This is a genomic window from Betaproteobacteria bacterium (assembly GCA_016713305.1).
In the GTDB taxonomy this organism is placed as follows: Bacteria; Pseudomonadota; Gammaproteobacteria; order Burkholderiales.
The window spans coordinates 685,637-800,979 of sequence record JADJPK010000004.1 but is presented as its reverse complement, the minus strand read 5'-3'; the positions used below and the strand labels follow the sequence as shown (position 1 = coordinate 800,979).

Annotated in this window: 84 protein-coding genes, 1 other RNA gene, 16 pseudogenes and 1 riboswitch (2 of these 102 running past the window's edge); of the genes and pseudogenes, 43 read left to right on the top strand and 58 right to left on the bottom strand. The window is 65.2% G+C overall.

What is annotated here, in order from left to right; all coding sequences use genetic code 11:
- The 11 genes and pseudogenes from IPK20_04435 to IPK20_04385 all read left to right on the top strand — a co-directional run.
- Window positions 1-595, top strand: the 3' portion of a protein-coding gene (locus IPK20_04435; GenBank protein MBK8016025.1) for a phosphoglycerate kinase. Its footprint begins 593 nt before the window's first position; only the last 595 of its 1,188 coding nucleotides appear in the window; the start codon falls outside the window, past its left edge; the stop codon is at window positions 593-595.
- Window positions 596-604: 9 nt separating this feature from the next.
- Window positions 605-2,038, top strand: a complete 1,434-nt coding sequence (gene pyk, locus IPK20_04430) for a pyruvate kinase (GenBank protein MBK8016024.1) — start codon at window positions 605-607, stop codon at window positions 2,036-2,038.
- A gap of 47 nt (window positions 2,039-2,085) precedes the next feature.
- Window positions 2,086-2,558, top strand: a pseudogene (purE, locus tag IPK20_04425) (5-(carboxyamino)imidazole ribonucleotide mutase).
- Window positions 2,555-3,703: a 5-(carboxyamino)imidazole ribonucleotide synthase gene (locus IPK20_04420; protein MBK8016023.1), complete on the top strand. Its 1,149-nt coding sequence runs from the start codon at window positions 2,555-2,557 to the stop codon at window positions 3,701-3,703. The pseudogene purE and the gene IPK20_04420 overlap by 4 nt, the downstream one beginning before the upstream one ends.
- Before the next feature lie 45 nt (window positions 3,704-3,748).
- Window positions 3,749-4,636 carry a phosphoribosylaminoimidazolesuccinocarboxamide synthase gene (locus tag IPK20_04415; protein MBK8016022.1) on the top strand — a complete coding sequence of 296 codons (888 nt, stop codon included), beginning with the start codon at window positions 3,749-3,751 and terminating at the stop codon, window positions 4,634-4,636.
- Window positions 4,633-5,604, top strand: coding sequence for a threonylcarbamoyl-AMP synthase (locus IPK20_04410; GenBank protein MBK8016021.1), 972 nt, complete (start codon window positions 4,633-4,635; stop codon window positions 5,602-5,604). The genes IPK20_04415 and IPK20_04410 overlap by 4 nt, the downstream gene beginning before the upstream one ends.
- A 52-nt stretch (window positions 5,605-5,656) precedes the next feature.
- Entirely contained in the window at window positions 5,657-6,589 is a 933-nt protein-coding gene (locus IPK20_04405; GenBank protein MBK8016020.1) for a sodium-dependent bicarbonate transport family permease, read from the top strand.
- Between the two features lie 14 nt (window positions 6,590-6,603).
- Complete coding sequence (locus IPK20_04400) at window positions 6,604-6,906, top strand: transcriptional regulator (GenBank protein MBK8016019.1); 303 nt, start codon at window positions 6,604-6,606, stop codon at window positions 6,904-6,906.
- A 6-nt stretch (window positions 6,907-6,912) separates the two neighbouring features.
- Window positions 6,913-7,116 carry a hypothetical protein gene (locus tag IPK20_04395; protein ID MBK8016018.1) on the top strand — a complete coding sequence of 68 codons (204 nt, stop codon included), beginning with the start codon at window positions 6,913-6,915 and terminating at the stop codon, window positions 7,114-7,116.
- On the top strand, window positions 7,113-7,481 hold the full coding sequence (locus tag IPK20_04390; protein MBK8016017.1) for a Rieske 2Fe-2S domain-containing protein: 369 nt from the start codon (window positions 7,113-7,115) through the stop codon (window positions 7,479-7,481). The genes IPK20_04395 and IPK20_04390 overlap by 4 nt, the downstream gene beginning before the upstream one ends.
- Window positions 7,482-7,606: 125 nt before the next feature.
- Window positions 7,607-8,878: a D-amino acid dehydrogenase gene (locus IPK20_04385; GenBank protein ID MBK8016016.1), complete on the top strand. Its 1,272-nt coding sequence runs from the start codon at window positions 7,607-7,609 to the stop codon at window positions 8,876-8,878.
- A 104-nt stretch (window positions 8,879-8,982) separates the two neighbouring features.
- Here the strand turns inward: IPK20_04385 and IPK20_04380 are convergent, their stop codons facing one another.
- Together IPK20_04380 and IPK20_04375 are read right to left on the bottom strand one after the other, a co-directional pair.
- Window positions 8,983-9,786: a sulfite exporter TauE/SafE family protein gene (locus IPK20_04380; GenBank protein MBK8016015.1), complete on the bottom strand. Its 804-nt coding sequence runs from the start codon at window positions 9,784-9,786 to the stop codon at window positions 8,983-8,985.
- Window positions 9,786-10,241, bottom strand: a complete 456-nt coding sequence (locus IPK20_04375) for an EVE domain-containing protein (protein ID MBK8016014.1) — start codon at window positions 10,239-10,241, stop codon at window positions 9,786-9,788. The genes IPK20_04380 and IPK20_04375 overlap by 1 nt, the downstream gene beginning before the upstream one ends.
- Window positions 10,242-10,455: 214 nt before the next feature.
- Here IPK20_04375 and IPK20_04370 point away from each other — a divergent pair, with 214 nt between their 5' ends.
- Together IPK20_04370 and IPK20_04365 are read left to right on the top strand one after the other, a co-directional pair.
- Window positions 10,456-11,568, top strand: coding sequence for an S-(hydroxymethyl)glutathione dehydrogenase/class III alcohol dehydrogenase (locus IPK20_04370; GenBank protein ID MBK8016013.1), 1,113 nt, complete (start codon window positions 10,456-10,458; stop codon window positions 11,566-11,568).
- Between the two features lie 308 nt (window positions 11,569-11,876).
- Window positions 11,877-12,722, top strand: a complete 846-nt coding sequence (locus tag IPK20_04365) for a sugar phosphate isomerase/epimerase (protein ID MBK8016012.1) — start codon at window positions 11,877-11,879, stop codon at window positions 12,720-12,722.
- Window positions 12,723-12,947: 225 nt separating this feature from the next.
- Here IPK20_04365 and IPK20_04360 read toward each other — a convergent pair whose 3' ends face one another.
- The 4 genes from IPK20_04360 to IPK20_04345 form a co-directional block, all read right to left on the bottom strand.
- Entirely contained in the window at window positions 12,948-13,787 is an 840-nt protein-coding gene (locus tag IPK20_04360; protein ID MBK8016011.1) for a quinoprotein dehydrogenase-associated SoxYZ-like carrier, read from the bottom strand.
- A 354-nt stretch (window positions 13,788-14,141) separates the two neighbouring features.
- A non-coding RNA gene (ssrS, locus tag IPK20_04355) (6S RNA) lies at window positions 14,142-14,320 on the bottom strand.
- Between the two features lie 36 nt (window positions 14,321-14,356).
- Window positions 14,357-14,632: a cell division protein ZapA gene (locus IPK20_04350; GenBank protein ID MBK8016010.1), complete on the bottom strand. Its 276-nt coding sequence runs from the start codon at window positions 14,630-14,632 to the stop codon at window positions 14,357-14,359.
- A 48-nt stretch (window positions 14,633-14,680) separates the two neighbouring features.
- Window positions 14,681-14,881, bottom strand: coding sequence for a hypothetical protein (locus tag IPK20_04345; GenBank protein MBK8016009.1), 201 nt, complete (start codon window positions 14,879-14,881; stop codon window positions 14,681-14,683).
- A 149-nt stretch (window positions 14,882-15,030) separates the two neighbouring features.
- Window positions 15,031-15,288, top strand: a riboswitch (cobalamin riboswitch).
- Between the two features lie 84 nt (window positions 15,289-15,372).
- On the opposite strand from IPK20_04345, the gene IPK20_04340 reads away from it, so the two are divergent.
- From IPK20_04340 to IPK20_04330, 3 genes are all read left to right on the top strand, one after another.
- Window positions 15,373-17,343, top strand: a complete 1,971-nt coding sequence (locus IPK20_04340; GenBank protein ID MBK8016008.1) for a TonB-dependent receptor — start codon at window positions 15,373-15,375, stop codon at window positions 17,341-17,343.
- Between the two features lie 61 nt (window positions 17,344-17,404).
- Window positions 17,405-19,237, top strand: a complete 1,833-nt coding sequence (msbA, locus tag IPK20_04335; protein MBK8016007.1) for a lipid A export permease/ATP-binding protein MsbA — start codon at window positions 17,405-17,407, stop codon at window positions 19,235-19,237.
- 120 nt (window positions 19,238-19,357) lie between these two features.
- Window positions 19,358-20,695, top strand: a complete 1,338-nt coding sequence (locus IPK20_04330) for a Gfo/Idh/MocA family oxidoreductase (protein ID MBK8016006.1) — start codon at window positions 19,358-19,360, stop codon at window positions 20,693-20,695.
- Between the two features lie 13 nt (window positions 20,696-20,708).
- Here the strand turns inward: IPK20_04330 and IPK20_04325 are convergent, their stop codons facing one another.
- A complete protein-coding gene (locus IPK20_04325) occupies window positions 20,709-25,289 on the bottom strand; it encodes an AAA family ATPase (protein ID MBK8016005.1) in 4,581 nt (1,526 codons plus the stop codon).
- 458 nt (window positions 25,290-25,747) lie between these two features.
- Here IPK20_04325 and IPK20_04320 point away from each other — a divergent pair, with 458 nt between their 5' ends.
- The 8 genes and pseudogenes from IPK20_04320 to rng all read left to right on the top strand — a co-directional run bounded on the left by IPK20_04320 (window position 25,748) and on the right by rng (window position 34,214).
- The gene (locus IPK20_04320; protein ID MBK8016004.1) at window positions 25,748-26,335 is read left to right on the top strand and encodes a peroxidase-related enzyme; all 588 of its coding nucleotides are present in this window, start codon (window positions 25,748-25,750) and stop codon (window positions 26,333-26,335) included.
- Between the two features lie 147 nt (window positions 26,336-26,482).
- A pseudogene (gene aceE / locus IPK20_04315) lies at window positions 26,483-29,139 on the top strand (pyruvate dehydrogenase (acetyl-transferring), homodimeric type).
- 38 nt (window positions 29,140-29,177) lie between these two features.
- Window positions 29,178-30,500: pseudogene (aceF, locus tag IPK20_04310) on the top strand (dihydrolipoyllysine-residue acetyltransferase).
- A 31-nt stretch (window positions 30,501-30,531) separates the two neighbouring features.
- Entirely contained in the window at window positions 30,532-31,200 is a 669-nt protein-coding gene (gene nadD, locus IPK20_04305; protein ID MBK8016003.1) for a nicotinate-nucleotide adenylyltransferase, read from the top strand.
- Window positions 31,190-31,597 (top strand): ribosome silencing factor, encoded by a 408-nt coding sequence (gene rsfS, locus IPK20_04300; protein ID MBK8016002.1) that lies wholly within the window; start codon window positions 31,190-31,192, stop codon window positions 31,595-31,597. The genes nadD and rsfS overlap by 11 nt, the downstream gene beginning before the upstream one ends.
- Before the next feature lie 26 nt (window positions 31,598-31,623).
- Window positions 31,624-32,103, top strand: coding sequence for a 23S rRNA (pseudouridine(1915)-N(3))-methyltransferase RlmH (gene rlmH / locus IPK20_04295; protein ID MBK8016001.1), 480 nt, complete (start codon window positions 31,624-31,626; stop codon window positions 32,101-32,103).
- A gap of 42 nt (window positions 32,104-32,145) precedes the next feature.
- A complete protein-coding gene (maf, locus tag IPK20_04290) occupies window positions 32,146-32,766 on the top strand; it encodes a septum formation inhibitor Maf (protein MBK8016000.1) in 621 nt (206 codons plus the stop codon).
- Window positions 32,763-34,214 carry a ribonuclease G gene (gene rng / locus IPK20_04285; protein MBK8015999.1) on the top strand — a complete coding sequence of 484 codons (1,452 nt, stop codon included), beginning with the start codon at window positions 32,763-32,765 and terminating at the stop codon, window positions 34,212-34,214. Before maf ends, rng begins: the two co-directional genes overlap by 4 nt.
- A gap of 19 nt (window positions 34,215-34,233) precedes the next feature.
- Here rng and IPK20_04280 read toward each other — a convergent pair whose 3' ends face one another.
- The 7 genes from IPK20_04280 to IPK20_04250 all read right to left on the bottom strand — a co-directional run bounded on the left by IPK20_04280 (window position 34,234) and on the right by IPK20_04250 (window position 39,579).
- Window positions 34,234-34,440 (bottom strand): cysteine-rich CWC family protein, encoded by a 207-nt coding sequence (locus IPK20_04280; protein ID MBK8015998.1) that lies wholly within the window; start codon window positions 34,438-34,440, stop codon window positions 34,234-34,236.
- Between the two features lie 10 nt (window positions 34,441-34,450).
- Complete coding sequence (locus IPK20_04275; GenBank protein MBK8015997.1) at window positions 34,451-36,409, bottom strand: dynamin family protein; 1,959 nt, start codon at window positions 36,407-36,409, stop codon at window positions 34,451-34,453.
- Window positions 36,406-36,711, bottom strand: coding sequence for a DUF167 domain-containing protein (locus IPK20_04270; GenBank protein MBK8015996.1), 306 nt, complete (start codon window positions 36,709-36,711; stop codon window positions 36,406-36,408). Before IPK20_04270 ends, IPK20_04275 begins: the two co-directional genes overlap by 4 nt.
- Window positions 36,712-36,737: 26 nt before the next feature.
- Window positions 36,738-37,316, bottom strand: coding sequence for a YggT family protein (locus tag IPK20_04265; GenBank protein MBK8015995.1), 579 nt, complete (start codon window positions 37,314-37,316; stop codon window positions 36,738-36,740).
- Window positions 37,317-37,319: 3 nt separating this feature from the next.
- Window positions 37,320-38,150: a pyrroline-5-carboxylate reductase gene (locus tag IPK20_04260; protein ID MBK8015994.1), complete on the bottom strand. Its 831-nt coding sequence runs from the start codon at window positions 38,148-38,150 to the stop codon at window positions 37,320-37,322.
- A gap of 83 nt (window positions 38,151-38,233) precedes the next feature.
- Entirely contained in the window at window positions 38,234-38,755 is a 522-nt protein-coding gene (locus IPK20_04255; GenBank protein ID MBK8015993.1) for an SRPBCC family protein, read from the bottom strand.
- A 104-nt stretch (window positions 38,756-38,859) separates the two neighbouring features.
- On the bottom strand, window positions 38,860-39,579 hold the full coding sequence (locus IPK20_04250; GenBank protein MBK8015992.1) for a YggS family pyridoxal phosphate-dependent enzyme: 720 nt from the start codon (window positions 39,577-39,579) through the stop codon (window positions 38,860-38,862).
- A gap of 79 nt (window positions 39,580-39,658) precedes the next feature.
- Between IPK20_04250 and IPK20_04245 the strand changes: the two are divergent.
- Together IPK20_04245 and IPK20_04240 are read left to right on the top strand one after the other, a co-directional pair.
- Window positions 39,659-40,704 (top strand): annotated as a pseudogene (locus IPK20_04245) (type IV pilus twitching motility protein PilT).
- 67 nt (window positions 40,705-40,771) lie between these two features.
- Window positions 40,772-41,908: a PilT/PilU family type 4a pilus ATPase gene (locus IPK20_04240; protein ID MBK8015991.1), complete on the top strand. Its 1,137-nt coding sequence runs from the start codon at window positions 40,772-40,774 to the stop codon at window positions 41,906-41,908.
- 163 nt (window positions 41,909-42,071) lie between these two features.
- On the opposite strand, the gene IPK20_04235 is transcribed toward IPK20_04240, so the two are convergent.
- The 7 genes from IPK20_04235 to IPK20_04205 form a co-directional block, all read right to left on the bottom strand.
- The gene (locus IPK20_04235; protein ID MBK8015990.1) at window positions 42,072-43,304 is read right to left on the bottom strand and encodes a class I SAM-dependent RNA methyltransferase; all 1,233 of its coding nucleotides are present in this window, start codon (window positions 43,302-43,304) and stop codon (window positions 42,072-42,074) included.
- Window positions 43,305-43,385: 81 nt separating this feature from the next.
- Window positions 43,386-45,026, bottom strand: coding sequence for a methyl-accepting chemotaxis protein (locus IPK20_04230; protein ID MBK8015989.1), 1,641 nt, complete (start codon window positions 45,024-45,026; stop codon window positions 43,386-43,388).
- A gap of 97 nt (window positions 45,027-45,123) precedes the next feature.
- Entirely contained in the window at window positions 45,124-45,573 is a 450-nt protein-coding gene (locus tag IPK20_04225) for an HIRAN domain-containing protein (protein ID MBK8015988.1), read from the bottom strand.
- 106 nt (window positions 45,574-45,679) lie between these two features.
- Window positions 45,680-46,090: a CopD family protein gene (locus IPK20_04220; protein MBK8015987.1), complete on the bottom strand. Its 411-nt coding sequence runs from the start codon at window positions 46,088-46,090 to the stop codon at window positions 45,680-45,682.
- A gap of 37 nt (window positions 46,091-46,127) precedes the next feature.
- On the bottom strand, window positions 46,128-46,742 hold the full coding sequence (locus IPK20_04215; GenBank protein ID MBK8015986.1) for an alpha/beta hydrolase: 615 nt from the start codon (window positions 46,740-46,742) through the stop codon (window positions 46,128-46,130).
- Window positions 46,742-47,053, bottom strand: coding sequence for a (2Fe-2S) ferredoxin domain-containing protein (locus IPK20_04210; protein ID MBK8015985.1), 312 nt, complete (start codon window positions 47,051-47,053; stop codon window positions 46,742-46,744). The genes IPK20_04215 and IPK20_04210 overlap by 1 nt, the downstream gene beginning before the upstream one ends.
- 84 nt (window positions 47,054-47,137) lie before the next feature.
- The gene (locus IPK20_04205; protein MBK8015984.1) at window positions 47,138-48,208 is read right to left on the bottom strand and encodes a VanZ family protein; all 1,071 of its coding nucleotides are present in this window, start codon (window positions 48,206-48,208) and stop codon (window positions 47,138-47,140) included.
- 59 nt (window positions 48,209-48,267) lie between these two features.
- Here IPK20_04205 and IPK20_04200 point away from each other — a divergent pair, with 59 nt between their 5' ends.
- Complete coding sequence (locus IPK20_04200; GenBank protein MBK8015983.1) at window positions 48,268-49,224, top strand: acetyltransferase; 957 nt, start codon at window positions 48,268-48,270, stop codon at window positions 49,222-49,224.
- Between the two features lie 59 nt (window positions 49,225-49,283).
- On the opposite strand, the pseudogene IPK20_04195 reads toward IPK20_04200, so the two are convergent.
- From IPK20_04195 to IPK20_04170, 6 genes and pseudogenes are all read right to left on the bottom strand, one after another.
- Window positions 49,284-50,356 (bottom strand): annotated as a pseudogene (locus tag IPK20_04195) (spermidine/putrescine ABC transporter substrate-binding protein).
- A 43-nt stretch (window positions 50,357-50,399) separates the two neighbouring features.
- Window positions 50,400-51,173 (bottom strand): ABC transporter permease, encoded by a 774-nt coding sequence (locus tag IPK20_04190; GenBank protein ID MBK8015982.1) that lies wholly within the window; start codon window positions 51,171-51,173, stop codon window positions 50,400-50,402.
- A gap of 1 nt (window position 51,174) precedes the next feature.
- On the bottom strand, window positions 51,175-52,056 hold the full coding sequence (locus tag IPK20_04185) for an ABC transporter permease (GenBank protein MBK8015981.1): 882 nt from the start codon (window positions 52,054-52,056) through the stop codon (window positions 51,175-51,177).
- Between the two features lie 60 nt (window positions 52,057-52,116).
- A pseudogene (locus IPK20_04180) lies at window positions 52,117-53,206 on the bottom strand (ABC transporter ATP-binding protein).
- 149 nt (window positions 53,207-53,355) lie between these two features.
- Window positions 53,356-54,813: an efflux transporter outer membrane subunit gene (locus tag IPK20_04175; GenBank protein ID MBK8015980.1), complete on the bottom strand. Its 1,458-nt coding sequence runs from the start codon at window positions 54,811-54,813 to the stop codon at window positions 53,356-53,358.
- A complete protein-coding gene (locus IPK20_04170; protein ID MBK8015979.1) occupies window positions 54,810-56,054 on the bottom strand; it encodes an efflux RND transporter periplasmic adaptor subunit in 1,245 nt (414 codons plus the stop codon). The genes IPK20_04175 and IPK20_04170 overlap by 4 nt, the downstream gene beginning before the upstream one ends.
- Before the next feature lie 136 nt (window positions 56,055-56,190).
- Here IPK20_04170 and IPK20_04165 point away from each other — a divergent pair, with 136 nt between their 5' ends.
- Window positions 56,191-59,352, top strand: coding sequence for an efflux RND transporter permease subunit (locus tag IPK20_04165; protein MBK8015978.1), 3,162 nt, complete (start codon window positions 56,191-56,193; stop codon window positions 59,350-59,352).
- Between the two features lie 45 nt (window positions 59,353-59,397).
- Here the strand turns inward: IPK20_04165 and IPK20_04160 are convergent, their stop codons facing one another.
- The 5 genes and pseudogenes from IPK20_04160 to IPK20_04140 all read right to left on the bottom strand — a co-directional run bounded on the left by IPK20_04160 (window position 59,398) and on the right by IPK20_04140 (window position 64,457).
- The gene (locus tag IPK20_04160) at window positions 59,398-60,903 is read right to left on the bottom strand and encodes a hypothetical protein (GenBank protein MBK8015977.1); all 1,506 of its coding nucleotides are present in this window, start codon (window positions 60,901-60,903) and stop codon (window positions 59,398-59,400) included.
- 237 nt (window positions 60,904-61,140) lie between these two features.
- Window positions 61,141-62,662: pseudogene (gene ubiB / locus IPK20_04155) on the bottom strand (ubiquinone biosynthesis regulatory protein kinase UbiB).
- Between the two features lie 35 nt (window positions 62,663-62,697).
- Window positions 62,698-63,267, bottom strand: a complete 570-nt coding sequence (locus tag IPK20_04150; protein ID MBK8015976.1) for a hypothetical protein — start codon at window positions 63,265-63,267, stop codon at window positions 62,698-62,700.
- Between the two features lie 19 nt (window positions 63,268-63,286).
- Entirely contained in the window at window positions 63,287-64,018 is a 732-nt protein-coding gene (gene ubiE, locus IPK20_04145; GenBank protein ID MBK8015975.1) for a bifunctional demethylmenaquinone methyltransferase/2-methoxy-6-polyprenyl-1,4-benzoquinol methylase UbiE, read from the bottom strand.
- Window positions 64,011-64,457 carry a DUF971 domain-containing protein gene (locus IPK20_04140; GenBank protein MBK8015974.1) on the bottom strand — a complete coding sequence of 149 codons (447 nt, stop codon included), beginning with the start codon at window positions 64,455-64,457 and terminating at the stop codon, window positions 64,011-64,013. The genes ubiE and IPK20_04140 overlap by 8 nt, the downstream gene beginning before the upstream one ends.
- A 128-nt stretch (window positions 64,458-64,585) precedes the next feature.
- Here IPK20_04140 and IPK20_04135 point away from each other — a divergent pair, with 128 nt between their 5' ends.
- The 5 genes from IPK20_04135 (at window position 64,586) to IPK20_04115 (ending at window position 70,152) form a co-directional block, all read left to right on the top strand.
- Entirely contained in the window at window positions 64,586-65,761 is a 1,176-nt protein-coding gene (locus IPK20_04135; protein MBK8015973.1) for a ChaN family lipoprotein, read from the top strand.
- A complete protein-coding gene (locus IPK20_04130) occupies window positions 65,761-67,788 on the top strand; it encodes a M1 family peptidase (protein ID MBK8015972.1) in 2,028 nt (675 codons plus the stop codon). The genes IPK20_04135 and IPK20_04130 overlap by 1 nt, the downstream gene beginning before the upstream one ends.
- 67 nt (window positions 67,789-67,855) lie before the next feature.
- Entirely contained in the window at window positions 67,856-68,545 is a 690-nt protein-coding gene (gene phoB / locus IPK20_04125) for a phosphate regulon transcriptional regulator PhoB (protein MBK8015971.1), read from the top strand.
- Between the two features lie 268 nt (window positions 68,546-68,813).
- The gene (locus IPK20_04120; protein MBK8015970.1) at window positions 68,814-69,884 is read left to right on the top strand and encodes a DUF3329 domain-containing protein; all 1,071 of its coding nucleotides are present in this window, start codon (window positions 68,814-68,816) and stop codon (window positions 69,882-69,884) included.
- On the top strand, window positions 69,850-70,152 hold the full coding sequence (locus tag IPK20_04115; GenBank protein MBK8015969.1) for a hypothetical protein: 303 nt from the start codon (window positions 69,850-69,852) through the stop codon (window positions 70,150-70,152). The genes IPK20_04120 and IPK20_04115 overlap by 35 nt, the downstream gene beginning before the upstream one ends.
- A gap of 20 nt (window positions 70,153-70,172) precedes the next feature.
- On the opposite strand, the gene IPK20_04110 is transcribed toward IPK20_04115, so the two are convergent.
- The 4 genes and pseudogenes from IPK20_04110 to IPK20_04095 form a co-directional block, all read right to left on the bottom strand.
- Window positions 70,173-70,994 (bottom strand): class I SAM-dependent methyltransferase, encoded by an 822-nt coding sequence (locus IPK20_04110; GenBank protein ID MBK8015968.1) that lies wholly within the window; start codon window positions 70,992-70,994, stop codon window positions 70,173-70,175.
- A 99-nt stretch (window positions 70,995-71,093) separates the two neighbouring features.
- Window positions 71,094-71,519 (bottom strand): HIT family protein, encoded by a 426-nt coding sequence (locus IPK20_04105; protein MBK8015967.1) that lies wholly within the window; start codon window positions 71,517-71,519, stop codon window positions 71,094-71,096.
- A pseudogene (locus IPK20_04100) lies at window positions 71,516-75,358 on the bottom strand (FAD/FMN-binding oxidoreductase). The gene IPK20_04105 and the pseudogene IPK20_04100 overlap by 4 nt, the downstream one beginning before the upstream one ends.
- A gap of 207 nt (window positions 75,359-75,565) precedes the next feature.
- Entirely contained in the window at window positions 75,566-76,264 is a 699-nt protein-coding gene (locus tag IPK20_04095) for a DUF4197 domain-containing protein (GenBank protein ID MBK8015966.1), read from the bottom strand.
- A 265-nt stretch (window positions 76,265-76,529) separates the two neighbouring features.
- Between IPK20_04095 and IPK20_04090 the strand changes: the two genes are divergently transcribed.
- Complete coding sequence (locus IPK20_04090; protein MBK8015965.1) at window positions 76,530-77,507, top strand: LysR family transcriptional regulator; 978 nt, start codon at window positions 76,530-76,532, stop codon at window positions 77,505-77,507.
- Here the strand turns inward: IPK20_04090 and IPK20_04085 are convergent.
- Window positions 77,483-77,836, bottom strand: coding sequence for a hypothetical protein (locus tag IPK20_04085; GenBank protein ID MBK8015964.1), 354 nt, complete (start codon window positions 77,834-77,836; stop codon window positions 77,483-77,485). The genes IPK20_04090 and IPK20_04085 overlap by 25 nt on opposite strands.
- Before the next feature lie 215 nt (window positions 77,837-78,051).
- On the opposite strand from IPK20_04085, the gene uvrD reads away from it, so the two are divergent.
- Window positions 78,052-80,253 carry a DNA helicase II gene (gene uvrD, locus IPK20_04080; protein ID MBK8015963.1) on the top strand — a complete coding sequence of 734 codons (2,202 nt, stop codon included), beginning with the start codon at window positions 78,052-78,054 and terminating at the stop codon, window positions 80,251-80,253.
- Window positions 80,254-80,302: 49 nt separating this feature from the next.
- On the opposite strand, the gene IPK20_04075 is transcribed toward uvrD, so the two are convergent.
- The 3 genes from IPK20_04075 to IPK20_04065 form a co-directional block, all read right to left on the bottom strand.
- The gene (locus IPK20_04075) at window positions 80,303-81,082 is read right to left on the bottom strand and encodes a hypothetical protein (protein ID MBK8015962.1); all 780 of its coding nucleotides are present in this window, start codon (window positions 81,080-81,082) and stop codon (window positions 80,303-80,305) included.
- A gap of 4 nt (window positions 81,083-81,086) precedes the next feature.
- Window positions 81,087-82,043: a homoserine kinase gene (locus IPK20_04070; GenBank protein ID MBK8015961.1), complete on the bottom strand. Its 957-nt coding sequence runs from the start codon at window positions 82,041-82,043 to the stop codon at window positions 81,087-81,089.
- Between the two features lie 156 nt (window positions 82,044-82,199).
- Complete coding sequence (locus tag IPK20_04065) at window positions 82,200-82,928, bottom strand: TIGR00730 family Rossman fold protein (GenBank protein ID MBK8015960.1); 729 nt, start codon at window positions 82,926-82,928, stop codon at window positions 82,200-82,202.
- 226 nt (window positions 82,929-83,154) lie between these two features.
- Between IPK20_04065 and polA the strand changes: the two are divergent.
- Together polA and IPK20_04055 are read left to right on the top strand one after the other, a co-directional pair.
- A pseudogene (gene polA / locus IPK20_04060) lies at window positions 83,155-85,862 on the top strand (DNA polymerase I).
- Between the two features lie 333 nt (window positions 85,863-86,195).
- On the top strand, window positions 86,196-86,441 hold the full coding sequence (locus IPK20_04055; GenBank protein MBK8015959.1) for a DUF465 domain-containing protein: 246 nt from the start codon (window positions 86,196-86,198) through the stop codon (window positions 86,439-86,441).
- A 162-nt stretch (window positions 86,442-86,603) separates the two neighbouring features.
- Here the strand turns inward: IPK20_04055 and IPK20_04050 are convergent, their stop codons facing one another.
- Complete coding sequence (locus IPK20_04050) at window positions 86,604-87,056, bottom strand: DUF3617 family protein (GenBank protein MBK8015958.1); 453 nt, start codon at window positions 87,054-87,056, stop codon at window positions 86,604-86,606.
- A gap of 215 nt (window positions 87,057-87,271) precedes the next feature.
- On the opposite strand from IPK20_04050, the pseudogene IPK20_04045 reads away from it, so the two are divergent.
- The 3 genes and pseudogenes from IPK20_04045 (at window position 87,272) to IPK20_04035 (ending at window position 93,755) form a co-directional block, all read left to right on the top strand.
- Window positions 87,272-88,105 (top strand): annotated as a pseudogene (locus IPK20_04045) (CHASE domain-containing protein).
- Window positions 88,106-88,669: 564 nt separating this feature from the next.
- Window positions 88,670-89,053 (top strand): annotated as a pseudogene (locus tag IPK20_04040) (PAS domain-containing protein).
- A complete protein-coding gene (locus IPK20_04035; GenBank protein MBK8015957.1) occupies window positions 89,052-93,755 on the top strand; it encodes a PAS domain-containing protein in 4,704 nt (1,567 codons plus the stop codon). Before IPK20_04040 ends, IPK20_04035 begins: the two are co-directional and overlap by 2 nt.
- Here IPK20_04035 and IPK20_04030 read toward each other — a convergent pair.
- The 12 genes and pseudogenes from IPK20_04030 to IPK20_03975 form a co-directional block, all read right to left on the bottom strand.
- A complete protein-coding gene (locus IPK20_04030) occupies window positions 93,713-94,021 on the bottom strand; it encodes an antibiotic biosynthesis monooxygenase (GenBank protein MBK8015956.1) in 309 nt (102 codons plus the stop codon). The genes IPK20_04035 and IPK20_04030 overlap by 43 nt on opposite strands.
- 145 nt (window positions 94,022-94,166) lie before the next feature.
- Window positions 94,167-94,745, bottom strand: a complete 579-nt coding sequence (locus IPK20_04025) for an Hpt domain-containing protein (GenBank protein ID MBK8015955.1) — start codon at window positions 94,743-94,745, stop codon at window positions 94,167-94,169.
- A 348-nt stretch (window positions 94,746-95,093) separates the two neighbouring features.
- Window positions 95,094-95,537 (bottom strand): annotated as a pseudogene (locus tag IPK20_04020) (hybrid sensor histidine kinase/response regulator).
- A 39-nt stretch (window positions 95,538-95,576) separates the two neighbouring features.
- A pseudogene (locus IPK20_04015) lies at window positions 95,577-95,933 on the bottom strand (hybrid sensor histidine kinase/response regulator).
- Between the two features lie 143 nt (window positions 95,934-96,076).
- Entirely contained in the window at window positions 96,077-98,431 is a 2,355-nt protein-coding gene (locus IPK20_04010; GenBank protein ID MBK8015954.1) for a PAS domain S-box protein, read from the bottom strand.
- A gap of 228 nt (window positions 98,432-98,659) precedes the next feature.
- Window positions 98,660-99,807: pseudogene (locus IPK20_04005) on the bottom strand (AMP-binding protein).
- Window positions 99,808-99,930: 123 nt separating this feature from the next.
- Window positions 99,931-100,725 carry an ABC transporter ATP-binding protein gene (locus tag IPK20_04000; GenBank protein MBK8015953.1) on the bottom strand — a complete coding sequence of 265 codons (795 nt, stop codon included), beginning with the start codon at window positions 100,723-100,725 and terminating at the stop codon, window positions 99,931-99,933.
- An 89-nt stretch (window positions 100,726-100,814) separates the two neighbouring features.
- A complete protein-coding gene (locus IPK20_03995) occupies window positions 100,815-102,143 on the bottom strand; it encodes an ABC transporter substrate-binding protein (protein MBK8015952.1) in 1,329 nt (442 codons plus the stop codon).
- Between the two features lie 129 nt (window positions 102,144-102,272).
- The gene (locus IPK20_03990; protein ID MBK8015951.1) at window positions 102,273-103,349 is read right to left on the bottom strand and encodes a branched-chain amino acid ABC transporter permease; all 1,077 of its coding nucleotides are present in this window, start codon (window positions 103,347-103,349) and stop codon (window positions 102,273-102,275) included.
- Window positions 103,350-103,522: 173 nt separating this feature from the next.
- Window positions 103,523-104,419 (bottom strand): branched-chain amino acid ABC transporter permease, encoded by an 897-nt coding sequence (locus tag IPK20_03985; GenBank protein MBK8015950.1) that lies wholly within the window; start codon window positions 104,417-104,419, stop codon window positions 103,523-103,525.
- A gap of 142 nt (window positions 104,420-104,561) precedes the next feature.
- Window positions 104,562-105,362, bottom strand: a complete 801-nt coding sequence (locus IPK20_03980) for an ABC transporter ATP-binding protein (GenBank protein MBK8015949.1) — start codon at window positions 105,360-105,362, stop codon at window positions 104,562-104,564.
- Window positions 105,362-107,344: an AMP-binding protein gene (locus IPK20_03975; protein ID MBK8015948.1), complete on the bottom strand. Its 1,983-nt coding sequence runs from the start codon at window positions 107,342-107,344 to the stop codon at window positions 105,362-105,364. The genes IPK20_03980 and IPK20_03975 overlap by 1 nt, the downstream gene beginning before the upstream one ends.
- 123 nt (window positions 107,345-107,467) lie before the next feature.
- On the opposite strand from IPK20_03975, the pseudogene IPK20_03970 reads away from it, so the two are divergent.
- From IPK20_03970 to IPK20_03960, 3 genes and pseudogenes are all read left to right on the top strand, one after another.
- A pseudogene (locus tag IPK20_03970) lies at window positions 107,468-108,143 on the top strand (Crp/Fnr family transcriptional regulator).
- Between the two features lie 4 nt (window positions 108,144-108,147).
- Window positions 108,148-109,116, top strand: a complete 969-nt coding sequence (locus IPK20_03965; GenBank protein MBK8015947.1) for an alpha/beta fold hydrolase — start codon at window positions 108,148-108,150, stop codon at window positions 109,114-109,116.
- A 344-nt stretch (window positions 109,117-109,460) separates the two neighbouring features.
- On the top strand, window positions 109,461-109,700 hold the full coding sequence (locus IPK20_03960; protein MBK8015946.1) for a hypothetical protein: 240 nt from the start codon (window positions 109,461-109,463) through the stop codon (window positions 109,698-109,700).
- A 48-nt stretch (window positions 109,701-109,748) separates the two neighbouring features.
- Here the strand turns inward: IPK20_03960 and IPK20_03955 are convergent, their stop codons facing one another.
- From IPK20_03955 to IPK20_03935, 5 genes and pseudogenes are all read right to left on the bottom strand, one after another.
- Window positions 109,749-110,930: an efflux RND transporter periplasmic adaptor subunit gene (locus IPK20_03955; GenBank protein MBK8015945.1), complete on the bottom strand. Its 1,182-nt coding sequence runs from the start codon at window positions 110,928-110,930 to the stop codon at window positions 109,749-109,751.
- A gap of 5 nt (window positions 110,931-110,935) precedes the next feature.
- On the bottom strand, window positions 110,936-111,229 hold the full coding sequence (locus IPK20_03950) for an efflux RND transporter permease subunit (protein MBK8015944.1): 294 nt from the start codon (window positions 111,227-111,229) through the stop codon (window positions 110,936-110,938).
- 18 nt (window positions 111,230-111,247) lie between these two features.
- Entirely contained in the window at window positions 111,248-114,196 is a 2,949-nt protein-coding gene (locus IPK20_03945) for an efflux RND transporter permease subunit (protein ID MBK8015943.1), read from the bottom strand.
- A 227-nt stretch (window positions 114,197-114,423) separates the two neighbouring features.
- Complete coding sequence (locus IPK20_03940; protein MBK8015942.1) at window positions 114,424-114,732, bottom strand: hypothetical protein; 309 nt, start codon at window positions 114,730-114,732, stop codon at window positions 114,424-114,426.
- Window positions 114,733-114,874: 142 nt separating this feature from the next.
- Window positions 114,875-115,343 (bottom strand): annotated as a pseudogene (locus tag IPK20_03935) (alpha/beta hydrolase) (it continues 403 nt past the right edge of the window).

The window sequence follows — 115,343 nt, the reverse complement described above, 5'->3', positions numbered from 1 at the left end:
CACCAAGCTCACCATTCTTTCCGCGCTGGCGGAGAAGGTCGATCAGCTCATCGTGGGCGGCGGCATCGCCAATACGTTCATCGCGGCGGCAGGCCTGCCGATCGGCAAGTCGCTGGTGGAGAGGGAACTGATGGACGAGGCGGCCAGGATCATGGCGGCTGCGAGAAGTCGCGGTGCCACGGTCCCGATCCCGGTGGATGTCGTTGTCGCGACGGAGTTCTCTCCGACGGCGAGTGCGACGGTCAAGGATGTCGAGGATGTGGGCGAGAATGAGATGATCCTGGACATCGGACCTCGCTCGGCGGCAGCCCTGGTGGATATGCTCGGCAAGGCCGGTACGATCGTCTGGAACGGCCCTGTGGGTGTCTTCGAGTTCGATCAGTTCGGCAGAGGCACCGAATCCCTGGCCAGGGCGATTGCGCAGTCCGGGGCGTTCACATTGGCCGGTGGCGGCGATACGATTGCCGCGATCGCCAAGTACGGCATCACCGACAAGCTGTCCTACATCTCGACGGCAGGCGGCGCGTTCCTCGAATTCCTCGAGGGCAAGAAGCTGCCGGCCATCGAAATCCTGGAGACCCGCTCGGGCGGGTAAGACAATCCCATGCAGCGTTCCACGAAGATAGTCGCCACGCTCGGCCCGGCCAGTTCCGAACCGGAGGTGCTGAAGCGGCTCCTCGCTGCGGGTGTCGATGTGGTCCGCATGAACTTTTCGCATGGGACGGCGGCCGACCATCTCGCACGGGCCGAAGCGGTACGCGCCGCTTCGCGCGAATTGGGCCTCACGGTCGGCATCATGTGCGACCTGCAGGGTCCCAAGATTCGCGTGGGCAAGTTCGAAGCGGGCCGGGTCACCCTCGAGAACGGCGCGAGATTCGTTCTCGATGCGGAGTGCGCTGTGGGAAATTCGGAACGCGTGGGCCTGGACTACAAGGAGTTGCCCGGCGACGTCAAGCCCAACGATGTCCTGCTGCTCGACGACGGGCGGATCGTATTGGAAGTCGTGGAGGTGTCGGGGCCGGAGATCGTGACGCGCGTTCGCCACGGCGGAGAACTGTCCAACAACAAAGGGATCAACCGGCAAGGCGGCGGGCTCACCGCCCCTTCCCTCACCGCAAAGGACATGGAGGATATCCGCACGGCTGCCGCCATGAAAGCCGACTTCATGGCAGTCTCCTTTCCGAAGAGCGGCGCGGACATGTACATGGCCCGCGAGCTGATGCGGGCGGCGGGTGGCAAGGCACTGTTGATCGCCAAGATCGAACGGGCGGAAGCGATCAAGGCGCTCGACGACATCATGGACGCCTCGGATGCCATCATGGTCGCGCGTGGCGACCTTGCAGTCGAAGTCGGGGATGCCGCAGTGCCCGCTCTGCAGAAGAAGATGATTCGTCTCGCGCGCGAGAAGAACAAGCTCACGATCACGGCCACCCAGATGATGGAATCGATGATCGCGAGCCCTGTCCCCACGCGCGCCGAAGTGTCCGACGTGGCGAACGCGGTGCTCGATGGGACCGATGCCGTGATGCTCTCGGCGGAGACGGCCAGCGGAAGGTATCCGGTACAGACGGTCGAAGCCATGGCCCGTGTCTGCCTCGAAGCGGAAAAGTCCGCCGAACTGGAGCTCGATCGCGAGTTCCTGAACCGGGTGTTCACCCGGGTGGATCAGTCGATCGCGATGGGGGCGTTGTTCACGGCATTCCATCTCAAGGTGAAATGCATCGCCTCCCTCACGCAGTCGGGCTCCACGGCCTTGTGGATTTCACGCCTCAATTCGGGGGTGCCGATCTATGCGCTTACCCCGGAGATCAACACGCGCTACCGGCTCTCCCTTTTCCGCGATGTCTATCCGCTGATGATCGAGAATTTCACCAACGATCGAGACGTGCTGTTGCGCGAGGCGGAGGACGCCCTGAAGGCGCATGGAGCCGTGCAGGACGGCGATCTCATTGTCCTCACCATCGGCGAGCCCATCGGCAAGTCCGGCGGAACCAACACACTCAAGATCGTGCGGGTCGGCGAGCACCGTTCCGCCTGAAGTCGAGGTCGCAGCACATGTCAAATGCACCGTTGGTGGGGATCGTCATGGGGTCGCAAAGCGATTGGGAGACGATGCGCCACGCTGCCGCGATGCTCGAGCAGCTTGGCGTCGCTCACGAAGCGAAGGTCGTTTCCGCGCACCGCACGCCGGATGTCATGTTCCGCTACGCGGAAGACGCCGCCGGCCGTGGTCTGAAGTGCATCATCGCCGGTGCCGGAGGGGCAGCCCATCTGCCGGGGATGCTCGCAGCGAAGACGCGGATTCCCGTCCTCGGAGTTCCGGTCCAGAGCCGGGCCTCCAGGGGCTCGATTCGTTGCTGTCCATCGTGCAGATGCCCAAGGGCATACCGGTGGCGACCTTCGCGATCGGCGAAGCTGGGGTTGCCAATGCAGCCCTTTTCGCTGTTGCGATGTTGGCAATCGCCGATGGCGGCCTTGCGACCCGCCTGGATGCTTTCCGCCGGCAACAGACGGAGGCGGTAATGAATCATCAGCTTCCTCCCCTGAGTGGCACATGACGCCCATCGCGCCAGGAGCCTGGCTGGGACTGTTGGGAGGTGGACAGCTCGGTCGGATGTTCGCCATGGCGGCACAGAGCATGGGCTATCGCGTGGTCGTCGTGGATCCGGGCGCGGAGGGTCCCGCGGCCTCCGTCGCGGACGAACACATTCGGGCGGATTACCTCGACGCGGCCGCTCTGGGGGAGCTGGCGAGAAGGTGCGCAGCGGTCACCACGGAATTCGAGAATGTGCCGGCGGACGCGCTGCGACGCCTCGCGGATCACTGCGTGGTCAGTCCGGGGCACACCGGTGTCGCCGTGGCGCAGGACCGAATTCGAGAAAAGCGCTTCCTGGAGCAGGCGGGTCTGCGGACCGCGCCCTACGTGGTGATCGAATCGGAAGAGCAAGCGTGCACCGCGGATGCCTCCTTGTTTCCGGGCATCTTGAAAAGTGCACGGCTCGGCTACGACGGCAAAGGACAGGTGAGTGTGCTGCGCCTAGACGAGTTGCGGGCGGCTTTCCGCGCTCTCGGCTCGGCGCCCTGCGTGCTGGAACGGCGGCTCGACCTGAAGCTCGAGGTTTCCGTGGTCGTGGCGAGGGGGTTCGATGGCAGGGTCGTGTCGTTCCCCGTGGCAGAGAACCGGCACGCGTCCGGAATTCTCGACGTGAGCATCGTTCCTGCGCGTATCGCTCCTGCACTTGCGGATCGCGCCCGTGCACAGGCATTGCGAGTCGCGGAAACGCTCGACTATCACGGTGTGCTGTGCGTGGAGTTCTTCGTCGCGAAGGAAGGCGATCTGATCGCGAACGAGATCGCCCCTCGACCGCACAACAGCGGGCATTACACCATCGACGGCTGCTTCAGCTCCCAGTTCGAACAGCAGACAAGGGTCATGTGCCGCCAACCGCTGGGCGACAGCGGAATTCACTGTCCATCTGTGATGATCAATCTGCTGGGAGATCTCTGGGCTGCGGGCGAACCTGATTGGGGGCTCGTGCTCCGGCACCCGAAGGCGAAGCTTCATCTGTACGGAAAGCGGGATGCGCGCCCCGGCCGCAAGATGGGACACTTCACCGTGCTTGCACCGACAGTGGATCAGGCCCTGGCCGAAGCGCTCGACATCAAGTCCTCCCTCGTGACCGCTGCGCGCCGAGCCGCCTGATCCGCGTTCCGGCATCCCTACATCATCGCGCTTCACCGTCCTGCCATGACCGCAACCAAGCCTGTACTCGAGACCCGGCTCCGTTCGCTGCGATTCCTCCATCGCGGCAAGGTGAGGGATATCTACGAGATCGATGCCGACCGCCTGTTGATCATCCAGACCGACCGGTTGTCCGCATTCGACGTGATCCTGCCCACGCCCATTCCCGGAAAGGGCCGCGTTCTGACCGCCATGTCGAACTTCTGGTTCGCCCGTCTCGCGCACGTGATTCCGAATCATCTGCTGCCCGACGATCCTCTTGCTTTCGTGGCGGCGGACGAACGCGACGACGTGGCCGAACGCTCCTTCGTGGTGCGCCGGCTGGCACCGCTGCCCATCGAGGCCATCGTACGCGGTTACGTGGCAGGCTCCGGCTGGAAGGACTATCAACGGACTGGCCAGATATGCGGAATCGCGCTGCCGCCGGGCCTGCGGGAAGCGCAGCAACTACCCGAACCCATTTTCACGCCGTCCACAAAGGCGCCCAAGGGTTCGCACGACGAGAACATCGATTTCGCGCAGGCCCGGACCCTGCTCGGTCCGGAACGGGCCACGGCCGTTCGCGATGCCGCCATCCGGCTTTACCGCGAGGCGGCCGAGTATGCGGGCACACGCGGGATCATCATTGCCGATACCAAGTTCGAGTTCGGCACCGACGCCACGGGCCTCCTGTACTTGATCGACGAGGCGCTGACTCCGGATTCGTCGCGCTTCTGGCCTCGCGCACAGTACCGGGTCGGCATCAGCCCGCCATCGTTCGACAAGCAGTTCGTGCGTGACTGGCTGGAGGCGCAGCACTGGAACAAGCAGCCGCCGGCGCCTTCCCTCCCCGCGGAGGTGCAGGCCCGCACGGCCGAGAAGTACGAGGAAGCCCTCCGGTTGCTCACCGCTTGAACGGCGACGAGGCATCCGAGGAAGCCATCCTCCGCGCGGCCGACTTGCTTGCGCACGGCGGCCTGGTGGCGTTTCCCACCGAAACCGTCTACGGCCTCGGAGCCGATGCGTCGAACGAAGCTGCTGTCCGGCGGATATTCCTCGCCAAGGGCCGTCCGGCGGACCACCCTGTCATCGTTCATGTGGCGGGCAGCGCCCAGCTCGCGTCTTGGGTCCGCCATGTCCCCGAGCCCGCCCGCAGGCTTGCAGAAGCCTTCTGGCCCGGCCCGCTCACGATGGTGCTCGAACGTGCCGAGCACGTCCTGGACATCATCACGGGAGGACAGAACACGGTAGGCATCCGGGTTCCCTCACATCCGGTTGCGCAGAAGATGCTGAGGGCGTTCGGCGGCGGCGTGGCCGGACCTTCAGCCAACCGTTTCGGCCACGTTTCACCGACTACTGCGGCTCACGTGAGGGCGGAGTTCGGCGACTCGCTGGACATGATCCTCGAAGGGGGACAGAGCGAAGTCGGCATCGAATCGACGATCGTGGACCTGTCACGGGGCCATCCCTTCCTCCTCAGGCCGGGCATCATCTCCGTGGAGCAGTTGGAGGCGGTCCTGGGCGAAACGGTTCGCAGGCCGGACGCCCACTCGCCGCGGGCCTCCGGCACGCTTGCGTCGCACTATGCGCCCACGACTCCTACCCGCCTCGTCGCTCCGGATGCCCTCGAAAGAACTCTGGCCATCGCCGGCGTCCGCGTGGGTGTGCTCGCGCGGCGTCCTCGAGGCGCGAACCTTTCCGCGGCTGTGTGGGTCGAAGCGCCCGATGACGCCGGCCGTTACGCGCATGAGCTCTATGCCGATCTGCGATATCTCGACACTTCCCGCTGCGATCTCATACTTGTCGAACAGGTTCCCGATTCCCGCGAATGGGATGCCATCCGGGATCGGATCGGCAGAGCCGCTTCCCCCGAAAGGAACTGATACCAACGCAGGTGCGAAAGCCTTCCGGCGGTATTGCGCGGTGCGATAGCGAATGGATCCCGTCGTTCTCTTCTTCCTGCTGGGACTCGTCGCCCGCCTGTTGCGCTCAGACCTCCGATTGCCGGAGGCGATGTACGAAGGGCTTTCCATCTATCTCCTGCTCGCCATCGGCCTGAAGGGCGGCGTCGAGCTGGCGAAACACCCGCTGTTGCCCCTGCTTCCGCAGCTTGGCGGCGCCGTCCTCCTCGGAATCGTCCTGCCGTTGCTCGCGTATCCGGTGCTCAGGCGCATCGGCAGTTTCGCCAAGCCCGACGCGGCTTCCATCGCCGCCCACTATGGCTCCGTCAGCATGGTGACGTTTGCCGTCGCGACCGCCTATCTGCTCGAGCGCAATATCACCCACGAGCAATACATGCCGCTCTTCGTCGTCTTCATGGAAGTGCCCGGCATCGTCGTGGGAATACTGCTCGCCCGCATGGGCAGCGGGAGGACCATTCAATGGCCTACCCTGGCGCACGAAGTGTTTCTCGGGCGCAGTGTCGTGCTGTTGGCGGGCGGCCTGATCATCGGCTGGTTCGCGGGACCCGACGCACTGCAACCGCAGAGCCGCCTGTTCTTCGATCTCTTCAAGGCCGTCCTGGGCCTTTTCATGCTCGAGATGGGTCTCGTTGCCGCGAGCCGGATACAGGATCTTCGACGCACCGGTGCGTTCCTCGTGCTATTCGGGACCCTCGTGCCCTGCCTCTTTGCCGTGCTGGGGATTCTCGTCGCGCGTGTCGTCGACTTGTCCCCCGGAGGGGCGATGCTTCTTGGCACGCTAGCCGCTAGTGCCTCGTACATTGCAGCGCCGGCCGCCATGCGCATCGCGGTTCCCGAAGCGAATCCGTCGTACTCCCTGGCGGCTTCGCTGGGCGTGACGTTTCCCTTCAACGTCGTGGTCGGCATTCCCCTGTATCACCGCTTCGCCGAGGCCCTTTTCGGGTGACGATCCGCCCCCATATGCAGATGCATCCACGCAAGCTCATCGTGATCATCACCGAGTCGCCGCTCGAATCCATGCTGGTGAAGGACGTGACGGCCCTGGGAGCACACGGGTACACGATTTGCGACGTGCGTGGTGGTGGCCGGCACGGTGTTCGCGAAGGTGCATGGGAGGCCGATCGAAACATCCGGATGGAAGTCATCTGCGATGAGCCGACGGCCGATGCGATCGCCGAACATGTCCGGCTGAAATACGCCCTCAATTTCGCCACAACGGTGTTCGTGGCGGACATCGGGGTGCTAAGACCGGAAAAGTTTTGAGGTGGTATGAGCACGTATTCCTCACTGTCTTCCTGGCAGGAACAACTCCGTTTCGAGTATCCGGGCGTCAACTTCCAGGCGACGGACCATCCCGAAGGTGTCAATGCCGTCTGTGAAGGTGTCCTGGTGGGACGTTTCTTCGCCGAACGGCAGCCGCCTTACGGCATCCTGTACTCGCAGGCACGCAACTGCGGCGGCAAGCCCTGGTGAATCCGGGGTGGCGGGATCACCCCGCCGCCCCTCGCCGCGGTACCGCGCTTTGCGCCTTCGGCGATCTCGTCGATGGCGAGGGACGCGAGTTCACCTTCGGTGCGCCGGACCTGCCGTTGCGAATCGTCGTGGTGCGTAGGGGCGATCGCGCGTGGGCGTACGTGAATTGCTGTCCTCACAATTACGTGCCGCTCAATGACCAACCCGACCGTTTCGTGACGTTCGACCACGAATGGCTGATCTGCTCGATTCACGGGGCAATCTTCAGGTACGAGGATGGGTACTGCGAGGACGGCCCGTGCCGCGGCCGGTCCCTGGAGGCAGTGGATCTGTACAACGACGGCGGGCAGCTCAGCATCGGCTGACAAGCGCACGGTCCCGGCGCCGCCTCCGGGCCGGACGACATCAGGATTTTCGAGCTGAGCTGGCTCTGCTCCGTATCCGGTGCAGTACGATCGAGCCCGTCTCGAAGAGCGCTTACCCCCTCCCTATGCACGTGATGATTCTCGGCAGCGGCCTGCTCGGGACTGCCACCGCCTGGTTCCTGTCCGACTCCGGGCACGAAGTCACGGTCGTGGACCGGCAGCCAGGCTCCGGCCTCGAGACCAGTTTCGCGAACGGCGGCCAGATCTCGGTCAGTCATGCCGAACCCTGGGCCAATCCGCATGCGCCCGCGCAGTTGCTGAAATGGCTGGGAAAGGAAGATGCCCCTCTGCTCTTCCGCTGGCGGCTCGACCCGGCCCTCTGGGGATGGGGTCTGAGATTCCTGGGCGAATGCAGGCCATCGAGGACACGCGACAACATCGCCCAGCTCGTCAATCTGGGGGTCTACAGTCGTGCGACCCTGCAAACGCTGCGGCGCGAGCTCGGTCTGGAGTACGACCAGCTCGAATGTGGAATCCTTCACTTCTTCACCCGGGACGACAGCCTCGCCGCCGGAATCGATGCGGCGGCGGCCATGCGGGAATACGGGTGCGACAGCCAGCCGGTCAGTGCGGCACGATGCCTCGAGATCGAGCCGGCCCTTCGTCATTCCACCATTGCGATTGTGGGGGGCACCTACACGCCATCGGACGAGTCCGGAAACGCCTACCGGTTCACGTCAGCCCTTGCCGAACATTGCCGGCTGCGCGGCGTGAGGTTTCTGTACGAGACGCACATCGACCGAATCGTTGTCGAGGGAGAGAAGCTGAGCGGCGTTCAGGTGCGCGATGCCGCCGGCGCTTCCCGGGTGGAGCGGGCTGACGCCTACGTCATGGCGTGTGGCAGCTACAGTCCCCTCTTGCTGAAACCGGCGGGTGTTTCCATTCCTGTCTATCCTGCCAAGGGCTATTCCATCACGGTGCCCGTCTTGCCGGACGGCGAGGCGCCCCGCGTCAGCCTGACGGATGACGAAGAAAAACTCGTCTTCTCGCGGTTGGGACCGGAATTGCGGGTCGCCGGGACAGCCGAGTTCAATGGTTACAACGTCGAGATCAATCAGGCGCGCTGCGAAGCGATCGTCCGGCGTGTGGCGGCGCTGTTCCCCGCGGCGGGCGACTACGGGGGTGCGCGCTACTGGACCGGACTGCGGCCGGCGACCCCTGGCAACGTTCCCCTGATCGGCCGCACCCGATATCCGAACCTCTATCTCAACACGGGCCACGGCACACTGGGATGGACACACTCGTGCGGTTCGGGACGTGCATTGGCCGACATCATCGGGGGCAGGAGGCCGGAGGTCGATTTCCGCTTCCTGGGCATCGATCGGCCCGCTCCCTGATTGCCTCCCGGGCACGTCCGATCGTCGATCAGATCATCGCCGACCCGCGGTGGGTGCCTGCCTCGCAAGTCTGCTGGCGCCTGCAGTGACCACATGCCGAGCCGTCACATGAGCGACAGAGTCATCTTGACGGCCATGATCGACAGAATCACCGCAAACACCTTCTTGAGTCGCGACACCGGAATCGTGTGAGCAACACGTGCCCCGAGCGGCACGGTGACGAACGTGCCCACGACGATCCCGATGACCGCCGGCAGGTAAAGATATCCCACCGACAATGCCGGCAGGTGATCCTTGTTCCAGCCTCCCACCAGAAAACCGATCGTGCCGGAAATCGCGATGGGCAATCCGAACGCCGCGGAGGTGGCCACGCACTGCCGCATCGGCACATTGCACATGCTCATCAGCGGGACAGCCAGGAATCCTCCTCCCGCTCCCACCAGAGCGGACGCAATGCCCACTGCCGCTGCTGCCACCTGCATGCCCAGCGTGCCCGGTAGCTGCCGGTTGGGCTTGGGCTTCAGGTCCAGCATCATGTTGACCGCGGAATACACGACAAACGCAGTGAACAGCACGGCGAGCGCTTTCGACCGCAAGGCTTCGGCGAGAGCGCTGCCCGCCAGAGTTCCGAGGACCAGACCCGCCGCCGAACGCTTGACGATGTCCCAGCGGACGGCACCGTGGCGATGATGGGACTGCATGCTCTTCAGTGAGGTGAAGATGATCGTGGCGAGCGAGGATCCCAGCGCGAGATGCATCACCCGTTCGGCGGGGAACCCCTGCGCATTGAACGCGAACACCATCAGGCTCACCAGGATCATCCCGCCGCCGATGCCCAGCAACCCGGCGAAGAACCCGGCGAACAATCCCATCAGTGGGTAGATCGCCCACCACACGGAGATGTCGATCACAGGATGGACTCGATGAAGGACCACTCGTCAGGAGTGACCGGTGTGATGGACAGCCGATTGCCCCGTTGCAGGAGGCGCATCTCGGCCAGTTCCGGATATCCCCGCAACTCCTGCAGACCGACAAGACGGGTCTTGCGCACGAGCTGGACGTCCACGTTCAGCCACCGCGGGGCTTCACGAGTCGACTTCGCGTCGAAGTACTTGCTGCGGGGGTCGAACTGGGTTTCGTCGGGATAGGCGGAACGGGCCACTCGGGCGATGCCCGCGACGCCCGGTTCCTCGCAGCTGGAATGGTAGAAGAGCACCGGGTCACCCACTTTCATCTCGTCGCGCATGAAATTGCGCGCCTGGTAGTTGCGCACCCCGAACCAGGGAACGGTCTTCTTTGGCATCCTGGCGACGTCGTCGACGCTGACCTCGGATGGCTCGGATTTCATCAGCCAATGACCCATGTACCTTGCGGCTCCAGGAATTGCAGAATCAGACTGAAAGATACAGGGTCGAGGCGTGGTCGTGTGCGGTGAAGCGCGGGGAACTCCTTCTGTGACGTCACGCGCCTGGGGCAACACCGCAGCTGCCGCCTTCACAATCCCGGCCCTGCCCTTCGACACACACCACGAAAAAGTCGGATGATGCGGGCGTAGCCAAACCACCGGGAGAGAGCCCATGCAAGTCCGCGCAGCCGTCGCCCATCGGGCCGGAGCCCCCCTGTCAATCGAAACAGTCTCGCTCGCCGGTCCGCGCGCCGGTGAGGTACTCGTGGAAATAAAGGCCACCGGCATCTGCCACACCGACGAGTACACGCTGTCCGGCGCCGACCCCGAAGGCCTGTTCCCGGCAATCCTCGGGCACGAGGGCGCTGGTGTCGTGGTCGACGTGGGGCCGGATGTGACGAGCCTGCGCAAGGGCGACCACGTCATTCCCCTTTATGTGCCCGAATGCCGGGAGTGCGAATACTGCGTCTCCCACAAGACCAATCTGTGTCAGGCCATCCGCGTGACCCAGGGCCAGGGGCTGATGCCCGACGGGACCAGCCGCTTCTCCCTCGACGGCAAGCCGCTGTTCCACTACATGGGGACGTCCACCTTCGCCAACTACACGGTGGTCCCCGAAATCGCTCTCGCGAAGATTCGCGAGGACGCACCGTTCGACAAGGTCTGCTACATCGGCTGCGGCGTGACGACCGGCATAGGCGCCGTCATCAACACCGCCAAGGTCGAGCCCGGCGCGAACGTGGTCGTGTTCGGTCTGGGTGGCATCGGCCTCAACGTGGTTCAGGGCGCCCGGCTTGCGGGGGCGAACATGATCATCGGCGTGGATCTCAACCCGGGACGCCGGCCACTGGCCGAGAAGTTCGGCATGACTCACTTCGTCAATCCAAAGGACATGGCGGAAAACGAACTGGTCCCGCACCTCGTGAATCTGGCGAAGGGCGGCGCCGACTACAGCTTCGAGTGCATCGGCAACGTGAAGGTGATGCGGCAGGCGCTGGAGTGCTGCCACAAGGGATGGGGCGTGTCGGTGATCATCGGCGTGGCACCGGCGGGCGCGGAGATCGCGACGCGCCCCTTCCAGCTCGTGACCGGGAGGGTCTGGAAGGGCACCGCGTTCGGCGGCGCGCGGGGACGCACCGACGTGCCCAGGATCGTCGACTGGTACATGGACGGCAAGATCGACATCGACAGCCTCATCACCCACGTACTGCCCTTCGAGGAGATCAACAAGGGCTTCGACCTCATGCATGCAGGCGAGTCGATCCGCAGCGTGGTCGTGTACTGATGATGGCGCAGGGCGCCTGCTCGGGACATCGCTGTTTCGGCGTCGCCCAGGACGTGTACGCCCACGCGTCGACGAAGAATCAGCCTCAGCGCCGTCTCGCCTTGTTCGTGCTGCCGCAGGCACCGGCAAGGCCTGCGCCGGCGCCGGGCATTGCCGGATGCACGGTCATGTCACGAGGTCCGGGCCGCATCCGGGTGCACCGTTGCGATGGGCCGGCTTGCCGGGTGCGATTGCCATGGCTTCCTCATCGCCGCCGTTTTGGAGACGGCCTGTGCCGCTCCACGGCGGGCCGGAGATGAGGTAACGCCATGCAGAAACTGCTCGTGTATCAGTCGCTCTGGGCCATGGAGCGGCGGCGGCCCGACGGACATGAGTGGTCGCTCGATCGCAAGCTCGAGATGATCCGCGACGCAGGCTTCGATGGTTGCGGGGTGCGGTTCATCGACTACGCGTTCGCCAAGGAGGTCACGTCCTTCCTGCGGGCACACGACATGACCTGGCAGGCGCAGTGCTATCCGAAGACGGTGGACGATCTCAAGCCTGTACTGGAATACGTGGGCGAGCTGGGTGCGGACCACGTCAACCTGCAGCCCGACGTGCGCCCTCACTCCGTGGAGGAGTGCATTCCTTACCTGGAGGGTTGGCGACGCCTCGCGTTCGATGCGCACATCCCCGTGCACATCGAGACGCACCGGGACCGGATGACCACCGATCTTTTCTTCACACTGCGGCTGCTCGACTGTTTTCCCGACCTGCGCCTCACGGGAGACATCTCGCACTACCTCGTGGGCCGGGAGTTCTGGTACCCCGTCTCCGACGAGAACCATGCGCTCATGCACCGGATCCTCGACAACTGCTGGGGCTTTCACGGACGCGTGGCGAGCCGCGAACAGATACAGGTGCAGATCAGTTTTCCGACCATGCAGCACTGGGTCGAACTGTTCATGCAATGGTGGGAGTACGGTATCCGCAGCTGGCGCCGGCGCGCTCCGCCCGACGCCACGCTCACCTTCCTGTGCGAACTGGGACCCAAGGAGTACGCCATCACCGGCGCTGACGGTTACGAGATGTCGGATCGATGGGAGGAAGCGCAGATGCTGGAGGACATGATCCGGAAGCTCTGGGACAAGATCGAAGCGGAGGGACGGGTCTGAACGGGGGTGGAGCGATGTGGCGAATCCACGCGCAGCGACCCTCGATTCCCACGCCGCCTTGCTCGCGCGCGCCGGCGGACGTTGGCGGAAAAGTTGCCGGACGATCCGGTCCTGCGCTCCAGCAAGTGACTTGGCGATGGACCACACCCAGGTACTTGGGGCGCGCGAGCTACCGCATACTTGGCGGAGCGCCGCCGCCCACCTGCGCCGCTGCGAGGATATCCTCTACTTTTCCCCCTCTCCCGCCACCGGAACGCTGCTCTCGAACTTCAGTTCGCTGGAATCCACGACTTGTGCACTGAGGGTGCCCCTGCCGTCCGGAAGGAAGGTGAAGCGAAAGGCGGGGTTCTGGCTGATGGAGAAGTCCACGTCCGCCGACATCACCAACCTGTCCCGCCACATGACGCGCACGGTGCGCACGAAGCGCGGGGTTTCGATCAGGCGCGAGGACTGGTCGATGGCCAGGCCTGAGGTGTTCGGATGGCGGATGAGAAGCGTGACCGGGTTGGGAATGTCGGACCGCACGGTGTCGGGCAGTTGCCAGCGCATGCGGCCAAGCCCCGCTTCGTCTGCAGCGCTTCTGCTGCCGGGGGCGGAGCAGCCACCAGCGGCTTCGATGAACTTTGTGGTCATGCTGAGCGAGCCGTCGGCGTACTCGGCCACTACCCGCACGGGGCTGTTGGTCTCGACGCGGACCCGGGTCTCGATCTCGACACTGCCCGCGGCTTCGCCGAACTCGAAGATGGCGGCTACGGGAGAAGGATTGCGCTCGATGACGAGATAGAGCTTGCGGGGCGGTACCGTCTCCGGGCGCGGGCGTGTGAGGATGGAGACGGGAACGACTGCCGCGTCTTCCGCGCGGGCGGGCAGCGAGAGGACAATCTCGGGGCCGGCGGCGGCGATGGGGCGGGTGCCGAAGAGGCTCGACTGCAGCATCGGCCAGATCTCCACCGTGTCGTCGGCCGCGGCGGGACCGCCGAGGAGCAGACACGCGATCGCGACGATCAGAGTGTGGTGCATGTGCGGAACGATACCGCATCGCAGCGCCGCGGCCCAGGATGTCACGGCGACCTCGTCCGGCAGCATTGGCGAAGGAAGGTGATGCGGCGCCTGTGATCTCGCTCCGCTGTCCGATCCACCTGACGGTGGAACGACGGGCCACGGCAGCCCGGCGAAGACATACCAGGCCGCGCGAACGGGCCGCAACAGTCGGGGGCGACGCATCCCTTGGCGATATGGTAGCGGGCGCAGGGGCGGGCAGCCCCCTTCGGATCTTCTCCCATGTGCCGGCGATGCCGACAGCACTGGCGGGGATGAGACCGGCCAGTGCCGAGAAGACAGTGACGAGAACGCAAAGGAGGCTGGTCCTGCACGAAAAGAAACAGAGGCGACGCTCGCGCATCGCCTCTGTCGTTTGGGGTGCCCCCCGCAAATGCCGTCAGGCCGGGCATCTTGAACCTGGGGTCCAAGAGTGGTCGCGTTCCGAGCGCCGAAGGTACATCCGCATGGGACGCGCACAAAAGCGCTGCTTGGGTCCGCAACCGGGTGAGTGACATTGGTTCAGAGAATTAACGACCTGTCGAACACCACAGGGAGCGAAGACTGTGTCTTGCACTCCTGTTATCGGCCGCGAATCAGAACAATTTATCCTGATTCGACATCGCCGCATCGATAGACGCCTGCATGCCGACGATTCTACGCTTCAAGTCTCCGAGGTCAACGCCGCCGGATACCTGCGTCTTGAGCAGCTCATGGGTGATATTGAGTGCCGCCATGACGGCGATACGCTCGGAGCCCGCCACCTTTCCGGAGTCACGGATTTCGCACATCTTCCGATCGAGGTACTCCACCGCGCGCAGCAGATCGGGGCGCTCCTCTTCCGTGCATGAGACCTTGAACTCGCGGCCCATGATGCTGACGTCGAACGCTTTCGCTTCGTTGCCCAAGGAAGACTCCGGTCAGGTTTCGGAATCGGGGATCCGCGCAAGCAGACCCTCCAGACGCGCACGAGCAGACGAGACCCTGTCCCGCAACTGCTGGTTCTCTCCCTGCATGGACGCGACCAGCTGACGCAGTTCGGAGTTCTCGGCGCGTAACCCGTCCGCGAGTCTGATCAGCGTCTTGATCCGTTCGTCCAAGGCTGTGAGTTCGGCTTCCATGAACTCACTATACTGAAAAAAAACGATTCGGGTCAACGGCTAACGCCGTGTTCTGAACGCAGAGCATCAGCTCATGACGCAGTCATTGCGGTGAAGGCCGGAAGCCGTCAACGTGCTGCCCCACTGGGCGGACCTCAGGACTCGTTGCTAGAATCACGGCTCGTTCGGGTGCCCGGTGCTGCTGTCAGCAGCTCGGGTCAAACGGGAATCAGGTGAGCGACTGCCGTCGCGATGCCTGTGCTGCCCCCGCAACGGTAAGCGAGTTCAGTCGTGCCAAGACGCCACTGCTCCATGCATCTCCGGCTCACGCCGGCAGAAACAGGGGTGGGAAGGCGGTGCGCTGATCCACGGAGCACCATCCGTGGAACTCGTGAGCCCGGATACCGGCCCGGACGGCCGTTGCTCGACCGCCAGGTGTCGCCCGGCGCGCCTTGGCAGGTCGGCATTCCTCACTCACATGCACGCGGTGGGCGTGCTCTGCGAGAAGACAAGTGCACCGCATCACCTTTGCCAGCCTGGCGCTGGTCCCGGCGCTTTCCGCGCTGCCCTGCGCGGAATCCGCCGGGGCCGATCTTCTCTCTCACCTTTCCGTTCCCACGGTCGTCGTCACCGGTGCCCGCTTTCAGCAGTCCCCCGCGGATCATCCCGTCGGTGTGCAGGTTCTGACCGCGGACGATATCTCGAGATCGGGCGCGACCACGATCCCCGAAGTCCTCTCCAAGCAGGCTGGCATCGTCGTCCGGGACAATGCCGGCAGTCCGAACAGGCAGATCGACCTGCGTGGCTTCGGCATGTTCGCCGATCAGAACACGCTGATCCTGGTGAACGGCCAGCGCATTTCCGAGAACGAACAGACACCCGCCAACCTCGCCTCCCTGTCGCTGGCGGACGTCGAGCGCATCGAAATACTCCGCGGAAGCGGTGCGGTGCTCTACGGCAGCGGTGCCACCGGAGGCACGATCAACGTCATCACCCGAAGCCCCGCGGCGGGAGATCGTGCGGGACGGCTCGTTGCGACCGCTGGGAGCTACGGCACGTGGGGCATGGGTGCAAGAGGATCGGTTGGATCGGATCGGCTCGCCGCGGCGGTCAGCGTGAACCACCTGGCTTCCGACAACTATCGCCGCAACAACGACGTGAGGGAGCAGAACGCACAGGCCGAACTGCGCTGGTTCACGGATCGCGGTTCGCTCTCTCTGGCCGTTTCGCATAGCCAGGAGGATCTGCGGCTTCCGTCGTCTCGGTCCGCGGCCCAGCTCGTCTCCGATCGCAGGGGCACTTCGACTCCGGATGATTCCGCCAGCCTCGACGCGACCCGCGTCGTGCTGGGGGGAACGCAACAATACGAGTGGGGATCCTTCGCGGCGGATTTCATGCACCGCGATCGCAGCAGCCAGAGCTTCCAGTTCGGAGGCTTCAACACCATCGACAGCAAGGTCCTCGGCCTTTCGCCACGGGTGCGCATTCCATTCGGCATCGGTTCAGTGCAACACACCCTGATCGCCGGCATCGACTGGGAATCCTGGGATTTCGACAACCGCATCACCAGCTTTTCGTACACCGGCACAGGCAAGCAGGACAACGCTGCGGTGTACTTCCAAGACACGATTGTCATCGCGCCGGACACGACGGTGAGTCTGGGTGCGAGACAGCAGCGCGCGCGCAGCGAGATCCGGGAGTCCGGTGCGATATCGACGCGGAACCGGAACATCCGCGCCTCCGAACTGGCGCTTCGTCAGGCAATTGGGGAAGCCGGATCCATCTACGCCAAGATCGGTCGCAGCTTCCGGATCGCGAACGTGGACGATGTCCGATGCTTCTGTGCCGGTCCCGCGAACTTTCTGGAGCCCCAGACGTCGAGCGATCGCGAGGTCGGTCTGGACGGCAGCCGCCCCGATTCCCGCTGGCGAGTGGCCTACTTCGTTTCCAAGCTTCAGAACGAGATCCTGTTCGACCCGGTGGGGTTTCGCAACGTGAATCTTCCCCCCACGCAGCGTTCCGGTCTCGAACTGGATGGTTCGGTGACCCTGGCCGGGAAGTGGACCGCGGGTGCGAACTACGCCTGGACACGCGCCCGTTTTCGTGACGGCACGTTCTCCGGGGCCACGGTAGGGGGGAACGAGATTCCCCTGGTTCCGAAGCACAAGGCGACCCTGTCCCTCGGCTACCAGGCAACGGAAGCGATGGTACTTTCCGCGACGGCAACCTATGTGGGAACGCAGCGTTTCGACAACGACCAGACGAACTCCTTCAATGCGAAGATGCCCGCCTATACGGTCGTCGATTTCACCGTTGCACATGAGTCCGGTCCCTGGCGACTGCGCGGAGTGTTGCTGAATGCCCTGGGCGCCGACTACTTTTCCTATGGCGTGGCGGGGGGCTCGCCGGGCGTCTACAACGCCTATCCCGCGGCCGGGCGCGCGGTGCTCGTGAACTTGGATTACCACTTCGACGGTCGCTGAACGAAGCGCGGGCGCGCGAGGCGGCGCCGGTCCGCCACGCGTTTTCTGCTATCTTCCCGGCATGTCTACTCCGACGAGCGCGCAGCTTTATCTGCGACTTCTGCGCTACGTCCGTCCCTACTGGCGCATCTTCGCCGCATCGGTTCTCGGCACCATCGTGGCGGCCGTGACCGAGCCGGCCTTGCCGGCTCTGATGAAGCCGTTGCTGGATGGAACCTTCGTGGAGAAGGATCCATGGTTGATGCAATGGATGCCGGTCGCGCTCGTGGCGCTATTCCTGATACGGGGTGTCGCCAACTTCATCGAAAGTTACTGTTCGAACTGGGTTGCCACGAGGGTGGTTCTGGACCTGCGGGAAGCCATGTTCCGCAAGTTCATGGTGCTCCCGGTCGATTTCTACGACGAGCAGGTGAGCGGCAACCTCGTCTCCAAGGTCACCTTCGACGTGACGCAGGTCACGTCCGCTGCCACTTCCGCCGTCACCGTATCCCTCAAGGACAGCATCACCATCGCCGGTCTGCTGGGGTGGCTTTTCTACCTCAACTGGAAGCTCACGCTCATCACCCTGGTGACCGTGCCCGGCATCACGCTGATCGTTCGTCTCTTCAGCCGCCGTCTTCGCCGCGTGGGCCGCGAAGTGCAGCAGGCCATGGGCGATACCACGCAGGTCCTCCAGGAAGGGATCGACTGTCAGAAGGTCGTGAAGATATTCGGCGGAGCCTCCTACGAGACCCGCCGGTTCCACGACAGCGCCAACCGGGTCCGCCGGTTCAGCATGAAGTACGCGGCGGCGGCGGCCGCCAACACCTCCATCGTGCAACTCATCGCTGCCATCGCTCTCGCCGTCATCATCACCATCGTCGCAAGACAGTCGGCGGCAAACGAGACGACCGTCGGCGGATTCGTGTCGTTCATCACGGCGATGCTCATGCTCCTGCAGCCCCTCAAGCGGCTGACGGGCGTGAACGAGCAGTTGCAGAAGGGCCTCGCCGCTGCGGAGAGCATCTTCGGTCTGCTCGATCGGAATCCGGAACCGGATTCCGGCACGTTGGGGATGCCGCGCGCGCGCGGCGATCTCGTCTTCGAGAACGTCACGATGCAGTATGCGCGTGCCGAACGGCCCGCACTTCGAGACATCTCGTTGTTCATTCGCGCAGGTGAGACGATCGCGCTCGTGGGACCTTCGGGAGGAGGTAAGACGACGCTGGCCAATCTCGTTCCGCGGTTCTATCAGCCCACCTCCGGCCGTATTCTTCTGGATGGACTTGACCTCCGCGACATCTCTCTCGAAAGCCTGAGGTCGAACATCGCGCTCGTGTCGCAGGAAGTCGCGCTGTTCAACGACACGATTGCCGCCAACATCGCCTACGGCGCCCGTGCAGGGGCGACCCAGTCCGAAGTGATCGCGGCCGCCGAAGCCGCGAACGCCATGGGCTTCATCCGCGACATGCCGCAGGGGCTCGCCACCATCGTGGGAGAAAACGGTGTCCGGCTGTCCGGCGGCCAGCGCCAGCGCCTCGCCATTGCCCGCACGCTGCTCAAGAACGCGCCGATCCTCATTCTTGACGAAGCCACGTCCGCGCTGGATTCCGAATCCGAAAGGCAGGTCCAGGCTGCGCTGGACCGACTGATGGAAGGACGGACCACGCTGGTGATCGCGCATCGGTTATCCACCATCGAGAACGCCGACCGGATCATCGTACTCGACGAAGGGCGCATCGCGGAGATCGGATCTCACGGTGAGCTGATGCGGCAGGATGGCATCTATGCCCGGCTGCATCGCATCCAGTTCGCCCGCACCGAATCACCCCGCGGCGAGATTTCCGGGGAGCGGACGCCGCCGGCGCCCGATGCGGAATCCGAAGTGATTCCGGCGCCTCCCGCGAACTTCTGACTGCCGCGATCCGGGAGCCGTGCGGTACGGAGTCCGCCTGCACGCTGTTGAACGTCGAGAGATCGCCACGTGCGGCATGCCATGGCACATTGAAACTCACCCAGGGAGACGAATCGAACCATGAATCTTCACGCCAAACTCCTCGAGAGGCAGGCCGGCGGCTCGCCGCTTCGCATCGGCCTGATCGGCGCCGGGAAGTTCGGTGCAATGTATCTCGCCCAGGTGCCGAAGACGCCAGGCGTTCACCTCGCATGCATCGCGGACCTTCATCCCGCAGGCGCCCGCGCGAATCTCGAGCGTGTCGGATGGCAGGCCGGTCGCGCCGAGGCCGTCTCGATCGACGCCGCGCTGGCCAGCGGACTCACGCACGTGACCGACGACTGGACGTCGCTGGTCCGGCACCCCGCCATCGACATCGTCGTGGAAGCCACGGGCAATCCCATGGCCGCGGTCGACCACGCGCTCGAGGCGTTCCGCCACGGGAAGCACGTCGTGATGGTGACCGTTGAGGCAGACGCCTTCTGCGGGCCGCTGCTCGCCCGGCGGGCCCGCGAAGCGGGCGTGGTGTACAGCCTCGCCTACGGCGATCAGCCGGCACTCATCTGCGATCTCGTGGATTGGGCGCGGGCGGCCGGTTTCAACGTGATCTCGGCCGGTCGCGGCCACAAGTGGCTGCCACATTTCGCGCAATCCACGCCCGAGACGGTGTGGGGGCACTACGGGCTGACGCCGGAACAGGCCAGGATCGGCGGACTCAACCCGAAGATGTTCAATTCCTTCCTCGACGGATCCAAGCCTGCGATCGAAAGCACGGCGGTATGCAACGCAACGGGGCTGACGCCGGCTCCCTGGGGTCTCGCCTATCCGCCGGCCAGCGTCGACGACATTCCGAAGGTCATCCGGCCGCGCGAGGAAGGCGGCGTGCTGCATCACCGAGGGCAGGTCGAAGTGGTGTCCTCGCTGGAAAAGGACGGCACACCCATTCCCTACGACATCCGATTCGGCGTCTGGGTCGTATTCGAGGGCGACACGGAGTACATCCGGCGGTGCTTCGCGGAGTACGGAGTGCGGACCGATCCGTCAGGACGCTATGCCTGTCTGTACAAGCGGTGGCACCTCATCGGTCTCGAGGTCGGAATATCGGTCGCTTCCGTGGGTGTCCGCAAGGAAGCCACCGGATGCCCCACCGGCTTCAGGGCGGACGTCGTGGCCAGCGCAAAACGTGCGCTCGCGCCCGGGGAGATCTTGGACGGAGAGGGCGGCTACACCGTCGTGGGGCGCCTCATGCCGGCGGAAGAGTCTCTGCGGATCGGTGGTCTGCCGCTGGGACTGGCGCACGGGTGGAAGGTCGTACGTCCGGTCGCGGCCGGGGAGCCTCTCCGTTGGGCCGACATTGCCGTCGACGAATCCAACGCCGCCGTGCGGGTGCGGCGGGAAATGGAATCGCTGTTCCGCTGAACGGCATCGCAACTCATGGGGTCCGGAGCGCCCGGGCCGGATCGCTCCGGCCCGCTCCCGCCGCGGCAGCGGCCGGACGATGCGGGCCTTCCGGCGACGACACGCGCAACACCCGGTGTTCGGTGAGGGAGAACCGCTCGGGCTCGCCTCCTCGCAGCGGCCGGATCCCTCGGGACGCGAGCACCGCTTCGAGTTCCGCGAGGACCGCATCCCGCTCCAGCACGAAACGGGTCGCGAAGCAGCGCCAGAAGTTCCAGCCGGTACGCTCCAGCACCCGCTGACGTCGGACATCGTCGAGCCAGTACGCAGCGCCGACGTGCCGGTCCCCATCACACTCGATGGCGATGCGGTTGTCGCCCGTGCCTTCCACCACCAGATCGATGGTCCAGGCGCCTACCTGTACGCGTGGCGTGACGCGATAACCTCTGGCAACCAGCCAGTCGAAGAGTGCCCGCTCGAGCATCGATTCGCAGCGTTCCCGTGCCGGGACCTCCAGCGACGGCCCCGCGGCGAACGGTTGCCGGAAATGAGCGATGAGACCGAGACGCAGACGGTCGGAGTCGGGAAGGTGCTCGGGTTTGACCGAGCGCACCAGGACCATCCGCTCGCGCGCCCTGGACGCCGCGACGTTGAATCGCTGGGCGAACGTATCGCGGGCAAGCGGCCCGCCGAGGTCGTTGGGCGCCACCACCATGGAAAGGAACACGATGTCGCGTTCCCTTCCCTGGAGCGCTTTTGCATCGCCGCACACCAATGCGTGTTCCTGCAGCACGGCAGGCCCCAGTCGGTCCGCAGCGAGTTCCCAGATCCGGACCGCCTGTTCCTCTCCCAGCAGCGAAACCACTCCGATCGACCGGCCGCGTGTACGCGAGTCGGCAGCGATGCGCCCGATCTCCGACACGATGAACTCGATCTCGGCTGCATTGAGGTCGCCTGTCCGGCTCGCACCTTCGATCAGGACATCCACCAGGGGCGGATCGAGGCGCCGTGACCGGACCGGCAGCCTCAGCGGACGCAGTTCGTCCCCGTAGAACTCGCGCTTGGAAAACTCGATGATCGGCGCGATGCAGCGGAAGTGTTCCTTGAGCATGACGCCATTGGCGGCGAAGGCCACGCGCGCGAGGTCGTAGATCGATCTTTCCGGCGACATCTGAGAACGATAGAGAGGGACCTGATTCGCGAGATGCCGCTGCATCATCGCCCGGATGCGGTCCTCGTCCAGCCCCACGGGGTCGGGGGAGACCTGCTTGTCGTCGCCCACCACGAGGAACTTCGCGCCTCGCAGGAGTGCGGGGAGCGCAGAGAGATCCGATTGCGAGGCCTCGTCGATCACCACGAGGTCGAACGCGCCGAACTGCGAGGGCAGCGATTCAGAAATGCGGTGATGCGGCATGATCCAGCAAGGTACTGCGGCGTTGGCGGCCGCCGCCGCGTCCCGCGCATCCTGCCGGTAGCGGGCTGCGCGCTTACCGGTCCCCTTGCCCAGCCTTTGAACGGCGCTGAGATAGGCCTGCAACGCCGCGCGCACGCCAGGCGTGGCTTGCTCGGTCAGTCTGAGCCAGGAGCGCCGCACGACCAGTTCCCGATAGGCACGGGTCAGATCGTGCTCGATCTCCGTGCGCTGAGCCGACAGTTCCAGCACGCGCGGTCCTGCCGACACGGCGCGCAGCTGGGTCGCCAGACGGCGTATGCGCCAGGTATCCCGCCAGTTGTCCGGTACGAGACTCTCACGCGGAAGATCCGACGGCTGTCGGAGCAGCGCCGCAAGCTTTGCCGCGCCCGAATCCTCGATGGCGGCGGTAACGCTGGCGATCCGGGCGAATTCGTCCGCCAGTCCATGCAGACGCTTGAACTCCGAGCAAAGGACGAACCACCGTTCGACCAGCGCGTTGTCCGCGATCTCCGGATTGCCCAGCTCCTCGCCGGTGAAGCGCCGCAGATCCTCGAACACCCCCGCTGCCCCGGAACCGGTGACCTCGCGCAGCCGGCTTCGCACCTCCCACACGTCCGCGAGTTGCTGTGCGTTGAGGTAATGATCGATGGCCCGCTCCAGTCCCCGGATGGCCGCGGGTTCCTCCCGCAGCCGGCGCACGAGGCTCCAGCCGGGAAAGAGCTTCTGCGCCTGATCGGCAAGCTGCTGCTCGGCCTCCCGCAGGGAACGAAGTTTCCTGGCCGAGGAAAGAATATGCCCCGCCTCGGTGATGCCGGGCATCGCATCCTGCGAAACGGCAGGCAACGCCAGGACCGCTGCGATCGCGTTCCATTTTGCGCAGAGCGGCCGCCATCGCACACGCAGGGCCAGCGCATGCGAAACGTGCATCCAGTCGTCCGCATTGACCGGAAGATGATCGTCGATGGTCAGGGCGGCCAGCCTGTGGCGGGCTTCGGGACGGAAGAGCGTGGCGAGGCCAAATGCACGGCGGCCGTTGGCAAGATTCCGGACGGCCTGGGCGAGATCGCTGTCGAACTCCGCACCGGGCGGCAGCGACACCGGGCGGGCAACGATCGCTGCGTGCGTGCGCCCGATGTCGTCCAGATCTCCGGCGATGGATTCCAGCGCCTGGACGGCCTCCGGCACCTCCACGATCTTCGCTGCGTGGGCCGCCATCCACGGAGCATCGGCATCCGCCAGTTCGCTGCGCAGGGTGCGCACGCGCTCCGTGAGCGCCGCTGCCTGGACGAGGGTCGCGTGGGTGTCGGCGTCCGTGACGGCGAGGATGGGCGTGTCGGAGGTGCGGCCGTCCGCTGAAAGCTGCGCGAGACGCACCAGCCGGCGGTGGGCATCGAGCAGCGCCTCCACGGGCGGAAGCGTGTCCGGAGCCGGTATCGGTACGACGGTGTGGACGAGGTCGGCGCCCAGCGCTGCACGAGCCCGGAACAACTGTCCGAGGTCTGCTTCGTCGAACCGGGGCGAGAAGCGCTCGTCCGTCCCGAGCGAGTCAGGCAGCCAGGACGAATCGCTGTCCCGAGCCGCAACGAGTGACGCGGCATCGAGCGGATCGATGGATTCGCCATCGAGCATCACCGGCGCAAGCTGCCGCTGTGCGACGCTGGCCATCTCGCCATCGATTTGCACGAGGCGCGCCTGGAGCGCATCGATGTTTTCCTGCAGTCTCTCGATCGCGGATCCTTCGGCCGAGGGGTCCAGCCGCTGCACTTCGGCTGCGATCGTCTGGATGGCATTCTCGAGAGCGTGCAGGCCGCCCTGATCACCCGCGAGCAGAGCGAGCGCCAGAGGCTGGATCTCCTCCGGCAGCTTCTCCCGCAGCACCGCAAGGGCGGGTTCCTTCATCGACGTCACCAGGACCCTGCGGCCATTCGAGAGCCAATGGCACAGGATATTGGCGATGGTGTGTGTCTTTCCCGTGCCGGGCGGCCCTTGAACGATCACGCCGTCCCGCGATTCGAGGAGCTGGACGACCCGCATCTGTTCCTCGTTGAAGGGCAGCGGAAAGTACAGGTCGCGCGCGGGAGCATCGGCGCTGCGTGCTGCCTGATTGCTGATGCCGCGGTAGATCGGCAGATCCGCAGCCGGAACCTCGGCCGCAGGATCGCTGACGAGAGCTGCGACGGCCGGAGGCAGTATCGCGTCCGCATCGGCGGTTCGCAGGACCGCGGCGAATCGTTCGAGGTCCTGAACCAGCGGGGTCACGGTCCGTGGGCGGGCGAACAGGATCCAGCCGGCGCGAACTTCCGGCAGCAGTCCGCCACATGCTTCCTGGGCGATGCGCAGGGCGCCCGCGTAGCTGGGAGGATCGAACGGGGAGAACGGCTCTTCAGCGGTCGCGAAGAACTCCGCCGCCAGACGTTCGGCCTTCGCGGCGAGCGTCCGGTCCAGCCCGCGGACGCCCTCGAGTTCGAGGCGGGGATACGCCGACCGCGGGCGGATGTGGGCCGCACCCGTCTGCGGCTCGAGCGCGAGGTCGACGGCATGCACGATGAGCGGCCGCAGATCGGCCTTCTCGTCACCGCCCGGGGGTATCAGTCCCACGCCCCACAGGAGTTCCAGTTGTCCGTCGGAACCCGGGCCGGTGAGTTCCTGGTGCAATGAGATGAACTGCATGTAGACGCGCGAACGCCGGCGACGGGCCTGTTCCGCCTCGGCCCAGGGCTGCCACTGCGAGCGAAGGTATGCGGCAAGCTGCCTTTCCACTTCGGCGCGATGCTCGTAGCTTTCCAGAGGCACGATGGCATCCCGTTCCACCGTGGGCGCGGGCAATGCGCCCCCTTCGGACTCGCCGGACCGGGCGTCACGGTGCGTCCCCGCCGCGATCAGCGAATCGCCTCGCACGGACACGGCCAGCGTGGGGGTTGCCAGCATCGCGTCGCCGATCTCCAGCCAGGGCCATAGCCAGGGGCTCTCGGCTTTCGGAGGCAACTGAGGATTGGCGGGCCGTCCCACCGAAAGCCACACGGGTTCGTCGGAGTCGGCTCCCTGGACAGCGACACGCACGCCATCCGCCGCGCCGGCCTGATGGTCGAACATGCGGAACCGGTTCTGGTTCGAGGCGCCGGCGCTGCCCGACGCACGCTGCACGGCGGTCTGCTGGACGTACTCGATCAGCTCGAGCAGGCGTGCGATCTGGATGCTCACGACATCTAGGGAAGATCTGATCAATATGTATGCGTATCGCGCGGCAGCCGGAAACGGACCGGGGGAAGGCAGACGGCCAGGACAGGAACGGACTTTCCGTCGAGCTGACCCATGCCGCCAGCGCTCCTTTTCCGGTGCCAACCGCAGGGAAGGTGACCGGTCGCGGGCTCGCTCTGTCGGCCGGAGCCTCGTGCGCGACAGAACACGGCCCTTGCCTCCGGGAAGGTGTCGGGATCGAAAGCCGCCCCACGACACCGATGCTGCCATGTTACCGAAAAGCCCCTCCCTCGGACATGTCCTCCGGGGGCATCCGACGATAGGCTCAGGAGTCGGACGCCGGCTCGCCGCCCTGACGGAAATGCGTGGAAGGTGTCGACGCAGCGGGACGTACCGATCCGCGCGGCCGGGCTTCCGGTGATAATGTGCGCCCTCCTGCCCGTCCTCGTACCACTCCGAACATGACCCCCCCGCCCATCAGTCAGTACCCCGTGCCCGAGTTGTCCGATCTGCCCGAGGATGTCCGCGAGACCATGCTCAAGGTGCAGGAGAAGGCCGGCTTCATTCCCAACGTGTTTCTCACTCTGGCGCACCGCCCTGACGAGTTCCGCGCGTTCTTCGCCTACCACGCCGCGCTCATGCTCAAGGAGTCGGCACTGACCAAGGCGGAGCGCGAGATGATCGTCGTCGCCACCAGCGGCGTGAACCGCTGCATGTACTGCGTGGTCGCGCACGGGGCCATCCTGCGGATCTACGCCAGGAATCCGCGTATTGCAGACCAGCTCGCCACCGACTACCGCAAAGCCGAGATCACGCCGCGGCAGCTCGCCATGCTGGATTTCGCCGTGAAGCTCGCCAGGACTCCCGAAGCCCTGACGCAGGCCGATCACGAAAGCCTCAAGTCCCACGGGTTCTCGGACGAAGACATCTGGGACATTGGCGGGATCACCGCGTTCTTCGCCCTGTCCAATCGGATGGCGCACCTTACCGGGATGCGGCCGAACGAGGAGTTCTATCTGATGGGCCGCGTACCGCCTGCCAAGAAGTGACCGTGGGCGCACGCGTCGAGCTCGCCGGGGTGTTCCCGCGAGCGGTGCCCGAATGCGTCCAGCGAATATAATGACGGCCGATTGACGCGAGCGGTCACGAGCCGGTGTGCGGCACCTTCCCCACCAGTCCCAACAGGATATCGATCCATGGCAGCGTTGCCCGACTACGATCCTCAAGAAACCGATGAATGGCTCGAAGCGCTCGACAGCGTTCTGCGCAACGAGGGCGTGGACAGGGCGCACTATCTGCTCGAACGCCTGATCGAGAAGGCTCGCCGTTCGGGGGCCTACCTTCCCTACAGCGCCAACACCGCCTACATCAACACGATTCCGCCGGGCAAGGAGGAACGCTCGCCCGGCGATCACGAGATCGAGCACAGGATCCGTTCCTACGTCAGGTGGAATGCCGCGGCGATGGTGCTGCGGGCCAACCAGGACACCAACGTGGGCGGCCACATCGCGAGCTTCGCCTCCGCGGCCACGCTCTACGACGTCGGCTACAACCACTTCTGGCACGCGCCGTCGGACACGCATGGTGGTGACCTGGTCTTCGTGCAGGGCCACTCGGCGCCCGGGGTCTACGCCCGCGCCTTCATGCTCGGACGTCTCAAGGAGTCCCAGCTGGAGAATTACCGCCAGGAGGTGAACGGCGAGGGGCTCTCCTCCTATCCGCATCCCTGGCTCATGCCCGACTTCTGGCAATTTCCCACGGTGTCCATGGGGCTCGGACCGATCATGGCCATCTATCAGGCCCGGTTCATGAAGTACCTCCAGGATCGCGGAATCGCGCAGACCGAAGGCAGGAAGGTCTGGTGTTTCCTGGGGGACGGCGAGTGCGACGAGCCGGAATCCATGGGAGCAATCGGTGTAGCGGCGCGCGAGCGCCTGGACAATCTGGTCTTCGTCGTGAACTGCAACCTGCAGCGCCTGGACGGTCCGGTACGCGGCAACGGCAAGATCATCCAGGAACTGGAAGCCGATTTCCGCGGCGCCGGATGGAACGTGATCAAGGTGATCTGGGGTTCCTACTGGGACCCGCTCATCGCGCGGGACACCAAGAGCCTGCTGCTGAAGCGCATGGAGGAGTGCGTCGACGGCGAATACCAGACGTTCAAGTCCAAGGATGGGGCCTACGTCCGCAAGCACTTCTTCGGCAAGTATCCGGAACTGCTGGAAATGGTGTCCAACATGACGGACGACGACATCTGGCGGTTGAACCGGGGCGGGCATGATCCGCACAAGATCTACGCCGCCTACGCGGCCGCGGTGAAGCATGCCGGCAGCCCACCGTGATCCTCGCCAAGACGATCAAGGGATACGGCATGGGCGAGGCCGGCGAGGCGCAGAACATCACCCATCAGCAGAAGAAGATGGGTACCACGTCTCTCAAGGCGTTCCGCGACCGCTTCGAGTTGTCGATCGACGATGACAAGCTCGAGAAGATCCCCTTCCTTACCTTCCCGGAAGGCTCGCCCGAGCTCGAGTACATGCGCAAGCGGCGCGAGGACCTGGGCGGGTACCTCCCCACGCGCCGCACGAAGGGCGATCCGCTCGAGGTGCCGCCCCTGTCGGCCTTCGAGTCTCTGCTGAAGAGCTCGGAGGACCGGGAGATCTCCACCACCATGGCGTTCGTGCGTATCCTCGCCACGCTGGTGCGGGACAAGAACATCGGCAAACGCGTCGTCCCCATCGTGCCGGACGAATCCCGCACGTTCGGCATGGAAGGCATGTTCCGGCAACTCGGTATCTGGTCTTCGCTCGGGCAGCTCTACACGCCTCAGGATGCCGACCAGCTGATGTTCTACAAGGAAGACAAGCACGGGCAGATCCTGCAGGAAGGCATCAACGAAGCCGGCGCCATGTCTTCGTGGATCGCGGCGGCGACGTCGTATTCCACACATGGCGTGCAGATGATTCCGTTCTTCATCTACTACTCCATGTTCGGGTTCCAGCGTGTGGGCGATCTTGCCTGGGCCGCAGGGGATCAGCGGGCGCGCGGCTTCCTGCTGGGAGGCACCGCCGGACGAACGACCCTGAACGGGGAAGGCCTGCAGCACGAAGACGGCCACAGCCACCTGATTTCGTCGACCATTCCCAACTGCGTGTCGTACGACCCGACCTTCGGATACGAGGTCGCGGTGATCGTTCAGGACGGCCTGCGCCGGATGTGTCAGGAGCAGGAGGACGTCTTCTACTACATCACCGTGATGAACGAGAACTACACCCACCCGGCGATGCCGGCCGGGGCCGAGGCCGGCATTCTCAAGGGGATGTACCTGCTTTCTGCCGCGGAGGGTGGCAAGAAAATGCCGCGTGTCCAGCTTCTGGGCAGCGGCACGATCCTGCGAGAGGTCATCGCAGGCGCGAAGATGCTGGCCGAAGAGTTCGGCGTCGCGGCCGATATCTGGAGCTGCCCCAGCTTCAACGAGTTGCGTCGCGACGGCATGGAAACCGAGCGGTGGAACCTGCTGCATCCGGAAGACAGACCGCGTGTGCCCTACGTCACGCAGTGCCTGCAGAAGCATCCCGGCCCTGCCATCGCGGCAACCGACTACATGCGCATCGTGGCCGAGCAGATCCGGCCCTATGTGGATCGCCGCTACGTGGTGTTGGGCACCGACGGATTCGGACGTTCCGACACCCGCGAGCAACTCCGCTCGTTCTTCGAGGTCGACCGCCGGTACGTCGCCATTGCCGCACTGAAGGCCCTCGCGGATGAAGGCACGATTCCGGCCGCCACGGTGACCCAGGCGATCCGCAAGTACCAGATCGACCCCGACAAACCGCAGCCCTGGCGCGTCTGAGGCTGCTGCCCCCCCTTCATTCCAGCAAAAGAGAATTCATGGGAGCCATCAAGGAAATACTGGTGCCGGACATCGGCGACTTCAAGGACGTTCCGGTCATCGAGATCCTGGTCAAGCCCGGCGACCTCGTCATGGCCGAGGACGCCCTTATCACGCTCGAATCCGACAAGGCGACGATGGAGGTTCCGACTCCGGTGGCGGGTGTCGTCAAGGAAGTGAAGGTGAAGATCGGCGACAAGGTTGCCCAGGGATCCCTGCTGATGACCGTCGAAACCGCCGATGCAGCGCAGGCGTCCGCCTCTCCTTCCCCGGCGGCTCCACCGGCAGCCCCCGCGCCGACACCCGTTGCGGCGCCTGCGCCTGCGCCTGCGTCGGCCCCCGCCCCTGCCCCAGCGGTGGCGGCCTCGGCGCCGGCCGCCGCCGTCGCGACGGTGGCCGTGGATGAAGCAGCCTTCGCACGGGCTCACGCAAGCCCCGCCATTCGCCGCTTCGCCCGCGAACTGGGGGTGGATCTGGGCAAGGTGAACGGGACGGGGCCGAAAGGGCGGATCCTCAAGGAAGACGTCCAGACGTTCGTCAAGCAGTCGCTCGCCGCCGGACCGGCGCCGGCCACAACAGGTGGCCCGGGACTGGCGCTGGGCTTGCCGGCCTGGCCCTCGGTGGATTTCGCCAAGTTCGGGCCGGTGGAAACCCAGCCCATGTCCCGGATCAAGAAGATCTCGGGGCCGGCGCTGCACCGCAACTGGGTCCACATTCCCCACATCACCCAGCAGGACGAAGCCGACATCACCGACCTGGAGGACTTCCGCAAGTCGCTGTCGGCCGAAGCGCAGAAGCAGGGTGTCAAGGTCACGCCGCTCGCGCTTATCATGAAGGCGTGCGTCTCGGCCCTGAAGGCCAACCCGTCGTTCAACAGCTCGATTGCCCCCACGCAAGACGCGCTCATCCTCAAGCGCTACTACCACATCGGCGTCGCGGTCGATACGCCCGGAGGGCTGGTCGTGCCAGTCATCCGCTATGTCGACCAGAAGGGCATCTTCCAGCTGGCCAAGGAACTGGGAGAGGTGAGCGCCCGGGCCCGCGACGGCAAGCTGGGACCTGCGGACATGCAAGGCGGGACATTCTCGATCTCGAGCCTGGGGGGCATTGGCGGCACACACTTCACGCCGATCATCAACGCCCCCGAAGTGGCGATCCTGGGCGTGTCACGGTCTGCAATGAAGCCGGTCTGGAAGGACGGCGGGTTCGTGCCACGGCTGATCCTGCCGCTGTCCTTGTCGTACGACCACCGGGCCATCGACGGTGCCGAGGGTGCAAGGTTCATCACCTATCTGAACGGCGTGCTCTCCGACATCCGGAGATTCTGCTCTGATCCGGGCGGGAACGTAACGCGTGGGTGGATCAGCGCCGGGGCCGGTCGGCATTCTCGGCGGGACCTTCGATCCCATCCACCTGGCGCATCTGCGGCTCGCCCAGGAAGCCCTGGAACGCTGCCGGCTGGCTCAGGTGCGACTTGTCCCGAGCGCGCGGCCGCCTCATCGGGACGTGCCCGGTGCCAGCGCCGAGCAAAGGCTTCGGATGGTCGAGTTGGCCATCCGCGGCAACCCCGGCCTGGCGGCCGACGATCGGGAATTGCGGCGGTCCGAGGCGAGCTTCACCATCGATACCGTTGCCAGCCTCCGCGCCGAGCTGGGGCAAGGGAGGTCTTTGTGCCTCATCCTGGGTGCCGACGCCTTCGCGCTGTTCGAGACCTGGAAGCAGTGGCGGATCCTCCTCGACCAGGTTCACGTGATCGTCGCTTGCCGCCCTGGTTACGATCCGCAGCCGGCATCACCGGTTCTGGGGAAAGAGTACCGGCGCCGGTGCATCGGCAGGCCGGAAGATCTTGAATCCTCGTCTGGCGGCCTGATCTACCCTCTTGCCATCACGGCGCTCGACATTTCGGCCAGCCGCATCCGGGAAGACCTGGCCGCCGGGACGAGTCCCCGGTATTTGCTTCCCGATTCCGTCCTCGGCTATATTGAATCCAACCATCTCTATCGGAGTCCGGATGCAGGTTGACACTCTGGCACGCGCCGCCGTCGGTGCGCTGGAAGACATCAAGGCGCGGGACATCGTGGTGCTGGATGTGCGAAAACTGACATCGCTGTTCGATACGGTCATCGTGGCGAGCGCGGATTCCGCGCGGCAGACCAAGGCGCTCTCGCGGCATGTGCAGGACGAGGCAAAGGCCTCCGGGGGTGACGTTTACGGTGTCGAAGGCGAGGAAACCGGGGAATGGGTCCTGGTCGATCTGGGCGACGTCGTCGTGCACATCATGCAGCCGGCCGTCCGGGACTACTACAACCTGGAAGAACTCTGGGGCGGACGTCGGCCCGCCTTCGGCCGACCGCCGCTGGCCGGAGATCCTGACGCCCTGGCGGCTTCCCGGCAGACCTCCATCGGCTTCTCCTCCTGACCGATTTCCGGCCGACCGCCCCGCCCATGCGCATCCGCCTCGTGGCAGTGGGTCACCGACAACCGGCCTGGGTGGAAACCGCCTTCGAGGAATACGCCAAGCGGATGCCCGCGGAAGCGCGCATCGAACTCGTCGCGATCAAGCCGGAACCTCGACCGGACGCATCGGGCGAGGCTGCCGTCGAGCGGTTGCTTGAGCGGGAGGCGCGCCGGATCGATGCGGCACTCCCCGAAGGTGTGCTGAGGGTAGTGCTGGACGAGAGGGGAAAGCAGGTCACGACGCGGGAACTTGCCGCCCTGCTCGAGCGCTGGATGAACAGCGGCCGTGATGTGGGCATGGTGATCGGCAGCGCGGATGGCCTGCATCACGCCATCAAGTCCACCGCCGATGTGACGCTATCTCTTTCTTCATTGACGCTCCCCCATGGAATGGTGAGAGTGCTTCTGGCCGAACAGCTCTACCGGGCGTTGTCCTTGTTGAAAGGGCACCCGTATCATCGCGACTGACCGGCCTTCCCCGCTCCCCTTCGGACAACAACAGGAACAGGCGTGAACACGGTATTCCGCCATATATATCTCGCTTCCCGCAGCCCGCGACGCCGCGAGGTCCTGTCCCAGATAGGGGTGCGCTTCGAGATGCTGCTGCTGCGAGATGCCTCCGGCCGGGCACTCGACGTGGACGAGACGCCGCATGCCGGGGAAACGCCCTCCGAATACGTTGTCCGACTCGCCCGCGAAAAGGCCGAAGTCGGCTGGGCCCGCATGAGTCAGCGCCGCCTGCCTCCGGCCCCCGTACTTGCTGCAGATACGACCGTGTCCATCGACGGACTGATCATGGGCAAGCCGACGGATCGCGAGGACGCGATCACCATGCTGAAGCAGTTGTCTGGCCGCACCCACGAGGTCCACACGGCGGTGGCGGTCAAGCTCGACTCGAGGCTCGAGACAGGCCTCAGCACGACGGTCGTGAAGTTCGGCACGCTGCAGGAGGAGGCCATCCGGCGCTATGCGACTACCGGAGACCCCATGGACAAGGCCGGCGCCTACGGCATCCAGGGCAAGGCTGCCGTGTTCGTCGAGTCGATCAGTGGAAGCTACACGGGAGTGATGGGACTGCCCGCTTACGAAACGGCCCGTCTGCTCGAGAGCGTCGGCATCGTGCTCCCGTGAAGGAAGAGATCCTCGTCAATGTCACGCCACAGGAGACGCGCGTTGCACTGATGCAGCAGGGCTCGGCCCAGGAACTGCACGTGGAGCGCGCGGGTTCGCGTGGATTGGTCGGAAACATCTACACGGGCGTGGTGAGCCGGGTGCTTCCCGGCATGCAGTCGGCGTTCGTGCAGATCGGCCTGGATCGCGCCGCATTCCTCCATGTCGGGGATCTCTGGGGAAGCCGCAACGGCTACGACACCCGCCCGATCGAGAAGATTCTTCACGACGGCGACCGGCTGCTGGTGCAGGTCATCAAGGACCCTATCGGCACCAAGGGCGCGCGCCTGTCCACGCAGATCAGCATCGCCGGACGCTTCCTCGTGTTCCTGCCGCAGGAGTCGCACATCGGCATCTCGCAGCGAATCGAGGACGAGGTCGAACGGGTGCAGCTGCGCGAGAAGCTGCAGCAACTCATCGCGCCGGAGCAGACGGGCGGGTTCATCATCCGCACCATGGCCGAGAGCGCGACGGATGAAGAGTTGCGGGCCGATCTCGACTATCTCCGGCGGCTGTGGGCAGGCATTCAGGAAAAGTATCGTACCCTGCCCGCGCCATCGCTTCTGTACCAGGACCTCAATCTCGCCCTGCGTGTATTGCGCGATCTGGCCACCGACAATACACAGGTGGTCCTGGTCGATTCGCGTGAAACGTTCGAGCACATGCGCGGCTTTGCCCGGGACTACGTGTTGCCCTTCGCGAATCACATCGAGCACTACACCGGCGAGCGGCCGCTGTTCGATCTTTACGGTGTCGAGGAAGAGATCGAACGCGCGCTGGCACGGAGGGTCTCTCTGAAGTCGGGCGGGTATCTCATCATCGACCAGACCGAGGCGCTGACGACGATCGACGTCAACACGGGCGGATTCGTCAACGGCCGCAGCTTCGATGACACGATCTTCAAGACGAACCTGGAAGCCGCGCAGGTGATCGCACGGCAGCTGAGGCTGCGCAATCTCGGCGGGATCATCATCGTCGACTTCATCGACATGGACAACGACACACACCGCGATGCGGTGCTCGCCGAGTTCAGGAAGGCACTCGCACCGGACCGGACGCGCATGACCATCAACGGGTTCACCGCGCTGGGGCTCGTGGAGATGACGCGCAAGCGGACGAGAGAAAGCCTCGCCCATGTGCTGTGCGAACCCTGCCCCGTCTGCCATGGCCGCGGCGAACTCAAGACGCCGCAGACGGTGTGCTACGAGATCCAGCGGGAACTGCTGCGGGAGGCCCGCCAATACGACGCGAGGGAATTCCGCATCCTGGCGTCCCAGCGCGTGATCGACATGTTCCTCGACGAGGAATCGCAGAGTCTTGCACTGCTGGAGGAATTCATCGGCAAGCCGATCCGGCTGCAGGTGGAGTCGCTCTACTCGCAGGAGCAGTTCGACGTCGTTCTCGTGTAGACCCGGCTCTTTCGTCCGGTCATCGACTCGCCGCGAGAAACGCGGCCGGGTCCGCGGCGATCTGCGAGAGGCAGTTCACGCAAAGACACCCCGCATAACGTTCTTGCAGAGCGGCCAGCACATCGCCGGCAAGTGTCACGGCCGTGCAGGCGCAGGGGGCAGCGTCTGCCATGCCGCAGTGGAAATCGGCGCCGCAGCGAGGACAGCGATCGTGCCCACGCCCCATGGACTGGTCCTCAGGCGGCATGCGGATTGCGCAGCCCCATGTCCGTCTCCGGAATTCCGCGCAGGACCGCCCGTATCTTGGCGAGCTCGGTCACCTGCCCTTGCAGGTCCCGGCGCTGCACTTCCAGCACTTCGCAGCGTTCCTTGATGGAAGACAGATCGCCGCTCACCTTGCGGATGTTCTCCACACGCCGTTCGAGCAGCTTCTGATGTTCCTTGAGCTGGGTGGACAGCGGAACGAGCGAATTACCCAGCCAGCTTTCGAAATCGGCACGCACCTGACGAAAGACCCCGCGAGCCTCCGTCACCACCTGCTCGTAGAAATTGCGGATCACCAGGAACTTGGGGAACGCCACGTTCACCGGATCGGAGCAGAAGTGTTCCGTGGCCTGCTTGAGCTGGCCCATCCGGACGACGTGCTTCTGCAGGTTGAGCTGGGGCGGGTCGAGCTTCGGAAAGCCGTGCTTCTCGTGGAATTCACGATACACGTTGTCCACGAAGTCCGTCGTCGCGTTGGCGAAATCCAGCATGCTGTTGGAGTAGCCGCCGAACTGGTCGAAAAGCGCCCGCATGCTGCGCATCAGTCCGGCGGTCGTCCAGCTACCCTCGATCGTCCGGTGGTTCTCCGAAAAGACGCGATCGAGCTCGTCGTCGGCCAGGGTCCCCAGGAGCTGATGACCTTGCCGGAGCACCGCGCCGTAGTTGTTCTTGAATGCGTCGACGTTTTCCTGGTACGCCTGCTTTTCGCCTTCCAGACGGGTCAGCATCACGCGAGCCAGTTCCCGGTTCTTTCCCGAGAGCTGCTCCAGTTCCTTCAGTTCCGTCACCGTGGAGCCGAGCGCTGCCCGCACGCCCTCGAGTGAACCGTCGACGAGGGAACCGATTTCGCGTTGCACGGCGGAACGCAGGATCTCCTGTTTCGCGGGCACGATCTCCTCCGCCAGGATCCGTTCCAGTTCGCGGATCCGGCTGCGCTCCAGCAGAACAGGATCTTCCTTCACCCTTGCCACGAGTCCCTTCTGGGCCGACAGCGCGAAGACGTGGGCCAGGGGGACGTTCAGCACTCGCGCCGTCTCCTGGATCTGCCGCTGCAGATCGGCTTCGATCTCGGCTTCGGTCTTCAGATCGTCCCACAGCAGGTCGATCTTGTTCAGCACCACCAGAGAGCGCGGCACCCGCCCCTGCACGTAGCGTTGCCACACGTCCAGGTCGCTCTTGGTGACACCCGTTTCGGTCGCCAGGAGAAATAGCACGGCGTGGCAATTGGGGATCATGCTCACGGTGAGTTCCGGTTCGGTCCCCAGCGCGTTCAATCCAGGGGTATCGAGAATGACCAGTCCGCTCTGCAGCAGCGGGTGGGGAAAGTTCACCAGGGCGTGGCGCCATGCGGGAATGTCCACCCGGGACATCCGCTTCTTGATCACCGTGGTCGTATACAGGTCGCCATCCGAAAGCAGACCGAGGTTGTTCGCTTCCTCCAGCGAAAAGCTCTTTGTCTGCGCCAGCATGCCGAAGGCCTTGACCATGCCTTCACGGTCCTGCAGGTCGAGGCGGATCTTCACCCACTCGACCGGCCGGTGCTTGAGGGAGATGATGCTTTCGTTGCGTGCGCGCGTCTCGATCGGCAGCAGGCGGATATAGGGTTCCTCGGCCGCATCGTGGTAGAGCTCGGTCGGGCACATCGTCGTCCGCCCCACGCTGGAGGGCAGCAGCCGCTGCTTGAAGCTGGAGAAGAACATGGCGTTGATGAGCTCGGACTTTCCCCGCGAGTACTCGGCAAGGAAGGCGAGCACCATCCGGTCGTTGCGCAGACTCTCGGCAAGATCGTACAGGCGCAGCGATCGCTGGATGTCCACGTGTCCGTGGCTGTCGAGCCACACGTGGTAGGCCTCGATGCCCGAACGCAATTCCTCCCGCCATTCGCGATAGCGGGTGACGAGATTCTCGAGCTGGTTGACGACTGCAGTCATGGTGTCATCAAGGTTGCGATCCGGTCCGGGGCGGCGCCGGCGATCTGGAGGCATTTTGCGCGGCTGGACTGTCCGCGAACGAGCTGGATGTTCCGTTGCGGGACCGCCAGCCGGTCTGCGAGAAACTCCACCAGGGCACGGTTCGCTTCTCCGTCCACCGGCCGCGCCGCGAGGCGGATCTTCAGCCGGCCGCCATGTTCCCCGCACACTTCCGTCCGGGATGCACCGGGCTGGACGTGCACGTCCAGCGTGATCGGACCGCTGCGCGAGTCCCCATGAAGCCAAGGCGGAATCGCGGGCATGGAACCCTGCGGCCGATCTGTCATGCTCAGGCGCCGAAGGCGGCGCGCACCGCCGCCGTCAGCCAGTTCACCGGGACCATCAACACCAGCTGGAGGACGATGATGAGCACGAGCGGCGACAAGTCCACGTTGCCGATCAGCGGCATGCGTTTCTGGATCGGCCGTACGAACGGCCGCGTGATTCCGTTCACGATCGGAGCCACCGGGCTGTACGGGGCCACCCAGGACAGCACCGCCTGCAGGATGAGCGCACCCATCAGAATGTAGATGCTCAGCCGCACGATGTTGACCGCCGCGAGGACAGCGAAGCCCAGCAATGGGACCGGCAGTTCGGGAAGGATCAGAGACTCGATCAGGCGGACAACGGTCAGCAGGATGAATTCGGTGAGCCAGGCGAGCACCAGGGTCGCGAGATCCAGACCCCCCCAGCCGGGAACGAGGCGCCGCGCCGGGCGGACGACCGGATCCGTCAGTGCGCCGACGAACTGCGAGATCTGGTTCCGGGCAGGCGCGCGAGCCACCTGGAGATAGAAGCGGATGAGCAGCGCTGCGGCGTAAAGACCGAGAATCGTGTCGACCAGGAAGATCAGAGCCTGAACGATCATGGTTCAGTCGCGTCCCAGGGCATCGCCGAGTTCCCGTGACCGCTCCGCTGCGGCGAGAATTGCCTCCACCAGATGGGCCTTGGTGTCATGGGCCTCCATGACCGACAGGGCCCTTTCCGTGGTGCCGGCCTTGGAAGTGACTCGCGCCCGAAGTACCGCCGCAGGGTCCTGGCTTGCCTCGGCCAGCTTCGCCGCTCCCAGTACGGTCTCGACGCTGAGCAGACGTCCCTGCTCGTCCGTGAACCCGAGCCGGCGGGCCGCTTCCTGCATCGCTTCGATAAGGTAGAACGCGTAGGCGGGTCCGCTCCCCGACACGGCAGTCACACCGTCCATGAGCGTCTCGTCTTCGACCCACATGACCTTGCCGATGGCCTGCAACAGGGCGTCGGCAGATTGGCGGTCGGAAGGGGGAACCTCGGGAAGAGCGTAGGCGGCGGATATGCCGGCACGGAGAAGCGCCGGGGTGTTGGGCATCACCCGGACGATGCGTCGGTGTCCCCCCAGCCAGCGCGAAAGATCGGGCGTACGGATTCCTGCAGCGATGCTCACGACCAACCGGTCCTCCAGAGAGCCGGCGATACCGGCGCACAGATCCCGAAGCTGCTGCGGCTTGACGGCGAGCACGACGCAACGGGACGCACGGACGGTTTCGGCGGCGTCCGGGCTGGTTCGGACGGAATACGTATCGGACAACCGGCCCCTGGCCGCAGGATCGACGTCGGTGGCCATGAGGTCCGCAGACTGCCAGCCGCAGCCCAGCAATCCGCCGATCATCGCGGATGCCATGTTGCCCCCACCCAAGAACCCGATACTGGAACCCATTGCCTCGATCATCCTGTAATTGGCGTTATCGGAAAAAACAACGGGAGGCTGAGCCCCCCGTTGCGTGAATCCTGCGACATTCTCCGCCGACCCGGTCAATGCGCTTCGGCGACCTTCTTCGCGTTCCCGAGGCACGCCTTGTAGAGCCCGCCCACGAGATTCATCATCGCCGCATCGTTCTGTTCCGCCGTGGGATTGTCCTTCGCCCGGCGCTTGTAGGTGGCAAGCCACACGATGCTCGTCTGACCGCCTGCCGAAACCACCCTCACCGTGGAGACGTATTCGACGATGGGCAGGGGCGAGTCGATGATCTTGTACTTGTAGCTCAAGCCGCTCTGGTCGAGGGCAAGCAGTTCCTCGGTGAAGGTGGGGCCGTCCTTGAGGGTGATCGCGCGGACGCTGCCGACATCGTTTCCGCCGCTCACGATCTCCGTCTTGACGAACGCGGGGCACCAGCTCTCGAGGGCATCCCACTTCGAGACGACCGAAAAGGCCTGCTCGGGCGAGGCGTTGACGGCGATCGATTCATAGGTGTTGAGTGTGGACCAGCCATCATCTGCCATGGCGACGCTGGAAACGAGGCCCAATGCCGCGGCAGCGAACTTCAGTGATTTCACGGTTTCTCCTCCCGTAGGTTCAAGGATTTGCCGCCCGTTCGGCGGCCGCCGACAGTATAAGGGGGTTGGCTCGGCGAGCGGCAGCCCGGTGCCTTTCGCGTCTTTCAGGTCTGCGCCGGCCTGACCCGCTCGCCAAAGATCGCCCTGCCGATTCGCACGAGGGTGGCGCCCTCCGCGACGGCGCTCTCGAGATCGTCCGACATGCCCATGGAGAGCGTGTCCAGGGGGTGATCCGGCGTGGATAGTGAATCTTGCAGCGCGCGCAGCGATGCGAACCGCCGACGTTGCAATGAAGGATCATCCGTGGGTTCCGGAATTGCCATGAGCCCGCGCAATTCCAGACCTGCAAGCGCACGGATGACGCGGGCGAGCTCGGGAGCATCCTGCGGCGGCACGCCGCTCTTGGACGATTCGCCGCTCACGTTGACCTGGATGCAGACCTGGAGAGGAGCCAGTCCGGCGGGCCGTTGCGCCGAAAGACGCTCGGCAATCCTCTCCCGCTCCACCGAGTGCACCCAGTCGAATCGTTCGGCAATGGGACGGGTCTTGTTGCTCTGGATGGGGCCGATGAAGTGCCAGACGATATCAAGGTCTGCCAGCGCATCCATCTTCGCGAGCGCCTCCTGGAGATAGCTCTCCCCGAAGTGCCTCTGATCGGCAGCATGGGCGGCGCGGATGACTTCGGCATCGAAGGTCTTCGACACGGCGATCAACTGAACGTCGCGCGGGTCGCGGCCGGCCGACCGGGCTGCGGCGCGGATCCGATCCTGCACGGCTTGCAGCCGTGCGGGCAGTCCCTCGATAATCCCCGATGACTCTCGCATGTCGTCTGCGAGATTTGGCATGTAACTCGCTTCTCCGTTCCTCTTGGCGCTACGCTTCCCGATCGCACGAGGATTATAGATGGACATCTCCGAGCTGCTTGCCTTCGTCGTCAAGAACAAGGCGTCCGACCTGCACCTCTCGGCGGGCCTCCCCCCCCGATGATCCGGGTGCACGGTGACGTGCGGCGTATCAATCTGCCGCCCATGGAGCACAAGGACGTGCACGCCATGGTCTACGACATCATGAACGACGCGCAGCGCAAGACGTACGAGGAGACCCTCGAGTGCGACTTCTCGTTCGCCATCCCGAATCTCGCGCGCTTCCGGGTCAATGCATTCGTGCAGCAGCGCGGCGCGGGCGCCGTCATGCGGACCATTCCTTCGAAGGTGCTTTCCCTCGAGGATCTGAAGGCGCCGAACATCTTCAAGGAAATCGCCAAGTATCCCCGTGGGGTCGTGCTGGTGACGGGCCCGACCGGTTCCGGCAAGTCGACCACGCTGGCGGCCATGGTCAACGACATCAACGAGAACGAGTACGGGCACATCCTCACGGTCGAGGATCCCATCGAATTCGTGCACGAGTCTAAGAAGTGCCTCATCAACCAGCGCGAGGTCGGCCCGCACACACTGTCCTTTGCCAACGCCTTGCGTTCGGCCCTGCGGGAAGACCCCGACGTGATCCTGGTCGGCGAGATGCGGGATCTCGAAACCATCCGGCTCGCGCTGACGGCAGCCGAGACGGGTCACCTGGTGTTCGGCACCCTGCACACGAGCTCCGCTGCCAAGACGATCGACCGGGTGATCGACGTGTTTCCCGCGGCGGAGAAGGAGATGGTGCGCGCGATGCTGTCCGAGTCGCTGCGAGCGGTCATCTCCCAGACGCTTCTCAAGACCCGCGAGGGCACCGGCCGGGTCGCGGCCCATGAGATCATGGTCGGCACTCCCGCCATCCGCAACCTCATCCGCGAGAACAAGGTGGCCCAGATGTACTCCGCCATCCAGACCGGCCAGCAGTTCGGCATGCAGACACTCGACCAGAATCTTCAGGGTCTGGTACAACGCGGTGTCGTGGCCGCGGCGGAGGCCCGCGGCAAGGCAGTGAACAAGGACCTGTTCCCGGGCTGAGCGCGGGAACAGGCAACGATCAACCGGACGCCGAGGCAATCGGGACGAATCTGGAGGAAAGCTGGGAATGGATCGCGATCAGGCCATCAAGTTTGTCCACGATCTGCTGCGCGCGATGGTCGCGAAGAAAGCCTCCGACCTGTTTCTGACGGCGGGCTTTCCCCCGGCGTTCAAGCTGGACGGCAAGATGACGCCCGTGTCCAGCCAGAGCCTCACGCCCATGCACACCCAGGAACTCGCCCGGGCGATCATGAACGATCGCCAAGCCGCGGAGTTCGAGAAATCCAAGGAATGCAACTTCGCGATCAACCCGCCGGGCATCGGCCGGTTCCGCGTGAATGCCTTTGTCCAGCAGGCGCGCGTGGGGCTCGTGCTGCGGACCATCAACACGTCGATTCCGCGCATCGAGGAACTCGGCCTGCCCGACACCCTGAAGGATGTGGTGATGACCAAGCGGGGACTGGTCATCGTGGTCGGGGCGACCGGCTCGGGCAAGTCGACGACACTTGCCGCGATGATCGGGTACCGCAACGAGAACAGTCAGGGTCACATCATCACCATCGAGGACCCCATCGAGTACGTGCACGAGCACCGCAACTGCCTGGTCACCCAGCGGGAGGTCGGTGTGGACACCGAATCGTGGGAAGCCGCGCTCAAGAACACGCTGCGTCAGGCGCCTGACGTCATCCTCATCGGCGAGATCCGGGAGCGCGAAACGATGGAACATGCGATCGCCTTCGCCGAGACCGGCCACCTGTGCATGGGAACCCTGCACGCCAACAGTTCCAACCAGGCGCTGGACCGCATCATCAACTTCTTCCCGGAAGAGCGCCGGGCTCAGCTGCTGATGGATCTTTCTCTCAATCTCAAGGGTATGGTCTCGCAGCGGCTCATCCCCAAGCGCGACGGCAAGGGCCGGGCGGCCGCCATCGAGATCCTGCTGAACTCGCCGCTCATTTCGGATCTCATCTTCAAGGGCGACGTTCACGAGATCAAGGAGATCATGAAGAAGTCGCGCGAGCTGGGCATGCAGACGTTCGACCAGGCCCTGTTCGATCTGTACGAAGCCGGCGCCATCAGCTACGAGGATGCGCTGCGCAATGCCGATTCCATGAACGAACTCCGCCTGGCCATCAAGCTGCAGGGGCACGAGTCCAAGGAGAAGGACATCATGTCCGGCCTGGACCACCTCAACATCGTCTGACCGCCGGTCTCCTCGGGACGCAATTCTCCCGGGTGCCGCCTCGAGAGCCCGGGACCATCGCCCGCCGGCGCTCGCCATCGCCGAACCCGGGCGGCGTGCCCTCATCGCTCGCGTCGCGCCAGCAAGGCTGCCCAGGACTCGATCGGCAATCTGCAGCAGCGTGTCAATCAGCCTGCCCTGGGGGTGGCTCTGCATCCGGACCGGGTCTGGTTTCCCTCCGAAGGGCGCCGCTCACCATGCGGTATTCGAACAGACGGCACTCGAGCGGACCGTTGAAAAGAGGGGTGCGTTTCGAGGCCTTCAGACGGATGTGACGCGGCAGTTCCAGGTCGGCGCTGAAGATGTAGGCGCGCCAGCCTGCGAAGCGCTGCTTGAGGGCGTCACCCAGCTTGGGATAGAGCGCCTGCAGGTTCTGGCGATCGCCGATACGCACGCCGTAGGGCGGATTGGCCACCAGCACGCCTGACGGCGCAGGGGCTTCACGCAATGTGGCGTCTGCGCATTCCAGCGTGACGAAGTCCAGAACGCCCGCTGCGCGCAGGTTCGTCCGGGCGGCTTCGATCGCCGCCGGATCGATGTCCGATCCGAAGATCTGCGGCCGGAACACGTTTGCCGCCCGGGACATCGCGTCAGCCCGCGCCTGCTTCCATGGTTCCGGTTCGAAGACCGACAGTTGTTCGAACCCGAATCGCCGTCCCGCCCCGGGCGCGAGGCCCAGTGCGATCTGGGCGGCCTCCGCCAGGAAGGTTCCGCCTCCACACATGGGGTCCAGGAGCGGTTCGCCGGGGTGCCAACCGGTCAACCGGAGGATCCCGGCGGCCAGGTTCTCTCGCAACGGCGCTTCCGTCACTTCCCTGCGCGATCCGCGCTTGAACAGCGCTTCGCCGGAGGTATCCAGATAGAACGTCGCCTCGCGGTCGGTCAGGAACACGTGGATCCGTACGTCGGGGCTTGCCGTATCCACGCTGGGACGCGACCCGCAATGAGCCCGGAACCTGTCGCACACGGCATCCTTGATTCGCAGCGTGATGAACTCGATGCTGCGCAGGGGGCTCGCCACGGCCGCGACGTTCACCCGGATCGTCTGCCCCACCTGAAACCAGTCCGGCCAGCCCAGTGCCGAGGCCGCACGGTAGACATCGTCCTCATCGCGATATCGTGCCCCTCCAACCCGCCACAGCACCCGGCTGGCGATGCGACTCCAGAGGTTGACGCGGTAGCAATCGGTCCATCGGCCGGCAAACGCGACCCCGCCCGGAACCACTTCGGGGCTGGCGATTCCCAGGTCGATCAGTTCGGCAGCCAGCGCTCCCTCGAGACCGCGGGGGCAGGGGCAGAAGAAGCGGTCCTCGCGGGGACCCGGTCGGGTATCGTGATTTCTTTGGCGTAGCGGCATGCCGCCATTATCGCCCGCCGGCGCTCACACGAGCGGATGGCGATTGATCCGCGTCGCGCGCGGCAGACGCAGGCCGCGGCGTCACGCGACCTTGAAATGGCCCACCGAGGAAGCCAGCACGCGGGCGCTCGAAGCCAGCGCATTGGCTTCCTGCAACGCCTCGTGACTTACACCGTTGTTCGTGGCTGCGCGGGCGGCGATATCCTCGGAGTAACGTGCCATTTCGCGGCCCGCATCCGTCTGCTGACGGATCGCACCGGCGATCTCGCTCGTGAGGGAGAGGATCTTCTGCGTGCTCTCGACGATACGGGTCATGGAAGCGGCGGCGGCCTCGACCTGCGTGACGCCATCCTGCGCCGTGGCGCTTCCCGCGCGCATCGCCTCGACGGCCCGCGTGGTGTCCGTCTGGATGGCGCTGATGACCGTGCTGATTTCGGTGGTGGCCGTTGCCGCACGTTCGGCGAGCTTGCGCACCTCGTCTGCCACCACGGCAAAACCGCGGCCTTGCTCGCCTGCGCGTGCCGCTTCGATGGCGGCATTGAGGGCCAGCAGATTGGTCTGGTCCGCGATGTCCTTGATCACCCGCACGATGCCGGTGATCTCCTGGGAACGGCTGCCGAGTGTCTGGATCGTATCCGCGGATTCCTGGACGTTGCTGGCCAGGCGCTGGATTTCGCCGGTCACTGCATGAATGTTCCTCTCTCCATCCGCCGCGCACGCTCGGGCCTGCCCCAGGACGTCCTCCGCCTCGCGGGTGCTCTCGGCGATGCAGTTGATGTTCGCGGTCATCTGTTCCACGGAAGCCGCAGTCGAGGCCGCATCGCGGCTCTGTATGGCCGAGGCGTCGTTCATGGCGCTGCACTTGTGGAGCAGCGTCGCACTGGCCGAGGTCACGTGATCGAGGCTGGAAAACACGCCCCTCATGCTGCTCTGGAAGCTGTCCATCAGCCGGTTGAACTCGTGCATGACGTCCGCGATCTCGTCGCCCCCCTCGACCGGAATGCGCCGCGACAGATCGCCGTCGGAACCCACTTCGTGCATCGTGCGGCCGAAGGTACGCAGCGCTTCGATGGGGCGGGCGATCCCGCGCATGAGGGACAGCATGACGCCCCCGATCACGACCGAGGCGATTCCCAGCGCGATGGCCATGCGCAGCGCTGTCGCGAGAAAGATGGCGTTGACGTCGTCCAGATAGATGCCGGAACCCACGATCCAGCCCCACGGCTGGTACAGCTTCACGTACGAGATCTTCTCCACTGGATCGGTGCTGCCGGGCTTCGGCCAGCTGTAACCAACGAATCCCTCTCCGTCGCGCTTCACCAGATTGACCATCTCGCGATACACGTACTTGCCATGCGGATCCTGCAGATCGGACTTGATCTGCCCCTCGAACTCAGGCTTGGTGGGATGCATGATCACGCGGTGGTCGAGATCGTGGATCCAGTAGTACTCCTTCCCGCCGTAGCGCAGTGCACGCAGCGTGTCGGCCGCGGCCTTCCTGGCTTCGTCCGGAGGCATCTTTCCCGACTGCGCCAGCCTGTCGAAGTGTGCGAGCACTCCGTAGGCGGATTCCACGATGTGCTGCGTCTTGACCTTGCGGTCCTCGATCAGTGTGCGCCGCTGCTCGAACAGCGAGATCGCGGCGATGGCGGCCACTCCGATCGCGCCAATGACCAGGAGGATGAGCAGCTTGCTGCGGATGGTGAGGTTTCTGAACGGCATGGGAGGCTCCGCGTTGAATCTGGATGCATCCTTACCGGACAAAGGACACACGCCACAGGCTTAACGTCCGCGAACGCCCCGACTTGAGCGAGGTGGCCTACCAGGCCATGAAGACGTCGATCTCGAGTTTGCGGCGGTGGTTGCGATATTTCGCGATGGAACGGATGCGGGCCTGCAAAGGCTGGCCGCGATCGATCATGCGGGCGACGTCCGCATTGTCGCTTTTCGGCAAATAACCCAGCATCCTGCCGTTCCAGGTGACGACCACGGCGTTCATGTCGTGAACGTTCGCGTCCTGCCGCACCAGATTCAACATATCGCCCACGCGCAGTGCTTCCCAGACGTCCTTGGCGTCATGATGCGCGAGACCGGCCACGAGGGAGGTCTGCAGCAGGACCCGCGCGCCGGCGGCTTCTGCGGCAGGTGCGCCCGCCGGACACAGGAAGGCCAGCGCGAGGCAGGTTTCCGCCACGAGGCTTCGCCAGCATGGCCGGCGATGCAGCGAGCGAGTTCCAGGACGCGGGCAGGGCGCCCCGGCGGAATGCATGCTCATGGGCGCGGAACCCGGCGTTGCAGACGCACGATGCGACCCTTCGTCCCCTCGGCCAGGGCCTTCTCGTCGGTCTCGATCCTTGCGGACATCTCCGCCCCGCTCAGAATGGCTTCGTGACGACCAGCAGGACGACAGCCAGCAGCAGCAGCACCGGCAACTCGTTGAACCAGCGATACCAGACGTGGGAGCGTGTGTCGGTGCCTGCCTCGAACCGCTTCAGCAATCGACCGCATCCGTGGTGGTATCCCAGCAGGACGGCCACCAGCAGCAGCTTGGCGTGCATCCAGCCCCCCCCGATTCCGAAGCCCAGCCAAAGCCACAGGCCGAGCGCGAGTGCAGGGATGGCGAGGATCGTCATGAACCGGTACAGCTTGCGGGACATGACGAGCAGTCTGGCTCGCGCGGCCTGGTCCTGCTCCAGAGCCAGGTTGACGAAGATCCTCGGCAGATAGAAGAGGCCGGCGAACCAGGACGTCACGAAGACGATATGGAAGGATTTGACCAGAAGCATGGACATGTCGATGAGTAGCGTGCGTTGGCAGGCCCCGTCAATCGGCCTCGGACCTGCAGCTGCGGATGATGCGCTGGAGCTTCAGGAGATCGCCGTGAAAGAAATGGCCTGCACCCGGGATCACCACCACGGGAAGCTTCTGCGGCCGGGCCCATGCCAGAACGTCCTGCAGGGAAACGACGTCGTCTTCCTCTCCGTGCACGACCAGCGTGTGTTCTGGCACGTCGCTCACCGGGAACCGGCCCACGGCAGGGGCGGCAAGTACCAGATGGCGAGGCGAGAGCTCGCGTGCCAGATGGGAGACGACGTAACCCCCGAAGGAGAAACCTGCCAGGGACAGCGGCAGCCCCGGGTGGAGGCCTTGCGCGAACGCTGCCAGGGCACGGAAGTCGTCCAGTTCTCCGCGCCCGTCGTCGAACACGCCCTCGCTCTCGCCCACACCCCGGAAATTGACCCGGAAGGCCACGAATCCCAGCGAGACGAACGTGCGGGCGATCGTCTGGACCACCTTGTTCTCCATGGTTCCGCCGTACAACGGGTGGGGGTGCGCAATGAGGACCATCCCCGACGGATCCGCAGCGGGCAGGGTGATGGCCGCCTCGAGCGTCCCGGCCGGTCCCGGGATGAGCTGCCGCCGCGTGCCGGCAAGCATCAGATCTTAAGACGCTCGACGACGCGCCCGTGCTGCAGATGCTCCTCGATGATCTCGTCGATGTCGCTCCGGTCGACGTACGTGTACCAGACTTCCTCGGGGTAGACGACGACGACGGGACCCTCCTCGCAGCGGTCCAGGCAGCCCGCCATGTTGATCCGCACCTTGCCCCGGCCTGCCAGTCCCAGGGACTTGATCCTGGCCTTGGCATAGTCGCGCATGTCGGACGCACCCTGGTTGGCGCAGCAGGCGCGGTTGGGATCATCCCGCTGGTTGCAACAGAAGAAAACGTGGTGTTCGTAGTAGCTCATCGCGGGGCCTTGCGCGTCGCAAAGGTTCGATTCTAAGGACTGGGACCCGCCCCGTCATGGGCGCGTGATACTCCGTGGCCCCCGTCAGCGAACGCTGCGTCCCCGTGCGGCGAGCGCTCCGATGGCAAGCAGTGGCCACAGTGCCCCCAGGACTTCGGTCGTGCCCGCGATGTTTCGCAGATGGCCCGGACGGCTTGGCGGGCCATAGCCGGAGGGGCCATAGGGATTCGCGGGCGCCGCACTCACGAGTGCCGCTGCGACGACGATGGCCGTGAAGGTGACGGAAAGAACCGACCGGAATGGCAGCCTGCAGACGACGGATCCGAGACCGACACCGGCGATCAGGCCGGCCGCATTGCCCGGCGTGAACCAGAGGACAGGATCGCGTTGTTCGAAATACAGCCAGGTCGCGCTGCTATGGACCAGAATGCCCGTCACGGACAGTGCGATGAACCATCTCCATGGACGTTTTCGCGCGAAGCAGGCGCAGAATCCGGCAACGGCGGCCAAACCCACGCAAGTGGCGGCCGCTTCGAGCAGGACGTGGTTCAGCACCGAATATTCGCCGGCGGGCATCGAAAGGATGCGGCGGAAATCGCCGAGCGCGAACAGCCAGACGTCCGGTCTGAACTGCAGGAAGAGCCAATAGGCAAGCAGGACGAGGGCGGCATCTCCGGCGATCCCCTCCGCAACCTCGTTCTCGCGCCACCGGCCGAGCGCGGAATGTCTCGTGCCGGGGACGTTCCATGCCAGGCCCAGCCAGGCCCCCACGATGCCTCCCACCGTGTTGCAGAAAACATCCAGCCCCGACGTCACGCGAGACGGGAGCGTGCCCTGAAAGACCTCGAGAGCGAAGGACAGCGCGCCCGCCATGACCATCGCCAGTCCCGCCGCGCGCACCGGACCCAAGCGGTGGCGCAGCCACCAAGTGAGGAGCCCCCCCACCGGCACGTAGGCCAGCACGTTGGCGATGACGTCGGAGTAGGTGTAGTACCGCGGCCACTCTCCCAGTTGCAGCCAGAGGAGCTGCCGATCGGGCAGACGCCAGCCGGACAGGGGATAGGCGCTGGCGATGATCACCACAACGACGTAACCTACCGTCGCAGCAGCGATCAACGCGGACCGGCGCGAGGCCGAATGCAGGACGGTCGACATGACGTGGCCGACAAGGAGCGGAGAGTCGCGCCGAGTCTGGAGAACGCCCCGGTACGATCATGAAATTCTATGACATCTTCAATGGCGACGCGGATGGTCTTTGCGCGCTTCGTCAACTGCGGCTGGTCGGTCCGCGGGACAGCATTCTGGTCACGGGACCGAAACGCGACATCCGCCTGCTCGACCGCGTCGAGGCTGGCCCCGCCGACGTTCTGACCGTGCTGGATATCTCCATGGCCCGCAATGCCGGAGGCTTGCAGCGTGCTCTTGCGTCCGGGGCGACGGTGACCTGGTTCGATCACCATCATCCCGGGGAAGTGCCGCGGCACGAGCGGCTTCAGGCGCACATCGATACGGATCCCTCGGTATGCACCAGTCTTCTGGTCGATCGCCATCTGGACGGCCGGGCCCGCGCATGGGCCATCGTGGGAGCCTTCGGGGACAACCTGGGAACGCCGGCGCAGGTGCTCGCGAGCGCCTGTGGATACACCGGCAAGAGGACCGCCCTGCTGCAAAGGCTCGGCCGTTGTCTCAACTACAACGCCTACGGCGACACGGAATCGGACCTGCTCTTTCCTCCGCACGCCCTGTACGAGCGGCTGGCGCGTTACGCGGATCCGGAAGTCTTCGCGTTGGAGGACGATGCGTTTCCGGCGCTGGAAGAGGCGATGACGGCAGATCTGGACAGAGCCCTCGCCGTGCGGCCGATGATGGAAGGCATAGCGGCGGCGGTCTTCGAACTCCCTGACGACGCCTGGAGCCGCAGGGTCACCGGCACGTTTGCGAACCACGTGACCCGGTCGAATCCGGACCGGGCGCATGCCATCTTGACCCCCTCGCACGGCAGGGTCACCGTCAGTATCCGGGCGCCCGCAAATCGTCCGTCCGGCGCTGACGAACTGGCCCGCCGCTTCGAAGGCGGGGGTGGTCGGGAGGCAGCGGCAGGCATCGATCATCTGGCACCGGGCCGGGTACCGGAGTTCGTCGAGGCGTTCCTGGCGGCTTACACAGGATAGTGTCCGAAAGCGGCGACGGGCCCCTGAGGGCCCGTCGCCGTTCGGTGCGCCGTTCAGGACTACTTGACCTTCACTTCGGTCCAGAGCTTGTTGAGACCACGGCGTTGTTTCGCTCCCAGGTCCTTCAGCATCTCCAGTGTCTTGGCGCCCGCAGGATCGGGAAAGACGGCCTTGTTCTGCTTGATCTGAGGCTTGATGAACTGCTGGGCATCCTGATTCGGATTGCCGGAACCGATCATGTTGGTGAGGTCGGCGGAATTGCGTCCTTCCAGCATGAAGTTGATGAACATGTGCGCGAGATCCGGCCTCGTCGCGCTCTTGTGGATGACCATGGAATCCAGCGCGAGCACCGCCCCTTCCTTCGGCAGTGCGTGGACGATCCGGAACTTGCGTTTGGCCGCCTGGGCATCCAGATCGGCCTGGAACATATCGTTCGAGTAGCCATGGGCAATCCAGATGTTGCCCAGGGTGAGTTCCTTGATGTAGCTCGATGCATTGAAGGCGGCCCAGTACGGCTTCGCCTTCAGGATGACGGCCTTCGCTTCCTGCAGATGCTTCTCGTCGGTGTCGTTCACCGAATAGCCCAGGTACTTCAGCGCGGCGCCGAAGAGTTCCCGCTGGCTGTCGAGGACGGTCACCTTGCCCTGATCTTCGCGAGAATCGCCGGGTCGAAGATGGTGGCCCAGGAATCGACCGGAACGCCTGCTTCCCTGATCCTGGCGTCGTTGTAGCCCATGAGGGTGATCGACATGGCGTACGGCACGGAGAACTTGTTGCCCGGATCGAACGCGGTGTCGAGATACTGGGGCATGACGTTCTTGAGGTTGGGCAGCTTCGAGTGATCGAGCGGCTGCAGCGCCTGCATCTTGATCAGTGCCTCGACGGCATTCATGGTGGGCACCATGACGTCGTATCCCTTGCCGCCCGCCTGGAGCTTGGCGATCAGCTCGTCGTTGTCGGAATAGTAGGTCTGCTTGACCTTGCACTTGCACACGCCCTCGAACCGTTTCACGGTCTCCTCGGACATGTAGTTGTTCCAGTTGTACAGATGCAGCACGTCCTCGGCGGCGGCCACACCCGCGCCTGCCGCCAGTCCGGCGAGCGTGCCCAGCAACGCGATCAGCTTTTTCATCACGGGTTCCCTCGGGAGGTTGTAGGTCCACGGACGCCCATTCTCATTCTCCTCGCAATGCGCCGGGCGACAGGCGGCTTGCGATGACGATCAGTATCAACGTCACCAGCATCAGCAACGTGGACACTGCGTTCACCTCCGGAGTGACAGCGATCTTGATCATCGAGTAGATCTGCAGCGGCAGCGTCGTGGCGTCCACGCCGGCCGTGAAGAACGTGATCACGAAATCGTCGATCGACAGCGTGAAGGCCATCAATGCACCGGCGATGATGCCCGGCATGATCAGCGGCAGAGTCACCAGGCGGAACGCCTGCAACGGCGTGGCGCCCAGATCCCGGGCAGCCTCCGTCAGGCTTTCGTCCATGCCTGCCAGGCGCGAACGCACGACGATCGCGACGAACCCGACGCAGAACGCGATGTGGGACAGGATGATCGACACCAGTCCCAGGGTGACGTTCAGCATCACGAAGAAGATCAGCAGGCTCACGCCCATGAGGATCTCGGGGATGGCAATGGGAGTGACGACCAGAACGGGCAGCAGCCGCAGCCGGTAGCGATACATGGCGTAACCCGCCAGGGTGCCCAGAACCGTCGATACGGCGCTCGACACCAGCCCGATGATGAGGGAGTTGCCGGCTGCCGTGAGCATCTGCTCGTCGTGAAACAGCACGTCGTACCAGTGCCACGTGAATCCGACCCACTCCGCATTCAGCCGGGAATCGTTGAAGGAATAGACGATGACGATCAGGAGCGGAATGTAGAGGAACGCGTAGGTCAGCGCCGCTGCGATCCAGAGTCCCCACGGTTTGCGTGTCACGTCAGAACCTCTGCCGCCGGGCGATCCACGCTGCACCCGCCGCGAACAGGATCGCCGCCGCTGTGAGGACGATGGACAGCACCGAGCCGAACGGCCAGTCGCGAGCGTCGTAGAACTGCTGCTTGATGAGGTTGCCGATCAGGATGCCGTCGGTGCCGCCCAGGATGTCCGGGATGGCGAAGATGCCCAAGGCGGGGATGAACACCAGCGCGGCGCCGGCATACACGCCCGGGAGGGACAGGGGGAAGGTGATGCGCCAGAAGCGGGCCCACTGTCCGGCGCCCAGGTCCTGCGCGGCATCCAGCAGCGCAGGATCGTGCTTCTCCAGGTTCGCGTAGAGCGGCAGGACCATGAACGGCAGGTGGACGTAGACGAGTCCCACGAGCACGGCCACCGGCGAGAACAGCAGCGGGACGGGATCGCCGCCCAACAGGCCGATCACGCCATTGACGGTCTTGGCAAACGCGGACTGGGGGCCCAGGATGATCATCCACGCGTAGACCCGGATGAGGAAGTTGCTCCAGAAAGGCAGGATCACCAGCAGGACCAGCACGTCGCGATACTTCTTCGGGCTGCGCGCGATCATGAGCGCGAGCGGGTAGGCGGCCGCGAGGCACAGCAGCGTGGTGATCGTGGCGTAGACGAAGGATTTGAAGAAGAGCTCGAGGTAGATCGGGTCGTCGACGAAGCGCTGGTAGCTCTCGATCGTCAATCCGGCCAGTTCGTCGGGATCGCCCGTTCCGAAGAGCGGCGCCAGTCCACCGAACTCCCCGGGATAGCGGAAGGACGCCACCACCATGATCAGGGACGGGATGGCGAAGAAGACGAGGAGATACAGCAGGGGCGGGCCGCTGACGAGCCATCTTTGCACGGACGGTTTCATCGCCGGCCCGCCGTCGGGTGGGGACTCCTCGCACCGGCAACGCTCGAGCGCATCGGCCGTTCAGCCGTGAAGATAGTGTCCGGCATCGTCACGCCAGGCGATCTGCACGGCGTCGCCCGGTTCGAAGAACTTCGAGGATCGTCCAACCGCATTGTTGGGAAGCATCACTTCCACCCGGCGGCCGCCCTCGACCTCCACGATGTAAAGGGTGACGTCGCCCGTGTACAGGTAGTCGAACACCTTCCCCTGAAACCGGTTCGCGCAGTCGGCGGCAGGCAGTTCCCGGCCGATCGAGATCTTCTCCGGCCGCAGTGCCAGCGTCCCCTTCGCTCCCGCGGCCGCACCGTTCGAGCCCGAGCTCACCACCTGCCCGAGTCCCGGCACTTCGAGGCGCAAGCCGTTGCCCTCGAACGATTCGACAGTGCATTCGAACAGGTTGCACTCGCCGATGAAATCGGCCACGAAGCGGTTGCGCGGCGACCCGTAGATCACCGCCGGCTCGTCGAGCTGCTCGACACGGCCCTTGTTCATGACCGCGATGCGGTGCGACAGGGCCAGCGCTTCTTCCTGGTCGTGGGTGACGTACACGAAGGTGATCCCGATCTCCTTCTGCAGCGTGATCAGCTCGAGCTGCATGCGTTCGCGCAGCTTGGCATCGAGAGCGGCGAGCGGTTCGTCGAGAAGGAGCAGCTTCGGGCGGTTGATCAGCGCGCGGGCCACGGCCACACGGCTGGCGCTGGCCCCCTGAAAGTTCGTTCGGATATCGCTTGTCCATCCCCGAAAGGGATACGTCTTCCAGGGCCTCCTTCACCCGTCCTTCGATCTCGCCGGGCGGGCACTTGCTCATGCGGAGCGGGAAAGCGATGTTCTGCGCCACCGTCATGTGCGGGAACAGCGCATAGCTCTGGAAGACGGTGTGGACGTTCCGGTCCTCCGGCGGGACGCCGGCCATGTCCCGTCCGTCGATGACGATGCTGCCCCCATCGGGGGAGTCGAAACCGGCGACCATCCGCAACAGCGTGGTCTTGCCGCAACCGGAAGGTCCGAGGAGGGTGAAGAACTCGCCGGCATTGATGGCGAGGCTGACGTTGTCCACGGCGACGAAGTCGCCGAAGCGTCTGGTGACGTTCCGGATCTCTAGGAGGGCCATTACGATGCGGCGCAAAAAAGCCGGCGCATTGTAGCAAAGCAGCCTCGCAGAAGGTCCCGATTTTCAATGGAAAAGCCGGATTTCCCCGCCAGGCCCGGGACAGATGTCCGCGACCGCGGCCATGGTCCGCGGGTCCGGCCTCGCGACAACTAGGGGGACAAGGCCGCGGACCGTGCCGGTTCCGCGGAACGCGCTTCCCACCCCCCGCCCAGCGCCTTCACCAGTGACACCGTGGTCACCATCTGGTTGCCACGCACTGCCAGGGCCTCCCTGTCGGCGCGGAGTCCCGAGCGTTGCGCGTCGATCACCTCCAGCACCGTGACCAGCCCGGCCCGGAAGCGCGATTCGGCGATGCGGACGGCTTTCGCGGCGCTCGTCCGGGCGCCCTCCTGCAATCGCGCCTGATCGTCCAGCGAGTGCAATGCCGCCAGCGCACCCTCCACCTCGCGGAAGGCCCTCAGCAGGCGAAGCCGGTACTGCGCTACGGCTTCGGCGTGGATCGCCTTCGCCCGTGCCGCATCGAAGCGCAGCCGACCTGCATTGAATACCGGCTGGAACAGCGAAGCTCCCATGGACCAGATGAGGCTGTCGCCCTGCAGGAACTGGGACAGTTCGCCACTCTCGAAACCGACGCTGCCGGTCAGGCGGATGGCCGGGAAGTAGGCGGCCTGCGCGACGCCGATGTCGGCATTGCGGGCCACGAGACGGCGCTCCGCTTCGACGACGTCAGGCCGGCGTTCGAGCAGATCGGCCGGCAATCCGACCGGGACGACAGGGGGAACCCCGGCGAAGGACGATTCGGCGACATGGAAGCCTTCTGGAATCTCCCCCACGGCGCTGGCCAGGGCAAGTTCCAGATCGTCGCGGCGCCTCCTCGCGTCCTCGGCTGCCGCTTCGGTGAGCGCCAGTTCCGTGTCGAGTCTGGCCACGTCCAACTCCGTGGCAAGACCGCCATTGCGACGGGCCACGGTGAGGTCCCGGGCACGCCGCTGCAGACTGAGGTTCGCTCCGATAAGACGTCTTTCTTCCTCGGTCTGCCGCAGCCGCAGATACAGCGTCGTGATCTCCGCTTCCAGGGAGAGCGCGACCGTCTGGTATTCCGCGAGTGCCGCGTCCGCCTGGGCGCGCGCAGACTCGTTCAACCGCCTTACCCGGCCCCACAGGTCGATCTCGTATCCCGCCGTGATGGGTGCACGGTACAACCCGCTCTGATATTCGTGATTGCCCGGACGTTTCTCGGGCTGGTCGGGCCGGTTGCCCGAGGCACCGAAACGCCCGGCAGTGGCGCCCACTCCGACGTCGGGATATTGAAACGACCCGGCGACACCGGGGATCGACCGCGCCTGATCGATTCGGGCGACATGGATGGCCAGCGTGGGACTGCTGCGGCGCGCCCGCTCCTGCAGATCGTCCAGGACTGGATCCTGGAACAGACGCCACCAGTCGCCACGCGCGATGAGATCGGAGGGGGCCGCCTGACGCCACGGCCCCGTGTGCTCGAACGTTTGCGGAACCGGAAGCGGCGGACGCTTGTAGTCCGGACCCATGACCGTGCACGCACTGGAAGCGAACAGCGTGCAGACGGCCAGGCACCGCCGGGCGATCATGGCTTCGTGCCCGCCGCCGGTCTTGCGTCCTTGGGGGCCTCCTTCTCCTTCTCCTTGTCCTTGCTCTTGTCGGCCGGTACCGGCGCAGCCACCGCGGTCACCCTGAGGCCGTCCACGATGTTGTCGCGCGGATTGTTGATGACACGCTCGTGATCGTTCAGTCCTTCCAGGACTTCCACTTCCTTGCCGAGATCCCGCCCCAGCTTGACCTTGCGCATCTGCACCACGTCCGCGTCACCGATGACGGCCACCTGCAGACCGTCGCCGCTCACGAGAAGGGCATTCACCGGAACAAGGAGGGGAGGCTCGGCGTACTTCACGTGCAGCCTGACCTGTCCGTACATGCCGGGGAGAATCCGGTGCCCGGGGTTGTCCACCTGAAGCTCGGTCAGCAGGGTGCGCGTGGCGGGGTCGAAGGCTCCGGAACGCCGGACGACCTTCGCCGCGATGGGTTTGGAACCCAGTTCCGACACGAACAGTTCGGCTTCCGCCCCCGGCGTCGCGGCGGCCAGCTGGCTCTGGGGAACGCTCACGAAGATCCGCATCGTGTCGTCCTGGGCCATCTTGTACATCCACGGCACCGTGTTGAGACTGCCCGCCGTCACGAGCGATCCGATCTCGACGTTGCGCGCCGTGATCGTTCCGTTGAAAGGAGCGGTGATGCGCTGGAAGCTCTTGTGGCTCTCGAGCTGCCGCACCTTGGCCGTCGCGGACGCGAGGTCGGCCTCGCGCGCGGCGAGGGCGCCGAGCCTCTCGTCGACTTCCTGCGACGAGACCGCTTCGTCCTTGACGAGAGCCCGGTAGCGGGTGGCCGTGGCGCGGGCGAGATCGAGCTGCGCGCGGATCTGCCCGAGGTTCGCCCGGGACTGCTCCAGTTCGCGGTCGAGTTCCGGTGCCTCGATCTCCACCAGGAGTTGGCCGCGCGTGACCCTGTCGCCGATCTCGGCTGTCCACTTCTTCACATAGCCGCTCGTGCGCGCGTGCAGGGTCGCCTCCTGCATGGCCTGCAGCGTCGCTGGAAGCGTGACGTGGGCGGAATCCTTGCCGCGCTTTGCTTCCACGTAGCTCACGCGCGGCTTCTCGGCCTGCGGTGCGGCGGCGGCGATCGCGGAACGGTCGGGCGCCTGTCCCACCAGGACCGCGGCGGCGGCGATCGTCGCGACAGTGAGGGCAGCACCCCCGGAACCTTTTCCAGTGTGAAGCCAACGACGCAGACGTTCCACGGCGCGCAGAGCATTCATGGGCAACTTCCTCCTCCAAGATCGCTTGCCGGACAAGTGCGGATGGAGCTCGCACATCGGATCTTGTTGTAACAAAGCTTTCACCGTACTGTAACAAACGAGAGGCGGCGAGCAAACGCCTCCATGGGAGGTTGCAATGTGGCTCGTGCGGTTGGCGCTCCTGCGCCCTTACACGGTGATGGTCGGGGCGCTGGCAATTCTGCTGGGTGGCATCGTCGCCATCGTCGGCGCGCCGGGAGTCCGACCGATTCCGAAGGACATCTTTCCCGAGATCACCGAGCCGATCGTCACGCTGATCTGGCAATACGTGGGCATCCCGGCGGATGCATACGAGAAGCAGGTCACCGTCTTCTCCGAACAGCAGATCAATACCACCGTGAGCAACGTGCGGCGCATCGAGTCGCACACGATCTACGGCAAGAACGTCATCCGCATCTACTTCCAGCCCAACGTGCGGATCGACCAGGCGATGGCGGAGATCACGGGGACCTCGCAGACGATCATCCGGCGCATGCCGCCGGGACAGACCCCTCCGCAGATCGTGCAGTACAACGCTTCCAGCGTGCCGATCCTGCAGATCGCACTGGGAAGCGACACCCTCACCGAGCAGGAACTGTACGACCAGGGACTGTGGCTGGTGCGGAACGAAGTGGTCCCCGTGCAAGGCGCCACCGTTCCCCTTCCCTACGGCGGCCGGCCGCGCCTGGTGATGATCGACGCCGAGCCGGACAAGATGCAGGCCCGCGGCATCACCGTGAAGGACATCAACGACGCGCTGAACCGCCAGAACGTCAATCTGCCCACCGGCTCCACCCAGATCGGTTCCCGCGAATACATCCTGGGACTGAACAACAGCCCGGAGAAGATCGCCGAGATCGCGCATCTCCCGGTCAGGACGATCGGCGACAAGGTCATCTACATCCGCGATGTCGCTTCCGTGCGCGACGGATTCAACGAGCAGACGAGCCTCGTGCGCCACGACGGCCGCAAATCGAGCCTGCTCACGGTGCTGAAAAGCGGCGGTGCTTCCACGCTGGACATCGTTCGGCAGGTGCGCGAACGGCTGGGCCGCGTGAATCTGCCGGAAGGTCTGAAACTGTCCTTCCTGTTCGACCAGTCGGTGTTCGTGGTCAATGCCATGAAGGCGGTCGTGACCGAGGGTCTGCTGGCGGCAGGCCTGACCGGCCTGCTCATTCTGCTGTTCCTGGGCAGTTGGCGGTCCACCGTGATCGTGATGACGACCATTCCCCTCGCCGTGCTGCTTTCGATCGTCCTGCTGGGGGCGTCGGGATACACCCTCAATCTGATGACGCTGGGCGGTCTGGCGCTCGCGGTGGGCATTCTTGTCGACGATGCCACCGTGAGCCTCGAGAATACGCACCGCCACCTCGCCATGGGCAAGCAGATGACGGAATCCATCCTCGATGCCGCGCGCGAGATCGTCGTGCCTGCATTCGTGTCCATGCTCTGCATCTGCGTGGTGTTCCTGCCGGTGCTGCTCCTGACGGGTGCCGCGAAATACCTCTTCATTCCCATGGCGCTCGCGGTGGTGTTTGCCGTGGTCTCGAGCTACCTGCTGGGCCGCACGGTCGTGCCGGTGATGATGCGCAGGCTCCTGCGGGAACATGCCGACGCGCCGCACAGCGGCTGGCATGCCTCCTTCGAGCGGGGTTTCGATCGCTTCCGGCGCGGTTACCTCGGGGTCGTCGACGCGGGCCTGCGGCGGCCGGTGGTCGTTCTCGCGGGATTCGCCGCGCTGCTGATATCCACGGGCGTCGTTCTGCCCAGGGTGGGGCAGGACTTCTTTCCGACGGTCGACGCAGGACAGATCCGGCTCCACGTCAACGCGCCCATTGGCACGCGCATCGAGGACACCGGGACGATCTTCTCGCAGGTGGAAGACGAGATACGGCGCATCGTCGACCCCGCCGATCTCGACGTCATCATCGACAACATCGGCATTCCGCCGTCGACCAACCTGGCCTATAGCGACAACGTCACCATCACCTCCAGCGACGGAGAGATACTCGTTTCGCTGAAGGCCGAACATGCGACCGGGACGGCAGAGTACGTCCGGCGCCTGCGCGAACGGCTGCCCCGGGCGTTCCCGGACTGTCTGTTCTACTTTCAGCCGGGCGACATGATGAACCAGATCCTCAACTTCGGATTGCCGGCGCCCATCGACGTGAAGCTGCTGGGCGGCGATTACAGGAATCACAAGCTGGCGCAGGCGCTGGCCGACAAGATGAGCGCCATCCCCGGGGCCGTGGATGTCCACGTGCATCAGGTGATGAATCAGCCCACGCTCAAGATCGACGTGGATCGGCCGCGTGCCGCGCAGCTGGGGTTCACGCAGCGCGAGATCGCCGAGAACTTCCTCATTTCCGCGAGTTCCAGCGTGGTGGTGACGCCGAATTACTGGAACGATCCGAAAACCGGGAGGCCGTATCAGGTCGTGGTCGTGCAGCCGCACTTCACCACGCTGGACTCGGTGGATGCCGTCCTCTCCATACCACTGCCCGGCCGTGGCCAGTCTCCCACCATACCGCTCGGAAACGTCGCCACGGTCAAGCGTGCCTCCGTGCCCGCGATCATCAACCACGTGAATACGGAACTGGCCTTCGACGTGTACGCCAACGTGCAGGGCCGGGACCTGGGCGGAGTGGCTGCCGAGGTGAAGAAGGTCGTGGAGGAGTTTCGACCCAAGGCGGAAGCACAGAAGAACAACACCCGCATCGAGATCGCGGGCCAGGCGGAAAGCATGCGTGATTCCTTCACGCGCATGGGCGCTGGCCTGGTCTTCGCCGTCCTGCTGGTCTACATGCTGCTCGTGATCAACTTCCAGTCGTGGACCGATCCACTCATCATCGTGAGCGCTCTGCCCGGCGCGCTGTGCGGGATCGTATGGATGCTTTTCGCAACCGGCACGACGCTCAACGTTCCTTCACTCATGGGTGCGATCATGGCCATGGGTGTGGCGACCGCCAACAGCGTGCTGCTGGTGTCGTTCGCCAACGAGAGATTGGCCGACGGGCTGCCGCCTTCAGCGGCTGCGCTGGAAGCGGTGAGCACGCGGCTGCGCCCCGTGCTGATGACTGCCTTTGCGATGATCGTGGGCATGGCGCCCATGGCCAGCGGATTGGGGCACGGAGGCGAACAGAACGCGCCTCTCGGCAGGGCCGTCATCGGCGGCCTGGTGCTTGCCACCGTGGCGACCCTGCTGCTCGTGCCGGTCGTGTTCTCTCTGGTGAGAAGGCGGTTCGTGCGGCAGGCGCGACTCGCCGACATCGGGATGTGATTCGGGGCAATCCGCGGCATCCGGACTGCCCCGGGACTGGAACGGTCAGAAATCCAGCGCGGCCCGCATCGTAAGGGCGCGCTCGTGTTCCGTCGTCACGTTGCCCGTGGCGAAACGGACCGGATTGCCGAACTCGGTATCCACATAGTCCAAGATGAAGCGCACGTTGGGGTTCACGATCCACTTCGCCTGGAAGGTCCAGGCGGTGGCCTGATTCGAAGCTGCCGTTGCCGAGCTCAGCACGCCGGTACCGGCTGCGTTGGCGGTCGTGAAATCGCTCCCGTTGAACGCGCTGTAACGCAAGCCGAGCTCGAAGGCGCCTGTGCCGGTGCCGCCGGGGGTGAAGTTGGTGAAGGGCACGATCCGGCCGAAGACGCCGTTGCGATAGGCGTCGGCGTATCTTTCTCCGGTCACCATCCACAGGACGCTCACGTAGTGGCTCTCGATGTCGCGATCGTAGGCGACGTTGGCGGCGGACCGTCCCCTGTAGTTGACGTTCATCCACTCGCCCTGGAACTTGAGCGGCCCCAGCGCGACCACGCCCTCGAGTCCCATGCGCATCCGGTCCACACCCGTGCCGGTGAACGCGTTGGTCGAGAAGAAGCTGCCGCCATTGCGAGGCTCGGTTCCGACCGAGAGTGTTCCCGGAGCGATGGTGCCCTGCGAGTAGGACGCGCCCAGATGGTAGATGTTGCGGCTCTGCGCGCCGAGGAACTCGGCGAAGTTCGCCGAGACACGTCCGATCACGTCCGGCCGGTCGAACTGAGGCGTGGTCTCGATGTTGTTCTTTCCCTGCCCGGTGGACAGCGCGAGCGCGTACGTCGTTCCGGGCATCGGCACACCGTGGAGCATCATCCCGCGTTCCTTGGCCGGCGCGCTCTTGTTGACGAAGGACCTCTCCTGGAAGTCGATGAATCGCGAACTGGTCAGTTCCTCGATGGTCATGGGCATCTTGAACTGGCCGAAGCGCAATTGCGCGCGGTCGCTGAAGGCCAGGTTGAACCAGGCGACATCGAGCGTCGTCGTGGACTGGGCGAAATCCCCCGTGACGTCCCAGGTGATCCACTCGTTCCACTTGCCGGACAGGGTGAGGTAGGCGCGGCGGATGTCGAAGGTGCTGGACGCGGAATCGTCGAAGAACGACCGGTAGTCGGCGTGGATGCGGCCGGAGAGGCTCACCGCGCTCGCGCGGTCCGGCGTCTCGAAGACGAGTCCATTGTTCCAGCGGAGGTTGTAGTACGACTTGCGGGCGTTCTCCTTCTCCTCCTCCTGGGCACGCTTCAGCGCCTGACGGCGGCGTTCCGCGCGGGCCTCCGCGCGGCCTTCCGGCGTGTTTCCGGACAGCTCGTCGTATTCGGCTTCGTCGATGACGCCCTTGTCCTTCAGCTTGTCCAGAAGTTCGGTCATCTTGTCCTTCTTGACGGCCGGCTCGGCGGAGCTTTCTTCCTGAGCCAGGACCGTCTGGCCGAGGTTCAGGCTCCCGGCGAGGAACGCAAGCACGGCGAGGCGCGCGGGGGTGAGGCGGTTGCACGATGGATGGGGTCGGAACATGAATCCTGTCTCCTGGCTGAGGGGGGCCGTGCCAGGCACCCGAAGGCGCCCGCAGTGGCAGCGGAACGCCCTGGATTGTGTTCAGACGATGTGAATCTTTTGTGACGGCGGGGCGGCAGGTTCATGACAGATGTCCGCCGGTCGTGGCCGGAGCGTCCCGGGAAGCCCCTGACCAGGGAACGGGACGAACCCGACCAGGGAACGAGACGAACCCGACCAGGAAAGCCGATCGGAGCGCTATCTCGACAGGAGAACGCCCACGAGGACCGCCGTGATCGCCAGAAGGGCCGCAAGCCCGGTCAGCCAGCGGGTCTGGCGTTTCTGCTCCTGCAGCATCCGCCGGAGCGCCGCTTCCAGTTCGTGAGGAGACGGCTCCGACAACGCGCGGTGCACGAGCCGCGGCAGCTGCGGTATCGCGCTCGCCCAGTACGGGGCTTCCTCGCGCGCGCTGCGCCACCATCCGCGCCACCCCACCTGCTCCGACATCCAGCGCTCGAGGAAGGGCTTGGCGGTCTTCCAGAGGTCCAGATCGGGATCCAGCTCCCGGCCCACGCCTTCGATGTTGAGCAGAGTCTTCTGCAGGAGCACCAGCTGCGGCTGAACTTCGAGGTTGAACCGGCGGGCTGTCTGGAAGAGTCTCAGCAGCACCTTGCCGAAGGAGATCTCCTTCAGCGGCTTGTCGAATATCGGCTCGCACACCGCCCGGATGGCGGATTCGAATTCGTCCACGCGCGTTCCGGGCGGCACCCAGCCCGCATCGACGTGCGCCTGCGCCACGCGGCGGTAGTCGCGGCGGAAGAACGCGAGGAAGTTCTGGGCGAGGTAGTTCTTGTCGACGTCGGTCAGGGTGCCCATGATGCCGAAATCCAGGGCGATGTAGCGGCCTTCGGGACTCACCAGGATGTTCCCGGGGTGCATGTCGGCATGGAAGAAGCCATCCCGGAAGACCTGGGTGAAGAAGATCTCCACTCCCATCCGCGAGAGCTTCGGAATGTCGATGCCCTGGTCCCGGAGCGATCGCACCTGGGAGATCGGCGTTCCGCATGCGCTGCATCACCATCACTTCGGTGTAACACCAGTCCCAGTAGATCTCCGGGACCGACAGCAGATCGGAACCCCGGAAGTTGCGGCGAAGCTGGCTTGCGTTGGAGGCCTCCCGCAACAGATCCAGTTCGTCGTGCAGATGCTTCTTGAACTCGCCTATCACTTCCCGCGGGCGCAGCCGGCGCCCATCGGCCCAGACCGTTTCGATCAAGGTGGCGGCCGTGTCGAGGAGCGCCAGGTCGCGCGTGATGATGCGTTCGATGCCCGGCCGGAGAATCTTGACGGCGCACTCGCGCCCGTCGGGCAGTACCGCGAAATGGACCTGGGCGACGGATGCACTGGCCACGGCTTTCCGCTCGAAGGAAGCGAACACCTCGTCGACGGGTTTGCCGTACACGCGCTGCAGCGTTTCCAGCACCTGCTCCGTGGCAAAGGGGGGCACCCGATCTTGCAGCCGTGCAAGCTCGTCTGCGATGTCCACGGGAAGAAGATCGCGTCTCGTCGACAGTACCTGGCCGAACTTCACGAAGATGGGTCCCAGGTCTTCGAGGGCCCGGCGCAGGCGGGCCCCTCTGGGCAGATCGAACTTCCGCCAGAACGTGGCGGCCCGCGTGAAGGGTCGCAACCAGCGCAAGGACGAATGCGCCAGAACGAACTCGTCCAGCCCCGATCGCGTGGCCACCACCAGTATCCTGGCCAGTCTTGCCCACTGCATCACGACGGTTGCCGGCCGCATCGGTTCGAGGCCCGTCAGCGGCCGAGCGCCGCGATACGCTGTTCGAGGCGAGCCACGGCATCCCGCAGAGCGTCGACGTCCTCGGCGAAGGCGTTGAGTTCCGCCTGCGGCGGAGTCATCCGGCCTTCCTCGGTGAGGTACTCGCTCGCGGCCAATCCCGCGCGCAATGCGGAGTCGCGGGAGGCGCGACCGGCGGAACGCAGCAATTCACCGATGCGATGGGCGAGGACATCGCCCGTGATGCGCGACAGATCGTCCTCGTAGTCCCACTGCAGATTCGAGGCGACGTGCCACATCGCTCGCGCCAGTTCGTCATCGCCTTGGGTGCGTACCTCGGACCTGGCCGAAACGTCTCCGGCAACGATGCGGGCAGCGGTGAGGAGGTCCAGCGAAACCGTCAACGATGCGGTATCGGGGTCTGTTGCGGCATTCACCATGCCATCAGGGCCGATCGCCAGGCGCAGTCGCGACGGACCCAGTTCGATCGCGACGATGGCGCCCGCGAAGGGCTCCAATGTCTTGCGGGCCCATCCTGCGGGTTCCAGCAGATGGTTGACGGCAGCGGCTGCCTGTCGATTCAGCATGAGCGGCCGGGGACTGGATTCAATCGACCCAGCCGCGGTGAACGGCCACGACACCACCCGACAGGTTGAAGTACTCGACGCGGGACAATCCGGCCGCTTCCATCATTTCCTTGAGTTCTTCCTGGCCCGGGTGGACGCGGATGGATTCCGCAAGATACCTGTACGCATCCCTGCTGCCTGCGATGAGCCCGCCGAGGACCGGGAGCACGGTGAAGGAGTACGCATCGTAGAGTGGTGCGAGCGGTTTCCACACCCGCGAGAACTCCAGCACGACCACTTTGCCGGCCGGGCGGAGCACCCGGCGGAACTCGGAGAGGGCGCGGTCCTTGTGGGTCATGTTGCGCAGGCCGAAGGCCACGCACACGCAGTCGAAGATGCCGTCGGGAAATGGCAGACGTTCCGCGTCGCACTGGACGGCAGGAACGACGAGGCCTTCGTCCACCAGGCGATCCCGGCCCGCACCGAGCATGGCGCCGTTGATGTCGGTCAGCCATACGCTGCCCTCGGTGCCCACACGGCGGGCAAAGTGCCGGGTCATGTCGCCCGTGCCCCCCGCGACGTCCAGCACGCGTTGACCCGGACGCAGGAGACAGGCGTCCGCAGCGAAACGCTTCCACAGGCGATGCAGTCCCGCCGACATGAGGTCGTTCATCACGTCGTAGCGGGGCGCGACCGCCTTGAAGACGTCGGCGACGCGGTGAGCCTTGTCGTCCTCGTCGACCTGGCGGTAGCCGAAGTGTGTCTTACTCATCGGTAGGCGGATTCTGAAAACGTGGCGGGACCGCGGAGCGGGAAGCGCCGAACTTGTGAAGGTTCACGGCGCCCGCCGGGTCCCGGGAAGCGCCCGCGGCCTGCAGCCGTTCCAGGTATCCCTGCCACAACCGGTCTTGGGATGTGCCGAGTTCGTGAAGGTAGTCCCAGGAATAGAGCCCCGTGTCGTGGCCATCGGTGAACACCAGCTTCACGGCGTAGGCGCCGACGGGTTCCACGGCGGAGATGTTGACGTCCTTCTTGCCGGCCTGGAGTACTTCCTGGCCCGGCCCATGACCGCGAACCTCGGCCGACGGACTGAACACCCGGAGAAACTCGCAAGGAAAGCGGAACCGGTTTCCGTCGTCGAAGGCCACTTCGAGCACACGGGACGCTTGATGAAGGACGATGTCCGTCGGTCGGCTGCTGGTCGAGGGCATCGGTAAGAAAGCAAGCGGATGGAAGAGGATCGGGGAATCGGATGATACCCTTTCGACGGCCTGCGACATCGGCCGCCCGCTGCGGGCCGGCCGGAGATGCGCGGCATGTCATGAGGATCGAGCCGAAGATGTTCCGTCTCCTGATCGTTGTTCCGGTGGCCCTTTTCGTCCTCTGCGCTTCGCCCCTCATCCGTGCCCAGGATGACGGATGCCCTCCCCCTGGAATGTGGACCGTTCCCGGTGCGCCTGACAGGGCTCCCCTCGTCACGGCGGATGTCGTGTCCATTGCGTTGAACGCGCAGGTCGTCCTGCTGGGCGAGCGGCACGACAGCATGGATCATCACCGTTGGCAATTGCAGACCCTGGCGGCTCTCTCGGCGCAGCCCGGTCCGCTCGTCCTTGCCCTGGAGATGTTCCCGCGCGAAGTGCAACCTGCTCTGGATCTCTGGATCGCGGGCGAGCTCACGGAAAAGGAATTCCTGCGCGAGTCCGGCTGGTCGCGCCATTGGCGGTTCGATCCCCAGCTCTATCTTCCGCTGTTCCACTTCGCCCGCATGAATCGAATTCCGATGATTGCGGTGAACGTGGATTCCGCGCTCATCCGGCGTGTCGCAGAGGAGGGCATCGACGCGGTTTCCGAACTGCGTGCGATGGGCATTTCGCGGCCGGTGGCTCCTTCGCAATCCTATCGTGACTACCTCAAGGGCAGCTTTGTCCAGCACCCGGGCGCGGCAACGGAACAAGGTGAAGGCGCGCGAGAAGAAAGGTTCCACCGGTTCGTCGAGTCCCAGCTCACCTGGGACCGCGCCATGGCGACCGGCATTGCGCAGGCCCTGCAGCGATATCCTGGCAGACGGGTGGTCGGCGTCCTCGGAAGCGGGCATGTGATCCACGGTTGGGGAGTGCCTCGCCAGCTGAACGATCTTGGCGTGTCCGGGGTCGTCACGCTGCTGCCCTCCGATGCGCACGGACAGTGTGCAGACTGGCCATCCGGCTACGCGACAGCGGTTTTCGGTGTCATACCGGGCAAGGATCCCGCGGCAGTCCCCCCCAAGCTCGGTGTGTGGCTCGCCCCACACGATCAGGGAGTATCCATCCGGGACGTCGTGGAAGGCAGTGTCGCGGCGGCCGCCGGCCTCAGGGGAGGTGATGTTCTGATGCAGGTGGCGGGCAAGCCGTGTCGGCAGTCGGAGGACGTGATCGACCGCGTTCGGGCGCAGCCACCCGGATCGTGGTTGCCGATGCAGGTATTGCGCGACGGCCAGGTGCTGGAGGTCGTCGCGCGGTTTCCGGCTGAGCCGTGATGAGAGGAGAAGTCCTGCGGAGCGCGGCAAGCCTGTTCCTGGTCATCGCGCTGTCCGCTGTGGAGGTCAGGGCGATCGAGGAACAGGTCGTCGACGTCGACTTCGAAGTGACTCTGGATCCCGTCTCCCGGTGGCTGGATGCACGGGGCAGGGTGGTCGTCCCTGCCGGAGAGGCTCGCATGCTCCGTCTGGCAGCGCCTCTGGACGGTGAAGCCAGAGCGGATGGACGTCTCCTGGTTCAGGCAGATCCAGGCGGGGCGGCCCGGAAATGGATCGTTCCGGCGTCGACCCGCCCCACCGAGATCGAAGTCTCGTGGCAGGGGCAGCTCGCAGCGGTCGAGCCCGGGATCGACCACCGGCAGACGCTGGGGCCGACGGCTGCGGCCTCCGGTATCGAAGGAACGTTTCTGCCCGCTTCGTCGGGGTGGTATCCCGGCGTCGACGGTCTTCTCATGCGTTACCGGCTGACCTTGGTCCTGCCCCCCGGGCAAAGGGGGCTGGTACCCGGGCATCTCGAAGAGGAGCGGTTCGAAGACCGCCGCACCACGGCAAGGTTCGAGTTCGCGCAGCCGGTGGACGGCATCGATCTGATGGCGGGCCCGTATGTCGTTCAGGAGCGGATGGTGATGGCGTCGGGTGGCCGGCCGTTGAGACTGAGGACGTGGTTCTTTCCCGGCATGGAGGATCTGGCTCCGGGCTACCTCGATTCGGTCGCCGGTCACATCGAGCGTTACGAAGCCTGGATCGGACCCTATGCGTTCGACGGTTTCAGCGTCGTGGCGAGCCCCACGCCCACCGGGTTCGGCATGCCGGGTCTCACCTACCTGGGAAAGGACGCGCTCCGGCTGCCGTTCATCCGTTCCACGTCCCTGGGTCACGAAGTGCTCCACTGCTGGTGGGGCAACGGCGTCTACCCGGACCCGTCGGGAGGAAACTGGTCGGAGGGCCTGACGACCTTCATGGCCGACTACCGGTACAAGGAAGATCAGGGACCCGAGGCTGCCCGGGCCGCGCGCGCCGGATGGCTGCGAGACATCGCAGCCGTTCCGCCCGGGCAGGACGGCGCCCTCTCCGAATTCCGGTCCCGGACCCACGCCGCCTCCCAAGTGCTGGGTTATCAGAAGGCCGCCATGCTGTTCCACGTGCTGCGGGAGACCATCGGAACTGCTGCTTTCGATGCCGGCGTGAGGGACCTGTGGCAGCGGTTCCGGTTCCGGCGGGCGCGCTGGGAAGATCTGCGCGATTCGTGGTCGAAGGTCTCAGGCACGGATCTCGACGATTTCTTCAGCGCGTGGCTCGACACATCCGGTACTCCGGTGGTCCGCATGGACAACGCCCGGACCATCGATATCGCGGGTCGAGCCGGTGTGCGGTTGATCCTACGTCAGGAAGGCGCTATCCGACCCGTCCGGGTCCCCGTGGCTGTCCGCGCACCTGGCAAGGAAATGCGCATTGCCGTGACATCAAGCGCACAAGAGGAAACCGTGGAAGTGGTCACTGGCTTCGAGCCTGCCGAGGTGATTCTGGACCCCGACGCCGACGCTTTGCGGCGGCTGTCTTCGCGGGAAGCGCTCCCCATCCTTCGGGATGTCATGGCGGCCGAACGGCCAAGTCTCCTGGTCCTGTCGCCGGACGAGTCGTACCGCACGGCGGCGGGAACGCTCGCCGAGCGTTTCGCCGACACGGCGCCGCGACCCGTCCCGGAGTTCGACTCCGCGGCTGGCGCAGCCATCATCGTCGGGCCTGCTTCGGCCGTGGCCGGATTCCTTGCCCGGCATCCCGGGATCAGTCATCCGCCGCTTCCTTCGTCCAAGTCTGCCCGTGTGTGGACGGCCCAGTCGCCCGCCGGCAGCATCGTCGTCGTGGAAGCCGACGAGATGGCCGATCTTCGGACGCTCGGGCGTCTGCTGCCTCACTATGGCGGTCAAAGCTGGCTGGTACTGGAAGGCGGCCGCGTGATCTCTCGTGGCGTCTGGCCATTGAAACCGCAACGAATCGAGCTCACGCGATCGCCGGCCTCGCCCTGATCGGTCACGGTTCTGCAACAATTTGTTCATATCATCCCGTCGACGTTGTCGAAGTCGGGAGACATGCATGGCGGCCACGATTCTCGTTGTCGAAGACGAACCGGCGATTCAGGAACTCATCTCGTACAACCTGCGGCAGGCAGGGCACCAGCTGCTCAAGGCGGAAAGCGCCGAGCAGGCGTTTTCGCTGGTCCAGGGGGAACTCCCCGATCTGGTCTTGCTGGACTGGATGCTGCCCGGGATGTCCGGTGTCGAATTCGCGCGGCGCCTTCGGGCAGACCGGCGGACCCGGCAGATACCCATCATCATGCTCACGGCCCGTTCGGATGAACAGGACAAACTGACGGGCCTGGAGACGGGCGCGGACGATTACGTGACCAAACCGTTCTCTCCGCGGGAACTCAATGCCCGCGTCAAGGCGGTTCTGCGCCGGCGGGCACCCCAGATGACCGACGATCTCGTGCGCATCGGCGATCTCGAACTGGACCCGGCAAGCCATCGCGTCACGGGTGCCGGACAGCCAGTGGATCTCGGCCCCACGGAATTCCGGCTTCTCCACTTCCTGATGACCCACCCGGAGCGGGTGCATTCGCGCGCGCAGTTGCTGGATCAGGTATGGGGAGACCACGTCTTCGTGGAAGAACGGACCGTCGACGTGCACATCCGGCGTTTGCGCAAGGCGCTGGAACCCGTCAGCCTCGACAATCTGGTGCAGACCGTGCGGGGCACCGGCTACAGGATGTCGGCGTCGCTCTGAACGTCCTGGTGCCCGAACCCGGTGCGATAATCAAGGCGGTGAAGCAAGGTCTGATCGACATGCGCGGGAAACGCGCTGCCGTCGGAAGTTCGCGATGGCAGAACGGGAGCAACGCCCAGCATGGACCTTCGGCGCGACCGCGCACTTCGACCGTCCTTCGACCCACAGGGGGTGACCATGGCCAGCGTGTCAGCCGGCAGCGGACCCGCGGGAAAAACCCGATGACGGGCGCCCGGCCCTCCCATGGCACCGTCGCAAGGTGTTCACCGTGAACAGGCCCTGGCGGCGCCCTGCTGCCGTCATCGGTTCCATTCTCGGCCTGGGCGCCCTGCTGTGGCTCGTGGCCGGTCCGGTCGCCGGCCTGCTCCTGACCACGGTGCTGCTCGCAGGCATGTTATTGCACCAGCTGTATAACTTCTCGCTGTTCCGGCGCTGGATCCTCGATCCCAAGGCAGAGAACTTTCCCGAAGGCAGCGGCCTGTGGGCGCTGGCCTTTTCGCGGCTGTTGCGGATGCAGAAGACCCAGGCGCAGACGGAGGCGAGTCTCCAGGAAGCGCTTACCCGCTTCCAGAAAGCGGGGGCTGCGCTACCGGAAGCGGTGATCATTCTCGACGAGAACAACAGCCTGCAGTGGTGCAATCCGCGGGCGAACGTTCATTTCGGGCTGGACGCCCGTCGCGATCGCGGGCATCAGGTGACCAATCTGCTTCGCCAGCCGCAGTTCGTGGACTATCTGCAGGGCGACGATTTCTCGGCTCCTCTCGTCATGAAGGTGAACCCGGGTGGAATGGAGACCATCCTGTCGGTTCAGGTCGTGCCCTACGGGGACCATGAAAAGCTGCTGCTGGGCCGCGACATCACCCGCGGAGAGCGGCTGGAGACCATGCGACGGGACTTCGTCGCCAACGTCTCCCACGAACTGCGTACGCCCTTGACCGTTCTGACGGGTTTCCTGGAGACGCTGAGCGACATGCCCGAAGCGGACCCGGACATGATGCAGCGTTCGATCAAGCTCATGACTCAGCAGGCGGTGCGAATGAGCCGCCTGGTGGAGGATCTGCTGACGTTGTCGCGGCTGGAAAGCACCAACGCGCCGCCGCGGGAAGAGGACGTCCACGTCGCCGACCTGCTGCAGCAGCTGTATCAGGATGCCCTTGCCCTGTCGAACGGCCGGCACGAGATCCGGGTGAGGATCGAGACGCCGAACGATCTGCGCGGGAATTTCGAAGAGCTTCGCAGCGCGTTCGGCAACTTCGTCAGCAACGCGATCCCCCGAACACGGACAGATCGACATCTGCTGGAAGGTGTCGTCGGGAAGCCCGGTCTTTTCGGTGCGTGATACGGGGTTGGGCATCGAGCCCCATCACATCGACCGTCTGACCGAGCGGTTCTACCGGGTGGATCGGAGCCGCTCGCGGGAAACCGGCGGAACGGGGCTGGGACTCGCCATCGTCAAGCATGTGCTGTCACGTCACCAGGCCCACCTCGAAATCGAGAGCGAGCCGGGCAAGGGAAGCGTCTTCCGCGCTGTCTTTCCGCCGGAACGGATGGTTCAGGCCATTCTTCCGTCCCCCTCCCGATCCATGGCGAATTCAGCGATCCGCTAGTCGCTCACGGCCGCGAACGCTCAGTCTCGCGAGGCGATCACCAACGGTTGATAGAACCCGCTCTCTGCCGGCATCCGCCATTGCGTCTGCAGAAAGCCGGCTTGCCGCAGTGCCGAGGTCAATTCCGCGCGGCGCAGAGCCCGGAAACGGGATACGTAGTGGCTTGTCGTGTAGCCCTCCGCCGCGCTCTTCACGAAGAACTGATTCACGGCGTAACTGCGGCGGTCCTCTGTCCAGTCCCACACCTGGAAGGCAATGCGTCGCCCTCCTTCCCCGTCGAACACCCTGGGCATGGTGCCCGCGGGGAGCGCCGATGTCGCCGCGGATCCCATGCCGGGCAGTCCCGGGTCCGCAGGCGAGCCTTGCGGCTCCAGCAGCCGATCGTAGTCCCGGATGCTCACCACCAGTCGCCCCCCCTGAACGAGCCGGGATCGCATTTCGTGCAACGCATGGACGAGATCCGCATCATCGATGAGGTGCGCGATCGCATTGTCGCAGCACACCACCACGTCGAATTGTTCCGGAACCTCGCCGGAAAGCGACTGGAATGCCGCGACACCGAAGGTCAGCGTGGCACCGAACGCTTCTGCTTCCGAGCGGGCTCGAGCCACCGCGGCCGGGCTCAGATCGGTCGCGTGGACTCGATGACCCTGGAGCGCGAGACCGATCGCCTGGGTCCCTATGCCGCACGCGCAGTCCAGGACACGGAGCGGCTGTTCGTCCACACGCAGCAGACGGTCCAGAGTCGCGCCCTGTGCACGTACCTCCGATCGCCAGTCGCCGAACATGAGGTGGTATTCCGAGGCCATCCGGTCGTAGAAGCCAAGGACCGACTCGTTCACTGCGTCATCTCCTGCAAAGCGAGGCCCATCGACGTGGTCTTCCACTGCAAGCCTGCGCCGGGTGCGGGATGAAAATGGCGGTGGTGGGACATCCTGATTTCAATTCCCAGGACCGAGGGCAGAAGCGAAGTGGCTGCGCAGACGTTCCGGCGCATCGTTTGCGAGCGCATGCGGCTGCTCACGCACACGCGTCCCCCAGACGGGGCTGGGAAAATGCGGATCGTCGCCAAACCGCGGAATGACGTGCCAGTGCAGATGAGGCACGACGTTGCCGAAGCTCGCCAGATTGATCTTGTCGGGGGAAACGACCGTGCGCAGCGCCTGTTCGGCCGCGAACACCGCCTCCATCAGCCTGACCCGATGTTCCGGCGGGAGATCGGTCATCTCTCGCACGTGCGCGCGCCATACCACCCGAAGAAACCCGGGGTAATCCGGCTCGGGCGCGAGCACGATCCGGAGAAGTTCGTCCCGCCACAGGATCTCTCCCCCGGCGGACTCGCAGAACACGCAGCCTCCGGCACTCACAACAGCACCCTCTCGATGCCCCCGCGGTTGGCCTGTTCCACGTAGGAGTCGAGCCAGTTCTCGCCCAGCACGTGACGGGCGATCTCCACGACGATGTAATCGGCCTGCGTGCCGGAATCGTCGTTGTAGCGCGAGAGTCCCTGGAGGCAGGATGGACAGGACGTGAGCACCTTGATCTCGCCTGGGAACCCGTCTTCGCGCAGACTGCCCGCGACCTTGCGCATCTCTTCCTCCTTGCGGAAGCGGACCTGAGTCGAGATGTCGGGGCGCGTCACCGCGAGGGTCCCGGATTCGCCGCAGCAACGCTCGCTCGGCTTCACGTCCGAACCCATCAGGCGGTTCACGACCTTGATGGGGGCATGCGTCTTCATCGGCGTGTGACAAGGGTCGTGATACATGTATCGCGTGCCGGTCACGCCTTCGAGCTTCACGCCCTTTTCCATCAGGTACTCGTGAATGTCGAGCAGCCTGCAGCCAGGGAAGATGCGGTCGAACTCGTAGCCCGCCAACTGATCCATGCACGTGCCGCACGAGACGATGACGGTCTTGATGTCCAGATAGTTGAGCGTGTTCGCGACCCGGTGAAACAGCACCCGGTTGTCCGTAGAAATGGCCTGGCCCTTCTGCGTCTCGCCGGCGGATCGTTGCGGATAGCCGCAGCACAGATATCCCGGCGGAAGCACCGTGACGGCGCCCACGTGGTAGAGCATCGCCTGGGTGGCCAGGCCCACCTGACTGAACAGGCGCTCGGAGCCGCATCCCGGGAAATAGAAAACGGCATCGGCGTCGTCGCCCGCCTTGCGCGGATCCCGGATCACCGGGACGATGGTCTTGTCCTCGATGTCCAGCAGCGCGCGCGCCGTTTTCCGGGGGACGGAACGCGGCATGGGCTTGTTCAGGAAGTGAATCACCTGGGCCTTCACTTCCGGCCTGCCCAGCGTGGCCGGCGGCTGCCTCGTCTGCCGCTGGATCAATCCGAGACGTTTCGCCCACGCGTGCCCCGCTCTCTGGGCGCGGTAGCCCCAGTCGATCATCGCCGTGCGGACGAGCTTGATCGTCGCCGGATCGGTCGCATTGAGGAAGAACATCGACGCGGCTGTTCCCGCGTTGAACTTCTTCTTCCCCTGAGCGCGGAGGAATCCCCGCATGGCCATGGAGACATCGCCGAAATCGATGTCGACCGGGCACGGATTCACACACTTGTGGCACACGGTGCAGTGATCGGCGACATCGCCGAACTCGTCGAAGTGCATGAGCGAGATGCCGCGCCGGGTCTGTTCTTCGTAGAGGAACGCCTCGATCAGCAGCGAGGTGGCCAGTATCTTGTTGCGGGGCGAATAGAGCAGATTCGCCCTTGGCACGTGCGTCGAGCACACCGGTTTGCACTTGCCGCAGCGCAGGCAGTCCTTGATCGAATCGGAGATCTCTCCAATCGCGCTCTGCTCCAGGATCAGGCTCTCCAGCTCCAGCAGGTTGAAGGATGGGGTGTAGGCCTTGTCCAGATTTGCCCCGGCCATCAGCTTGCCTGCATTGAAGCGGTTCTGCGGGTCCACCTCCGCCTTGTAGGCGCGGAAGGCCTCGATCTCGCCGGGCTCCAGGAAGTCGAGCTTGGTGATGCCGATGCCGTGTTCGCCCGAGATCACGCCACCCAGCGACTTCGCCAGCACCATGATGCGGCCCACGGCGGCGTTCGCCGCCTGCAGCATCGCGTAGTCGTCCGAATTGACGGGGATGTTCGTGTGGACGTTTCCGTCGCCCGCGTGCATGTGCAGCGCCACGAAGACACGGCTCTTCAGGACCCGCTTGTGGATGGAGTCGATCTCCGCCCGGATCGCGTCGAAGGCGCGGCCGTCGAAGAGCTGCATCAATGCTTCGCGGACCTCCGACTTCCACGACACCCTCAGCGAATAGTCCTGCAGCGTGCGAAACACGGTGCGATTGGCGAGCTCGCCGGATCCGCGAAGCGGGTCGGAAGGCGTGTCGCGCGCGGCGAGGAACCGGGCGTACCCGCCCGCCGGTTCGTCCAGGTTTTCCAGCAGCCATTGCCAGCGTTCCCGCGCATCGCGGCACACGCCGATGGCGTTCTCGGGCAATCCGCCAAGCAGATCGGCCGCGGAGATCGCCTCGCCGCTCAGGTGCACTGACAACGGACCGCCGAAGAAGCTCTCCAGCTCGCCCATCAGCGCGATCTTGTTGCGCAGGGAAAGCTCGATATTGATGCGTTCGATCCCGTCGGAGTATTCGCCCAGGCGTTCCAGCGGGATCACGACGTCCTCGTTGATCTTGAAGGCGTTCGTGTGCTTGGCTATTGCAGCGGTGCGCGCGCGGTCCAGCCAGAACTTCCGGCGATTCTCCGGCGATACCGCGATGAAGCCTTCACCGCCGCGCGCGTTGGCGATGCGGACAACCTGGGAGGCAGCGCCGCCCGCCGCGTTCTCGTCATCGGAGGCGATGTCGGCCAGCAGCACCATCTTCGGGCGGACACCGCGCTTGGCCTTCGTGGCGTATCCGACGGCCTTCACGTAGCGCTCGTCCAGGTGTTCGAGGCCGGCGAGCACCGCGCCCCCGGGCCGGGCATCCATGTGACGCTTGATCTCCACGATGGACGGTACGGCATCCCGGACCTGTCCGAAGAATTCCAGACATACCGTGCGCACGTGCCGGGGCATGCGATGCAGTATGAAAGAGGCCGATGTGATGATTCCATCGCAGCCTTCCTTCTGCACGCCGGGAAGGCCCGCGAGGAACTTGTCGGTGACGTCCTTGCCCAGCCCTTCCTTGCGGAAACGGGATCCGGGGATCTCCAGGATTCGCGCTTCTCCCTCCGGCGTCCGCCCGTCGGAGCGGAATCTGCGAATGGCGAAGCGCGCCAGGGCGGCATCGTGGATCTTGCCGAGGTTGTGATCCAGCCGGGTGATCTCGACCAGATGTCCGGCGGGGTCCACCATGCGCCAGGAGGCGAGATTGTCCAGCGCAGTTCCCCACAGGACCGCCTTCTTGCCGCCCGCGTTCATGGCAACGTTGCCGCCGATGCACGATGCGTCCGCGGAGGTCGGATCCACGGCAAAGACGAGGCCTGCCGCCTCGGCGGCTTCCATCACGCGGCGCGTAACGGCGCCCGCGCCGCAGTGGATCGTCGGAGTGGCGCCGGCCGTTCCCGGAAGCACCACATGCTCGATCGGCGAGAGCCGGTCCAGTTTCTCCGTGTTGATCACGGCCGAACGTTTCGTGAGCGGCACCGCCCCGCCCGTGTAACCCGTGCCGCCGCCTCGCGGAATGATGGTGAGATCGAGCTCGATGAGGGCCCGGACCATCTCGGCGACCTCATCCTCGGTGTCCGGATACAGCACGACGAACGGGTATTCGACCCGCCAGTCGGTGGCATCCGTGACGTGGGACACGCGGGCGAGCCCGTCGAACGCGATGTTGTCCTTGCGCGTCGTCCGGGCGAGCCGACGGAGCGCCTTCTGGCGAAGGGCGGCGACGTCTTCGAACTCCTGTTCGAATGCGCGCACGGCCTCGCGCGCCAGGCCGAGCAGTTCGGAGACGCGCGGGTCGTCGCTGGTCCTCCGTTTCTCGATCTCGTGCAGCCGATGATGGAGCGCCTGCACGAGGGCCGCACGTCGCGGGCGATTGGCCAGCAGATCGTCCTCGAGATACGGGTTGCGGCTCACGACCCAGATGTCGCCGAGAACCTCGAAGAGCATCCGGGCAGAGCGGCCCGTACGCCGCTCCTCGCGCAGATGGCCCAGCAGATCCCAGGCGCGAGCGCCGAGCATCCGGATCACGATCTTCCGGTCGGAGAACGAGGTGTAGTTGTAGGGAATTTCCCGCAGACGCGCGATCGTGTCCGGGGCGAGATCGACGAGATTCAAGGAAGAGGGACTCGATTCAGGGGAAGAGGATTGTATCGGACGATGTTGCGCCACCGCATAGGCGCGAAACGCCTCGCGAGGTGTTCCGGCGACCCCGTCCGGCAATGAAGAACGGCGCGGCCAGGGCGGCCCGGGAAACGGCGTCCCCGGAACGGCCTCGCGAGATCCGCTCTACTGCGGCAGGAGCACCCCGAATACCTTGCGTACGAGTTTCTTGCCGCTGTCCAATGGATTGGCACGAATGGCCTTCTCCTCCTCCGCGACGGTCGCGTACAAGCCGTCCAGGGCCTTTCGCGTGACATAGTCGTCGAGATTCGCGTCCTCCCCACGTACCAGCCCGAACGCGACGCCCCGGGCCGCGAAGCGGTTGTAGTAGTCCGCGAGCTTGAGTTTCTTCGTGGTCCGGCTCACGATCGGGAGGAAGCGTTTCGTCAATTCCTCCTGGGTCTTCGCGCGGAAGAAGCTCGTCGCGCTGTCGTCCGGACCGGTCAATATGTTCTTGGCGTCCTGGATCGTGAGCGTGCGGACGGTGTTGAGCAGGAGCGCCCGGGCCTCCGGGACCGCCTGCTCGGCGGCCCGATTCATGGTCGTGACGAGTTCGTCCGCCTGCTTGCCCAGCCCGACCACCCGCATGCCCTTTTCGACTTTGGCGAGGCTTTCCGGCAGGGGAATCCGGATCTTTTCGTTGCCCAGGAATCCATTGTCCTGTCCCAGGCGGGAAACCGCGTTGGCTGCTCCGATCTCCAGGGCCTGTCTCAACGCGCTGGCCACTTCCTGATCGCGCAATTCTTCCAGGGAGACGGCCTGGCTCGGGACGGCGGCGAGCGAAAGGGCGGCGAGGGTAAGCCAGTGAAGTAACGCGGATCGCATGTCGGTACCGGAGCAGGTGGGGGTCCCCGAACTTACGACAGCCCATCGGAGCATGCAACGCGGCGCCGCCAAAAAAATAGGCGACTCTAAGGTCGCCTTAAATCGCGTTTGCCAGGGAGAAACGCTACGTCGGTCGAGCCCGGTATGAAACACCAAACTCGACGGAGTGGCGTCTACCGAGCACAATTCATTTAGAGAAATGATAAATATTGATCTGTTCCATAGATAGGTCTCTATGAACGAACTTCCTGCCCGCCGCCCTGGCATGCATGTCACCCTTCGACAGCTGCGCGTCTTCGAGACGGTTGCACGGCTCGGCAGCTTTACCCGTGCCGCGGAGGAACTCCATCTCTCACAGCCCACCGTCTCCATGCAGGTCAAACAGCTGTCCGAAGCCGTCGAGCAACCGCTTTTCGAACAGATCGGGCGCAAGATCCAGCTCACGGACATCGGCCAGGAGTTGTATCGCACCTGCCGCGACATGTTCGACGTGTGGTCGAGATTCGAGATGTCGGCCGACGACATGCGGGGATTGCGCAAAGGCCGTTTGCGACTGGCATGCGTCAGTACCGCCAAGTACTTCGTGCCGCGGTTGCTCGGTCCCTTCTGCGACCGGTATCCCGGCATCGACGTCCGGTTCGAGATCGCGAATCGAGACGTGATTCTCGAACGGCTCGCAAGACAGGAGGACGACCTGTACATCCTGGGCACCCCGCCTCAGCAGCAGTTCGACATCGAGGTGCACCCCTTCCTGGACAATCCGCTCGTCGCGGTGGCTCCCGCGGGCCATCCTCTGGTCGGACGCAAGCGGGTGCCGCTCCGGGAATTCGCGAAGGAGCGGCTCCTGGTCCGCGAGCGGGGCTCCGGGACCCGCATGGCGCTCGAGCGTCACTTCCGGACGCGAGGTATCGAACTGCAGGCGAAGATGGAGATCGGATCGACCGAAGCCATCAAGCAGGCGGTCATCGCGGGACTGGGAGTCACGCTGATGTCCCGGCACGCGCTCGTGCTGGATCCCATGCCCGGCAAGCTGTTCACGCTGGACGTGGAGGGTCTGCCACTGATGCGCTCATGGTTCGTGGTGTATCCGGGCAACAAGCAGCTGTCCGTGGTCGCGAGATCGTTCTTCGACTATCTCAAGGATGAGGCGTCCGGTCTGCTGCGGCGGTACGAATTCCCCGACGAAAAGTCCGACACGGAAGACGACGCGCGGCCCGATCAGTTCTCGGGCGGATTGCAGTAGCTGGACCAATCGCTGATGAGTTCGACGGCGACCTTGCGCCGGACCCCGTACTTCATGCCTCGCATCATCGACGTCTCTTCCGTGCCCACCTTGGCGATGCGCCGGAAGTAGCCCACCTGGTCCAGGGCACCGTCCAGCACGTCTCCGCTCTTGAGTTCGATGGGCGAGGCCTTGAGCACGATCCCGTGACCATCCTCGTTCTTGACCAGCACGAAGTCGCACTTGGGGTCGTGCCACACGACCTCGGCCGTCACGGCGTGGGCGGGAAACGAAACGGCGGTAACGGCGGCCGCGAAGAGCGCGCGCAATGCTGGGGTGAATGGGTTCATGAATCCGAAGTCGAGACGTTGGAACGGATCGGCGCGAACCGATGGCCACTATTGCAGACGGGCTCGCCCGATGAACAGTCGAGTCGACGTTAACCCAACGTCGACGGACAGGCAATCCGGCCGCGCGGGAACCCGCGAGCGAACGTTCGGCATCGAGTCCCAAGGCGGGTCGTTCCCGGGGATAATCTCGGTTCCCGCGCAGCCCGTTTCTTCAGATGAACTCCTTGCTCCTCGAAGGCCTGAATCCGCAACAGCTGGAGGCCGTCACGCTCCCCGACGTCTCGGCGCTCATCCTGGCTGGTGCCGGCAGCGGCAAGACTCGCGTGCTCACCACGCGCATCGCCTGGCTGATACAGAGCGGACGCGCCAGTCCCGCCGGATTGCTCGCGGTCACGTTCACGAACAAGGCGGCGCGCGAGATGCTCACGCGCATCTCGGCAATGCTGCCCATCAACACCCGCGGCATGTGGGTCGGCACGTTCCACGGCCTGTGCAATCGGATGCTGCGCGCCCATTATCGCGACGCGATGCTTCCCCAGAGTTTCCAGATACTGGACACCCAGGACCAGCTGTCGCTCATCAAGCGTGTGATGCGCTCGCTGGACATCGACGACGAGAAGTACCCTGCCCGGCAGGCACAGTGGTTCATCAACGGCAACAAGGATGCGGGACTGCGGGCGTCCCAGGTGGATCCCGTGGACGACTTCGCCCGCCGCATGCGCGACGTCTACGAAGCCTACGACCTCCAGTGCCAGCGCGAAGGCGTGGTGGACTTCGCGGAACTGCTTCTGCGCTGTCACGAGCTTCTCTCCCGCAACGAGATCCTGCGCGAGCACTACCGCGCACGTTTCAGGCACATCCTCGTGGACGAGTTCCAGGACACGAACCGGCTCCAGTACGCGTGGCTCAAGCTCCTGGCCGGCAGGGACAACGTGGTGTTCGCCGTCGGCGACGATGACCAGTCGGTCTATCGCTTCCGCGGGGCCGAGCCCGGCAACATGCGCGACTTCGAGCGCGATTTCGCGTCCGGCCGGCTGATCAGGCTCGAACAGAACTACCGCTCCCACGGCAACATCCTGGATGCCGCCAACGCGCTCATCTCGCACAATCGAGCGCGCCTGGGCAAGAATCTGTGGACGGCCGAAGGCAGCGGCGAACCGCTGCGCGTCTACGAGGCGGCATCGGATCTCGACGAGGCGCAGTACATCGTCGACGAGATCCGCGCATTGCGGAACGATGGAGTGCGGTGCGCGGACATCGCGCTGCTCTATCGTTCCAACGCACAGTCACGCGCGCTGGAGCACGCCCTCTTCAACGCCGGTCTGGCGTACCGCGTGTATGGCGGACTGCGTTTCTTCGAGCGCCAGGAAATCAAGCATGCGCTCGCCTATCTGCGGCTGGTGGCCAATCCCGAGGACGACGGCGCGTTGCTTCGCGTCGTCAATTTCCCCGCCCGCGGAATCGGCGCGCGCTCCGTCGAGTCGCTGCAGGAAACCGCGCGCGTCCATGGCATCAGTCTGTGGCAGGCCGCCTGCGGCCATGCCCCCGGAGGCAAGGCGGGAGCATCGATCGCGGCCTTCGTGCATCTGATCGAAGGCCTGCGCAACGCCGTCAATGGCTTGCCGCTCACCGAAACGGTCGAGGCTGTCGTCGAGTCGAGCGGACTGAAGGATCACTACCAGGCAGAAAAGGAGGGTGCCGACCGCGTCGAGAACCTCGACGAACTGGTGAACGCGGCGTCCGGTTTTACCGCCGAGGAGCTCTACGACGCAGCGGCAGCCGACGGCGGAACGTTGGACCCGCGGGACCCTCAGTCGGCACTGAACGCGTTTCTCGCCCACGCCGCCCTCGAGGCCGGAGAGCATCAGGCAGGCGCAGGCGAGGATGCAGTCCAGCTGATGACGGTCCACTCCGCCAAGGGGCTCGAGTTCCACACCGTGTTCGTGAGCGGACTGGAGGAGGGGCTCTTTCCGCACGAGAACAGCCTGAACGAGGACGACGGGCTGGAAGAGGAGCGCCGCCTCATGTACGTGGCGCTCACGCGGGCGCGCCGGCGGCTCTATCTCACGCTGGCGCAGTCCCGGATGCTGCATGGCCAGACCCGGTACAACATTCCCTCGCGGTTCTTCGACGAGATTCCGCCCGCCTTGCTCAAGCGGATGAACACCGCGGCAGCGCGGCCTTACGCCGGCTCCACCTTCGGCATGTCTGCCCGCATGGCCGCAAGTCCGGCCAGTGTCGCGCAGTCGAGCGCGGGCACCTGGCGGGTCGGACAGAATGTCGTCCATCCCAAGTTCGGCCAGGGAGTCATCATCACGGCCGAGGGAAGAGGCGCGGATGCCCGCGTTCAGGTGAACTTCCGCAACGCCGGCACGAAATGGCTCGCGCTGGACTACGCTCGCCTGGCGCCGGCCTGACCTTTCCTGCGTTGCCCGGCGTCAGCCGGAAAGCAGGTCCGGCCTCCTGCTACGCCTCCACCGGGACTTCCGGCTCGCGATTCCCGCCGAAGATGTCGCGGTAGCTCGCGTAGACGCTCGTCACCAGGAGAGGCATCAGCGCCCAGAACGCCAGTTCCATGGCCGCGGGCCGCGAAAGGCCCACTGCCGCGGCCAGCGAGAACAGCAAGAGGCCGATCAGCGCCAGCAGGAGGCTGTAGACAAAGAACGGCAGCGAGTTTCTGGCGATGCCCCTGAGCGAAGCGCCCAGAGCCGCCCAGCCGCGCACGCCATCGAGAACCACGGCCACCGGAGCGAACCAGACCGCCATGGCGAGCGGCACGCCGATGGCGAGAATCACCACGAGCGCCAGACTCATCCGCCCCTGCAGCGCCTGCGCCTGTTCCGGAGTGAGGCCCCCGGGATTCGACATGGCCTCGGTGAATGCTTCTCCGCCAATCGCGAGCATCAACATCATCAGCACCACATTGCCGAGAAGATTCAGGCCGCCGATGGAGGCGAGGTCGGCGACGCGGCCGCGGAATCCGTCGAACAGCATCGTCACGGGAATGGACCGTCCTGCCTCGGCTTCGCGGCAGGCCAAGGTCCATCCTGCCAGGATCACGGGAAGCAGAACCGCCACTGCGGCCACGAGGAGCGGATGAATGGCCGCCGCACTGACGATGAACCACGTGACGAACGTGTACACGATCCAGGTGAGCGGTTTGCGAACCAGCAGGCGCCAGCCGTCGCGCAGCCACTGAAAGCCATGGCGCACCGGGACTCGCCGGGGAGAGAGGGTCGGGTTCAATGTCTCAGACAAGTGGAATCGCCGGCTCCGGGCGGTCGGCCGCGGCGACGTGGTTGCGGAGTATGCGCTCGAAATGCGTCGGATCGTGGGCGTGGGTGAGCTCTCCTGCCCGGGGAAGATGATAGTCGTGGAGCCGCGATACCCAGAACCGGAGGGCGCCAGCGCGCAGCATCGCCGGCCACAGATCGCGCTCTTCGGCCGTGAAGGGGCGGGTGCGGTGATACGCGTCCAGAAGCGCGCGGCAGCGGACCGGGTCGATGATGCGGTCGCCAGTCATGCACCAGTCGTTGACGGTGATGGCCACGTCGTACAGAAGCACGTCCACGCAGGCGAAGTAGAAGTCGATGACCCCGCCGACGCGGTCGCCGTCGAACAGGACGTTGTCGCGGAAGAGGTCGGCGTGGATCACCCCGCGCGGCAACGGTCCGAGCTGCAGTCCGGCCTGGAACCGGACCTCGCGCTCCAGCATCCATCGATTCTCTTCGGAAAGAAAGGGCGTGAGTTCCGGCAGCGTGGCCGTCCACCAGGTCTGGCCACGGAGGTTGTCGAGATGACGCGGATAGGTCCGGCCGGCGAGGTGCAGGTCCGCCAGGACTTCGCCCACGCGCGCGCAGTGCGTCGCGGTCGGATCGACGACCGGCTGGCCGGCGAGCCGCGTCACGAGGGAGGCCGGTTTTCCGTTCAGCTCGCCGAGGAGCTCGTTGCGCTGATCTGCCACCGGCCGCGGACAAGGCAGGCCATGGCTGGAAAGATGCGCCATCAGGTGCAGGTAGAACGGAAGTTCCCGCGCGGTGAGCTTCTCGAACAGGGTAAGGACGAAACGCCCCTGGGAGGTCGTGACGAAGTAGTTGGTGTTCTCGATGCCCGAGAGGATTCCCTTCAGTTCCAGGAGATGACCGACGGAATAGCCGCTCAGCCACTGCCGCAGTTCGTCCTCCGACACGGTGGTGAAGACCGACATTGGAGCCTCACGCGCCGGGCAGGAGCCTGCCGGGCTTTTCGCCGGCGAGGGCCTGTCCCCTGGGTGTACTGGTCACACGGCCACGGCAGCGGGCCGGCCTTCGGGCGACCGACTCGTACCGGAAGGCGGCGCATCCCGACAGGAGCATCGCGGTGTTCACAGGTTGAGCAGCGCCTCGCGTTCGGCAGCGGACAGATCGAAGCCCCGCTTCTCGTAGTGCGCGAAGATCGCCTCGACGATCTTCTCCGGTTCGTCGATGACCTGGATGAGGTCGACGTCGCCCGGATCGATCATCTTCTCTTCCACCAGCGAGGTGGAGATCCAGCCGAGCAGGCCCGACCAGAAGGTCGCGCCCACCAGAATGATGGGGATGTGGCGCGACTTGCGGGTCTGCACCAGCGTGAGGGCCTCCATGAGCTCGTCGAGGGTGCCGAAGCCGCCCGGCATGACCACGTACGCGGAGGCGAACTTGACGAACATCACCTTCCGCGCGAAGAAGTGGTGGAACGTCTGGCTGACGTCCTGATAAGGATTGGACTTCTGTTCGTGCGGCAGCTGGATGTTGAGGCCCACGGCCAGCGACTTGCCGAAGAACGCACCCTTGTTGGCCGCTTCCATCACGCCCGGACCCCCGCCGGATATCACCGAGAAGCCGGCGTCCGACAGGAGCCGCGCAATGCGTTCCGTCAGCAGGTAGTTGGGGTGGTCCGGCGGCGTGCGTGCGCTGCCGAAGATGCTCACGGCGGGCCGGATGGCGTTCAGCCGCTCCGTGGCCTCGACGAACTCTGCCATAATCCCGAAGACCCGCCACGACTCGCGTGCGGACCACGATTTCTCGAGCAGTTCCGGCGCCAGAGGCACCGGGATCTTGTTCCCAATCGTCATGTCTTTCCCGACATCCTGTCGTCCCGTGGGTTGCTTGTCGGCCGCATGCGGACACACTTGATACCGGTCCGGGGCAGATCCGATCGATGATCGCCGCCGCGATGAGGGTCAGGCTGCCGCGCTCGGCCGGCACCGGTCGGACATCTCCCGGAAAGGTCCCGTCGCAACATGACACGCTTGCCGCCGTGACATCGCGTCGGACTCATCCTCAAGGTTCGGAACAAGAATGAAAACGCTGCTGCTGGTGGACGGTTCGTCCTATCTTTACCGCGCTTTCCATGCACTGCCGGATCTGCGCAACCGCGTCGGCGAACCCACGGGCGCCATCTACGGCGTCGTGAACATGCTGCGCCGCCTGCGTCGCGAAGTGCCCGCCGAGTATATCGCCTGCGTATTCGACGCAAAAGGCAAGACCTTCCGCGACGAGTGGTACCCACAGTACAAGGCGAACCGCGCGCCGATGCCGGACGATCTCTCGGCCCAGATCGAACCGATCCATGCCGTCGTGCAGGCCCTCGGCTGGCCGCTCCTGGCGGTGGAGGGCGTGGAGGCCGACGACGTCATCGGCACGCTGGCGCACCTCGCCTGCGATGCCGGGCTCCGGACGGTCGTCTCGACCGGCGACAAGGACATGGCGCAACTGGTCTGCGAGCAGGTCACGCTCGTCAACACCATGACCAACGAAGCTCTGGATGCGGCGATGGTCGAAGCCAAGTTCGGTGTTCCCCCGCAGCGCATCGTGGACTACCTGACCCTGGTGGGCGATGCGGTCGACAACGTACCCGGGGTCGACAAGGTGGGACCGAAGACGGCCGTCAAGTGGCTGCAGCAGTTCGGAACGCTCGATGACGTGATCCGGTCCTCTGCCAGCGTGACCGGTGCCGTGGGAGAGAATCTTCGCAAGGTGCTGGAATGGCTGCCGCAGGCGCGCCGGCTCCTCACCATCAAGTGCGACGTGCCGTTGCCGTTCCATGTGGATGACCTGCAGCCCCGGCCGGTCGACGCTGCAGCCCTTGTCGAGCTCTACGAACGTTTCGAGTTCAAGACCTGGCTGCGCGAGTTGAAGGACGGCGTCGGACAGGATGCCGGTTCCCCCAGCGAACCCGTGCCCGTCGCGGAACCTCCCCCTCCCCGTCACTACGAAACGGTCGATACGCCAGCCGCGTTGCAGCGCTGGCTGGAGAAGATCGGGGCCGCCGAACTCACCTGCTTCGATACCGAGACCACCAGCCTCGATCCCATGGCCGCAAGGATCGTGGGCATCTCGCTCGCCGTCAGCGCTCACGAAGCAGCCTACATTCCACTCGCGCATCGCTACGCAGGAGCGCCCGCCCAGCTCGACCTCCAGGCGACCCTGGAATCGCTGCGCCCATGGCTGGAGGACCCTGCCCGGGCGAAGCTCGCGCAGAACGCCAAGTACGACATGCACGTGCTGCTCAATCACGGCGTCGCCGTGCGGGGCGTCCTGCACGACACCCTGTTGCAGTCCTACGTGCTGGAAAGCCACAAGCCGCACGACATGGACAGCCTGGCCATGCGTCACCTTGGCGTGAAGACGATCACGTACGAGGAAGTGGCGGGCAAGGGGGCGAGCCAGATCGGTTTCGACCAGGTGAGTGTCGACCGGGCCACGGAGTATTCGGCGGAGGATGCCGACATCACCCTGCAGCTTCACACGGCGATGCATCCCCGCCTGGCGAGCGAACCCGCGCTCGGCCGCGTGTACGCCGAGATCGAAATGCCGGTGATGCCTGTCCTGCTCGCGATGGAGCGCAACGGTGTGCTGATCGATGCGCGCCGGCTGGAGGTTCAGTCGGCGGAACTGGGCGGACGCATGCTGGAACTCGAACGCCAGGCGCACGAACTGGCCGGCCAGCCGTTCAACGTCAACTCGCCCAAGCAACTGCAGGAGATCCTGTTCCAGAAGCACAAGCTTCCCGTCGTCAAGAAGACGCCCAGCGGCACCCCCTCCACGGACGAGGACGTCCTGGAACGCTCGCGCTCGATCATCCGTTGCCCAAGCGGATTCTCGAGTACCGCGCCATGTCGAAGCTGAAGTCGACGTACACGGACAAGCTCCCGCGCATGGTCAACCCCTCCACGGGGCGGGTCCACACCAACTATGGCCAGGCGACGGCGGTGACGGGACGGCTGTCCAGCACGGAGCCGAACCTGCAGAACATTCCCGTGCGCACGGCGGAGGGAAGACGCATCCGCGAAGCGTTCATCGCTCCTCCCGGGTCCTGCATCGTGTCGGCGGACTACTCGCAGATCGAACTGCGCATCATGGCCCACCTGTCGGGCGATGCGTCGCTGCTGGCGGCGTTCCACGCGGGGGAGGACGTTCACCGGGCCACGGCGTCCGAGATATTCGGCCTTGCTCCGGCCGATGTGACGTCCGAGCAGCGCCGCTACGCCAAGGTCATCAATTTCGGGCTCATCTACGGCATGTCCGCCTTCGGCCTGTCGGCCCAGCTCGGAATCGAGCGCAGCGCGGCCCAGCAGTACATGGACCGCTACTTCACGCGCTATCCCGGTGTGGCCGACTACATGCAGCGGACGCGACAGAGCGCGCGCGAACAGGGGTACGTGGAAACCGTCTTCGGCCGGCGCCTGTATCTGCCCGACATCCGCGCGCAGAACCAGGGGCGGCGGCAGGGTGCCGAACGCGCTGCGATCAATGCGCCCATGCAGGGGACCGCCGCGGATCTCATCAAGCTCGCCATGATCGCGGTCCAGCGCTGGCTCGAAGAAGAGCGCCTGTCCACACGACTCGTGATGCAGGTGCACGACGAACTGGTTCTCGAGGTTCCTGCCGACGAACTGGAGCGCGTTCAGGAGCGCCTGCCCCGCCTCATGTCCGGGGTGGCGCCGCTCAGCGTGCCGCTGCTGGTCGACGTGGGTTGCGGTCCCAATTGGGAGCAGGCTCACTGACCTGGACCCCAGACCCCAGACCCCAGACCCCAGACCCCAGACCCCAGACCCCAGACCCTGGACCCTGGACCCTGGACCCCAGACGTTGGCCCTTGTCCGCTGGCGGGCCGGGCGATGTGCGGTCACCTCGCGACCTGCCGCGTGGCGGATGACCCGGGCGCCGGGGCGGGTGAGGGCGGAGGCGGGGTGCATGTGCCGGTCCTGGTGCCCGCGACGACCGGGTCCGGCGCGCTGCCGACGCTACCGGCTGAACGTGTTTCGCCGCCGTTTTTCCGGGAGTACCATGGACCCGTGCAGGTTCCTCGTTTCGTTCCCCTGAAAGGAGGCAGTCCCATGTACGTCCTTCCGCACGACCTCGACCACGAGTTTCCCGAGTTCTCCCAGCTTCTCCACGAACTGCGCGAGCACGACGACACGGCCACGGTACTCATGGCCGAGTACGACCGTGTCAACGGCACCATCGTGGATATCGAAGAGAACGATCGCCCCTATCAGGACTTCGAGTTCGAATCGCTCAAGAAAGAACGCCTGCGCATCAAGGACGAGCTGTACCGGCACCTGAAACGCGTCGCGCACTGACACGGTGTTCCCCGCGTTCCCCGGCGCCAGACGGGGCCGGGAACGCGGTGCGTGGTCTTCGGCAAACTACCGTGTTGCGGGTGCGGACCGGCGAGCCATTCCGCATCGAGCGGCGGACGGCAGCGGAGGGCGGACGGATGAGTCTGTCGCGGTCCGATGCGATTACTTTGCCTTTCCGACCGCGCAGTTGCCTACCCGACGAGCCGTGAGAATCTCGGACGCCTTCATCGGTTTGCCCTTGATCTCTCCTTCCGACTCCACCTTGACGGTATAGGCCCGATCGCTTTCCGCCGTCAGCACGCTCACCGACCGTGTCTTGCCCATGTCGGGAATGTCGCACTGGGCGGTGTAGGTGTACACGTTGCCTTCGACCTTGACGGGATCGAACTTGCAGCCCGCCTGCGCCAGCATCGCGTTCTGTTCGCGCATCGTCCGGACGGGATCGAGGCATTCCTTGACGGCCAGGCTCTGTGCATTGGGCGGGCCTTCGAATCCCTTGCGGGTGAACTCCCATTCGCCGGGCTTCAACTTGGGAAAATCGTTGCCCGCGGCCGCGGCGTCGCCGCACAGGACCCACGCGATCGAAACGGCGCACGCACGTTGAAAGGACGACATCTCACAGGTCCGAAGAATGAACGGGGGCGTAGTATGGGGGCAAACGAAGCGGGGCGCGCATCCGGAGACCTTTTCTCGCCCGCGCTGCCCCTGTCTTTTCTTCCCGGGGTGCCGCAGACACGGCTGTCGCATTTGCCCAGACCAGGGATCTTCTCCTCAACGACGGCCGCGACATGTCGTTATCGTCCTGTGGACACAGGTGAGCAAGGGTAGGGATGGGGACCGACAAGCTGGCACGCGCGATGGATGAATCAACGGCGCCGGCGGTAGTCCGTCCGCCGTCCGCGCGGCAGGTCGCACCCTGGCTCGTCCTGATCCTTTCGCTGACGCTCACGGGTGCGCTCGCATGGTTCGCCCGCCTGCAGAACGAGTGGTCGCGAAGCCATCGGTTCGACGCTGTCGCGACCTCCCTCGCCCATCAGATCGAAGAGCGCCTCGTGGCAGTCGAACAGGCCGGACGGGCCGCCGCGGGCTTCGTCGCCATGCATCCCGATCTCACCGGCGGCCAATGGAACGAGTTCGTCAGCCGCACCGGTCTGGATCAGACCGCGTTCGCCGGCGCCGCCGGCATGGGTTTCGCGCGTTTCGTGAGACATGGCGACCTGGAGCGCCACATCGGCGAGCGGCGGCGAGAAGTACCGGACTACGCCGTCTGGCCCGCGACGAACGAACCGGTCCATCTGCCGATGGTGTACGTGAACCGCGTCATGCCCTCGGCGTTTCGCCGGCCGCTGGGATTCGACATCATGTCGGAGCCGGTGCGCCGGGGAACCGTCGAACGTGCTCTCCGCACCGGCCGCCAGACCTGGACGGGCGTTCTCTTTCCCCGCGCCATCGACAGCGGCACGGGGCAGCCCACGGCCGAAGCCGAACCCGCGGTGATGATGTACACACCCATCTTCCGCAAGGCCCGGCCGGGTCAGGCGGGACCGCACGCACCCATCGAGGCCGTCATCGGGATGACCGTCACCCGGGTCCCTTTTCGCGATCTGCTGGAGAGCGTGGCGAAGCACCGGGGCGGCATCGCGCTGTCGCTTTCCGGTCACGATCCTTCGGGCCAGCCCGTGTCGGTGGAATCCCACCCGCGAACGCCTGGCGCCGCCGGCATTGCGCCGCGCGTCGTGCCCGTGCGGCACGGAGACGCCCGGTTCGATCTGACGGCCACCGCATTGCCCGAGTTCGAACCGTGGTCCGAAAGCTCCGTCATTCCGGTGGTGGTGATCGGTGTCTGCGGCTCTTTCGTGCTGTTCGCACTCGTCCTGTGGACCGACAGGGAACGGCGCCGCGAAATGGCAGGGCTCAGCGCGGAGATGGACCAGCGCCGGTTGGCGGCGCAGGAGGAACGCGCCGCGCAGGCCGAGTTCCTCCGCGATGTCTTCGACGCAGTGCCCATGCCCATGTCGGCGAAGGATGCGGATTCGCGGTTCGTCATCGTCAACCGGGCCGCCTGCGAGTGGCTGGGGATGACCCGCGAACAGCTCATCGGCCGGGACGACAGCGCCTTGTATCCCCCGGACGAGGCGAGGCGTCACCGCGAGCGCGACCTGGAGGCCCTGTCGTCGTTCGAATCGCACCGCTACGGCGTGGAATACCACCCGCTCCACGGCCAGCCCATGTCAGGCCAGGTGGTCAAGATTCCCCTTCGCCGCCCGGATGGATCGGTCTTCGTGGTCACCACCATCGTGGACGTGACGGAACAGACGCGGCTGGCGCGCGAGCGGGACGAAAGTCTCGAACTGCTCGACGCCGTGGTGAACGCATTGCCGTTCCCCATCGTCGCCAAGACGGCCGGGCGCGGATTCCTCGTCGCCAACGATGCCATGGTCGCTTTCCATGGGCGCAGCCGCTCGGACTTTCTGGGCAGGTTCGACAGGGATGTCTTCGCTTCCGACCTCGCCCGTCGTTTCGAGGAGCAGGACAGGGAGGTCGTGGCCTCGGGACGGACACAGGAATTCGAGGAACAGTTCGTCCACCTCGGACGGCCGTACCCGCTGGATGTTCAAGACCAAGACCCCAACGCGCCTCCGGAACGGCGAGACACTCATCGTCACGTCCAACCAGGACGTCACGCAGCAGCATCGGGATGCGGCGGAGATCGCGCGGCAAAAGCGCTTCCTCGATGCGGTATTGGCTGCGGTGCCGGTGGGGGTCGTGGTCAAGGACGCGGCAGGCCGCTGGCTCATGGCCAGCCGCGCCGTGGAGGGATTCGTCGACGGCGATCCCCGCGAGGCCGTGGGCCGCACCGACAGCGAGCTTCTGCCGCCCCAGCAGGCGCAACGGGTGCGGGAGCGCGACGTTCAGGCGCTTGGCGCCAAGGGCGACCGGGGTATCCCGGTGGAGGACGAGTACGGACGGCCGGACGGCAGCCGGCGATGGGTCCTCGAAAGCCGGACGGCGTTCGATGTGGGCGACGAGGCGTTCGTCGTGTCCTGTCTGGTCGACATCACGGACCGCAGGCATCAGGAGCAGGAGATCGAGACCGCCAGGGCGCGGCTCGAACTGCTCCACGATCTGTCCACGGGCGTGCTGGCTCGCGAGCCCGTGTCCCGCATCGTGGATCTCGCGCTCGAAGGACTGTGCCGGCTGGTGCCCGGCACCCGTGCGAGCTGGCTCTCGCTGCGTCCGGATGGCGCCGTGGTGGCGGACGACTGTTCGACGAGAGGCCCGCTCGGCGCCGGAGACCGGGCCGGGACAACCTTCGCAGTCGCTCCACCGCACACGAAATGGCTGCGCCACAGTGCGGTCGCGGTGGGCGACCTGGCCCGGGACTCTCGATTCGCCGAAGCGAAAGAGGCGTTCGCGGCCGCGGGCATCCAGGCATTCGCGAGCGTTCCCGTGGTCGTCCAGGGCAGGACGGTGGGCATCCTGCGGCTGGACTCGGCGGCGCCGCGGGACTGGGATGCCCGGGTGGAGGACACGCTGGTGGAAGCCGGCTACGCGCTGGCCACCGCCATCGACTTCTCGTCCGCCAGGGATGCGCGCGACGCCGCGCACGCAGAGGCTGCCGCGAGCCGCGGCTTTCTCGATTCCATCATCGACGCCATACCGCAGCCGGTGTACGTGAAGGATCGTTCGCATCGCTGGATCCTGGTGAATCAGGCGATGGCGGAACGCTGGGGAACGACGAAGGAAGCGCTGATCGGCCGGTGCGATGCAGACGTCCTCTCTCCCGATCGCGTCAGGGCCGCCTACGCGGAGGACGACGAAGTGTTCGCCCGCCGCGAACGCGTCGTGCGCGAGCACGATGTCACGACGCAAGACGGCAGACACGGCTGGCTTTCCATCTCCAAGGTCGCGGTCCGCCTGCATGACGGCAACGACTACATCGTCGGCACCAGCACGCCCATCGATGAGCTGAAGGCAGCGCAGGCCAAGGCGGAAGAAAGTGCGCGGTATCTGAACGACGTGCTGGACGCCATTCCCAACCCGGTATTCGTGAAGTCGGCGGAGCACCGCTGGATATTCGTCAACGAGGCCTTCGCGCGAGCGACCGGCCATTCCAAGTCGGAACTGCTCGGCAGGTGCGACGCCGATTTCCTCTCTCCGCTGGCCACGGCGCATGCGTATGCGGAAGACGACGAATGCCTTCGCTCCACCGCACCCCTGCAGCGCGAGATCCGGAGCAGAACGGACGAAGGTCCCGGGCGATGGACGATTCTCACCAAGGCGGCCGTGCAACTGGGAGGTGCGGAACGGGTGGTCATCGGCACCAGCGTCGACATCCACCCCCTCAAGGAAGCGCAGGCACGCGCGGAGGCGAGCGAACATCTCATCAGTCTGGTGATGAATGCCCTGCCCATTCCGGTTGCGGTGAAGGACGAGCAGGGCCGATACGTGCTGATCAACGACGCCCGCCTGGAAACGGCGGGCCTGTCGCGAGAGGCGGTGATCGGCCGTACAGACCACGAGATTCTCGAGCCCGACCGCGCGCGCGTCTTCGAGGAAGAAGACCGCGTCGTGCTCGCCTCCGGCGAACGCCTGACCATGGAAGAGGACTTCACGACCGCACGGGGGGAGGTTCGCTGGTACATCAAGTTCAAGCGGCGTCTCCCGAACCCTGGCGGCGGCTATCTGGTGCTGGTATCCGGGGTGGACATCACCGAGCGCAAGGTGGCCGAGGCTGAACTCGCGCGCAACAAGGCGTTTCTCGATGCTGTCGTTCAGTCCATTCCGATGCCCGTGGTCGTCAAGAATCAGGATCACCGCGTGATCCTCGCCAACCAGGAGATCCTCGAATTCTTCGGCATGCGGCGGGAGGAGTTCGTCGGCAAGACGGACCTGGAACTGTTCAGCCCGGCGGCCGCACGCCGGAACATGGCCGAGGACGACGAACTGTTCGCGACCATGGGCGAGTTCACGGTGGAGCAGCAATACGAGATCGTCTCGGGCCAGTCGCCCTGGATCATGAAGCGCAAGCGCGCGTTCGGCATGCCGGGCGGGGGCAGGTACGTCACCGTGTCCTTTCTCGACATCACCGCTCGCCGCCGGGCGGAACACGAACTCGAGCGCAACCGGCAGTTCCTCGATGCGCTCATCGATGCCGTGCCGGTGCCCATCATCGTCAAGGACGAGCGGCACCGGTTCGTGGTCGTCAATGCCGCGGTCGAGAAGGTCTACGGGCGGCCGCGCCAGGAGATGATCGGTCTGTCCGATTTCGATTTCCACGACGAAACCTATGCACAGGGGGCGTGGGACGAGGACGACCAGGTGCTGCGCACCGGCGAGCCGTTCGTGGGCGAGGTCTTCGTGCCGTTCCAGGGCGGCGGCTCGGCGTGGATGCTCAAGACCAAGGTTGCCGCGCGATTCCACGACGACACCGCCTATGTCATCGCGGTCGACGTCGATATCACGCAGCGCCGCCTCGCCGAAGAGCGTCTGCGGGAGACAGGGATCCGGTTGGAGGTGCTGAATTCCGTCGCGCGCCTGATGACCGCGGGTGCACCGATCTACGACATCCGCCGCCAGGCGACCGCCGGGATCGCCGAGGTCCTCGGCGAGGAGTTGTGTGTCGCGTATCTGTGCGTCGACGACGCCGGGCGATTGACGGCTGCGCACCGGGCGGGCGCATGCGATCCCCTCCCCTCGGTCCCGGCCGGCACCGCTCTCCTGCCTACGGCGGACATGCGCCGCCACTGGGAGGAAGGCGGCCGGATGGAGATCTGCGAGATCGGCGATCCGTCTCTCACCGCAGAGATCACGCGTGTGCTGGGCCAACCCGTGGTGGGGTGTCTCCTGGTCCCCGTGCAGGCGGGTAGCCGCGGCGAACTTCTGGGGGCCGTGGCCGTGTCCGTTTCCTACCGGCGCGAGTGGGCGGACCACGAACGCCAGATGGTGAGAGAAGTTGCCAAGTATCTGGCAGTCGCGGAGATCAACGCGAAGGTGGAGGAACAGCGCCGCCGCGTCGAGGTCGAGTTGCGCGATCGGGAAGCGACGCTGCAGGCCATCGTGTGGGCCGCGGACATCGGCGTATGGTCGTGGGACATCCGGCACGACGTCTACGAGTTCAGCGAGCGTCTCAAGGAACAGGCCGGCTACGGGCCGGACGAGCTGACCGGAGGGCTGGAATCGTGGAAGGCCCTGCTGCATCCGCAGGACAAGGACGCCGCGATGGCCCTCGTGCACGACGCCATCGTCTCGCGTGCCGACCGGTTCGAACTGGAATACCGCCTGAGACACAAGTCCGGCGAGTACCGGAGCATGCTCACCCGGGCGCACATTCGCCGCGACGAGAACGGGCGCGCCGTGCTGGCCGTGGGCGGAAACCTGGACGTAACGGAGTTCCGGGCGGCCCAGGACGTGCTCCGGCGCCACCGTGACGAACTGGAGCGGCAGGTGACCGCCCGAACGGCGGAGCTGCTGGACGCCAAGAACGCGGCCGAAGCGGCGAATCAGGCGAAGTCCGAATTCCTGGCGAACATGTCGCACGAACTGCGCACGCCCATGCATGCCATCCTTTCCTTCTCCAAGCTGGGGCTCGCCAAGGCAACCGCGGGCGACGCGGCCGTGCCGGTGCTGGGCAAGTATCTGGAGCGCGTGCATCAGAGCGGCCAGCGGCTGCTCTCGCTGCTGAATGACCTGCTGGACCTGTCCAAGCTGGAAGCCGGCAAGATGAACTATGACTTCGCGATGCATCGCATTGCCGACGTCGCCGAGCTCGTGGTCACGGAAATGTCGGCGATCGCGCGTGACCGCGGCGTGCGCCTAGAGCAGCTGCACGTGAATCCCGAGGCCGTGCTCTGGTGCGATTCCGCGCGGCTCGCTCAGGTGCTGCGCAATCTCGTATCCAATGCCATCAAGTTCTCGCCCCGGGGCAGGCGGGTCAGCCTGTCGAGCTCACCGGACACGTTGCCCGATGTCCGGGGAACGGCGCGCCCCGCCATTCGCGTGCGTGTCCTGGATGAGGGGGTCGGCATTCCTTCCGGCGAGCTCGAAGCGGTCTTCGACAAGTTCGTCCAGAGCAGCAAGACCAAGAGCGGCGCGGGCGGAACCGGCCTCGGGCTCGCCATCTGCCGTGAAATCATCCAGCAGCACGGGGGGCGGCTGTGGGCAGAAAACAATGAGGAGAGGGGGGCGTGCTTCACGGCCGTTCTGCCAGTCGACCGTCCCGACGCCTCGCCGGCGGCCGGCGGGGAGAATCGCACGGCACTGCCCGCCGCTCAGGCCGGTTCGAGCACCTGCAGCGAAGTTCCGGCGACGTAGGCTTTCACGCGTTCCCGGTAGGCGCCCATGTGCGGCGCCCTGGCGTGGGCACGAAGCGCGTCGAGATCGGCCCATTTCTCCACGACGGTCACCACGTCCGGTCGCAATGCGAGCTGCGGGCCCAGGCCGCTGTCCACATCCACTGCCGCCCCGTATTCGAGGCAGCCGTTCTCGGCCTGCACGTTGGGCACCAGCTTGCGAAACTCGTCCAGGAAGCGGTCGCGTACGCCGGGGTGAAGCTGGATGGTGGCAATCACGTGAATCATGGGAACGCTCCTCGTGGTTCAGCCCGGCGCGTCTCGCCACGACGGGTCTGTGACCGGAGTGTGCCTCGAGACGGTCCTTTCGCGAAGAAGGAAGGAAGCCCGCGGCGATGGCGGAACCGGTCAGGAATTCGGACTTTCGCCGCGCTCAGGCCCGGGCAGTCCGCAACGGTACGGCGACGGCGTCCAGATGTTCCCGGATGCCGGCCACGACCCTTGCCAGTTCTTCATCCAGGGCCTGCACGGCGTCGTCCACGGCCAAGAGGGAGCCCTCGTCGCGCAATGCTTCTTCCAGCGTCGAGGCAAGCTCGAGCAGCCGGTGGGCGCCGATGAATCCCGAGATACCCTTCAGGGAATGCGCCCAGCGGCGCGCATCATCCCGATCGCCACTTTGGAGCCTCTCTCTCAGCACCGATGCATCGCTGGCCCCGTTCGTCACGAAACTGCGAAGGCGGCGTTCGAACTCGCCCTTGTTGTTGCGGGCGAACCGCAGTCCCGTGGCGATGTCGATTCCCGGAAGTGAAGAGGCCTCCGGAACTGCGGAAACCGCCGGGCGCGTCATGACGACCGTTCCGCTGTCCCGGTCCGGATCGGCCACCAGGCCCTTCGCCAGCCATTCCAGCACCGTGCCGAACAGCACGGCCGGATCCACGGGCTTGCCCAGGTAGCCGTTCATTCCGGCATCCAGGCACATCCTGCGGTCGTCTTCGAACGCGTTGGCGGTCATGGCGATGATGGGAAGCTGCTCCCGTCCGGGAATACCGCGGATGGCCCGGGTCGCGGCCAGTCCGTCCATGCGTGGCATCTGCATGTCCATGAGCACCAGGCCGTACCGGCGATCCCGGACCTTCGCCACCGCTTCCTCGCCGTCGGAGGCCACATCCACGGTCAGTCCGGTCTCCGCCAGGAGTTCCAGAGCGACTTCCTGGTTGATCGGGTTGTCCTCGGCCAGGAGGATTCGAACGCCGCGGTACCGCGCCATGAGCACGTCTTCCGGCCGAGCGTCCGGATCGGCGCCTGCAGCGTCCTGGACGGTTCCGGCGTGACGGTCGAGCGATTCGCCCGAGATCCTCCCCAGCCGGGCGGTGAACCAGAAGGTGCTGCCTTCGCCCAGTTTCGATTCCACCCCGACGTTGCCGCCCATGAGATTCGCCAGCCGCCGGCTGATCGCGAGTCCGAGTCCCGTACCGCCGTATTCGCGGGTTGTCGACGCATCCGCCTGGACGAAATCGGCGAACAGCCGGTCGCGCTGCTCGGATGACAGGCCGATGCCCGTGTCGCTCACGGCGAACGACATCACCGTCTGCTCGTCCAGTTCCTCGACCACCGACACCGCGATGGTGATCCGGCCCTGGTGCGTGAACTTGATCGCATTGCTGAGGTAGTTGAGGAGGATCTGCCGCAGGCGCGTCTCGTCCCCGCGGAAGGTACGCGCAAGTTCGGCCGGCAGTTCGACGCTCAGCATGAGCCCCTTGTCCTCGACACGCTGGGCTATCAGCGCCTGCACGTTGTCGAGCATCTTCCGCAGGTCGATCACGCCCTCTTCCAGGACCAGTTTGCCCGCTTCGATCTTCGACAGGTCGAGGATGTCGTTGATGATCGCCAGCAGATGGTTCGCGGCGCCTGCGACCTTCTGCAGCTTCTCCCTGGGCGCCGGGCCCTGGACGTCGCGCTGCAACAGATGCGTGAGGCCGATGATGGCGTTCATCGGCGTGCGGATCTCGTGGCTCATGTTCGCGAGGAACGTGCTCTTGGCGCGGTTCGCGGTCTCGGCTTCCAGCGCGCGCGTTTCGAGCGCGGCATTCAACGCCGCGATCTGCCGTTCGCGCGCCTTCCGTTCGCTGTTGTCGAACACGGTCGTGCGGGTTCCGACCAGCTTGCCGCTCGCGTCCCTGACCGCGCTCGCGCTCAGCATCACGGGGAAGCGGAATCCGTCCTTGCGCAGGAATTCGTACTCCAGATTGAACACGTCTCCCGCGGCCTTGAAGCGCTCGAAGTTCTCTTCGAATCTCGAGCGGTCGTCGGGAACCAGAACGTCGGTGAACCGGAGCCGTCCGATCACTTCGGATCTCGAGTACCCGAGCCAGGAAAGCTCGGTGTCGTTGATGGCAATGAAGCGCGCGTCGGCGTTGAGCGAGTGATATCCGCACGGCGCGTTGTTGTACAGATCGGCGACTTCTGCCGCCCGCTTGGAGAGATCGTTGTTCGCCTGGTGCAGCTGCACGGTGCGTTCCTCGACCAGCTCCTCCAGATGGTGGCGGTGCCGTTCCAGTTCCTTCTCGTTGCGGCGGCGTTCGGTGATGTCCAGCACGAACACCAGGATCTGCGGGCCTTCATCGAAGCCCGCCCCTGGCCCATGCGTCTGACGACGGGGGCTGCCGTGAATTCGCTGCGCAGTTGCGAATGCGCGGCGGCGTGAGTGTCCGGGACCAGCTGCTCGATGCTGGAGCCCACGAGTTCGCCCGGGGCGTAACCGAAGATGTGTTCCGTCTCCGCGTTGGCCAGCGTGATCGTCCCGGAGCGGTCCACCAGCAGGAGTCCGGTCGGAGCGGAATGCACGACCATGCGGAACCGCTGTTCGCTGCTGCGCACGGCTGCGTCGGCCCTCACTCTGTCGGTGATGTCGGCGTGTGCCACGACCGCACCCCCACCGGATACGGACAGGGGTGTGACGGTCATCACGTACGAATGCTCGGAGCTTGGCGAGGGGCAGACGTACTCCATCTGGAAACCCTGGGAAACACCGCTCAGGACCGATCGCAGGCCGTCGACGATGGCCGCCGCGTCGTTCGGCCGTCCGGCGGCGAAGGCGCGGCAGAGCACCGGATAGTTGCTGCCCACCCCGGGCCGGATGGGACAGACGCCGTCCTCCCCGGCGTTCTCCCGCGCGAACCGCTGCCACGCGTCGTTGACGCTCACGATGACACCGTTGCGGTCCAGCACCGCGATCTGGGCATGCATGGAATTGAGCACGGCCCGGTTGGAGGCTTCGCTGTCGCGCAGCTTCACCTCGGCCACCTTGCGCTCGGTCGCGTCCTGGCCGACGCCGATCATGCGCCGTGCCTTTCCCGCCTCGTCGTAGACGCCGCGGCCGAAGTCGGCGATCCAGCGGATTTCGCCACCCGGGCGGACCACCCGGTATTCCGCGCTGAAGTCGGTCCTGGACTCCAGGGCGCTTTTCATCCGCTCGATCACCCAGCCGGCATCGTCCGGATGGATGAGCCGCGCGAATTCGTCGAAGTCGCCGCCATAATTCTCGAGACCGACCATGGCGAGCGCCTCCGGCGAGGCCGTCGCCTTGTTCGTCTCGAGGTCCCATTCCCAGACGCCCATTCCCGACGACGAGAGCGCCATTGCCAGCCGTTCCTCGCTGGCACGCAGCGAATCCTGCTCGCGCCGCCGGTCGGTGATGTCCGTGACGAAACCGTGCCACACGATGCTGGCGTCGGGCTGGGCGACAGGCAGGGAGTACCCGTCTATCCAGCGCTCTCCGCGGTCCGGATGGTGGTAGCGGAACTCGTCGCGCCACGGAGTCATCGTCTGCGCCGACTGGCGGATGCTCTCGTTGACGTGTCCCATGTCGTCGGCGTGGACGCGCGCGAACAGCGGTCCCGCATCCTCGGCGACCTCTTCGGCGTGCAAGCCGTAGAGATTGAAGAACTGCGGGCTTGCATAGGGAAACGATGCCTTGCCGGAGGCATCGAGCCGGAAGGAACACAGCACGCCGGGCACCGCCTGGGCGATCCGCTCCAGCTGCTCTTGCAGCGTCACCCGCTCCCTCAAGCCGGCTTCCGCCCGGTGGAACGCCGTGACATCCCGGGCGGCGCCGAGAACGCCTTTCAGACGGCCCGAGGCATCGAACACCGGCGTCTTGATGGTTTCAAACAGCACCGCGCCGTCGCCTTCGCCCATCCATTCGCGGACCATGAAGGTCTGGCCGCTTCGCACGGCTTCGAGATCGCTCCGCCGGAACTGGTCGGCGATCTCGGGGCTCAGGAAATCGGCATCGGTCCGGCCGATGATGCGGGTCTCCGGGACTCCCAGTACCGATTCGACGGAACGATTGCAGGCGAGATAGACACCTTCCGGGCTCTTGAACCAGACCGGTTCCGGGATCGTTCGAAAGAGGATCCGTTGCTCTTCCTGGCTGGCCGCGATACGCCTGGCCATGTTCCTTACGAGGACAGCCAGCATCACGGTCGTGACGAGCACGAACAGCCACCCCTTGAGGGTCTGCACGACGACGTGAGCGTGGGGATCCGTCACGAGCCGTTCGACCACCCAGTCACTGGCAAAAATCCATGTGGCCGCGACGACCGCGTAGATCGCCGCGATGCGGCGGGCTTCGGATGCGGGACTGATCGATTCGGGCCGATGCGTTGGCGGCGCATGGCCGGTCTGATTTGCGCTCAAGACGGGTTCCTGGGTCTGTGAGGCTGCTGCTGGGGGCGAAACTGTCCTGCCAGACGAGGGCCGCCATGCTTGCTGTCGAGGATGACAGATCGGCCCGCAGGGGAAAAGCTTTATGGCGCGGCAGGGAAATTTCTTGCCGACGCGGGGTCGGTCCGGCGGGCTGGACAGGGTCTGCCGAACACAGAGGGTGCGGCCCCGAAGCGGGCCGCTGTGCTGGGGACGCCTGTGTCAGTCGTACCGGCGGCGATCCTCGATCACCTTGCCGTCGTTGGGCAGGGTGCCCGGCGCCGCCACCTGCACGTCGCCGCGCAGTTTGCAGACGTCGCGGAGGGTGGACTCGACTGCTGCCACGAGCGGTGCGGCCGCGGAAGGCGATTCGCAATGCAGCGTCATCACGTCGTTGGTGCCTGCGTCGTGCGAGACGACGAGACGGGCGCGGACGATCTCCGGATGCCGGCGGACGATCTCGGCCACCTGGGACGGATGCACGAACATCCCTTTCACCTTGGTCGTCTGATCCGCGCGCCCCATCCACCCCTTGATCCGCATGCTGGTGCGCCCGCACGGGCTCGCTCCGGGCAGCACGGCCGACAGGTCGCCGGTCGCGAACCGGATGAGCGGATACTCGGGCGTGAGCGCCGTGACCACGACTTCGCCCACTTCGCCGTCCGGCACCGGATCGCCCGTCCCCGGCCGGACGATCTCGACGATCACGCCTTCGTCCACCACCAGACCTTCGCGGGCCTCGGTCTCGTACGCGACCAGTCCCAGATCCGCCGTGCCGTAGCTCTGGTACCCCGCGATGCCCCGGTCGGCGAGGAGCTGGCGCACCGGTGGCAGGAACGCCTCTCCACTCACGGCCGCCCGCTTGAGGCTGGAGACGTCGGCCTTCATCTCGTCGGCCTTCTCGAGAATGATGCGCAGGAACGACGGCGTGCCCGTATAGCAGACCGGCTTCAGGTCGGCGATGGCCTGGACCTGCAATTCCGTCTGACCCACCCCTGCCGGAAACACGGGGCAGCCGATGGCCTGGGCAGCGAGATCCATCATGAATCCGGCCGGGGTGAAGTGGTACGAGAACGTGTTGTGCACCAGGTCGCCTTCACGAAAACCTGCCGCGTACAGGGCACGCGCGAATCCCCAGTAGTCCTTCTTGTCGCCCTGCGGGTCGTAGATCGGTCCGGGAGAGGCGAACACGCGCGCCAGGCGCGACATCGGAGTCGCGGTGAGGCCTCCGAACGGCATGTCGGCCTTCTGCAACGCCATGAGATCGGACTTCTCTTCGCATTCTCCAGCTGGTCGCGGAGCTGCTTGAAAAGTGCCCGCTCGCGGACCTCGGGTGGGCGGGTTTCCAGATCGTCCAGATGGCGGCTCATGGGGATGCGTCCTGAAGTGGGCCTGCTAGGGGTGGCGAGTCGGTCTTGCCGTCAGCTCCCACCGGGAATCACGCGCGGAGGCCGGCCCAGCGGTGCAGTGAAAAAGGGAGACACCGCGGACTTTCACGCCAACCAGCGCTTGCGGCGACGATAGTGCTTCGCTTCGCGGAAGCTCTTGCGGCCGGACGAGGACAGGCCCAGGTAGAACTCCTTGACGTCCTCGTTGCTGCGCAGGTCCTGGGCGTCGCCTTCCATCACGACACGCCCGTTCTCGAGGATGTAGCCGTAGTCCGCGTAACGCAGCGCCACCATCGTGTTCTGCTCGGCGAGGAGGAAGCTCACGTTCTCGCGCGCGTTCAGGCCCTTCACGATCTCGAAGATCTCCTCGACCACCTGCGGGGCGAGGCCCATGGAGGGTTCGTCCAGGAGAATCATGCTGGGGCGCGCCATCAGAGCGCGACCCACGGCGGTCATCTGCTGTTCCCCCCCGGAGGTGTATCCCGCCTGGCTCTTGCGGCGCACCTTGAGCCGGGGGAAGTACGTGTACACCTTCTCGAGATCGGCGGCGATTTCGCCCCGCGAACCGGAACGCGTGAAGGCGCCGGTGAGCAGGTTCTCCTCCACGGTCAGGTGCTGAAAGCAGTGGCGTCCTTCCATCACCTGCACGACTCCCCGCCGCACGAGTTCCGAGGGGCTCAGCTGGTCGATGCGCTCGCTCCGGTACTCGATGGATCCCTTGGTCACGTCGCCGCGTTCCGAGCGCAGCAGGTTGGAGATCGCCTTCAGCGTCGTCGTCTTGCCCGCGCCGTTCGCGCCCAGCAGCGCCACGATCCTGCCCTCCGGGACGGTCAGTGACACGCCCTTGAGGACCAGGATCACGTGGTCGTAGATGACTTCGATGTTGTTGATGGAAAGCACGGTGCGATCTTCCGGTCAGATAAGGTACCGGGCGGCCTGCCCCCCTGCGGCCTCCAGCGGGAGAGCCGCATCGCGCGCCGCCGTGGTGCTCAGAGACATGCCGGTTTGAAACCCTTCTCGGCCGCGTACTTCGCCGCGGAATCCTCGATCATCTTGCGCACCATCGCGGCGTCTCCCTTCATCCAGTCGGACACCGCTTTCCATTCCGTGCCGGACCATTGCTGGAACCGGACCTGTCCGGATCCGCCGTGGTCCTGGCAGGTCACCTTGATGGGCGGCAGCATCGTGTTGAATCCGAGCGACTTGAGGCGGCCTGCGTTGATGTCCAGATTCTCGATGCCCCAGCGGACCTGTTCGCCGCTCACCGGCTTCTTGCCGAACTTCTCCTGCGCCTTGCGGACGGCCTCGACCGTGAACATGCCGGCCGCGACGCCCCGGTTCCACAGCACGGTGCCGATCAGCTTGGGGTTGCCGTTGCCCTTGCCCTTGCCGTAGACGACCTTCTCGATCTCCTGCACTACGGGGAAACCCTTGCCGCCCAGATTCAGGCTTGCGGCGTAGTAACCGGTGGCGGCAGGACCGGCGGCTTCGGTGTCGATCTCGGATCCCGCCCACCAGTTGCCCACGATCTTCTCGCGGGGGAAGCCCACTTTCTGCGCGGTCTGCAGCGAGGTGGCCGTCATCACGCCCCACCCCCAAAGCACGACCCAGTCGGGACGGTACTGCCGGATCTGCAGCCACTGGGACTGCTGCTCGTTGCCGGGATGGGGCACCGGGATCATCTTGAGCTCGAAACCCAGCTTCTTCGCTTCGGCTTCCATGACCGCGTGCGGCTCCTTGCCATAGGCCGAATCGTGGTACAGAAGCACGATCTTCTTGCCCTTCAGGCTCGCGTCGGATCCGCCTTCCTTGTCGCGGATGAAGCGCACGATGCCGGTCGCGGCATCCCAGTAGTTCGACATCAGCGGGAACACCCACGGAAAGACGCGGCCATCGGTGGCGTCCGTACGGCCATAGCCGAACGTGATGAGCGGGATCTTGTCTGTCGGCGCCTTGTCGATGAGGGCGTAGGTGATGCCGGTGGACATGGGATGGATCGCCGTGGGACCCGTGGCCGTCTTGGTCTTGAGGCGCTCGTAGCACTCGACGCCCTTGGCGTTGTTGTACTCGGTCTCGCACTCCTCCCACGACAGCTTTACGCCGTTCACCCCGCCGTCGCGCTCGTTCACGAGCTGGAGGTAGTCGATGAACCCGCCGAAGAACGCCGCGCCGTTGGCGCCGTAGGGCCCGACCCGGTATCCCGTGATGCCGATGAACTGGGTCCCGGCCTGCTGCGCCAGGGACGGAACTGCTGCCGCGGCGCAAGCCAGGCCTGCGATCAGACCGGCCAGAGTCTTCTTCCAATCCATGATCCTCATCCTCCTTCAGGAATGTTTGCAGGAACGCCCGTCTCGAACGGACCCTGTTGTCCTAAACGATCCTCTGCCCTTCGTCCGTTGACGCCGATCGGCCTACAGTGCCAGCCCCCGTCCGGGGCCGGGTCCGCGTCAGTGCGGGAACGGCCACAGCCGCAACTTCTCCTTGCCGATCTGCCACAGCCGCGCCAGTCCGTGGGGCTCGACCACGAGGAAGAAGACGATGAGCCCGCCGAACACGACCAGCTGCGCCATCGAGGTCATCCCCGACGGCAGATTCAGTTCCAGCGCCGCCGCGCCTTCGGTGAGCGCCACGTCCAGCAGGATGGGCAGGAGCGTGATGAAGGCGGCGCCCAGGAACGATCCCATGATGCTGCCGACACCGCCGATGATGACCATGAACAGGATGCGGAACGACAGATCGAGATTGAACCCGTCGGGCTCCACGTTGCCCAGGTAGGCGAACGCGTACAGGGCTCCGGCCACGCCGCAATAGAAGGAGCTCACGGCGAATGCGACGAGCTTCGTGCGCATGATGCGGATGCCGATCACCTCTGCGGCGACGTCCATGTCCCGCACGGCCATCCACGCCCTGCCGATGGAACTGCGCACGAGATTCTTCGCGGCCAGCGCCATCAGGGAGACCACGGCCAGGACCAGCAGGTACTTCGCCTCGGGTGTCGCGAATTCGTATCCCGCGATCACGACCGGCTGCGCGGCGATGACCCCCGAGGCGCTGTAGTTCGAGAACCAGCCCACCTTCACCAGGAGCCACGGAACGAAGAACTGGGCGGCGAGCGTGGCGACCGCGAGATAGAACCCCTTGATCCGCAGGCTCGGCAGGCCGAAGAGCACGCCGACCATCGCGGCCGTGACGCCGCCCAGCGCGAAGGACACGAGGATGGGAATGCCCGGAACGCGGAGCTGGAAGTTGTACGCCGCCACCGCGCCCACTGCCATGAACGCTGCGGTCCCCAGCGACAACTGCCCTGCGTAGCCGGTGAGGATGTTGAGACCCAGGGTCGCCAGCGAGAACACGAGGAAGGGGATGAGGATCGCGGTGAGCCAGTAGCCGCTCGCCACGAGCGGCACGGCGACGAGTGCGACGGCCAGCAGGAGCAGCACGCCGATCCTGTCCTGCAGGATCGGAAAGAGCTGCTGGTCGGCAGCGTAGCTGGTCTTGAACTGGCCGGATTCTCTGTAGAACATCGGTCGTCGTCCCTAATCCCCGGTCCCGGGCCCCGAAGGGAGTCCGGTCGCAGCCGAAGGCTGCGGACACTGTTCTCCACGGCCCCCCATGCGCACGGCTGCCGTCCCGCGGTTCCGCTGTTCGGGACTGGGGTCCAGGGTCTCGGGTCCAGGGTCTCGGGTCTGGTACACGTCTATACCCTGTCGATGTGCCGTTCCCCGAACATCCCTTCGGGACGCACGAGCAGGAACAGCAGCGCGAGCACATAGGCGAACCATCCCTCGATGCCGCCGCCGATCATGGGACCGAGATACACCTCGGCCAGCTTCTCGGCGGCGCCGATGATGAGGCCGCCCACGATCGCGCCCAGCACGGATTCGAAACCGCCCAGGATCAGCACGGGCAGCGCCTTCAGCGCCACGAAAGTGAGAGCGAACTGCACGCCGTTTCTCGCGCCCCACATCAATCCCGCCACGAGTGCCACGAAGCCGGCCACGGACCAGACGATCGCCCAGATCTGCTTCAACGGGATGCCCACCGCGAGGGCTGCCTGGTGATCGTCGGCCACGGCGCGCAGCGCGCGTCCGATGCGGGTCTTGTTGAAGAACACCGCCAGCACGCCGACCAGAACGCCCGCGACCAGCGCGGCGATGAGATCGAACTTGCTCACGAGAAGGTTGAAGCGCTCCATCACCGACTCGATCGGCTCGTCCTCGATGCCCAGGTCAAGACGCCGGACCTCCGTTCCCCAGATGATCTGCGCCATGCCCTCGATGAAGAAGGCGAGTCCGATCGTCGCCATGAACAGCGTGATCTGCGGCTGATTCACCAGGGGCCGCAGCACCACCTTCTCGATGGCGATGCCCAGCCCGATCATCACTCCCAGCGTGAGGAGGAACACGGCCCATCCCGGCAGCCCGAACTTCTCCTGCAGGCCGACGTACGTCAGTGCCGCGAAGAAGACCATGGCGCCCTGGGCGAAATTGAATACGCCCGAGGCCTTGTAGATCAGCACGAATCCCAGCGCCACGAGCGAGTACATCACGCCCGCGAGCAGGCCGCCGATCAGCACCTCGAAGAAGAACTGGATGTTCAAGCAAGCCTCGGGGAAAGCAATGCGCGCGGGCGATCCGCCGGATCGATCCGCAACCGCTGCGTACACGGGGCACAGGCCGGAGCGGCTGCCGCTGCGCAGCGAACGGTTGCGACGAAGAGGGTCGTGGCAGCAACCATCAGTGGGTCACTCCCAGATACGCGTCGATCACCGCCTGGTTGCCGCGCACGTCCTGCGGCGTGCCGTCGCCGATCTTCTTGCCGTAGTCCAGCACGACGACCCGGTCGGAGATGTCCATGACCACGCCCATGTCGTGCTCGATCAGGACGATGGTCGTGCCGAACTCGTCGTTCACGTCGAGGATGAAGCGGCACATGTCCTGTTTCTCCTCGATGTTCATGCCGGCCATGGGCTCGTCCAGCAGCAGCAGCCGGGGTTCCGCGGCAAGCGCCCTGCCCAGCTCCACGCGCTTCTGCACGCCGTACGGCAGCCGGCCCACGGGCGTCTTGCGGACCGGTTCGATCTGCAGGAAGTCGATGATCCGCTCCACCTGCTCGCGGTGCTCGAGTTCCTCGCGCCGGTTCGGCCCCACGTACAGCGCCTGCAGCAGCAGATTCGTGCGCATGCGCAGATTGCGGCCGGTCATGATGTTGTCCAGCACACTCATGCCCTTGAACAGCGCGATGTTCTGGAAGGTGCGGGCGATGCCCATTGACGCCGCCTTGTGCGGAGCCATGCGCTGGAACGTCTGCCCGTCGAAGCGGATGGTGCCCTGCTGCGGCCGGTAGACGCCGTTGATGCAGTTCAGCATGGAACTCTTGCCGGCGCCGTTCGGCCCGATGATGGCGCGGATCTCGTGCGCCCGCACGTCGAAGCTGATGTCGGTGAGCGCCTTCACGCCGCCGAACGCGAGCGAGATGTTCTGCACGGAGAGAATGGGCCCGCCGATGCGCCGGCCCGGGTGGTGCGCGTGTTCCATCACGCGGCCTTCCGCGGACTGCCGGCCGCATCGAACACGCGGGCCTCGGCGATCCTGATGTCTGCCCGCAGCGTGCCCTTGCGCCCGTCCTCGAACTTCACCTCCGCCTCGATCTCGCAGTGGTGATCGTCGCCATAGAGGGCGTCCACCAGCGTCTGGTACTTCTCGGCGATGAACCCGCGCCGCACCTTGCGCGTGCGCGTGAGTTCGCCGTCGTCCGCATCCAGTTCCTTGTGCAGGATGAGGAAGCGCCGGACCTGCGAACCGCTCAGCTGTGCGTCGTGGGCCAGGTCGGCGTTGACCTTCTCCACGCACTCCTGGATGAGCGCGTACACCTGATCCTTCTGCGCGAGATCGGTGTAGCCCGAATACGCGATGCCGCGGCGTTCCGCCCAGTTGCCCACCGAACCGAGATCCACGTTGATGAATGCGCAGCACCGGTCGCGTCCATGGCCGAAGGCGACGGCTTCCTTCACGTGCGGGAAGAACTTCAGCTTGTTCTCGATGTACTGGGGCGCGAACAGCGTTCCGTCGGAGAGCCGGCCCACGTCCTTGGCACGGTCGATGATCTTGAGGTGGCCGTCGTCGTCGAAGAAGCCGGCGTCTCCCGTGAGAAACCAGCCATCCGGCGAGATGGATTCCGCCGTGGCGTCGGGACGCTTGAAGTACTCCTTGAGCATTCCGGGCGTGCGCACCTGCACCTCGCCGCTGTCCGCGATGCGGATCTGGACGCCCGGCAGCGGCTTGCCGACCGTGTCGAGCTTCACCTCGCCGTTGGGCTGCTTGCAGACGTAGACGCTCGTCTCGGTCTGCCCGTACAGCTGCTTGAGGTTGATTCCCAGCGAGCGGTAGAAGTCGAACAGGTCGGGACCGATCGCCGCGCCGCCGGTGTAGGCGACGCGGATGCGCGACATGCCCAGCACGTTGCGCAGTGGCCCGTAGATCGAAAGATCTCCCAGCAGGTAGAGCAGCCGGTCGGAAAAGGGCACCTCCGCGGCCCTGCCGTCCAGGATCTTCGCTCCGCACCGGCGCGCGACGGCCATGAAATACGCGAAGAGCCGCTGCTTGAACGGCGCGGCGTCTTCCATCCGGATCATCACCTGGGTGAGCAGGTTCTCGAACACGCGCGGGGGTGCGAAGTAGTACGTCGGGCCGATCTCCCGCAGATCGGTCATCACGGTCTCGCTGGACTCCGGGCAGTTCACGCAAAAACCCGCGACCAGCGCCTGGGCGTACGAGAACAGGTGATCGCCCACCCACGCCATGGGCAGGTACGAAAGGATCTCGTCGTCCGGGCCGAAGCCATCGAAGGCGATGTCCCCGCGCGACGCGGCGATCAGCGACCCGTGGGTCTGGCACACCCCCTTGGGGCTTCCCGTCGTGCCGGAGGTGTACAGCATCACCGCGATGTCGTCGCTGCGGCCCTTCGCGATCTCCGCGTCCAGGAATTCAGGATGCGCTGCGCCGTATTCGCGGCCCTTGGTCTGGAGCGTGTCGAAGGAAAGCAGTTGCCGCTCGGTGTAATTGCGAAGGCCGCGCGTGTCGTCGTAGACGATGTGGCGCAGCCTGCCCGAGGCGGGCAGGATCTCCAGCAGCTTGTCCACCTGCTCCTGGTCTTCCACGACCGCGAACTCGATCTGCGCGTTGTCCAGCACGAACAGCATTTCCTGCGCGACCGCGTCCTGGTAGAGGGGAACGGGAATCCCGCCCAGACACTGCGCCGCCATCATCGTCCAGTACAGGCGGGGCCGGTTGTCGCCAATGACTGCGATGGTCTGTCCGCGTTGAAATCCCAGCGCCGCGAGTCCGCAGGCGATCGAGCGCACCTGGTCGGCCACCTGCGACCAGGTCCACGACAGCCAGATGCCGAGGTCCTTCTCGCGTATGGCCGTGCGCCCGCCTCGCAGACGGGCATGCTCGAGCAGCAGGCGCGGAAACGTTTCCTCGGGCCCGGCGCAGGCCGGTGAGGTGGAAGCGGACAAGCGAAACTCCTCCCTTGGATGTGGGGACGCTTCCGGTAGCTCTCTGGCAGGACAGGTCCGGAAATCGGTGACCGAGGGTAGCAAAGTCGGGCAGACTTAGGTTGTCAACACGACGACAATCTCATGAGCCCAGCCGATTCGCTTCGCCTGCACGCCCGCTGGATGGATGTTCTGACACCGGAGCAGGTGCGCCGCGTGGAGAGCGATATTGCGACGCAACAGGTTGCGTCCGGCGGATCGGTGGTGCGCAAGGGCGAGGAGGTCGAGCACTGGATCGGAGTGCTGGGCGGGCTCGTCAAGCTTTCCAGCACCGCCGCGGATGGCCGCACGATGACCTTCACCGGCGTTCCGCCGGGCGGGTGGTTCGGCGAAGGCTCGCTCCTCAAGCACGAGACCCGCAAGTACGACGGCGTCGCGCTGTCCGCCTGCACCATTGCCCGGCTGCCGCGCGACGACGTTCGAATGGCTGCTGGATTCCAGCATTCCGTTCAACCGCTATCTTCTGGTCCAGTTGAACGAGCGGCTGGCGCAGTTCATCGGGATGGTCGAATACGAAAGGCTGCTGGACCCCGACGCCCGCATGGCGCGCACCATCGCGGACCTCTTCAATCCGACGCTCTATCCGGGCAACGGACCGCGGCTCGCCATCTCCCAGGCCGAACTGGCCCTTCTGGTCGGCGTTTCGCGGCAACGGGCCAACCAATCGCTGGGGACGCTGGAGCAGGCGGGGCTCCTGCGCGTGGAATACGGAGGCATCACGGTGACCGATCCTGCGGGGCTGCGACGCTATGGCGTCTGAACGAGTGAACGAAAGGAGAAGCGAAGGGCACGGCCGGGCGCGGCCGGGCACCGGCATTCGAGCCTGGCTTGCAGCGGTCGCGGCGATCGTGTCCCTGCCCTGCGCGGCGTTCGCGGGCATGTCACACCGGGTGGAATCGTCCGCAGGACCTCTGCATGTCTGGGAAAAATGCACCGCACCCTGTGCCGATCGGCCGGTGGTGGTCCTCGCCCACGGCTCCGGCTCGTCCGGCAGGGAGAGCTTCGACCTGCAGGTGAAGGACACGGCCGGCGTCAGCCTCATGGACGTGCTGGCCGACGCAGGCTACGACGTGTTCGCACCCGATGTGCGCGGGTTCGGGCGCTCGGCCCGGCCGGCCGAAGGTGTGACGACCGCACAGGCGGCGGAGGATCTCCACACGGTCGTCGAGCACGTCCGGCGGCTGCGCGGCGTCGGGCGCGTTGCCGTGGTCGCGTGGTCCTGGGGAACGCAGTACGCCGGACTGTTCGTCGCAGCGCATCCGGACAGCGTGGCTCGATTCGTCAGCTACGCGCAGATGCATGCGGACAGTCCCGACCTCGTCCGCCGCAGGGCAGGCATTGATGCGTTCCGGGCAAGTCCCTATCGCACCATCGCGCCGGGCGCGTGGACCGGCCGGTTCCATTCGCAGACACCGGACGGATGCACGGATCCCGCCGTGCAAGCGGCGTTCGCGCAAGCGGCCGCTCAGGCGGAGCCGCAGACCCCGAATGGCCCTCAGGTGGACATGGCGACCCGCATGCCGATGGTCGATCCGCGCCAGCTTGCGGTGCCGGTACTGATCATTCACGGCCAGTTCGACGACGTCGCGGACGTTCCGGGTCTGATTCCCTTCTTTTCGCTGCTGCCCCACCCGGAAAAGCGGTATGTCGTCGTTCCGGACGGCGGGCACATGCTGCACTTGCAGCAAGGGCGGTTCGTGTTTCATCGGGCCTTGCTGGACTTCCTCCGCTGACATCCCGCCGGCCGGCTCCTCCGGCCGGCGTCTATGTGCATTGTGCTATTGGGTCCCAGCACGTTTGCTGCTGACAATGCCACTCAGTGACGCATGGGCGCGCACCCGCGTCACCGGATCTGCAGACGGCATGCGGTCTCCCGATCCGGAAGTCTCTCTGAAATGAAGATTTCTGCGCGGCGGGAGGCCCCTGGCACACATCCGGCTCTCGTCGGAGTACGTAAAGGAGACCACAGGGCGTCACGAATCACGATCGGGCGTCACACAGAACCGCTACAACGCGGTTGCGAGCGACGGCCCAGGCGGAAATTCGCCGGACGGCCTGCAGAACGAGGAGTGGAAACATGAGCGAGAACCAGCTGTTGTTGGCGGCCGCCCTGGCCGGTGTGGCCACCGTGCATCTCGGCGGCGCGGGAGCCGGACCCTATCTGCAACAGGGTGCCGAGGCGACCGTCGGTGCGCTGGCCAGCGAGAGCGGTGCCACGGACATGGCGATGACGCTTCCGGAAGCGGCCACGACCGACGCCTGGCGCAAGATCCTGCTTCGCACGCTGCCCGATCTGGACGACACCGCGGCGTCCTGAACAGGGAACGGCCGGTGGCCCGGACAGGCGGGCGCCGGTCCAGCCGGTCTACTTGGCGGGTGACTTTCCGGGTTCAGGCGCGGCCGACTTGGCCGGCGCCCCTGCCCCGGGCGAACCAGGAGGCTGCTGGGGATCGACCTTCCCTCCGTCCGCCAGGCTGGCGGGCGGGCTCACGATGACCGGAGTGCCTTCCTCCAGCCCGCTGGCGATCCTGAGCACCTTGCCGTCCGTGCCCGCGATCGCAATGGGCACAAAATGGGCTGTCTTGCTGCCGTCCACGGTCGCGACCCAGGTCTTCTTGTCGCGCGTGACGAGGGCGCCCGCCGGCACTTCGATATAGGACGTCGCCGGTATCAGCACCGCCACGTTGACGAAGCTCCCCGGTACGAAGTCGCCGTTCGCGTTGTCGAATTCCACCTCCGTGCGCCGCGTCCGTGTGCGCGCGTCCAATTCTCCCGACACCCGCGTCACCTTGCCCTGGACCTTCCGCTCGGGCGCGGACGCATCGACGATCTCCACTTCCAGGCCGGGCTTGACGGAAGGCGCGTCGGCCTGCTCCGCGAACACCGTCACCTTGAGACGAGAGGCGTCGGCGATGGTGACCAACGGCAGCGCTGCCGTCTGGTTTGCCGCGGCGTTCGTCACCATGGCGCCCACGTCGGCATAGCGATTGACGACCACGCCGCTGAAGGGCGCCTTCACCAGCCGATAGCCGCCGAGAGTGCGCAGCTCCGATATCTGCGAGCGGGCGACGCGCACGTCGTTCTCGGCGTTGTCCGACGCCTGTTGCGAAAAGAATCCGGCCTGGGTCAGCTCACGCGTGCGCTGGGCAAGGCGCACCTTGTTCTCCAGCCCGGTCGCGATGGTGGCGATCTGGGCGTCGATCTCCGGCGCCTGGATCTCCGCGATGAGCTGCCCGGCCTTGACCACGTCGCCGACGTCCACGGTGATCCGGGAGAGATAGCCGCTCACCTTGCTGAAGACGGTGGTGGATTGATAGGGAAGCGCCTCGCCGACCAGGTTCAGCTTTCTGACGTTGGGGCCGCGCTGAGCCTTGGCGACCGTCACGCTCGGACCGGCGGCCAGTTGCGCAACCCGGACCTTTGCTTGTTCCTGTTCCGCGGCTTCCTGGCCCTTGAAATATTTCCAGGTGAACAGGCCGGCGCCGCCGATCAAGACGGCGCCGATCACGTAGAAGGCAGCGAACGAGCGTTGCTGGAAGCCCGACATGGCTCTTACTCCGGAATGACTTCGCCGCGGGATTCGCGCTCGAAGCGGTCGTCCAGCGCGTGCAGGGTGGGCATGCGCCGGCGCATCAGTGTGTAGACGACGGGAACGACGAACAGTGTCGACACGGTGGCAAGGACGAGACCGCCGATGACGGCACGGCCCAGCGGCGCGTTCTGCTCGCCCGCCTCGCCCAGCCCCATGGCCATGGGAATCATGCCGATGATCATCGCGGCGGCCGTCATCAGTACGGGGCGCAGCCGTGTCTTGCCGGCCTCGATGGCCGCGGAGATCACGTTCACCCCCGGGTGCTCGACGCGTTAGTCGTTGGCGAAGCTGACGACCAGGATCGAGTTGGACACACCGATGCCCACCGCCATGATCGCTCCCATGAGCGACATCACGTTGAGCGTGGTGCCCGTGACGACCAGCATCCACAGGATGCCGATCAGCGCACCCGGCACGGCCATCATGATGATGAAGGGGTCCGTCCATGACTGGAACAGCATCACCAGCAGCGCGTAGACGAGGATGACCGCCAGCACGAGGCCCAGCAGCAGGCTCTCGAAGGAAGACATCATCACCTCGTACTGGCCGCGCGTGACGATCTTGGCCGTCTTGGGGAAGTTCTTCTCCGAAGTGATCTCGGCGATCTTCTTCTGGATGGCCTTCACCGTGCTGCCGAGATCGCGCCCGTCCACGTTCGCCGCAATGTCGATCACGCGCTGGACGGTGTAGTGGGAAACCGACTGATAGCTCAGTTCGGGTTTCACCGAGGCCACGTTGCCGAGCGCCACGACAGGAGCGCCCGGAACGTCGCCGAGCCGGCGCTCGCGGGAAGGCACGGCGATGGAACTCACGACCGGCGTGATGGGCGTCGCCATCAGGGCTTCCACGCTCGAGATGCGTTCCGGCGGCGTCTGGACGGATACCGTGTAGTTCACGCCGTTGGGGTTCAGAAAATACGAGGGGCTGATGATCGCGCTGGAAGACAGGCTCACCAGGGCGCTCGTCGCCACGTCTCGCTGGGTGAGGCCCATGCGGGCGGCGCGCATCCGGTCCACGTCCACCTTGAGCGCGGGATAGTTGAGCACCTGCATCTGGCGGACGTCGACCGCGCCGGGCGTTTCCTCGATCGCGCGCTTCACGCGCGAGGCGTAGCCCTGGGCACGCTCGAAGTTCGCATCCTGGACCTGGATGTCGATGGGCGCCGGCAGGCCGAAGTTGAGCACCTGCGAGACGATGTCGGCGTTCTGGAAGTAGAAGTCGGAGCCGGGGAACTTCGGCGGAATCTGACGCCGGATCTCGCGCATGTAGTGCTCGACCGGCTTGTGGGGCGCCTTGAGCAGGATCACGATCTCGGCGTCCATGCCGCTCACGTTGTCCGTGGGCACCAGCGCCAGATTGAAGAAGATGGGCACGCCTACCATGTCGTGGATGCGATCGAGTTCCTTCTCCGGAACCAGCTTGCGGATCTCGTCCTGCACCTGGAGGACCAACTTCTCGGATTCCTCGATCCGGGTGCCGATGGGTGCGCGGAAGTGCAGCTTCATGATGCCCACGTCCGGCGTGGGGAAGAAATCGGTGCCCGTCACTTTCACCAGGGCAAGACTCAATCCGCCGAACACCACGACGATCGCCATCATGAACAGGCGGTGGCTCATCACCATGGTGAGGATGCCGCCGTAGAACGATGTCAGACCGTCGATGATGCGGTCGCGGCCCGCGTTGAAGCGCGCGAACCAGCCCCGGCCGCCCTGCTCGTGATCCACGTGCTCGTGCACCAGCAGCAGCCGGGACAGCATCGGCACCAGGGTGAACGACAGGATGTACGACGCGAGCAGCGAGAACACCACCGAGAGCGCCAGGGGCACGAACAGATACTTGGACGCGCCGTAGAGGAACGACACCGGGAAGAACACGATGCAGATGGCCAGCGTGGCCATGGTCCGGGGGAGCGCCACCTCGCGCGAGCCGTCCAGGATGGCGACCATCAGCGGCTGTCCGAGGGAGCGGTGCCGATGGATGTTCTCCACCGCCACCGTGGCATCGTCGACCAGGATGCCCGTGGCCAGGGCCAGGCCGCCCAGGGTCATGAGGTTGATCGTGTTGCCGGTGAGGTAGAGCAGGATCACCCCCGCGAACATCGCGCAGGGAATGGACGTGATCACGACGATCGTGTTTCGCCAGCTGCCCAGGAACAGCAGGATCATCAACGAGACGAGTACGGAGGCCAGCACGGCTTCGTAAGTCACGTTCCGGATGGCGGCGCGCACGAACTTGGACTGGTCCACGTCCAGAGAGAGCTCCATGTCCTCCAGACCTGCTGCGTTGGCGCCTGCCTTGATTTCGCCGAGCAGTTCCCGCACGCCATCCACCACCTTCAGGCTGGAGGCATCCGCATGCTTCAGGATCGTGAGGTAGGTGGCGCGGCGGCCGTCGACGTGGACGATGTTGTTCTGGACCGCAAAGCCGTCCTCCACCTTGGCCACGTCGCCGACCGACACGGGAACCCGGCCCATCACCTTGAGCGGAATCCTGTTGAAGTCGTCCACCGTGGCCGGGCTCGAATTCATGAGCACGTTGTAGTCGATGCTGCCGATTCGGGCCGTGCCCGACGGGATGAGCAGGTTGTAGTTCTGGATGGCCTGGACCACGTCGTTGGGCGACACGCCCTTGGCGGTCATCAGCGTGGGATTCAGGTCGACCGAGATCTGCCGCAGCCGGCCGCCGAAGGGCGCGGGCACCTGGAGGCCGGGAATCGTGAAGAGCTTCACGCGCACGAAGTTGAACGCGTGGTCGAACATGCGACCCTCGGGCAAGGTCTTGCTCGAGAACGTCAGATTGACGATGGGCACCGTTGCCGGGTTGTACCGGACGATCACGGGCGGAGAGATGCCCGGCGGCAGGATGCGCAGGACGGTGCCGTTGATGGCGTTGATCTGGGCGATGGCCGCGCCGATGTCCATTCCGGGATGGAAGAACACCTTCACCATGCCCACGCCGGGAATGCAGGAGGACTCGATGCGCTCGATGCCCGATACCGTGGTCGAGTAGGCGCGCTCGGAGATGATGACGACCCGCCGTTCCATCTCCTCGGCCGAGAGGCCGCTGTACTGCCAGCCCACGAACACGACGGGGATGTCGATCTTCGGGAAGAAGTCGACGATCATCCGGGTGGCGGCCAGGACTCCCAGCAACAGCACGAGCAGGGACAGCACCGCCACCGTGTACGGCCGGCGCAGGGCCAGCCGCACGAGTTCCATCATGGAACGAACCCCTTCCTAATCTGCGTCGGCCTCCCGGTGCTGCAGCGCATGCCGACGAACATTCGTGATTCTTGTTGTGGTCCCGGCCGAGCCGAGGCGCGGAATGATAGCGGCCATGGTGCGGCGCGTCACCCCTGGCAATGCAGGAGCGGATCCCCGCGCCGGCGAACGTCCGTGGGGCGAACCGGGGAAGGTCCGGACCTGCGTGGGAAAGGGGGGGATCTTTCCTAGACCGCCGGGCGGGTCTTGCGCCAGGCTTCCAGGGTCTGGACGCTGCCCGGTTCCGTCTCGACGAAGATCTTGCCGTCCTTGGCCCGTACCAGGAACACGGCCCATCGTCTGGCTTCTGTCTGAGGGTTCTCGTACAGGGTGACTGCCCAGTGCTTGACGCCCTTCACGGCGCGCTGGCCGGTGAGAATTCCCGCGGGCGGACCGCCGCCCTCTTTCTTCGCGGCTTCCTCCCGCCGCTTGTCCTGCCACGCCTTCACTTCCGGCAGTTCCATCACCAGCTCGCGTGCCTCCTGCAATCCGTACACGGATGGTTTGGCGGGAGACTGCGCAGAGGCCGAAGGCCCGAAGGCGCAGACTGCGCTTGCGAGGGCAACGGCGGAGAAGAGGCCGAACGAATCGACGGCGGTTCATCGGGGGATCATTTCCAAGGGATCAAGGCTCAGGAAGTCAGGATTCGCGCAGGAACGACTCGATCGCACGGGCGAACTCTGCCGGATTGTCCTGATGCATCATGTGTCCGGCTGCGGCGATTCTACACTCGGACAAGTGTGCGAACGCTTCGCGCCGGCGGGCCCAGTCGGCCGGATCGTCTCCTGCGAAATTGCGCATCCACTCGGGATCTCCGCCCCACACCCAGAGCGTCGGCGCCGTGATGCGGCGCCAGCAGGCCAGTGCTTCTTCCTGCCGGTAGAGGACCGGATTGACGGCCTTGTGCCGTGGATCGGCCGCCGGTACCCAGCGGCCGTCGGCGCGGGGAACCGCCCAGTGTGGGGCGAGGACACGCGCGCGCTCCGGCGTGAGCCGGGGGTTGTTGCGGCACAGCCGTTCCGCCACCTCCGACAGGTTGGCGTAGGACGTGAAGCCCGCCGGCGTGCGTCCCTGGTCCAGCCAGCGGGCGTACCGATCGGGTGCTTGC

Coding starts and splice junctions, on each gene's coding strand:
- IPK20_04415 (MBK8016022.1), top strand. CDS start 3,749: ATGACCGCAACCAAGCCTGTACTCGAGACCCGGCTCCGTTCGCTGCGA.
- IPK20_04215 (MBK8015986.1), bottom strand. CDS start 46,742: ATGCTTGCCGGCACGCGGCGGCAGCTCATCCCGGGACCGGCCGGGACG.
- phoB (MBK8015971.1), top strand. CDS start 67,856: ATGGCGGCCACGATTCTCGTTGTCGAAGACGAACCGGCGATTCAGGAA.
- IPK20_04420 (MBK8016023.1), top strand. CDS start 2,555: ATGACGCCCATCGCGCCAGGAGCCTGGCTGGGACTGTTGGGAGGTGGA.
- IPK20_04090 (MBK8015965.1), top strand. CDS start 76,530: ATGCATGTCACCCTTCGACAGCTGCGCGTCTTCGAGACGGTTGCACGG.
- IPK20_04330 (MBK8016006.1), top strand. CDS start 19,358: ATGAATCTTCACGCCAAACTCCTCGAGAGGCAGGCCGGCGGCTCGCCG.
- IPK20_04230 (MBK8015989.1), bottom strand. CDS start 45,026: ATGCCGTTCAGAAACCTCACCATCCGCAGCAAGCTGCTCATCCTCCTG.
- IPK20_04275 (MBK8015997.1), bottom strand. CDS start 36,409: ATGACTGCAGTCGTCAACCAGCTCGAGAATCTCGTCACCCGCTATCGC.
- IPK20_03955 (MBK8015945.1), bottom strand. CDS start 110,930: ATGTCGGGCTTCCAGCAACGCTCGTTCGCTGCCTTCTACGTGATCGGC.
- IPK20_04365 (MBK8016012.1), top strand. CDS start 11,877: ATGCAGAAACTGCTCGTGTATCAGTCGCTCTGGGCCATGGAGCGGCGG.
- IPK20_04375 (MBK8016014.1), bottom strand. CDS start 10,241: ATGGGTCATTGGCTGATGAAATCCGAGCCATCCGAGGTCAGCGTCGAC.
- IPK20_04055 (MBK8015959.1), top strand. CDS start 86,196: ATGTACGTCCTTCCGCACGACCTCGACCACGAGTTTCCCGAGTTCTCC.
- IPK20_04065 (MBK8015960.1), bottom strand. CDS start 82,928: ATGACGATTGGGAACAAGATCCCGGTGCCTCTGGCGCCGGAACTGCTC.
- IPK20_04030 (MBK8015956.1), bottom strand. CDS start 94,021: ATGATTCACGTGATTGCCACCATCCAGCTTCACCCCGGCGTACGCGAC.
- IPK20_04220 (MBK8015987.1), bottom strand. CDS start 46,090: ATGCTTCTGGTCAAATCCTTCCATATCGTCTTCGTGACGTCCTGGTTC.
- IPK20_04395 (MBK8016018.1), top strand. CDS start 6,913: ATGAGCACGTATTCCTCACTGTCTTCCTGGCAGGAACAACTCCGTTTC.
- IPK20_04035 (MBK8015957.1), top strand. CDS start 89,052: ATGTTCAAGACCAAGACCCCAACGCGCCTCCGGAACGGCGAGACACTC.
- IPK20_04235 (MBK8015990.1), bottom strand. CDS start 43,304: ATGCCGCTACGCCAAAGAAATCACGATACCCGACCGGGTCCCCGCGAG.
- IPK20_03960 (MBK8015946.1), top strand. CDS start 109,461: ATGAGCGAGAACCAGCTGTTGTTGGCGGCCGCCCTGGCCGGTGTGGCC.
- IPK20_04320 (MBK8016004.1), top strand. CDS start 25,748: ATGACCCCCCCGCCCATCAGTCAGTACCCCGTGCCCGAGTTGTCCGAT.
- IPK20_04405 (MBK8016020.1), top strand. CDS start 5,657: ATGGATCCCGTCGTTCTCTTCTTCCTGCTGGGACTCGTCGCCCGCCTG.
- IPK20_04025 (MBK8015955.1), bottom strand. CDS start 94,745: ATGACCGCCAACGCGTTCGAAGACGACCGCAGGATGTGCCTGGATGCC.
- IPK20_04185 (MBK8015981.1), bottom strand. CDS start 52,056: ATGAAACCGTCCGTGCAAAGATGGCTCGTCAGCGGCCCGCCCCTGCTG.
- ubiE (MBK8015975.1), bottom strand. CDS start 64,018: ATGAGTAAGACACACTTCGGCTACCGCCAGGTCGACGAGGACGACAAG.
- pyk (MBK8016024.1), top strand. CDS start 605: ATGCAGCGTTCCACGAAGATAGTCGCCACGCTCGGCCCGGCCAGTTCC.
- uvrD (MBK8015963.1), top strand. CDS start 78,052: ATGAACTCCTTGCTCCTCGAAGGCCTGAATCCGCAACAGCTGGAGGCC.
- IPK20_04370 (MBK8016013.1), top strand. CDS start 10,456: ATGCAAGTCCGCGCAGCCGTCGCCCATCGGGCCGGAGCCCCCCTGTCA.
- IPK20_04205 (MBK8015984.1), bottom strand. CDS start 48,208: ATGTCGACCGTCCTGCATTCGGCCTCGCGCCGGTCCGCGTTGATCGCT.
- IPK20_04265 (MBK8015995.1), bottom strand. CDS start 37,316: ATGATCGTTCAGGCTCTGATCTTCCTGGTCGACACGATTCTCGGTCTT.
- msbA (MBK8016007.1), top strand. CDS start 17,405: ATGTCTACTCCGACGAGCGCGCAGCTTTATCTGCGACTTCTGCGCTAC.
- IPK20_04095 (MBK8015966.1), bottom strand. CDS start 76,264: ATGCGATCCGCGTTACTTCACTGGCTTACCCTCGCCGCCCTTTCGCTC.
- IPK20_04240 (MBK8015991.1), top strand. CDS start 40,772: ATGGATCGCGATCAGGCCATCAAGTTTGTCCACGATCTGCTGCGCGCG.
- IPK20_04385 (MBK8016016.1), top strand. CDS start 7,607: ATGCACGTGATGATTCTCGGCAGCGGCCTGCTCGGGACTGCCACCGCC.
- rlmH (MBK8016001.1), top strand. CDS start 31,624: ATGCGCATCCGCCTCGTGGCAGTGGGTCACCGACAACCGGCCTGGGTG.
- IPK20_03990 (MBK8015951.1), bottom strand. CDS start 103,349: ATGTTCTACAGAGAATCCGGCCAGTTCAAGACCAGCTACGCTGCCGAC.
- IPK20_04050 (MBK8015958.1), bottom strand. CDS start 87,056: ATGTCGTCCTTTCAACGTGCGTGCGCCGTTTCGATCGCGTGGGTCCTG.
- IPK20_04200 (MBK8015983.1), top strand. CDS start 48,268: ATGAAATTCTATGACATCTTCAATGGCGACGCGGATGGTCTTTGCGCG.
- IPK20_04250 (MBK8015992.1), bottom strand. CDS start 39,579: ATGCGAGAGTCATCGGGGATTATCGAGGGACTGCCCGCACGGCTGCAA.
- IPK20_04160 (MBK8015977.1), bottom strand. CDS start 60,903: ATGTTCCGACCCCATCCATCGTGCAACCGCCTCACCCCCGCGCGCCTC.
- IPK20_04345 (MBK8016009.1), bottom strand. CDS start 14,881: ATGGAAGCCGAACTCACAGCCTTGGACGAACGGATCAAGACGCTGATC.
- IPK20_04280 (MBK8015998.1), bottom strand. CDS start 34,440: ATGGGGCGTGGGCACGATCGCTGTCCTCGCTGCGGCGCCGATTTCCAC.
- IPK20_04130 (MBK8015972.1), top strand. CDS start 65,761: ATGAGAGGAGAAGTCCTGCGGAGCGCGGCAAGCCTGTTCCTGGTCATC.
- IPK20_03995 (MBK8015952.1), bottom strand. CDS start 102,143: ATGAGGATCATGGATTGGAAGAAGACTCTGGCCGGTCTGATCGCAGGC.
- IPK20_04170 (MBK8015979.1), bottom strand. CDS start 56,054: ATGAATGCTCTGCGCGCCGTGGAACGTCTGCGTCGTTGGCTTCACACT.
- IPK20_04270 (MBK8015996.1), bottom strand. CDS start 36,711: ATGCCCGCGATTCCGCCTTGGCTTCATGGGGACTCGCGCAGCGGTCCG.
- rsfS (MBK8016002.1), top strand. CDS start 31,190: ATGCAGGTTGACACTCTGGCACGCGCCGCCGTCGGTGCGCTGGAAGAC.
- IPK20_04135 (MBK8015973.1), top strand. CDS start 64,586: ATGTTCCGTCTCCTGATCGTTGTTCCGGTGGCCCTTTTCGTCCTCTGC.
- IPK20_03980 (MBK8015949.1), bottom strand. CDS start 105,362: ATGGAACACGCGCACCACCCGGGCCGGCGCATCGGCGGGCCCATTCTC.
- IPK20_04150 (MBK8015976.1), bottom strand. CDS start 63,267: ATGCTGAATCGACAGGCAGCCGCTGCCGTCAACCATCTGCTGGAACCC.
- IPK20_04085 (MBK8015964.1), bottom strand. CDS start 77,836: ATGAACCCATTCACCCCAGCATTGCGCGCGCTCTTCGCGGCCGCCGTT.
- IPK20_03945 (MBK8015943.1), bottom strand. CDS start 114,196: ATGATGGAACTCGTGCGGCTGGCCCTGCGCCGGCCGTACACGGTGGCG.
- IPK20_04225 (MBK8015988.1), bottom strand. CDS start 45,573: ATGCATTCCGCCGGGGCGCCCTGCCCGCGTCCTGGAACTCGCTCGCTG.
- IPK20_04400 (MBK8016019.1), top strand. CDS start 6,604: ATGCAGATGCATCCACGCAAGCTCATCGTGATCATCACCGAGTCGCCG.
- IPK20_04350 (MBK8016010.1), bottom strand. CDS start 14,632: ATGGGCCGCGAGTTCAAGGTCTCATGCACGGAAGAGGAGCGCCCCGAT.
- IPK20_04175 (MBK8015980.1), bottom strand. CDS start 54,813: ATGATCGCCCGGCGGTGCCTGGCCGTCTGCACGCTGTTCGCTTCCAGT.
- IPK20_04070 (MBK8015961.1), bottom strand. CDS start 82,043: ATGTCGGTCTTCACCACCGTGTCGGAGGACGAACTGCGGCAGTGGCTG.
- IPK20_04140 (MBK8015974.1), bottom strand. CDS start 64,457: ATGCCCTCGACCAGCAGCCGACCGACGGACATCGTCCTTCATCAAGCG.
- IPK20_04210 (MBK8015985.1), bottom strand. CDS start 47,053: ATGAGCTACTACGAACACCACGTTTTCTTCTGTTGCAACCAGCGGGAT.
- IPK20_04165 (MBK8015978.1), top strand. CDS start 56,191: ATGTGGCTCGTGCGGTTGGCGCTCCTGCGCCCTTACACGGTGATGGTC.
- IPK20_04260 (MBK8015994.1), bottom strand. CDS start 38,150: ATGATCGAGGCAATGGGTTCCAGTATCGGGTTCTTGGGTGGGGGCAAC.